The organism is Pedobacter sp. AC212, assembly GCF_979258625.1.
In genome coordinates, this window is the sequence record NZ_OZ409870.1 from 3,921,661 (window position 1) to 4,037,003 (window position 115,343).

A 115,343-nucleotide genomic window follows, 5' to 3' on the forward strand; every position below is an offset into this window, starting at 1 on the left:
TTCGCCGAAAATTTAAAATCAATATGTCTTTAGCACAAGAATTACAAACCCGCTCGGGAAACAAATGCGAACTTTGCACATCAGAAAGCAGTTTAAGTGTTTATGAGGTTCCTCCAACGAGCAATGCCAATAGCGATAACAGCATTTTAGTTTGTAAAACCTGTCTAAATCAAATTGAAAAAACAGAACAGTTAGATGCCAACCATTGGAAAATACTCACGGAAACCATGTGGTCAGAATTTGCACCTGTGCAAGTGGTGGCGTGGAGAATGCTAAGCAGATTAAGAAATGAAGGCTGGGCATCAGATAGTTTGGATATCTTGTACCTGGAAGATGAGACGTTGGAGTGGGCGAAAAAAACAGGCGATCATGAAATGGATGGAACGGTCGAATTTCATCAGGATAGCAATGGAACTCGTTTACACGAAGGCGATACCGTTGTTCTGGTTAAAACTTTGGATGTTAAAGGCTCAACCTTGAGTGCAAAATTAGGCACAGTTGTGAAGAACATCCGTTTGGTTCATGATAATACCGAACAAATTGAAGGGAAAGTTGAAGGCCAAACCATTGTGATTTTGACTAAATACTTAAGAAAAGGCTAGTCAATCGGCATCAAATTACAATGATGAGTTCGCTATAAACTCAAGAATGTATTTGTACAAATCATTGCCGCCAAATATCATCTGACTAATCATTGGAACGTGGCTTTTGCCTTTAATTTCCTTCATTTCTACAGAAACATTGTTGGCTTTTAATTTTTGGCAAAGTCTCGGCGTTTGAATCTTTATGGCATTGTAAGTTTTTCCGCCGTATAAAAGTAAATGTGGGTTTTTAATATTATTCACGTAGTTTAAAGGAGACGCCGACTTCCAAACCGCGGGTTTGTCGGTAAATGTTCTCAAAAAATCGAAGTAATAATCATCCTTTTCAGCTTCGGTTAAATATTCAAAAATATCGAGTCCGAAGGGATCGTTCAAAATCACCCCCTTAATTGGATTTTTGATTCCAGCATGTTGAAAATATTGTGGATCTGAATTAATCAGTTCGCCTAAGTGGGCACCAGCAGAATGGCCCATTACAAAGATATTCTCTTCACTCGCGGAATATCGAGATATATTTTGCTTCACCCATTTCACAGCCAAAGCACAGTCATTAGCCATTTTTTGATATTGCGCTTCAGGTGCTAAAGGATAATTAATAATGACCGTAACCACTCCTTTTCTAGCGAAATTTCTACCAAGCCACCAATACGTTTCCTTTTTTCCACTGCTCCAAGATCCGCCATGTATGAAGATTAAAACAGGCTTATTTTTAACATTGTCATTTTTGTAAAAGACATTTAGCGTATTATTTTCTTCAGCATTGCCAGCATAATTAATGTTTTTTGCTGTCTTTATTTGTGCTGAAGCTATAACGGCTTGAAACAAGAGCATTAGTAAAATGAAGTATTTTGTCATGTCGAAAACGATCTAACGATTCAATGGTGAATAAACGAAATTGTTGTTCATACAGATTTATTCTCGATAGAAAAAGGGAATAAGGAAATGAGGAATAGATTAGGTTTTCAAGTCGAGTTGTGCATTATTTTGGAGCCATTAACTATTTCCTATTAGCCATTTGCTATTTCTTATTCACTATTTCCTATTCCCTTTGCTCCCATTCCCTACGCACCCATCCGCGATTAAGCCTTAATCAACGGATTTTTCTCTTTCGCAAACAAATCAAAAACCTTTTTATCTACAAAAGCCGGGAACAACTTGTTCATCCATACCGCTAACTTACCTTGACCAGTCATTACTAGTGTTCGTTTGCGTTTTTCAATTCCATCAGCAATCATGCTTGCTACTTCTTCAGAAGTCATCATTTTGCCTTCATCCATGCTCGTTTCACCATGGGCGGCTCCATCTTTTGATAAGGCCGTTACACGAATATTGGAAGCTGTAAATCCCGGGCAGGCCACTAAAACATTTACACCGGTTTTTAAAAGTTCGGTACGCAAAGATTCCATGAAACCATTCATAGCGAATTTTGATGCCGAATAACCTGTTCTTCCTGGTAAACCGCGATAGCCTGCTATTGATGAAATGCCAACAACGATTCCTTTCGTTTTCAAGATCTCTGGCAGCGCATATTTTGTACAATAAACCGTACCCCAAAAATTAACATCCATTAAATTTTTCAGTACCGATAAATCTAAATCATTAAATAAAGCACGCATAGATAAGCCTGCATTGTTTACCAAAATATCGATTCTTTGAAAAGAAACCAGCGTTTGTTTAATAATCAGTTCGCAATCGGCTTCTTTACTTACATCCGCCTGTACGGCAACCGCTCTAATGCCATATTTTTTTTCTAGCTCTGCTGTGATTTCGCAAAGCGTAACATATTGGCGGGCTGCTAAAACCAGGTTTGCGCCACGTTTAGCAAATTCTTCAGCACAAGCCTTTCCAATTCCGCTCGATGCGCCTGTAATGATGATTACTTTATCTTTTAGGTTCATATTAGTATCTAGTATAGGGACTCAAGTATTAAGACTTGACACCTTCTAATTCATTTTAAAATAATGGGTTGCCTCGGCCACTTTATCCGTGTTGATGATATCTGCGCCCAATTCACGAAGCATTTTCCAAGAAGTTTCATTATCAGGAGCGCCCCAAAAGCGAAAAGGTAATCCTAATTTATGAGCATTATCAATCGATAATTTCAATTTCGCTTTGTCTGCTTCTGAAATCTCTCCCACTCCTTTCCACTTCGAATATTTCGCAAAATTATCGCTGATCATTACTATTTTCTGTAAATCTGAGGCAGAGTAGTCAACATTTGGCAATCCATCAAAGTATAAATTGGCCCAGTCGAAATTACTTTCCGGACGATTACCGGTGATGACCACAGCAGAATTTCTTCCCTGCCTGCCGAAAACTTTTTGATATTTTTTTAGCGTCTTGAGTAAAGCTTTGGAAGTTAAATTCCAGTCATCTTTAATATCAATTACCAGATGGATCGTGTAATAATCTTTCGTTTTGGAAAACCTGGAAAGCGGCTTGAGATATAAATTTTCTAAAGTATTACCAGCTCTAATTTCTTTCTTGCTATGCGCCACCATTAATGAATCGCCTATCAGGAACACATCAGCCTCAATCGAAAACGCTTTATTTTCAATGGCCTCAAAAAAAGGACGTTTGTGCGTGTAATCATTATGAGAATGGATTTTAACTTGTGCCATAACAGCAAAATTGAATCCGATGGCTACCAATAAAATAATAAACTGTTTTGCCATTATTTCATCATTGCAGTTTCATAAGGCACACGGGTAATAATCGATCGGCCTAAAGTAATCTCATCTGTATATTCTAATTCCCCACCAAAAGCAATGCCTCTGGCAATTGTAGTTACAGGGACGTTAAAATCCTTTAATCTTTTGTAAAGATAAAAAAGTGTCGTGTCGCCTTCCATATTCGGACTCAGTGCCAATATTACCTCCTTAATATCACCAGTAGAAACTCTTTGCACTAACCCATCAATGTATAAATCTGTTGGTCCGATACCGTCCATAGGAGAAATTAAACCGCCCAAAACATGGTAAACACCGAAATATTGCCCGGTATTTTCAATTGCCATCACATCCCTGGTGTCTTCTACAACACAAATCGTTTCCTTATCACGCTTGTGCGAAGTACAAATTTCGCAAATCGTATGATCGGAAATGTTATAGCAAATGCTGCAGTTTTTAATTTCCTGCTTAAGCTTAATTAATGTGTTTCCAAACTGGTTAACCTCCTCCTGTTCCTTATTTAAAAGGTGCAAAACCAATCTCAACGCCGTCTTTTGCCCAACACCCGGTAATTTCGAGAATTCGTTTACCGCATCTTCAAGCAGTTTGGATGAAAAATTCATGCACAAAAATATACAAAATCGTTGATAAAAAATGTTGTCAAAAGCAAGACAAATTTATTTTTTTGGAAATCAATACCAGTAGTTCTTAGGCTCCATCAGTCCTGCCATTTGCTGCAATCTTTTTCTTGCAAAGTTACTAACTCTAAATATCTGGTTGCTTAGTAGAGTTAGTAACTTTAAAAGCAACCAAAAGGATTTCCGCTCCTGTCAGGTTTGAAATAGTAAGGTAAACTGAAGTAATTTAAACCCGGCCGAAGCGGGTACGAAACCTGATTTTTCTCGGGTGAGTAAAGCGAAGGACGGGACTAATTAGCCGATGAAAACTGAAACCTGATTTCCAAATCAAAATATTGATTATAAAAATCGTTTTCTTTACATTTAACACCTTAAAACAAAACTATGTCGCCAACCATCCTACTGTGCTTTTTAATTGGTTATTTTTTAGTACTGATTGTTATTTCTTTCGTCACCTCCAAAGATTCATCTGATAATAATTCCTTTTTTGTTGCCAACAGAAACTCGAAATGGTACTTGGTTGCCTTTGGAATGATTGGAACAGCACTTTCTGGAGTAACATTTATTTCAGTACCTGGCGAAGTTGGTGCACCTGCAGGAAATCAGTTCCAATATTTTCAGTTCGTTTTGGGTAACGCAGTCGGATTCATTATCATTTGTACGGTACTTTTGCCACTCTATTACCGAATGAACCTGACCTCAATTTACAGTTATATTGAGCAACGTTTAGGTCATTACAGCTACAAAACAGCAGCTTCTATATTTCTTTTAAGCCGTACACTGGGTTCGGCAACACGGTTGTATCTGGTGGTAATTGTTTTACAGCGCTTCATTTTCGATAATTACGGCGTTCCATTTTGGTTAACAGTGTTAATTTCATTGGCCCTAATATGGTCTTACACGTTTAAAGGCGGTTTAAAAACTATCATTATTACAGATACTTTGCAAACGTTTTTCTTAGTATTATCTGTTTTTTTAACCATTTATTTTATTTGCAGCAGCTTAAATTTAAGCATTCCGCAAGCATTTGAAACGATAAAAGACAGCAGTTATTCGAAAATATTTTTCTGGGATGATTTCCTAACCAATAAGTGGTATTTCAGCAAACAGTTTATCGGAGGTATTTTCGTAACCATCGCCATGACGGGTTTAGATCAGGATTTAATGCAGAAAAACTTAAGCATGGGCACCATAAAAGAAGCGCAAAAAAACATGTTCACTTTTACAGGTGTGTTTGTAATTTTAAATGTTTTCTTCTTAAGCGTGGGTGCTTTATTGTATATCTTCGCCGCTAAAAATGGCATTGAGATTCCTCTTGACCATATTACGGGGAAACCTCGTACCGATTTGTTATTCCCTGAAATTGCATTGAACAACCTGGGCGCAGTACCTGCCATTATATTTATGTTAGGCTTAACCGCAGCTACTTTTGCCACCACCGATTCGGCACTGACTGCTTTAACTACCTCGTTTTGTGTAGACTTTTTAGGGATGGCAAAAGCCGAAAATGTAAACGCTAAAGATGCTGTAAAAAAACGCCACACTGTTCACGTGGCTTTTTCAATTTTAATGTTTCTGGTTATTATCGTAATCAATGCACTAAATAGTTCATCAGTAGTCAGTTTAATTTTCACTATTGCCTCCTACACTTACGGGCCACTTTTGGGCCTTTACAGTTTTGGTTTGTTTGTAAAAAAACGTGGCTTGCACGATAAATTAGTACCAATAGTTTGCATTTTATCCCCTTTTTTATGTTACTTGCTTTCAAGCTATTCAAAAGAAATTTTAGGAGGCTATGTTTTTAGTGTTGAACTGATTTTAATTAACGGTTTAATCACATTTATCGGCTTGCTTTTAATCAGCAAAAAAACTGATGCGCAAACCAAATTTTAATATTAGAATACAGTATATATGACGAGTGAAGAAAAAATTAGAAGCGCTTTTGAAAATAAAGATTGGCAGGAAATAAAGGTAACCGACTCCTGGCAAATTTTTAAAATAATGGCCGAGTTTGTAGATGGTTTTGAGAAATTGGCTAAAATTGGTCCTTGTGTTACCATTTACGGATCTGCCCGTACTGCAGAAACGAACAGATATTATCAGCTTGCCGAACAATGTGGTAAATTACTTACCGATCGCGGTTATGGGGTAATTACCGGCGGTGGTCCAGGGATTATGGAAGCTGGTAACAAAGGTGCACATACAAACGGCGGAAAATCTGTAGGTTTAAATATTGAGTTGCCGTTTGAGCAATTCCACAATAAATATATCGACCACAATAAGTTATTGGAATTCGATTATTTCTTTGTCCGTAAAGTAATGTTTATGAAGTACAGTCAGGGTTTTGTGGTTTTACCTGGCGGTTTTGGCACCATGGATGAGCTTTTCGAAGCATTAACGCTGATTCAAACGGGTAAAATAGCCCGCTTCCCAATCGTATTGTTGGGTAAAGATTACTGGAGCGGATTAATCGACTGGATTAAAGGAACAATGCTGCAGAAGGAACACAACATACACGAGGAAGATTTAAATTTATTCCGCCTTGTTGATACTGCTGAAGAAGCTGCCGAACACATTTTTAGGTTCTATGATAAGTATGTGCTTAAACCGAATTTTTAATCAGAATCAAAGGATTATTGACCAGAATTGAAGGGATATAAGATTCCCAAGATTTTGGACGTTAAAAAATTAAACCAGAATTACAAGATTTTACTTTGGGGTTTTATTTAGTGAATTAATCATTCAAAATTCAGTAATTATAAAAAGTGCTTGTTCTGCAGGCACTTTTTTTATGTTTAACATTTTGGTGTAACAACTTAGAATAACTTTAATCTAAATCGAAACATATTTCAAATGGCCAAGTTTATTGATTGGAAAAGCAATTGGTTTAACTCAAATTTCGAATTGTTTATTGAAGGAGTACAAAAAGGTGCAATTACATTTAGCACCTGGAAAAGTGATGCAGAAGCTACATTAGAAAACGAAAGCTATTTTTTCAAAAGTGTGGGATTTTGGAAGCCAAAAACAAATATAATTGACCAGAAAACGAATAAGGTTTTTGGGGTGATTACTTACGGTAATTGGAAATTCGAAGCAACAATTAATATGGAATCTGGAGCCGAATATGCCTGGAAACCGACCAGTTTTTGGAAATCGCAATGGTTGTTATCCAATAATAACAATACAAACATCATGTACAGTGCTGGTAAAAGAATGGGTTCGATAACAGCTGACACTGACAATAAATTGTTAATCGTTGCAGGATTATTTATTAAACAAATTTACAATAGAAGAGCGGCAGCAGCTGTTTGATAAATCGTTAATAGTAAGTTAGGATATAGGAAATTATAGCACCCTGTGGAAATGGAAAGGATATTAAATTGGAGAAAAGGGTTATTTGATAGTAATTATCAAGTATTTGAGGGTACTTACCTAAAATTTTCGATCAATTTTAGTTCATTAAAAAATTCGGCAATTGCCACCACTCAAAAAGGGATTTATTTATTGAGAAGTGATGGCTATAGCAATCCCGAAACCAAAATTTTAAATAGTAATCACGAGCTTCTAGCAACCATTAGATACGATTGGCTTGCATTTAAGGCGAGAGTAACGTTTGCAAATGGCGACAATTTTGATTGGAGTTATCAAAACAGCTGGTTAAGCAGGTGGTCGCTAAATAACCATACAGATACACAAATTATTTATAATTCATCTACCAGCAATGGCTTAATTCACGGCAATACCGACGATGACATGCTTTTTTTTATCGGCTTATTTATTCGAGAATATTATTCCAGAATTCTTTATGCGATGGTTTTAATCGTGCTTTTCATGTCTTTTATCCGTAATGTTTTCTACTAAAATTTCTTTGATTCTCTCTGTCGGGCGGGCAATCACGGCCTTATCTCCCGAAACTATAATCGGTCTTTCTATGAGAACAGGATTTTTCACCATGGCATCAATCCATTCTAAATCGGTTAAGTTTTTACCCTTATAATTTTCGATGTAGATTTTCTCTGTCTTACGAATCAATTCAAATGGCTTAATACCAAGTTTTTTGACTAGTTCAATTAATTGCGCCTTGTTTGGTGGAGTTTCCAGATAATAGATTACTTCAAAATCTCTATTACTATTTTCCAGTTCCCGTAAAGCCTGGCGGCTTTTGGTGCATCTGTTATTATGATAAATCTGAATCATTCTTACTCGAATTATAAACCGCTAACACCACCGCTCACTACCAATTTCATGGCATCTCCTGCGCTCATTTTTAAATCCTTAACCTTATCTCTTTTCACAATACAAAGCTGACCAGCAAATGAATAAGACAACGGAAAATAAACGGCGACATCGTCAGGAAGATCGAGTTTATGCAAATCATTTTGGGTTAAAAACCCAATTTTTTTCATTCCACCTTCAACTTCAACCAATACCGGATGATTAAATTTTTTCTCATCACCAACAAAAGCTTCGGTTAAATCTTTAATAGATGAATAAATGAAATTAAGCAAAGGCAAGCGATGCATCATGCGCTGAAACCAGTTATACATCGGCTCGGTTACCAAATTGGTTACGAAGATACCAGCCAATAAAATAATGGTTACAACAGTTAGTAAACCCAGACCCGGAATGTTTCTGCTTTCGCCTGTACGGGGATTTACACCCAGAATATTGTTTACATTTAGCCAGCTATCAACAGTTGTAACTGCCCAAACTACAATAAAAATGCTCACAGCGATGGGCACAACAATTAATAAACCTTTAATTAAATAGTTTAAAATGGCTTTCCCTACTCTGTTCATGCTGCAAATTTATTCAAAATTGTTCAATAGTTCATTAGTTAGCATGATGGATAAAATTTAAATGTTCATTAGTCATTGGTCATTGGTTCATTAGTTAGCATGGTGGATAAAATTAAAGTTCATTAGTCATTCGTCACTGGTTCATTAGTTAGCATGATGGATAAATTTAAAGGTTCATTCGTCATTGGTTCATTAGTTAGCATGGTAGATAAATTTCAATGTGTATTGGCACACATGCAATTATGCATCCAGACTGATGAACTAGTGCACAAATGACTAATAAACTAATTACCAATGAACTAATTACTAATAAACTAACCTATTCATAAAAATAAACCCTCTTTACTCGCTGTGAAATATTTGTAAGGATTTCATAAGGAATCGTGTTGATATCGTCTGCAAGCTGCATAATAGTATGTTCCTGATTGAAAACAATGGCTTCGTCTCCAGCTTTTACATCGAGGCCAGTAACATCCAGCATCGTCATATCCATGCAAATGGAACCTATGGTCGGCACCAAATGTCCATTGATGAGCATTTTACCTACGCCATTACCAAAAATACGGGCATAGCCGTCAGCATAACCGATTTTTACCGTCGCTATTTTTCCCCCATTTGGCATCACTCCTCTCCTGCTATATCCAACCGTTTCGCCCGCCGTTAAGGTTTTAACCTGCGTTACGGTTGTTTTAAGTACCATTACCGTTTGTAAGCCGCGGTTATTAGCTAAAGCAGCGTCGAAACCATATAAGCCTATTCCTAAACGAACCATATCCATTTGTCCGTTTGGCCAGCGGCTAATTCCCGACGTATTGGCAATATGAAGTAAAGGTTTGTAGCCTAAAACTGCTATCAGTTGTGTAGCAATGGAATTGAATTTTTCAATTTGTTGTTCAGTAAAACCATCGTGAAGGGCTTCTCCGCTTGCTACCAAATGAGAAAATATACTTTTAACGCTTAGCCGTTGCGAATTTTGTAAGCATATTGCTAAATTCTCCATATCGGCAGATTCAAATCCCAATCTGTGCATACCACTATCAATCTTAATATGAATAGGGTAATCGAAATCATAATCAGAAAGTGCATTCAAGAAGCTATTCAAAATTTCGAGACTATAAATCTCAGGTTCTAACTGATGTTTAATGATGGCTTCAAAAGCAGATTCTTCAGGACTCATCACCATAATAGGAAGTGTTATTCCCGCTTTGCGAAGGGCAATTCCTTCATCGGCATAGGCCACAGCCAAATAATCAACTTTGTGAAACTGCAATAAATTGGCAATTTCAAAACTTCCACTTCCGTAAGAGAAAGCCTTAACCATGGCCATAATTTTAACACCGGGTTTTATTTTCGAACGATAGAACTGCAGGTTGCGAACCATGGCATTCAAATCAATCTCTAAAACCGTATCATGGATTTTTTGAGTAAGCAATTTACTAATCCTTCCAAATTCATATCGCCGAGCGCCTTTTACTAAAATGGTTTCATGACTGAATTGTAAACCTGGAAATGCTTCAATGAAAGCATTTGTCGTTTCAAAAAACTGGGCTTCGGTGTTAAAGAGGCTTTCATATTTTGAAATGTGTGGGCCGATCCCGATCAAACGATTCACTTTCTTCTGGATCAATAAATCAGCAATTTCGGTATATAAATCCAGATCGTCCTGACCCGTTTCAAATAAGTCAGAAAGAATTACGGTTTTCTTAGGATGTTGATTCTGTTGATTGAGAAAATCTAGTGCAATGGCTAACGATGAAATATCCGCACTGTAAGAATCATCGATGATGGAGCACTGGTTAATGCCATTCTTAAGTTCCAAGCGCATACTCACATGACTTAATTTTTCCAAACGAAGATCAGCCTGTTCTGCAGAATAGCCTAAAGCGAGCAAGGTTGCCCAACAAATCATGCCATTTTCTATCGATGCCTTATCCTTAAAAGGTAACATGCATTCAATTTCCTGATCTTGATAAATCGCTCTTAAATAGCAATTCCCTTCAATCGGTTCAACAGCAGTAATCCGCAAATCGGCCATTTGGTTAGTGCTCCAACTAAAATGTTTTTTACCCGGTAAATCTTTTTCGTTGATTTCTGTCGTGTATTCTGGCGAATAGATCAGCAGATCCGTATTTGTAAATAACTTTAACTTTTCGGTCAGCTTTTCTTTTCTCGAACTAAAACCCTCTGCATGAGCTTCTCTAACATTGGTTAAAATTCCGATTTCAGGTTGGATCATTGCGGATAATGTTTCCATCTCGTTCACTGCAGAAATACCTGCCTCAAAAATTCCTAAATTATTATCTGCGTCGATTTGCCAAACAGAAAGTGGAACACCGATTTGTGAGTTGTAACTCTTCGGACTACGAACAATACTGTAATCGCTAGCCAAAAGTTGATACAACCACTCTTTCACAATGGTTTTTCCGTTACTACCGGTAACGCCGATACAGGTTAAATCAAATTTATTTCGATGATAAATAGCGAGTTTTTGTAATGCACTTAATGCGTTATCAACTAACAGGAAATTACAATCAGGATATTGTTGTAAATAGCTCGTGTCGGTAATCACAAAATTTCTGATCTCCTTGCTGTAAGCATCCTTTATAAACTCGTGTCCATCTCGATGGGATAATAAAGCAAAAAACAAGGAATTTTCAGGAACCAAAACCGATCTACTATCGATTACCAAATGCGTAATTCGTGCTTCTGTATTGAATAAATTTGCATCAGCATTTAAAATTTCAGCTACGGTAGAAATGGTATATATCGGATTCAACATGATATTATATTCAGGAAATTATGGTAATCGTTTTTATTTTTACGAAGTTCACCAATTAATTATGAAAACGGGTAAACAAGAAGCAGCAATATTAGATAAAAAACAGGCATTGGCCAAAGCTGAAAACTTTTGCGCTTACCAGGAACGTTCGCAAAAAGAAGTAAGATATAAATTGGTGGAATGGGGAATGCGTGGCGATGAATTGGAAGAAATTTTATCAGAATTAATCACCAACAATTTTTTAAACGAAGAACGATTTGCAAAGCAATATGCCTCGGGAAAATTCAACATTAAAAAGTGGGGAAGAATTAAAATTAAGCAGGGTTTGAAACTAAAAGGCGTTCCGGATAGAATTTTACAAAAAGCGCTATATAGTTTAGATGACGATGATTATATGCAAACCATAGAAAGTTTAGCCCTAAAAAAAGCAAGAACTTTAAATGAAGTTAATCCTTTAAAACGAAAAATGAAGCTAATGACTTATCTTCAAGGCAGAGGATTTGAAACTGATTTAATTTTAGTGGCACTGAAAGCCAGCAATTTAAACTAAATATTAAATTTTTAATAAAAAATCCCTTGACAGAAATATAAATCTGTCTATATTTGCAACACCAAAACGAAACAGCATATCGGTTTTGTTTAATGCGAAAGTAGCTCAGTTGGTAGAGCACGACCTTGCCAAGGTCGGGGTCGCGAGTTCGAATCTCGTCTTTCGCTCTAAATGCCTTCCTACCAGAGGGCATTTATTTTAAAAGGTTAATCGCCTGCTCGGGTGGTGGAACTGGTAGACACGCAGGACTTAAAATCCTGTGCTTTCAAAGGCGTGCGGGTTCGATTCCCGCCCCGAGTACTTCAAAAAAAATCGAACTAAAGCCATCAACAATGATGGCTTTTTTTGTTGATTCAACTTCTGAAGATGGATAAAAGAAGAATTATCAATCAACAAAAAATAATTTTTAATAATTTTTGAATCTGAAATTTATATTTCTATATTTGCAACCCCAAAGGGAATACAGCGATTGTATTATTCATGCGAAAGTAGCTCAGTTGGTAGAGCACGACCTTGCCAAGGTCGGGGTCGCGAGTTCGAATCTCGTCTTTCGCTCTAAATGCCTTTCCTACCGGAAGGCATTTATTTTAAAACATTAATCAACTCGATTTATCGGGATTGACTAATGCTCGGGTGGTGGAACTGGTAGACACGCAGGACTTAAAATCCTGTGCTTTCAAAGGCGTGCGGGTTCGATTCCCGCCCCGAGTACAATAAACAAATCGAAACTAAAGCCATCAGCAATGATGGCTTTTTTTATGCCTACATTTTTTTGAACTCACCCTTCTCACTAAGATAAGTTAGTCCATAAAAAAAGGCCTTCTTGTTAGGAAAGCCTTGAACTTTTATACAATTTGATAATTTACGTTTACTCTTTTGGGGTAGTTACTTTCTGACTCATTTAAGGATATAAAAGCAGCTTGATTATGAACTTCATTCTTTAGTGCATGTTCATAGTGAAATTGAATAGTTTCTTGATTATTTTTTGGTAAGTTTCTTGTCGCTTCGATTAAAAGGTTCCGATCATTTAAATTCTCTGGCAATAAGGTGATATCGCAATTTCCTTCACTTATTTCTTTAACTAGATATTTCATTTGTTTTTAACATTCGGCTCTTGTGTTAGTCTATTTCAAGAACGGGGCAAAATTAACGCTAGTGAATGTTTTATATGTAATCTAAAAGTTAATTTTAAGCAAAGCATTGTTACATCGGTTCCAACCAAGTTCATCCTATAATAAAAAAACTCCAGATGGTAGATCTGAAGTTTTCAAATGTTTTTCGGTAAATGTTTTTTATTTAAGCAAATATTTTATACTTCTTTCTGAACCTTAGGCTCTTCTGTACCCTCTTGTCCGTTTTTGAATTCTTTAATGCCTTTTCCTAAGCCTCTCATTAATTCTGGAATTTTCTTGCCTCCGAATAATAAAAGGATAGCAACGCCAAGAATTATCATTTCTGGACCGCCAAGTATTGCTGCAATGGTTGAATGTGTCATGTTTTATGGTTTAAGGTTTTTCTGAATGAATCTGTTTGTATATACGTTGATTAAACCATTATGGTTTCCAACAAAAATTAGGATGGAAGATTTAATTGATAATCCACACGCTTCAACAAATCATAAATATCAAAAGGCTTGGAAATAAATCCCTGAGCATTACAAGTCTTATTAATTTCTCCAATTTTTGCATGAGCACTCATCATCAGAACCGGAATATTTTTAGTACTATCAGCCGTCTTTAAACCACTACAAATATCAATACCGCTTCCATCAGGAAGCATTACATCGAGCAAAAATAGATCTGGTTTAAGATTTTTAGCATTTAAATTGAAGTCTTCTATACTTGCGAAACCTGTTACATCGTAATTCTCTTCTTGTAATAAAAGAATAATTACATCCCTAATTCCCTCATCATCTTCTAGCACACACACACTTTTTCCCATCTCCTTAATTTTATTCTAACCTGATCAATTTTAAATATTTAGAAACCAATTAATTAACCAACAATGAAATGAATTGTTTTTAAAATTTTAGCGCCTATTAGAATAGAATGAGAAAACTGCAGATGAAGGCACTACTTTTTGTTCTTTAATTTCTCCTCTAACATTTTAATAAAGAATCCGCCAATTACACTTCGGGCCGTAAAATTTTGCCTTCTGGCATCTTTGGTTTCATGCCAATCACTCATTGGTACCCTATCTGGCGTTTCAATAGCATAAGTATACACTGGCTCAATTATAGCTTCAAAATCCTTTCTATCCGATGCTAAGGTAGCTGTCCAGGTGATCCAGTCAGATTTCGTATAAGTTTTACGACTATCCAATGGCAAGCCGTATTTTGTCTGTTTTGTTAAATAGAATTTAATTTCTTTATCATAAACCGATTGCGGGAATAAGCCAAGATTTAACACTTTATCCCAAACCAGATTATATTTCTGGCTCCATGTATTTTTGTCGTTAAAAGTTAAGGCATAATGATCACCCGCATCCGCTAACTCCATCCACTTTTTAGCCATCTCTTTGGCCATTTCAGTATATTTATTCCCTGTTGCCGTTTCACCAAGCATGGTTGCCAACATCCCATATCCGCCTAAGGCAACGATCGCTTTAACCGATAAGTTTGCATTTCTGGCCAGGTGACCGGCAAAATCATCAGTGGATAATTGGTTGGCCGGATCTAAACCTTCTTTGCTTAAATACTCTGCCCAAATGCTTAGGGTTTTCCAATGCTTTTTAGCATAACTGGCATTAACTTCGGTTTTAGCAATGGCAGCCATTAAGATTAACATATTTCCCGATTCCTCGATTGGCATATCTTCTCCATAAGTTTGGCCATTTGCTAATGGATAAGTCCCTAAATCATGTGCTGAATAAGGTTTGGTCCATTTGCCGCTTTCGCTGAAATAAAATATTCCGTTCATCATGCCTTTAACCAATTCAGGATTATAAATTAAAAACAAAGGTGCTGAAGGATAAGTAATGTCAACCGTTCCGATAGATCCATTGCTAAAATTTTCTTTAGATAGAAATAGTAACTCGCCACTTGGGCTTTGCACCAATTTGTGGGCAGAAACCGCTTGTCTGTAAGCCAAAATACATAACTGTGCATATTTCTCTCCTCCACTTTTTACAGCATCCTGATGTAATTTCTGATCAAAAGCCTTGCATTTTTGCGTCACTTCAGAATAATGGGCACTGGCCTTTTGCAGCTGGTTCTCGATCGTTTCCTTACCGGTGGTATTCCACCATGGTTTTAAATTGGTATGAAAGTATTGTAAAGAATAGAGGTCATCGTAGCCCAACATCACATAATTTTCCCTTTCTGTAGCCCCCACTTTTCCTAATGGAATAATAGTATTCAAAACCAATTGTTCGCCCTGTAATTCATTTTGTTTGAATTGTTTGCCCGTTAAAAATGTGGTTAATGCATTGCTGACACTTGAAATGTTTTGAATGCTTTTATAACTAGCTGGCGTAGCAACGTACATATAACCCCAATCTATCCTCACGTCATCGCCCGCTCTTTTTAGTATAGGTTGCTCAATGGTACCCGCCCTTAATATAGAAAGGGTTGCAGTGCCATATTTCTTTGCTTCAACCTTCTGGAAAGCACTATGCGTTGCGATATTGGTTGATGCCCCGTAATACAGTTTTACCTCATGTTGTTTTCCATCATTGGCTTTAACTTTAGTGGTGATGTAGGAAACTGGCCTCGAAAGAAGATCCAGATCGTTCATTAAAAGTGGAGATGTGAATGTTAAAGTCAAATCAATTTTACCACACCTAACTGTATAAATGGTTTGTGTAGCATTAAAGGTTAAGCTTTTTTGTATTGCTTCTTCGATCTTTGTGGCATTGGCATCGGTAGGCTCTTCTACTAAACCATAATCTAAAAATGATGGCCCTCCGGTATTTTTGGCATAAACGGCTAGCACATTTTTCCCGGTTTTCAAAAGTGCTTTATCTAAGGGGATATAAACAAATTTGCCCTCCACCTTGGGTACATTGTAAATTTCCTGACCATTTAAGTAAGCTATGGCATTGTCATCATGTTTAATTTTAAAAAAAAGCTTGTCGCTGTTTATATTTTTTAGCGTAAAAACACGTCTTGTCCAAACTTCATCCTTGCTCCATAATGTTCTTACCTGTGATTTTTCACTACCAACTGGCCCCATTCCCTTCTCCCATTTACTATCGTTAAAACCTACATTAAACCAATCTGCATCTGGCTTGCTTTCTGTAAATGACAATTCCATTGGTTTTTCATCGGCGGTAGGTAAAATAGAGCGATAAACTTTTTCTGATTGACCCAGGAAATTATAAATTTTTCCATCAACATTAATCATCCCAGTGAGCGATTGGTTGGCACCAGTCCAGTGTTTGGTTGTACTTTTGTGCAAAGAATCTGATGAGGACCAAATGCTAAAATAAGGATCGTGGGTAATTAAAGGATAAGCTGGTGCCGATCTTTGTTGTGCAAACACAGCTGTATAGCTTACTAGAAGTAGCACTAAAATTTTTCTCATAACATATTTGGTAAAACGTTTAACTAGCATCCAAAGTAAGTAATCAAAGTTTACTTTCGCATTTGTTTTCAATTTGTTACGAAAGAAAAAAATTATTTCAAGAAAATTACACCGGTAATTTGTCGCATCCGCCCTTGCCGGAATGTGATTACTTCAATTAGCTTTACATAAAAATTAAATCTCAAGAAATGGAAACTAAAACACCAATAACAATAGAAGCCATTATTAATGCGCCAGTAGAAAAAGTTTGGAAATACTGGTCGGAACCAGCGCACATTACAAAATGGACCTTCGCAGCGAGTGATTGGCATGCGCCTTATGCCGAAAACGATTTAAAAACAGACGGGAAATTCAAAACCCGAATGGAAGCAAAAGATGGCAGTATGGGTTTTGACTTCGAAGGAATTTACAGCAAAGTAGAAAAGCATAAACTTATTGAATATGGCTTGGGCGATGGAAGGCAAGTGAAAATCACTTTTGAAGAAACAGATGGTAAAACAAAAGTCATTGAAACATTCGATCCAGAAAATCAGAACCCGATAGAAATGCAGCGAGACGGCTGGCAGTCCATTTTAGATAATTTTAAAAAATATACGGAAGAGAACTAACATAAAGAGCGCTTTCAAACCTAGAAAGCGCTTTTTGTTAACCTGTTTTTAGCCAGCCAGTAATGCTCATCCTTTGTTTGTTGGTTACTAAAACCTCATGAGCCAAATCGGCACTTTTAAAAAAAACACCTTTGCCGCTAACTGGAGAAATATTCTGCTGTGCATCATTTTGGTAAATGCGAAGCTCTCCCCCATCCTCAATTTTCCAATCTGCATTTAAATACAGAATTAGTGAATATTGTCGGCTGCCATTGTTTTGAAACTGATCTATATGTTTCTTGTAAAATGCTCCTGGTTGATAAAGCGTGTAGTGAAATTCGTAGCCAGTAATGCCCGTGTAACAAGTATTATTTAAGTGAAGCACAAATTTATCCATCAAATCGAAAAACTCATTTTCGTATGGGTTATTATGTCTCCTATCCAGCCAATAAATTACATCACTCCTAACGAGTTTGTTCTGAACAACAATTTTATTGTTACCAATGCCAGCGCTGAGAAGTTCTTTATTTTGAAAAAGATGAATTAAATTGGTCTTTAAATGAGCAGCGAGAGCGATACTAAGAAAATTTTCTACAACACCAACCTTATCTTCGATATAACTATCTATAAGGCAATCGAATATCTCTGTCAATAAGTCAACGTTAATTAGAACAACACGTTCAAAACATTACAAGGTAGTCTAATTAAAGTATTGCCACGATTTTAATCTTATATATTTGATTGATTTTTAATTCCGCAGCAATGAACTCTATTTTCCCGGCTCAATATTCTACCTTATCGGCAACGGCCTTAAATAAATATCTCATTGACGGTTATCAACTAGAACAGGATACAACTTGTAGCTTACTAATTAGAAATGTGAGCGATACTTAGCTGGTAGAGAACACAAAAGAGCGATACATATTTAAAATTTATCGTGATTCTCACCGCAAAATAAATGAGATAGAAGCCGAAGTGGAGTTATTAAATGTTTTAAAGTCAAACGGAAATTCGGTTTCTCATCCATTAAAAGATAGAAGTGGGAAACAAATACAACAATTTAATGCCATTGAAGGGACACGAAATGGCATACTATTTTCTTGGGCTGAAGGAAACGTAATCATTGACTTGAATGAAGATCATTTAATCACACTTGGTAGAGACATTGCCAAATTACATCAAACCACTGTAAATCTAAAACTTAAGCATCAGCGACAACAATTCAACTTCGAAACACGCTATTAGCGCCATTGAGAACTTTAAAGCCTCATTTTAGAGAAATGGCTGATGAATATGAATATCTTAATGCACTATCTAAAAAGGTAATAGATAAATTTTCATCATTTAATACCTCAAATTTTTCTTATGGTTATTGCCACTACGACTTTTTTCCAAAAAACTTTCACTTTGACAAGGGTGGTAAAATCACTTTCTTCGATTTTGATTTTGCAGGAGAAGGTTATTTAGTTAACGATTTGATGTCGTTTTTGAATCATTTTTTCTTCCATCAATTAAATAACCGGATTACCAAAGAGCAAGCAGAAGTAGATTTCAATATTTTTTTAAAAGCTTATCAAGAAATAAGGACGTTAACCGATGATGAAATATTGGCAATTCCCTATTTAGGAATTAGTTTCCATATCTTTTTTTTAAAATTCTTTTACGATAATTACGATGATTGGTCTAACACATTCTTAACGCCAAGGTATGTAAAGCATCGGGTAGAATTGATAAAAAAATGGGTAGCGCTTTATTGTAACTTTTAGCAAAAAATGTATTAAATATCGCAAGGCTTGGTTATCTTGTGTATAAAAAATCAACCTAAAATGGATCAGAAAATCATTACCCTTTACGACGAATATACCCACAGCCAGGTAAGCAGAAAAGATTTCATGAAAAAGCTTGCGCTTCTTGCTGGTAGCACGGCATTAGCGTTGACTATTTTACCTATGTTAGAAAATAATTATGCTGCTGCAGCTGATTTTAATAGTGATGACATTGAAGTAGAAAATGTTACTTACGCAGGTGTTGATGGTGATATGAAAGCAGTTTTAGCAAAACCAAAAGGCAAAAAGAAGTTGGGTTGTGTTTTGGTTATTCACGAAAACAGGGGCTTAAACCCACATATCATTGATGTAACTAAACGCATTGCAGCCGAAGGTTTCTTAGCGCTTGGCGTAGATGCACTTTCTCCGCTTGGAGGAACACCTACAGATGAAGATAAAGGGCGGGAACTAATAGGCAAGCTTGATCCACAAAAGAACCTTCAAAATTATTTGAAAGGACTGGAATATCTGCGCAACAGGAAAGATGGAAATGGTAAAGTAGGTTGTGTAGGGTTTTGCTGGGGCGGTGGAATGGCCAATAAACTGGCTGTTAACGATCCGAAATTGCAAGCTGCTGTAGCTTATTATGGCGCACAAGCTAATGCAGCCGATGTACCCAAAATTAAAGCCAGTTTGATGCTACATTATGGTGGCTTGGATGAGCGCATAAACGCTGGGATTCCCGCCTATGAGCAAGCATTGAAAGAAAACAAAATAGACTACAAAATTTATATTTACGATGGCGTGAACCACGCTTTTAACAATAACACTTCGCCAACTAGGTACAATGAAGCCGCAGCTAAATTGGCTTGGCAACGAACTGTCGATTTGTTTAAAAGTAAACTTTCTATTTTAACACGATAGCGGTTTAAAAAAGATCTGTACGTAGCATTTCTTTCAAAATATTCGATTGTACATCGAAATTATTGAGATGATTTAGAAAGTTGATATCAGAAATTTTCTGGTAGCTGCTTTCTAATAAATCTTGCACATCTTTAGACATGGCCGTTTTCATCACGGCAGCATTACTTTTCAACTTATCATTTTTGTATTCTAATTCCTGAACAATTCTTTCTCGTTCTGAAAGATTGTTTGACGTATCGAGATCTTTAAAAACTGATAAATCACATATCAGGAACAGATTTCTGCTGGGATAAAACAGAAAATAAGTCTTGTTATCCAAAAACTTATATACCTCGATAATTAATTCGCCAGATTTTAAACCCAGATGAAACTCTGTTCTAAAATCGAACTTACAAAGTCTTCCCATTAATTTCTTTTCAATCACAGCATACGCATTCGAATAAACATTTTTACCTTGATAATCGACCAATTGTGATAACTGGTCGGCTGTTAAATCGAAATAATAATCGTTTGCGTACTTGGCACTGAATACGTTAATATTTTTTGAGAATGGAAAATCGGTACTTAAATCAGAGAGATTGTTGTAGAGTCGCCTAAGCGATTGGTTTACTTTTAGTGTTTGCTTCTGTTTATCTTGCGTGAATTTATTTTTATCATCAAGCGAGCCTGATATTTTATCGATTAGGGCTTCATTCAGATCAATTTCATCATAAATTAAGGCCACATTTTTCTCATTGCTTTTCTTAATTTTTCGGAGTAAGGCAATAACACTATCTGTAAATTGTAAATGAAAAAGATCGAGTTTTTCTATTTCCAAATCTTCATTATTGGAAAATAGTTGATGAATAACCTGCGTTCTTAAGAAGATTTTATAAATAATTTCATCATCAAAAAACGCAGAGAGCAACTGTAAACGGTTGATCTCTGCGTTTGATTTATTTAAAATATTTAAACGGTATTCATCCATAGTTTAGTTTAGCTCACCCTCGTCACGTTCTTTTTCAACTCTGCTTCTAAAGTTTTCAATTCACCATCAAGCACTTTTCTGCTCTGTGCTCCAGCTTCATGAATCTGTTTCACTTCGTTTAATGTTTCAATTAACGAAGAGGTTGTCATTTTTAATGTCTCCAAAGAAACAACAGTTTTTTCGTTTTCTTTAGCAACATCGATACTATTTTGTTTTAACATCTCTGCATTCTTCTGCAAAATGGTATTTGTTGTATCCGAAACCTTCTTTTGCATTTCTACATTGGCTTTTTGCCTTTGTAGTGCAACCGCAATGGTTAACTGGTTTTTCCAAACCGGAATGGTTGTAGAAACAATAGATTGTGCTTTTTCTGCAATTGATGTATTGTTATTTTGCACTACCCTAATCTGAGCCAGAGACTGCAACATAATGAAACGAACAATTTTCATATCCGCCAAACGTTTATCCAGGCGGCTGGTGAAATCTCTCAAATCAGCTATCTCATAATCTTGGTAATCTGCAGGTCTGCCTTCCATTTCGGCAAGTTTAAGCTGCAGTTCGTTGTATCTCAACTGACCAGAAATAATTAAATCTTCCATTTGTTTGATGTAGCTTACATTGCTATCAAACATGGTTTGTAAAGCGGTATTATCTTTAATTGAGTTTAACCGACCAGCTTTGATTTTGTTGGTGATCTTATCAATATTATTAACCACCACATCATATTTCTGAAACAGTTTTTTCACATCAACAACCAGATTTTTTAAAAATGGGATGCGAGAGATAAAACTTTTGAAGCCACTTTGTTCCAGTTCAGAAACATCAATATAGTTCAGTTCGGTAAGCAGTTCGTTAATAAGACCGCCCACTTCACCACTGTTGTAAGTTCTTACCGATGCTAAGAAATCGTTACTGTATTTCTCCATCGAATTTTGTGCTTCACTTCCATAATTTAAAATGGAATTCACATCAGATGGTTCTAAAGATTTTGCAAGTTCTCTATATTTTGCAGTTTCTTCAGTGGTAATTACTTCGAGATTTACATTGCCATCTTTATCCAGTTTAACTGGCGTTAAATTCGGGATCGCTTCGTTTGGGTTGGTTTCCATAGTTATATTTAAGCTGTAAACTATAAATAGTTTTGAGTTACAGTTTTAACCGTTTCTTCTAATTTTTTATCGCGGGTTGGTTCTCCGATGGCATTGAATTTCCATTCGCCATTTTTTTTGTAGAAAACGCCCATAACCATAGATACTGAGCCTTTAAAGGCAGCATCATTTGCAATATCGTAAGTAGCGAAAACCTCATTCACACGTTTGCTGGTGCCTTCGTAAATACGGATAGAAGCAAATGGAATGGTACCAAAGTCATGTCCTCTAAAGCTATTTAAAACAAAAGCTACGTAATTAACATTGGCATCCAATTGAGCTAAATCCAAAGTAATTACTTCGTTATCCAGGCCATCGTCGCCACCCATGTCGCCAGTTAAATCATCGCCACTGTGCTTTACCGATCCGTTTTTAGATTTTAAGTTACCGAAATAAACCACCTCTAAAAGTTGCTTACTGTCGTTATATAAAACACAGCTGGCATCTAAATCTACGGCTTCTTTTGATGAACCGAAACCAAACATTCCTTTCTTTTCGATAGCGCCCCAGTTAATACCAACACAAACATTTTGCAGCTTGCTTCCGTTTGATTTTTCTAAATTGATTCGCTGACCTTTTTGAAGATTGATTGCCATAATTTTATTGATATTTGTTTAAATAATCCTGTAAACCACCTTTCATTCCCATTCCAACCGCTTCAAATTTCCATTTGCCTTCGCGTTTGTAAATTCTGCCAAACTCAACTGCTGTTTCGATTGAAAAATCTTCTTCCAATTCATACTTCAAAATCACCTCATTGGTTGTGGCATCGAATATTCTTACAAAAGAGTTTCTTACCTGACCAAAGTTTTGTTTTCTGGTTTCAGCATCGTGGATGGTAACCACCACACAAATTTCGCTTACTCTTGGATCTATTTTAGTCAAATCTACTTTCACTTGTTCATCATCACCATCACCATCCCCAGTTAAGTTATCGCCTGTATGTTCCACTGCTCCATCAGGAGAAGTTAAGTTGTTGTAGAAAACAAAATTTTCGTCAGAAACTAATTTTTTCTGATCGTTTAAAATAAAAATCGAGGCATCTAAATCGAATGCAGCACCAGTTGAAGAGCTGTTGGTATCCCAGCCTAAACCGATTGTAAATTTAGGTGCATCAATGTTTTCTCTTTGTCCTTTTTGCAAGTTAATAGCCATATCTTAAATTAATTTATAGTTGTTATTTTTGATGTAATTTTTAATTTGATGTAAATTTTTGGCGTAAGCTTCAATGGTATGATAGCCATTTCCTAGCGCCAAATCGTACAATTCGTTTATAAAATCGCCATTTCTACGTTCGAGGAAGATGCTAAAACTTTCTGAAGCGGTATTGAGAATATACTTAACAATTCTGGTGTTGAAACAAAAATCCCCTCCATCTATAATTTCCTCCAAATCGAAAATTGATTTGATTTGGTGGTAATTTAAGAAATTCTCTACGTTTGGATGAATGTTTTTATTCACCAACTCGGCAAAGTAGAGCATATGCATTTCATTTGATAAGCCATACGCTTTAGCCATTTTCAAAATCATTCGCTCATGGCTACCCGTTATCCTGATATCATCGAGAAATAATAAGGTTTTTCCAACTAGAAAATCTTTATCAATGTGAAAAGAATCATTTCCTATCAGGCTTAAACGTTCTTCGGCACTTAGCTCGCCATAATCTTCCTTGTAAGTAACCGTTCTGTGCACTTTGGTTTCTTGCACCTGTAAGCCTCCGTTTTCTACCAACCAGCGATTTAGCTGAGAAACGAAATAGTTTTTCATTGCAAAGGTAGCTGTGGGAATAAAGCTATACGGACTTGAAATGACCACAATTTGATCAGTAATCAAATTATCAGCCAGGTAATATTTAATGAATCCGTCTGCCAAATCCTTACCAAATGATTTTGCAATGAAGTTATCACCAAATTTAAAGCGACTGTAATGATCGGGATTGAAGCCAAAATCGGCTGTGTTATCAATTTTGTGAAGTGAGTACGTGTAAGGAATCATGAAAGTAACGTTAAAATAGATTGATTATTGGAGTTGATCAACATACTTTGTATACCCATTGCATTAGCGCCCCGAATATCAGCATGCGGATTATCCCCAACATGAATAATGTGTTGTAAATCAAGCTCGGGATGTTTGCTTCTATCAATGTTGTTTAACATCAATTCGAAAAATTTAGGGTTTGGTTTTGATAGCCTTACCTCATCAGAATACAATTGAAAATCGATAAATTGATCTATTTGTAAATGATGGAGCACCTTTTTTAAGGTGTTCCCTTTGATGAATCCGGTATTACTTAAAATATTAGTAGAACTTAAATTGCTTTCTTTTATTTGAGAAAGAACGGGTAAACAATTTTCACAATATACAAGCGGCATGTGTTCAAAAAGCAGCTCTTCCATATCATGGTAAATCTTCTCTAAATCTACCTCGTTAAAAGCAAAACTGAAATCGTTAATCATGCTAATCACCATGAGGTACATTTCATCAGCATCAACATTTTTACCGGTTTTTTCGTTAATGGCATTCACCATCAAATCTACCTGGCGAAAAATAGCACCGACCTCATCCATACTCTTTTGCTTTGCATTAAACTTCGCATGAAAGTATTTGGTTCTTTCGAGTTTAAACGTTGGGTTTGATTTAATCAACGTTAACCAAAGATCGAATGAATAATGTTTGTAAAAAGCCATTGCGCCTATTTCCTAATCTGTGTTATAAAATTCTAATATTACAAAATTGATTGTAGAACTAGAAATATTTGATTGTAAGTTTTATCACAGATAAGCTTTGTTTTTGATATTTAGATAGAGCAAAGAAACAAAAATATTGAACTTAAATGCACTCAACCAAAAATTTATTATACCGTTTAGAACGAAGATTGGTCCTTCTGTTACAGATTAACAATAAATTAATTTAGGCTTAACTGATAAACAGATCCTTTTTCTCCAGCCAAAATAATAGCCTTGCCTTTTTTACTTCTTTGAATAGCATTAAAACTTTGATCAGAAATATGTTTCCAATTTATACCGCCATCAACGGATAAATCGGTACCTGATGTGCCTGTAGCTACCAGCGTTTTTGCATTAATGTAAGTTACGCCAGATCGATAACCCAAAACTGGTGTAATAGGCTTTTCCCAAGTTTGGCCACCATCACTGGTAAGCAGGACATTGTTAGTATTTATTTTATCCTGAACATAATCGCCGCCTACAACAATACCTACTTTTGAATTATAGAAATCCATAGAAAATGGACCTGTAGTTTCTTTACCTTGCCAGATTGGGCATTTAAATACGCTCCAATTTTGACCGTAATCATCAGAATAATAAATATTGGAAACCATACCTCCGGTTGAAATCCAAACTTTGCCACCCGATAAGCTTTTAATGGTGCTTCCACTCGCAGCAAAGCCAGCCTCACCTTTTGCTAAGGATACTTTTAAATTAGAAGAGATATCCTGCCAGGTTTTACCCGCATCTACAGTTTTGAGTAGTTGCATTTTGTCCTTAATCGGATCGCCAAAAATAATGCCTTTGTTTTTTTCCCAAAATCCTAATCCATCCAAAAAAATGGCCGAATCTACGTTTTTGTAATGTTCAGTCCAATTTGTACCGCCATCAATTGTTTTTAAAATGTAAGCCGGTGAACCTGCATTTACAATAATAGCTTGTTTATCATCAAAGGCTTCGATATCTCTAAAATCGAGTTTTTCGTAACCCTTGGGTTTAACCCATTGCCAGTTTTTACCACCATCAACAGTTTTTCCAACTGATCCATTGCTTCCACTTACCCAAATTACCTTATCACTTACCACACTTAAGCCACGTAAACTGGTTCTGGTGTTTTCGTTCAGTGGTTTTAACGAAACCGATTGTGCAGCGCAAAAAAAGGTGCCATTAAAAGGCACCATAATATTTTCTTCATCTTAACTATTTTACTCTTCTAAAGGTTTCCGAACGTCCAAGGAGTGAAATCCCTACATAACCGCGAACATTTAACACATCATTTCCTTTCAAAGTCATGTTACAGCTATAAGTTTTACCACTTTTTGGATCATAAATAGTACCATCAGTCCACTTGCCATCCTCATAAACAAAGTTCTTCAAAATTTCTAAATTAAGCAGTGGTCTTTTTTGCAAGCCAGCATCTGGATTTCTGGCATCTAACTTTGGTTTTCCATTTAGATTTGGTTCTTTCATCCAGGCCAACTTTCCATAATATTTATCTCCTTTTTTGAAGATCTCTATTTGTCCTTCACCAGATGAATTAAGCCATTTACCAACTATAGCATCTTTGCTTTGCGCCAATGCCGAAAAAGAAACAGCCACAAAAAGCAGCAGCAAAAAGGGAAATTTTCTCATATTTTATTATCAGTTAGTTTTTAAAGATAATTAATCATCTTTTATATTGAAACAATAAATAAAGCAAAAAAGTATGAGAAAGTTTTAATAAGGGAAAATATTATTTAGAAATGATAGGCAAATATTTTTGACGGTAAGCGTAAAATAAAAACAAATTAAATAATAACATTACACCAACCATAGGTAATTCTTTAGGGCCTAAAAAAGCATGATATAAGAAAATATTTAAGGTTATTGGAAAGATAATTATTGCTGCTAATGGTGCCGTTCTTCCTATCAATAACATCAGGCCAGCTATCAACTCTGTAACTTTAATTAAAGGAAATAAGTACTTTGCTACCATAATTCCCGACATAAAGGTGGTCTGATCAGCCGTCATTTTGGGCATTTCGCCCATTGAAATATTAAAAAGAACTGGTACTGAGGCAAAAACATACATGCCTCCTAATAATACGCGAATAATAATTACTACAATTTTCATGTTTTAGGTTATTAAGTTTTATGTTGTCTGTTTTATAAACTTAACCAGTTATTTACAAACTGCTCCAATGCAGATTGCTTCATTTTGATGTCTTCCACACCATAAAATCGAGCTTCTCTTCTATCTTTCCAACTTCCTTGTAAAAACGATGGGTCTTCAATCATTTTGCCATCATAAAAGATAAATATAATTTGAACATATCCCTTTGCCCTAAGATTAAATGCAGCCATATCTTTCTTGCTATAAAAGCTTGGTGCATTCCATTTTACCCTTTCCTTTATATCACTGTTAGCATTGATCATGATGGAACGCAACAGCAATATTTCTTCCTTGTAAGGATGATTCAACTGGTTGATAAATTCATCAACTTCGGCTTTGCCACTTAAACCAAGTTTCTTTAACGGCATGATGTCTTTGTTAGTTGAATATCCATCCAATTTTGCCACTCTCCATTAACTCTTTGTTCCCAAGTACCTTCTATTTTATTAAGCTTAAATTTACCTTGAAAGCGTTCACTATCGGCAAAAATGAGAATGATGTCATCAATTATTTTTATTGTAGATATTGATATTGACCCATCACTCCCAAAGGCTTGTGTTCTAAAAACATCTTCCAACTCATCATAATGAATAATTTCTACCGAGCTAGTCTTCACATCCGCAAAACAGATATCCACATAATGTATCATAAAAAAAGCACCGTCTATCCATTTATACACATCGGTACCAATAATGCTTTTTTCATCAACTGTTCGCCCCTGGGTAGTCCAATTTCCTACAAAGGGTTGTAAAAGCTCCAGTTTTTTGTTCCTCATTAACGTTTATCTTTTGAATTCAATTGATGCAAACAAGTGCAATTTTAGTTAACGATTACATATAACTCATTCCTGCGTAGCCCAGCAGCCTTCTCCACAGCGCAATTTGTCCGATGCAGTTGGCTTCGCGATAGCTGGTAAAACTAATCATATCAAACAAAGTCATTTCCATGCCTGGCATTTCTATTTTTTGATTCAATTTTTCTTCTGATGCATTAATCAATCCCTCATGAAGTAAGGGCGAAATCGATTCCCAATCTTTTTTAAAATGAGCTAGTGAAGGATAAGTAGCGTCATCAATTATGCCATGGCTATCTTTAAAAAGTTCACCTGTTAAAAATTCAGCATCAATACCCAATAAGCTTGCAAGATAATAGCGACCAGAAACTACACTCCCGGTTATCCAAGCGATGTGGTTTGCTTTCGTATCCAATCGTTTTTGCGCATCTGTTTCCTTGATTCCATCTAGCGCTCTTACAAGAAAATCGGTCTGCATTTCATATAACACGATGAAACCATAGAGTTTGCTGCATTTTGGCTGTACACTCATAATTAAATTCTTTTATTAATGACAAAATAAAATTAGCGAATACTATAAACTAAAATGTTGCTATTTAGGTCATATTGAGGGGGTAAATCAGACAGGCGAACTCCTACTCATAAGACAATTTAAGAACAATTACGACGAAAATTTATGCAGGCTCCAGAAAGATACATCAACTAATTAAATAGTTTTCAACACTATTTTTTGAAATGTTTATAATTATTGAGATTATTCAGCGTTTCTACTATAATATTTATGATAACTTAATGTTATAATTACACTAACCAAATAATCAACATTATGAGCACTTTCCTAATTATCACCGCAGCATTTTACATATTATCTTTTGGTCTTATGTTATATTGTTATTTCTCAGCTGAACAAATTCCCAGCGACGACGAAAAATTTTAATACATTCCCATCTAAATTAACGCTCATCAAGTATTCAATTAAAAATGAATAGCAATGCCTGGATTACAGCTATCCGAAAATCAGATCGATTACTTCCCATCAATCCACTTTAAAATACTTGTGGTTGTTCCTGTATAGTACAGAATTAGAAATACTACAAGAAGTACAATTAAAATCCAAAGAATTGGCCAACCTTCAAATTTTCGTTTTGAGGTTGATTGATAATAATCATCAAAATTCTTATGCTCATTTTCTACCCTATTTACCCCATTTTCAGGTTTTGGATCAGACAGATTGCTCATAAAATATATTCGGTTAGTATACAAAACTAACTTTTAAACTCAACATTAAAAAATATGTTGCAATATTAATGAGATTTTGCTGCCTTAAAATTTAAATGGATAATCTCATCATACATTTAAACTTTGCATAGAGTGCCTCTATATTTTAATCGCACAAAAAATTAGATAAATTATTAATGGGCATTCATCAAACAATCTTTATAAATGCAAAAACCCATCTAACAGATTTATTAAATGGGTTTTTTCGATATGTGTTAGACGGAATTAAGCTCTGAATCCACCAGATACTTCGATTCTTTGTGCATTAATCCATTTAGAATCATCTGAGCAAAGAAATGCAACAACGCTTCCAATATCATCAGGCAAACCGACTCTTCCTAAGGCAGTTTGTGAAGAAATAAGCTGGTTATATTCTGCACTATCACGAACCGCACCGCCCCCGAAATCTGTTTCGATAGCTCCTGGAGCAATAGAATTCACTCTGATTTTTCTGCTTCCCAATTCTACAGCCTGGTATCTTGATAATGAATCTATAGCTGCTTTCATTGCGCCATAGGCTGAATAACCTGCAAAAGAAAATCTTGCCAAACCGGAAGAAGTGTTCACCACGCTGCTTCCATCATTTAATAAAGGCAATAACTTTTGCGTTAAGAAATAAGGCCCTTTAAAATGGATATTTGTCATTGCATCCAATGTTTCTTCAGTTGTAGTTTCGAAACTCTCGTTAATTCCGATTCCGGCATTATTTACTAACGCATCTAATTTTGCTGAAGAAAATTGGGTATCTAAAAGATTTTTTACCTCCGAAACAAACTGATTAAATCCAGCAGTTGAAGAGATATCCAAATGTAATGCAAATGCTTTTTGCCCTAATGCTTCGATTTCTTTTACTACTTCGTCAGCAGATTCTTTCTTTGTTTGGTAGGTTAGAATAATATCAAATCCTCTATTTGCTAATGCGATAACTGAATCTTTACCCAACCCGCGGCTGGCGCCTGTTACTAAAGCTATTTTACTTGTCATTTTTTTTTCGTTTTAATTACTATAACAAAGATGATCAACAAAGCCAAGGAGGTGTTTGTACAAATCAAACGAAAATTTGCGAAAATCAAACAATAGCTAATTCTCTGAAATGTTGTGGCGATTGGTTTCCATATTTCTTAAAAAAATTTGAGAAATGTGCTACCTCTTCAAATCCTAATGTGAAGGCAATTTCAGAAACATTCCAGGAAGTTTGTGTAAGCAAAATTTTAGCTTCTCTAAAAATGCGACTGCCAATAATTTCGCCGGTGGTTTTGCCTGTCGTATCTTTCAAAACTCTGTTAAGGTGGTTGATATGAACGCCTAAAATCCCGGCGAAATCTGCTGGAGTTTTTAATTTTAAGATTTGACTAATATTTTCAATTGGAAACTGTCTTTCCAAAAGTTCTATAAATAAAGTTGTGGTTCTCGAAGCGGCAGTTTTAATGTTTTCTACCGGCAGAATAGGCTTTAATTTTTGCCCAAAATGAATCAGCTCCATCAGATAGTTCCTTAATAAATCGTACTTATAAATATAATCAGATTGTATTTCCTCATGCATTTTTAAGAAAACCGTTTCAAATTTTTCATACTGTTCTGTTGATATTTGATAGACGAAATCGCTTTGCGGCGAAAAAACAGGTAGATTGTCGAGTTCTAATCCAATCTTAGACGCAGGAAGAAAATCTTTGGTAAAAACGCAAAAATGTCCAGACTGATCTGTACAAAGATGGGTGTAGTTATAAGGGATTTTAGGAGAAGCAAACAGCACAGCGCAATCGTCAATCACCACCGTTTTGTCTGCATATTCCACTCTATTTTGCCCACTAATCAAGCTTATCTTGTAATAAGTTCTCTTATTGTAAGGCATCCCTGTTTTCGAGGTGCAGGTCTTGGCAATTTCTGAAATATCAAAAACATTGAAATGGCCAACATCTTTATGAATGTTATCCGTTAGAAATTGATTTATATCGGGACAGCTTTCTCCCAATATATCCTGATAAAATTCTTTGATCGTGATGGAGTTCATTTTATTTGTAAAAATCAAAGATAAGTCTTTGAAATATAAAATTACGATTAATATGCAAGACCAGATGCAAGTCTCATACGCGGTTCATTTTAATCAACTGACAAGGGCTGGAACTTCATTTCAAAATCGAACCATAATGTCTTTCCTACAATTTCTGATCGGTTGTAAAACGTTCTGTTATATAACTTTCTATTGCCTAGGTCAAGGTGGTTACACTATTTATTTCAAGCAGAAGAATATAACTGTACTTAAAACGTATTTACGCAAAAAAGCCCTGTAGATTGAATTTACAGGGCTTTAACATTCACAAAAGTACTCGAGAGGAGATTCGAACTCCCACACCCGTACGGGCGCCAGCCCCTCAAGCTGGTGCGTCTACCAATTTCGCCACCCGAGTAAGTGGAGTACAAATATAATTTTTTTTTAGGTTTTGGAAACAGAGATTTAAAATTCAATTTTCAATCCATCGTAAGCCAACCTGATGTTACTCGGCAAATGCTTTTCTACATATTCATGCAAACCCAAATTGTGACTGATGTGCGTTAAGTAAGTAATCTCTGCACCAACCTTTTGCGAAAATTCCATCGCTTCATTTAAGGTGAAGTGAGAAATATGTGGTTCATGCTGCAAGGCATTTAGCACCAGTATTTTTGTTCCCTTTATTTTTTCAAAACTAGCTTCGGGAATAGTTTTCGCATCAGTGATATAAGTAAAATCGCCAATCCGATAACCCGTGATTGGCAGTAAATGATGCATGACTTCAAATGGTATGATCGTATTCTCCCCTATTTTAAACTCTTCGCCGTTGTTAATGGTGTGAAGATTAATTTGTGGCAGACCGTGATATTTAGTTTCTGCAAAAATGTAATAAAACTCTCTTTTTAAAGCAGTTTGAACACGTTCTGTAGCGTAAACATCTATAACCTTATGGAGTAAATAATTAAAAGGACGAATATCATCTAAACCAGCGATATGATCTTTATGCTCGTGGGTAAATAAAACTGCATCCAAATCCTTCACCTTTTCACGCAAGAGCTGATAACGAAAATCAGGGCCACTATCGACAACAATAGTTTTATCGTTAGTTTCAATTAAAATTGATGTTCTTAACCTGTTATTTTTCTTATCAGTAGATGTACAAACTTCGCAGTTACATGCAATTACAGGAACCCCTTGTGATGTACCGGTGCCTAAAAAAGTAATTTTCATCGTAATGAACCTTCCTTTCTACATCTATAATCTGCTACCTGCGCTTGCATTAAAATAATTCGGTTTGTTGTAAAGAATGAAAAAATTGTCGTTGCTTTTCGTCTAATATATTTTCATCAGGATTGGTTTGCTTAACCAAAGCTACTAAAGCCGCTATTTTTCCTTCCAAATTGGAGAATTTATTAACCACGATAATCTTATTATGCTCCAGAAGACATGAACCCGTTTTAAAGTTACCTTTTTCATAGCGAACCTTAAAACCCATCGCAAAAAGCAATTGTTCTAGCTTCTCTAAAGTATGGTTTGTTAGTGGCAACGACATTGCAACAAACTTAGAGAAATCTATGCAGCATTCATAAAGACAGGCATGATTTTTTTAATCGCATTTGTAATGGCTGATTTGAAAGATTAGAGAGACGACAAGCGACATGCTGCTACAGAAGAGATTCCTCATTGGGTTAGAATGACAAACGGCGATGGTACATCTTGCAACAGAAAAAGGTTCAGCTGTTTCCAACTGAACCTTTTCAAAATCATTTCTCGCAAAGCGGAAAAATTATCTTAAATCTACCACTTCAACACCTGGATATTTTTTTGCATCGAATGCAAAAGTAGCTTCAGGGATATTTACGTTAGGAGAAAATGTTTTCACATTGTAAGTGTATTTGTTTCCATTTTTATCAAACAACACCACATTCGCAATTTGCTTAGCAGCCTTATCAATACTTAAACGAACTTTAAAAATTGATTTCTTCGCATCTACTGGAGTCAAATCTATCATTTGATAGGTTTTTGCTCCAACTTTCTCTTCGCCAGTGTAAATGTATTTAAAACCTTTTTCGTAAACGGTAAAGATTTTTGCAGGATTAATGGCATCACCGCTGTTATCTACATTGCTCACTTGCACTTCTTTGTCCTTTTTAAGGTAAGTCCATTGGCTTTTACCATCGCTAAATAACTCTTGGTTTGTCATGGCGACTTTGTACTTATTAGAGTTGGCTTTTACATACAAAGTACCTTGCTGTGTTTCTTTCACCTTAGCTTTTGGATTGTCCAAAGTGAAAGAGAAATCTGTTTTAACAATGTTATACGATTTGTATTTTTTACTTACTTCTGCTAAAATCGCCTTCGCCTTTGCATCAGTTTGAGCATAAGTTGATGTTGTAAAAGCAACTACAACCATTAATGCTGAAATTAATTTCTTCATCTTATATAAAATTTTTTCTTTGAAATGTTAGAGCGATTTTTTTAGTATTGGTTTAATCTAGCTCTTGTCGTCCATACTATTCAAGAACTGTTCCAAAGAATATTCATCTGGATATAAAACTTCCCGAGCTTTACTTCCTTCAAAGGGGCCAACAATTCCGGCAGCTTCCAGCTGGTCGATAATTCTACCAGCACGGTTGTAACCCAACTTCAGTTTACGTTGAATTAAAGATGTAGAGCCTTGCTGATGCATCACTATCAATCTGGCAGCATCCTCAAAAAACTTATCACGCTCGTTCGGATCGAAGTCAGCCTTACTGCCTTCGCCAGCCTCATCTATGTACTCTGGCAATTGGTAGGCATCCGAATAGCCACGTTGATTACCAATAAATTCAGAAATCCGATCTACCTCCGGTGTATCAACAAAAGCACACTGTAGCCTGATTAAGTCGCTTCCGGTAGATAAAAGCATATCTCCACGGCCAATTAACTGATCTGCACCACCACTATCTAAAATTGTTCTTGAATCAATTTTCGAAAGCACCCTAAATGCTAACCTTGCAGGGAAATTGGCTTTAATGGTACCGGTTATAATATTTACGGATGGGCGTTGCGTAGCTAAAACCAAGTGGATACCAATGGCACGGGCCAACTGCGCTAAACGGGCAATGGGTGCTTCTACTTCTTTACCAGCCGTCATCATTAGGTCGGCAAACTCATCTACAACTAAAACGATGAAAGGTAAAAAACGATGTCCGTTGTTCGGGTTCAGCTTCCGCTTGATAAATTTATCGTTATACTCTTTTAAATTTCTAACCTGCGCATCCTTCAGTAAATCGTAACGCTGATCCATTTCAATACAAAGTGAATTCAGTGTATTAACCACTTTCTTGGTATCGGTAATAATCGCATCGGCTTCTCCAGGAAGTTTAGCCAAAAAATGGCGCTCAATTCTGTTAAATAAAGTTAACTCCACCTTTTTAGGGTCGACCAATACAAACTTTAATTGTGCCGGGTGTTTTTTAAATAACAGCGAAACCAAAATGGCGTTAATTCCAACCGACTTACCCTGACCCGTAGCCCCGGCAACCAATAAGTGAGGCATTTTAGCCAAATCAGCTATAAAAACTTCATTGCTGATGGTTTTACCTAAAGCTATCGGCAAATCCATCGTATTTGATGTCCATTTTTCGGTATTCAAAATGCTACGCATCGGCACCATTTCTGGATGTTGGTTTGGAACCTCGATACCAATAGTTCCTTTTCCAGGCATTGGCGCAATAATACGAATACCCAGCGCCGCTAATGAAAGCGCAATATCGTCTTCCAGATTTTTGATTTTCGAAATCCTTACGCCTGGAGCTGGAATAATTTCATAAAGTGTAACCGTCGGACCAATTGTAGCCTTAATCTTATCAATTTCAATATTATAATGATTAAGCGTTTCTACAATTTTGTTTTTATTGGCTTCCAGCTCTTCGGCGTTGACAGAAATTTTATTGGTACCATAATTCTCTAGCAAATCGACTGTCGGGTATTTATAACCCGCTAAATCTAACTTTTCATCATAATTACCAAATTGTTCAACTAAATCTTCCGATTTTTTCTCTTCTTCCGTTTTTTCAATTGTAAAAGCAGGTTCCTTTTCTTCCTCCTGAACAGTCGGCTCCACTGTTAAAGGCATAGAAGTGGCTACTGTTGATAATGGTAAATTCGTAGCCAGCGGCGATAAAGTTACAGGGGCAATTACCTCTTCTTCTTCCTCTTTTCCTTCGTAACGGTTCGGCTGTATCACAACGTTTTGCTGTCTGCGTTCGGTGCTTATGGGAGCTTTATCACGCACAGGAAACTCGATCGGTGCCGATACTTCCTCCACTTCTTTATTTTGAGAAAATTTTTCCCTCACCTCATTTACATAATCAGGCGTTTCGTTATCCAGATAAACCTCTTTCTCCTTACGCTCCGGAAATTTAAAATCGATGTTATAAGCGATAATCAAAATTGTTAAACCTGCGAAAGCAATTAAGCCAGCTACACCAGCTGCCCCTATTTGCGCCGCCAATAATTTATTGCTCCAATAACCGAATTCCCCCTCAACATAATGTGGCGACTCCGACCAAAAGCCGTGAGCAAAACCTAAGGTTAGTGAGATGAACAATAAGAAGAAAAAACTATATCCTAAAGTTTTAGAAATGGAAAGAATTTTAACCTTGAATAGCAATCTATATCCAATAATGAAGAAAGCCAATACGAATAAAAACGAAGCAATACCGAACCATTCGTAGATAAATTGATGAGATAATAAGGCACCGAATTTACCTAACCAGTTTTGTACAACCGGAATATTAACGCCCGAATCTTTCAGCTCTTCAGCCGTTTTAAACAAATTTCCCCAGCCGCCGTTGGCATCAATAACATAACTCTGGTCATCTTGCCAGGTAAATAAATAAGATGTAAAAGCTATTAAAAAGTAAAGTGAAAGGATAACAAAAAACAGACCTACAATTTTTATTGCACGTCCATCCTGCAAGTCGAAACTTGGTAAATATTCTCTTTTTTCTTTCGGCTGGCGATTTGACGATGGCCTACCTGACGCATTTTCTGCACCTTTATCTCTGAATGTGTTGGTTTTAAACTGGTTTCCCCTTACCGCCATTTTCTGTACTAATGTTAATATTTAACAAATATAAAATATATAGTTGTATCTCTTGCGTTTTTAAATCAGCCTTAAAATAAATAAAATTATTAAGCCAGTATTAAACCTTAAACAGAAAAACTCGTCTATTATTTTAACAACACACAAGTTGTACGTTTTGTCAAATGAAACGGATTTTGTTTTAGGTTTTATCCCGTTTTGCCTGGAGAGGTTAAACGGGATTTTTATTGCTTTAGAAAATGTAAGTTTTGAGTTTTATAGGTACTGAAGTCCCGTTATCGCTGTGATCTTAATCAAGGTTTTGTTATTCGGAGGGGTAATTTATTTTATAAAAATCATTATAATAAAACTAATGAGATTGTGCCAAAGGGATTCCTCTGGAGCTTCTCCCGACAAAATCGGGATCGCAAAGATGGAAAGTTAAATCTGTCATTCTGAGCGCAGCGAAGAATCCCTAACCTACAAAACAGTAACTTAAGTAGCCGCACCACCTGAAATAAAATCTGCAAACTATTAATGTTTGGATCTTTGATTTAACAGATTCTTCGCTGCGCTCAGAATGACAAAGCTTTTGTCGAGATTTGTAATATCGACTAACAGAATTAAGAACGGTCGTCATTGCATGCCTGCGGCAGGCAGGCGAGGCAAGAAGCAATATTCTTTAATAAAATATACAGCAAATGAGATTGTGCCAAAGGCATTCCTCTGAAGCTTCTATCGATGAGAAATCGATCGGAAAGATGGTGAATTAAAAACGTCAATGGTAGGCACGAGGAATCTGTTTCATAGCTTGAAGATTCTTCGTGCCTCAGAATGACAACGTATTCAAGATTGTAACAACGAAAAAGTATTTCCGCTTTTATCGGGTTTATTTAACGAATGTTCTAAACTCTATCAAAAACCTTCTCTTGGAAACCGCTTAAAGCTGAGGTTTCAAACTCCATTAATTTTTTGTTAATTTAAATCGATTATTTGAACTAAAATCAATAACATGAGTATATCGGAACTCGAAGAACAAATTGAAGCAGGAAATTTGGAGGCAGTAAAAACGATTTTGATTCAAAATCCACAACTGGCAAATACGAATACTTCTCATCATATTTCTCCATTGCTACTAGCCTGTTATTATAAAAAGCAAAGCATAGCAGATATAATTGCAGAATTTTCTAATCAGCTGACTTTGTTTGAAGCTTGCGCTGTAGGCAAATTCGATACCGCTACCCTCCTCATTTTCCAAAACCCTGATGATGTTAATAAATTCTCTGAAGATGGATTTACGCCATTGGGCCTAGCTTGTTATTTCGGTCATGAAGAGTTAGCAAGATTTCTGGTCCTCAAAGGTGCCGATGTGAACTTAGCATCTAAAAATGGATTTAACGTTTTTCCGATTCATTCCGCAGTTGCGGCTAATAACATCAACATCACGAAGATGCTTTTAGATGCCGGCGCTTACCCTAACGTTTGTCAGAAAGCTGGCTTGGCGCCGTTACATACCGCAGCACAATTAGGGAATATTGAATTAATTATTTTGCTTTTGGAGCATGGAGCAGAAGTAGGCTTACGCATGGAAGGCGGAAAATTGCCAGCAGATTTAGCCGCAGAAAAGGGCTTTAATGAAATTGCAGAGATTTTGAGGGAGGAGTAACCCCTAGCCCCTAAAGTGGGAAAGAAAAGCAAGAAGTATAAGGTTGAAGATACCTGTTCTAAAATGAAGAGGTATAACTGAGGCGCATAAATCAAACACTAGAAAGGGAAAGACCCTTCAGAGGTTTGGGGTTCTACTCCCAAATCCTTAACCTAATCTTTTTCATGTAGGTTCTAATATCCAAAACAACCGCTGCCAGGAAATAAAACAGAATCGGAAAACCTACAGCCAGGAAAGAAGAATAAATAAAAAACAAACGTACTTTCGCCGTACTCATATTTAGTTTATTGGCAAGGTAGGTAGATACGCCAAAACTTTGTTGCTCGAAATAGGTGATGATTCTTTGAAACATGGTTAGCTCATTTTATTTATTGTTTATCAATATCAAAAAGGGAAAGCGAAGTATCAGCACTAATTTAACAATTATTTTGGTTAAACTCGGAGTTGCCCTATTCTAAAATGAGCTTTTCGAAGTCTTGCCTGTTTTCATGTTTAATGAATAAAATTTGTTGTTCTTCTAAACCTGAATACTTTTTCTTTAAATCATTTTTAAATTTTTCTATATCAACATCGGCATTCAATATCACTGTCAAAGCATCGGCGTTGCCTCTCACTTCGATAATTTTATCGGGATAAAGCTCTTTAAGTTCGTGTGGAAATTCCATAATGGATAAACCAATTTATAAGGTAGAAAGTTTGGTTAAATTTAAGTAGTTATGCCTGCTTTAAAATTTTTATACCAATACCACAAGATAGACATTTTTTCTGATCGCAATATTGTTTTTTCAATTGCAAAATCCCTTGCGATGCAAAAGCGTTATCTATTACTACACCTGCAGCGGTAAATTTTTCAGTAATTGCATTTTGCTCTGAGGGTAAACTTTCTAATAACTTAATCGCCCTGCTCACATAGAATTGTGTCCCGGTATGTTTGCCATAAGCAAATAGAAACAAAGCGACAGTGTTAAGCAAAATATTATCAATTGATGTTTTACCTATTTGAATACTTACTTCCTGCGTTTCTTTTTTAAAATGGTAGTGTGTTTTCCAATAGTCATTTACAGGGAGGTTTTCGAACAATCCACGAAGCTCAGCAACACCACTGATCTCCATCACTTTCGAAAATAGATGATTTGCTTTTACAATCAGTGCTGCAAATTGCGCCAAACGAATGGTTGGGAAATTTTGTGGCCGCATCCGCATAAATTTCCAAACGGAAACCTCGATGGGTTCTATTTTATATTTCTTTTGGAGAAACTGGAATTCTTTTTTAAGCCTTCCAGGATATTCTTCTTTAAAATTATCATTTAAAAATCCGGCTGAACCGAACACTAAAGCCTCAATTAACAGTGTATTATCTTTGTGCTTGCTATAGATTTGCTGTGGTATCGCCTTCGCGAAGAGTTCGAAAGGTAAAGCATTTACCTTGAAACCAAAGTTTCGGGCCATAAACCGATAGAAAGTTTCATCCCAATTACCATTTAATTCGTTGAGTGTTTCTATTACTACATGTGTTTTCTGTTCAAATCTCTCGATCAATGTTCTCGATAAAAATGAATCGACAATTAATTTATCTACAGTTTTAATTTGAGCGATGCAGGGAAAATCAGTTAATGTTAGAAACAAATTTTCGTACTTCTCAATTAACTCATCCGCAATGCGATTTTTTAATTCTAAGACAGGTAGAACAGAGCCATCCATTCGTTTAATTTCTACATCATTCTCATAAACCACATGCAGTATAACGTTATCATAACTTGCATCGGTTTGATGATTGTGTTTTAACCAATCTGAAGCCTTGATATGAATTTCAATATTCCCTGCCCAAATCGTTTCACCAAGCTGTATTTTACTGTTACTAAAATCAGGACCAGCATTTTTATTCAGAAAACCTTGATGAATAATCTTCAGATTTTCTCCATCAGCCGTTTTCAAATCATTATTGTCAAACGATCTAAATTGCCAAACATAATGAAGAAAATCTTCAGGAAAATTCATTATTGAAGATACTGAAATATTCCTTAAAGTTTTGGTTTAATTTGTCCGGTGCCGTGAATATAGTTCAGTTTTCTTTCAAAGATTTTTCTACTAAGGTTCGAAATAACTACAAGAATATTAAACCACTTCCGCTTTCTTCTTATAATTCGTAATAAAAACACCAGCAATAATCAAAACAGTTGCAACAATTAAATCTATACCTACATGTTCATTTAAAATTAACCATCCCAAAAATATTGCGATAACTGTATTAAAATAAGTGAGGATAGATACTTCGGACGCAGAAACCTTTTTCAACGCGTAGTGATAGCAGAAATAACCAAGCACCGAGCCAAATACCGCAAGGTAAACTGCAGCAAAGATACTTTCGGTTTTCCAGGAGCTTACCTCAGCCTCACCAGAAAAAATCAAGGCTAAGCCCAGTTGAACAATTGCAGAGAATACAAATTGATAAAAAAGATTTAAAAATATGTACTGCGGTTTCCCGCTATGTTTTTTCGAATAAATGGTACCGATTGTCCACCCTGAAACGGCGATCACTAATGACAAAATTCCATTTCTGTAGCCCGGTTCTAGCAAGTCGCTAATACCATCCCGAAAAATGAAGACGATTCCAAGGAAACCGACAAATACACCAATAAAACCTTTTAAGCTCGGTTTTTGAATCCCCAGGAAAACGCATCCTAGAAAAACCAGAAGAGGCGAAGTGGCGTTTATCAAAGAGGTTAATCCACTAGGGATCGTTTTTTCGGCGACGGTGGTCATGCCATTCGCAATTACAACCATCAAAATAGAAAGCAATATTTGCCTTTTAAAACTTGCCCATCCTATCCACTTTAATTCTTTTTGTTTGATAAGGATGATTAGAATAATTAAAGATGCAATTGTTTGGCGAATGGCTGTTACGTACCACGCCGGAATACTCTCTACGGCAACACGAATACCCAGATAGGTTGTTCCCCAAATTAAGGCAACGCCAGTTAAGGCAAGGATAAGTTTTAAATCTATTTTGGATTTCATGGTTGGTTAGAAGTTTGCCACGGAAACACAGAAAACACGGAAATAAAATTAAGTTTCCGTTTTTCGTGGCCAATAAAAATTTTGATAGGAAAAATCTGTGAATCTGTGGCTAAACAATATTTGCGTTCACCAATATCTGCTCCATTTCCCGCTGCAGTTTCAAAGCCTCTTCTCTTGCCTTTTCTGCAAAATCTTCGCCGTTACTTGCATAAATAATTCCCCGTGAAGAATTAATTAATAATCCGCATTGCGAATTTAAACCGTATTTACAAACTTCCTGCAGATCTCCTCCTTGTGCACCGACACCCGGAACCAAGAGAAAATGGTTTGGAGCCAGTTTGCGTACATCTGCAAAAGCAGAACCACGGGTTGCGCCAACCACGTACATCATTTGTTCATCGCTTGCCCATTGTTGTGAGGTTTTTAATACCTTTTCAAAAAGTCTATCCTCGCCAATTTGCTGTAATTGGAAATCGGCATGACCAGAATTTGAGGTTAAGGCTAAAAGAATAACCCATTTATCTTTAAAAGTTAGAAATGGTGTAACCGAATCGCTACCCATATACGGTGCAACGGTAACCGAATCGAAACTCATTTCGGATGATTGCTCATTAAAAAAAGTTTCTGCGTACATGGCAGAAGTATTGCCAATATCGCCACGTTTTGCATCAGCAATAGAAAAAATATCTTGTGGAATATATTTCCAGGTTTCAATTAGAGTTTCCCAACCTTTCTTACCATAACACTCATAAAAAGCGGTGTTTGGTTTATAAGCAACACACAAATCTTTTGTCGCATCAATAATCTGTTTATTAAATTCCAAAATCGGATTTTCGTATCTCAGCAAGTGTTTTGGAATTTTATCCAATGAAGAATCCAATCCGACACATAAAAATGAACGCTTTTTTTGTATCTGCTCGAAAAGTTGTTGCTTAGTCATATAAGTGCTTATTTGGTGCAAATATGAGGTTTTTTAAGTTTTTAGAACTACAAAAATATCTTCACATACATTATTTTTATAAACATTTTAAACTTTTTCTTGCGGATTACGTTTCAAATACATACAATTGCAACATAATTCTCAACCGTTTATCTGAATATCCCAGAAAAATTTTATCAAGACTTGTTTTTTGTTACCATTTTTTAAAAGCGAAAATCGTTTTTATTCAGCTCGTAAACATTTATGAAACATTTTGAGTATATCTATTAACCAACTCATCACAGTTTTATAGCCTTAAGAATTTATACACAAAAAAACCGCTGGGCTTACGCAATCACAAGAGAAGCCTTTGCACATTTTATGACAGGAAGCATCCGTTGTAAACAAATGAAAAATTTCTTGAAACATATATATTTAGAATGTTTAGTAAAACAGAATTAAATGATAAGCTCACACCAGAATTACGTGAGCTTGCAAAATCTTATGGCATTGAAGGTGCCGAATCCCTTAGAAAAATTGACCTTGTTGAAGTACTGTTACACCAGCAAGAAATTATAGATGCAGCTAAAGCAGGCACGGGCGCAGACCCATATAGCGAAAGCGAACCGGTTGCTGTTGCTCCTGCTCCAAAAACTAAAGCCGCTAAAGCTGAAAAAACTCCAAAAGTTGCTGCATCAGCCACTGCTGCTCCTTCTACTCCAGAAAAACCGGTTAAAAAAAGAGCAAGATTAAGTAAAGATGAACCTGCAGCTCCAATTGAAAGAAGAAGAGATTCGGTTACTTTGTTTGATGAACCGCAACACCAACAACAACCAGAAAGACAACCAGACAGAATTGTTGAATCGGAAGACGGTGGAAGCAAACCAATTTCTGCTTTAATTGAAGAATCAGCGGAAGTGATTCCTGCGGCTCCGAGACAAAAACAAGAGCCAAGAGAAAAGCAAGAAAAACCACAACGCGAAGATAACCGCCAGCAAAAACAACCTGGAGGCGGTAACCACCACAAAAACGAAAACAGTTATTCTAACTTAGATTTCGATAACGTAATTACAAACGAGGGCGTTTTAGAAATTATGCCTGATGGTTACGGTTTCTTACGCTCTGCAGATTACAACTACTTAACCTCTCCTGATGATATTTACGTATCTCAATCTCAAATTAAACTTTTTGGTCTAAAAACCGGCGATACCGTAAAAGGAAGTATCCGTCCACCGAAAGAGGGCGAAAAATATTTCCCATTAGTTCGTGTAGAAACCATTAATGGAAGAATCCCTGCAGAAGTTCGTGACCGCGTACCATTTGATTATTTAACACCACTTTTTCCAACTGAAAAACTAAATCTTTTTACGGATAACAGCAACTACTCTACCCGTATTATGGATTTGTTTACACCAATTGGTAAAGGACAACGTGGATTAATTGTAGCACAACCAAAAACCGGTAAAACGAATTTATTAAAAGAGGTTGCAAATGCAATTGCTAAAAATCATCCAGAAGTTTATTTAATTATTCTTTTAATTGATGAGCGCCCGGAAGAGGTTACAGATATGGCTCGTAGCGTAAGGGCTGAGGTTATTGCCTCTACTTTCGATGAGCCAGCTGAACGACACGTAAAAATTGCCAACATCGTTTTAGAAAAATCCAAGCGTTTGGTAGAAAGCGGACACGATGTGGTTATCCTTCTAGATTCGATTACACGTTTAGCACGTGCTTACAATACCACTGCTCCTGCTTCGGGTAAAATTTTATCTGGTGGTGTTGATGCTAATGCATTACATAAACCAAAACGTTTCTTTGGTGCTGCCCGGAACATCGAAAACGGCGGTTCTTTAACAATTTTAGCTACTGCATTAACCGATACAGGTTCTAAAATGGACGAAGTGATCTTCGAAGAATTTAAAGGAACTGGTAACATGGAGTTACAATTAGACCGTAAATTATCGAATAAACGTATCTTCCCTGCTATTGATATAACGGCTTCGAGTACTCGTAGAGATGATTTATTGCTAGACAGAGATATTCTACAACGTGTTTGGATTTTACGTAACCACCTGGCAGATATGAATAGCCAGGAGGCGATGGAATTTGTACAAGCTCAGATAAAAGGTACAAAAAGCAACGAAGAATTTTTAATTTCGATGAATAGCTAGTAGAGTGTTAAAAGTTAAAGGTTTAAAGTTGAAAGTTTTCTAAATGCGAATCCAGTCACTTTGAACCTTTAACTTTGTACTTTCAACTCAAAATAAATGAAAAGGCATATCCCTAATGCGATTACCTGTGCAAATCTGTTTTCTGGTTGTATCGGAATCGTTTTTGCTTTTAAAGGCGATCTACAAACTGCTGCCTATTTCGTCATTCTTTCGGGCATTTTCGATTTTTTTGATGGAATGGTTGCCCGATTATTGAATGTAAAGTCGGCGATTGGAAAAGATTTGGACTCGTTGGCAGACATGGTAAGTTTTGGTTTTTTACCAGGCGTGATTATGTTTCAGCTGCTAAAAACCAGTGATTATACTTCTGAATATTTACCCTATTTAGGTTTCTTTATTACTGTTTTTTCAGCCTTGCGATTAGCAAAATTTAATAATGATGAGCGTCAAACCGAAGATTTTATTGGCTTAAATACGCCAATGAATACGCTGTTTATCTGTTCGTTACCGTTTATTGCGACCGATTATCCTCAGGTAATTGGTTCCACGATGCTATTAGTTGCTATCACCGCGATTACCAGCTTTCTTTTGATTAGTGAGATCAAAATCTTCTCTTTGAAGTTTAGCGATTTTAGCTGGGCAAAAAATAAAATCAAGTTTATCTTTCTAATAATATCAGCTGTGCTAATTGCAGTTTTACAATTTGCCGCCATTCCTTTTGTTTTGGTACTCTATATCAGTTTATCAATCCTGCATTTTAGACGTGCTGGCCGCAGCAATATAATAAGTTCGAAATAGTTGCAAGGTATTTACTTCATGCTCATGCTGAATTTGTTTCAGCACCTCTTTCATTAAATACATTGAAATAAATTCACGGGAACGCCTGCTGTAACTTAATCCTGATTAATAATTTGAATTAAAGCCAAACTTGGGCTTTTAAAAAATCAGTTATCACTTAGATTGAATATCCTTCTTAGCGACTTCCAATTGAGCATAAATCTCGACTAACAAGGCTTTCAAGCGTTCAACATCTGGGGGGATTTGCTCCACCGCGATCTGATTTCGGGCATTATCTTCGATAGACTGAACAAAATCTTTAACATCGCTCCGCCCCACATAGCTAAATGTGGGCTTAATTTTATGCGCACAATTGCCAACCTTATCCCAATTTTCACTTGATAAAGCATCTTCCAACTCCGCCAGATAAAAAGGCGTTTGTTCAATAAACGTGTCAAAAACTTCGATCATAAATTCTGGATTATGACCAACCATTTCTTTAAGATATGATAAATCTAAGGGATGATTATCATGATTCTCTTGCATATAACAAAGCTAGATATTTACAATTTCTTAACGTCTAATTTATCTGTAATATTTTCAAAAATATCTAAAATAGTTTTCCCCAAAATGGGATGTATCACACCTGGGGCAATTTCAGCCAGGGGAGCCATAACAAATCTTCTTTCTTGCATATGCGGATGAGGAACCTGAAGCTTATTTTCGATATCAATAACCTCATTTCCATATAGAATTAAATCAATATCAATTAAACGCTCTCCCCATTTATCTTTCCTAACTCTACCTAAATTTTTTTCTATCTCCAGTGCCTTGTTTAAAACTTCAATAGCAGTAAAGTTAGTCTCAACGGCTACGGCTTGATTTAAAAATGAGGGTTGATCAGTTTTGCCCCATGCTGCAGTTTCATACAAAGCAGAAATGGAAACTACTGAGCCTATATTTTCTGCTGTGAGTGCAATTGCTTTACGCAAATTATCTTCTCTATCACCCAAATTTCCTCCCAGTAACAAATAAGCGGTTTGGTACTCTAAAGCCGTATTAAGCATCATGTATTTTTATATCTTTACGGCACAAAATTAACATTTAAATGAAAGATTTTTTCAAGTATCTATTTGCCTCAATGCTAGGATTTTTCCTATCAGCAGTTATTGTTTTCATCATCATCTTTGTAATTATCGTTGGTGCTATTTCTTCCATCGACAGTGATAAAACCGTTACTGTATCGAACAACTCGGTACTATTTTTAAACTTAGACCAACCCATTACAGAACGTACTCCGAAAAATCCGTTTGGAAATCTGCCCATTGTTGGCGGTAGCGAAAAAGACGGAATTGGTTTAAATGATTTGTTAAAATCTATCCAAAGGGCTAAAACTGATGATAATATTAAATGTATTTATTTGAATGTGAGCAGTCCGAATGCTGGTTTTGCCACTATGCGTGAGGTGAGAAATGCTTTAATTGATTTCAAAAAATCACATAAAAAAATTATTGCTTACAGTGAGGTTTTTACCCAAGGCGCATATTATCTCGCGTCTGCTGCTGATAAAGTTTATTTAAATCCCGAAGGAGCTTTGGAATTTAAAGGTTTTAGTTCTGAACTCACATTTTTTAAAGGTACGCTGGAAAAAGTAGGCGTAGAAATGCAGGTGATTCGTGTTGGCAATTACAAAAGTGCTGTCGAACCTTTCATTCTAGATAAAATGAGTGATTATAACCGCAAACAAGTTACCGCTTATGTGGGTGGTTTGTACAATACATTTTTAACTGATATTGCTAAAAGCAGAGATATTCAAAAAGATAGTTTGTACAAAATTGCCGATGATTACAGAGTTAGAGAACCTCAGGATGCGGTTAATTTTAAAATGGTTGATGCATTAAAATATAAAGATCAAATTTTAGAAGAATTAAAAGGATTATCAGGCAGAACCAGAGGCGAAAATGTACGTACAGTTTCTATTAATGATTATGTTAAAAACAATACCGACACGGGTTCTGGAAAGGATAAAGTCGCTGTAATTTATGCCAATGGAGAAATTAGTGGCGGCGAGGGCAACGATAATCAAATTGGTTCAGAACGCATCTCGAGAGCAATTCGTAAAGCTCGTTTAGATGATGACATTAAAGCAGTTGTAATCCGCGTAAATTCTCCTGGCGGTAGTGCACTAGCATCGGATGTGATATGGAGGGAAATCGTTTTAACAAAAAAGGAAAAACCCGTTATCGCTTCATTTGGTGATGTTGCGGCATCTGGCGGTTATTACATCGGCTGTGCTGCCGATAGCATTTTTGTTCAGCCAAACACTATAACCGGCTCTATTGGTGTATTTGGCCTCATTCCAAATTTTCAAAACTTGATGACCAACAAATTGGGAATTACTTTCGACGGTGTCAAAACTGGGAAATATGCTGATATTATGGCAACCAACCGCCCGATGACAGCTGGAGAAAGATTCATTATTCAAAATGAATTAAACAGAATTTATAGTGGTTTTGTAAGTCGCGTGGCAGATGGCAGAAAGAAAAGCAAAGCTTATATTGATAGCATCGGTGGTGGCCACGTTTGGATTGGAACCGACGCCGTTCAAATTGGTTTGGCTGATAGAATTGGAAGTTTCAACGATGCGATTAAAGCTGCAGCAAAAAAAGCAAAAATAAAGGAATACAAAGTGGTAGAATACCCTGATGTTGTCGATCCTTTGAAATCGTTTATGGATGAAAGTACAGACAGGATCAAGACTTACTACACCAAGCAAGAGTTGGGCGATAATTATATGCTTTATCAGCAAATGAAAAAAGTTATTGCCAGTTCAGGAATTCAGGCAAGAATGCCCTTTGAAACAGTTATAAAGTAATATTTAATGTAAAAAGTAAGAGAGATGATGGAATCGACCAACTTCCTTCTTACTTTTTCTATTTTTCCTAATCCCATTTTCAATTCTCGATTCCCTATCCCCTATTACAACTTATTCAATCATTTTCCACTCCGGATGTAAAGTCAAATAAGTTCCATTAACCGATTGATTCATCGGATGAACCGTTATAGAAATACTTTTTCCTTTCAAAAACTCAAATCCAATACCGTCTTGCTTGGCATCGTAAACGGTTACAGTATCTTTTTGCTCATTTAAATAAGTAGAAATTCGTTCCATAGCAGGGAATTTCAATTTCGTGTCCGATTCATTTAATCCAACAGTAAAACCATCTTGGGTTTTGTACTTCCATGAAGTAATTCTAATCTGTTTCACATCTTTCACTCGCATGGTCGAATCTCGATAAGATGAATAAACAGCAATTTCATCTCTTTGTCCACCTACAGAATCTTTATTAAACCAAATACCCCATGCCTTGCCCATTGCCGCATCGCCAGCATCAGGTTTACCAAGCAACGCTCCTACTTTTTCCATATTTTCACCCAGAGAAACTTCACCCACTGAGCGACCAGGAACAATCAAATAGCGAGAATCGACTATGCGGCCTGGACCCGATTCAATACTTTCTATCGAATCGGTTTTATGCTGAGAGTTTTGCGAAGATTGACAAGCTGCCATACTAATGGTCAAGCCAAGAAGGATGATTTTTGAGGATTTCATGACTCTAGAACAACACATTAATTAATTCTGTTTGAAAAAATACCGCTCCCAAAAGTTTTAACGCTTTATTTCATAATTTTACAGCTTATGGAAAACAAAACCATCGCCCGTAGTTTACGCCTCTTATCGCAGTTAATGGAATTACATGAAGTAAATCCATTCAAAATAAAATCAATAGCCAATGCTTATTTTAAGGTTGATAAACTCCCTTTTGCACTTAAAGACAAACCTTTAGATGAGATCGATAAAATCGATGGCATTGGTAAAAGTTTGGCAGGAAAAATCATCGAATTATTGCAAACCGGCGAACTTAAAGAACTAAACGATATTATAGGAGAAACACCCGAAGGCGTTGTAGAAATGCTCGGTATCAAAGGGATTGGTCCGAAGAAAATTTTAATTATTTGGCGAACCTTAGGCATTGAAAGTATTGGAGAACTTTATTATGCCTGCAACGAAAACCGATTAATTGAGGCGAAAGGTTTTGGCCTAAAAACACAAGAAGAGATTAAAAATGCTATTGAGTTTAAGCTGGCAGCAAACGGCAGATTCCTTTACGCTCAAGTGGAAGGCTTTGCAAACACCATATACGCACAAATCTCCGAATGGTTAATTAAAGTTGATAACCATTCTTCCTTAGGCTTTGCAGGTCAATTTCGCCGTGCCTGCGAAATTATTGATGAGTTGGAATTTGTAATCGGTGCTGAACAGGTAGAGGAAGTACAAACCAGCCTGGAAACTTTTGAACCGCTTTCGTTAATCCTCGGCGAAGATTGTTTCATTACGACAACCGAAGCTGGTTTGAGAATTAAAGTTTTTGTTGTTGATAAATCTGATTTCTATTTAGAATGGTTTAAACTGACGGGAAATACCGAACACGTTGAACAGGTCTTAAAATTGGCTGGCGATGGTCATTTTAAAAGTGAAGAGGCTATTTACAGTAAAGCTGGATTAGCATTTATTGAGCCTGAACTGCGTGAGGGTTTAGATGAATTGGCATTAGCCAGAGAAAACAATCTACCCAAACTCATCACGGACGAAGACTTAAAAGGAAGTTTGCATAATCATTCTATGTGGAGCGATGGAGTTCATACGCTCGAGCAGATGGCGGTATATTGCAAAGACACACTGAACTTACAATATTTAGGCATCTGCGACCACTCGAAAACAGCAGTTTATGCGAAAGGGTTAAATGAGCAACGTGTTTTTGCACAACATCTGGAAATTGATGAGTTGAACAAAAAACTATCACCTTTTAAAATTTTTAAAGGGATTGAAAGTGATATATTGACTGATGGTTCTTTGGATTATTCTGATGAGGTGCTTAAAACTTTCGATTTTGTGGTGGCCTCGGTGCATAGCAATCTTCGAATGGATGAAACCAAAGCGACTGCCCGGTTATTAAAAGCAATTGAAAATCCCTACACTACTATTTTGGGACACCCAACAGGGCGTTTACTGTTAAGCAGAGCAGGTTACCCGATTGATTATAAAAAAATTATTGATGCTTGTGCTGCTAATAAGGTCGTTATCGAAATTAATGCAAATCCTTTACGATTGGATTTAGATTGGCGTTGGCATCGTTGCGCTTTGGAAAAAGGCGTGTTGCTTTCGGTAAACCCCGATGCTCACAGAACTGAGGGATTCCACGACATGCGTTACGGAATTTTAGTGGCTCGCAAAGGTGGATTAAGCGCCGATAAATGTCTAAATGCTTTTTCTTTAGAGGAAATAACGGAATATTTTAACGCTAAAAAAGGTTAGCCGCAGATTTGCAGATTAAATTTTGTTTTGTAAATAACCACAGATAGATAAGATAACCACAGATATTCTTTCAGGATTTAACTATTCCTCAATCTCTGTTCATCTGTGAAAATCTGTGGTAAAAATCCCTAACTTTGCCTCATGATCAGTGAAATTGCCAACCGCATCTTTAATGAAGTAATTACAGATTACCATAAGTTTGATGATATCGACCATCCGGTTGAAAATCCATATGATGCCGAGACCTTAGAACACCTTTTCTACATCAAAAACTGGATTGACACCGCTCAATGGCATATGGAAGATGTAGTTCGTAACCCACAGATCGACCCTGTTGACGGCCTGAAATGGAAGAGACGTATTGATGCCCAAAACCAGGTGCGTACCGACATGGTAGAGTTTATAGATGGATATTTCTTGAATCTTTATCGCGGGATTTCGGCTTTGCCAGATGCGAAAATCAACACGGAAAGTCCCGCTTGGGCAATAGACAGGCTTTCCATTTTGGCTTTGAAAATCTACCACATGCAGGAAGAAGCAGAACGAGAAAGTGCATCAGCAGAACACCGTGAGCAATGTCAAACAAAGCTCAATGTTTTATTATCGCAACGTGAGGATTTATCGACAAGCATAGATGAACTATTAGCTGATATTGAGGCTGGCAAAAAGTACATGAAAGTTTATAAACAAATGAAAATGTATAACGACCCTAGCCTAAATCCGGTGTTGTACAACAGTAAAGTATAACTGCGGGTATATGATTAAAAAATCATTTTTCTGGATATTTGCTTTAGTATTGCTGTTTACGAGTTGCCAAAGTGGCACCAGTTTGGAGATAGAAAAAGATGAGTATCCAGAAATACCTTGTTTTCCAAAAATAACGGGTAAGAAACTTTACTTAAAACCAGTTGAAGTTGATAGTTTAAATTTAGATTCTGCCGGCTCATCTGGTGCGTTTAAAAGCTATGATGATTCGTTCATAAATCATAATGACTCATCTTTTAACACGTATTATTCTATCGTTATAGCAAAAACGAAATCTGCAACTTTTAAGGAAGGTTTCCCACAAGGTGATGTTGATTCCCCTATTCGAATGCATTACTACACAATAGCTTTTGAAGGTTTAAATGCGAAAACGAAAATCGATTTTACTAAACAGCTTTGTCCTAAAATAATAAGAATAAAACATAACGTGTATTTTCTTTATCAACCGAAAGGCGGCAAAACGCTGCAGGCTTATCAGTTATCAATTATAAAAGACAATGGTTAAAACGAGCAGGATTATCGTTTTACGTTTTTCAGCTATGGGCGATGTAGCGATGGTAGCTTCTGTTTTGAAAGAATTTTCTCAGCAAAATCCTTCAGTGGAAATTATATTGGTCAGTCGTGAGGCTTTTAAACCATTTTTTGATGGCATTGAAAATTTAACTTTTCATGCCATTCAACCCAAAACCATCCACAAAGGCATTTCCGGACTGTATAAACTTTACAAAGAGCTACGAAGATATAAACCTACAGCTATTGCAGATTTGCATGATAATTTAAGAAGCAGAGCGATTTCAACTTTTTTTCGATTAACTGGTATTAAAATTAAGCGAATTGATAAAGGCAGAGCCGAGAAAAAAGCATTAACGCGTTCTGTAAATAAAATTTCTCAACCCTTACGAAAAACTGTAGAACGTTATGCTGATGTATTTCGTGAACTAGGTTTTGAGGTTAATCTGAGCCATAAGCTTAAAAAAAAGCCAAATAAATTACCGGTAAAAGCTGAGTATTTATTTAAAGATGAAACGAAAAAGAAACTGGGGATCTCCCCTTTTGCACAGCACATTTACAAGGTTTATCCATTAGAAAAAATGGAGGTAGTGATTGCTGGCTTATCTGCTTCGGGCTATGAAATTTTTATTTTCGGCGGTGGAAAAACCGAACAGACAACTGCTGAACAATGGGCCAAAATTTATCCAAATACCCATAATTTAATTGGCAATTTTAACCTTACAGAAGAGCTTGCGATTATTTCAAACTTGGATTTGATGCTCAGTATGGATTCGTCAGGTATGCATATGGCCTCATTGGTGGGTGTTCCTGTTGTTTCTGTTTGGGGACCGACACATCCTTATGCGGGGTTTTTAGGCTATGGTCAGTTGGAAAGCGATTGTATCCAAGTTGACCATCCTAATCGGCCAAATTCTATTTATGGAAACAAATCATGTATGTGTGGTGTTGAGAGCTGTATGGATTTAATAAATCCTGAAACGATTTTAAATAAAATTAAAGAAAAACTAAATGGCTAAGCAATTATTATTGGTTCGTCACGGAAAATCAGACTGGGCAAATTTAGATTTAAAAGATTTTGATCGTCCGTTGAATAAACGTGGTAAAGAGAATGCGCCAGAAATGGCAGAACGCTTGATCAATAAGGGGTTCAAATTCGATTTGATGGTAAGCAGTCCGGCAAAGCGAGCGAAATCTACAGCAAAATTCTTTGCTGAAGCTTATCAAATTGATGATATTCAATATGAGGAGGCCATTTACGAGGCAAATACCAATACGCTTTTGAATGCAGTAAACAGTTTGAATGATGAGGCAGATACTGTGGTTATGTTTGGTCATAACCCTGGGTTTACTGATTTGGCAAATGAACTAAGCGACGCTGATATTGCCAACATCCCAACAGCAGGCATGGTGTTAATATCTTTTCCTTTCGATTCATGGAAGATGGTGAGCAGAGAAACTGGGGATTTGGTGTTTTTTGACTATCCGAAGAATACGGATGAGCTGTAAGGTTATGCAACGGAACACGGAAGAATAAATCGTCATTTCGACCGAAGTGGAAATCTGATTGTCTGGTAGATTTATTGTAGCTGCCCAAAGCTTTTTTTTGCAATGTCTAAAAAAATCTCATTGTCATGCTGAGGAACGAAGCATCTGCAACCTATGGAACAGATTCTTCGTTCCTCAGACTGACAGGAGTTTAAAAACTTGAAGTGATAGCAGGGCTGAAAAACCAAAAGGATCACCAACCCTTCATTTCCAAATAAAATTTAAAATCGTAACCCTAAAATCGTAATTTTAATTATCTTTGAACTATAAATAACGAAAGTCCGGCAATAGACATTTCGGTGAATTCATAACCTCATCTCCTCTGGTTATTTCATAATTCGTATCGCCGGAAGATTTATCCATTAAATTATCTGTACATGAATTTTGATTATAATACTACGCGTAGCCATTTGATTTTATCAGAATATGGCCGCAACGTTCAGAATATGGTGAAGTATATTTGCGAATTACCAACTATTGAGGAACGTAATAAATATGCCCAGGCGGTGATCGACCTGATGGGATTTTTGCAACCGCACTTACGTGATGTTGCCGATTTTAAACATAAACTTTGGGATCACTTGCACATTATTTCTGGCTATCAGATTGATGTGGAAAGCCCTTACCCAAAACCTTTACCGGAAAATGCTTTTAAAAAACCAGAGCCACTTCCTTATCCTCAGCAACGGATTACCTACAAACATTACGGTAAAACGGTCGAGAATTTGATTGAAAAAGCGATGCGAGAGGAAAATCCGGAGCACAAAAAAGCAATGGTTCAGGGAATCGCAAACTTTATGAAAATGGCTTACGTTACCTGGAACAAGGATAATGTAAGCGATGACACGATAATCAAAGATTTGAAATATCTTTCTGGCGGATTATTATCGCTTGATGAGGGCGTGAACTTGGCTAAAGTAGAGTTTAGAGCTCAGAATCCTCGTCAGAATACTAATAATAATAACCGCGGAAGAACGAATAACAACAATAATAATAACGGCAAAAACCGTCAAAACAATAATAGCAATAATAATCGCGGACGAAACAATAATAATAAACCTAAATATTAAAGGTAAAGGGTAAAATGGTTGAAGGCGGAAGGTGAAAAAGAAGAAGTTGGCGGCAGAATTAAGTTTAGCCACCCAATCTTGATACTTGCGACCAGATACTTGATACTAATTACTAAATACTAAAAGATATATGAACGCATTTGAAATAACAGGCGGAATTAAATTAAAAGGCGAAATCACTCCTCAAGGTGCCAAAAACGAGGCCTTACAGATTCTATCTGCAGTTTTACTTACACAAGAAAAAGTAACCATCAGCAATATTCCTGATATTAAAGATGTAAATAAACTGATTGAACTTTTGGGCGATTTGGGTGTCGCTGTTGAGCGCATCGACAAAGACACTTATACCTTCGAAGCAAAAGACATTAATTTAAATTTCTTTGAATCGGACACTTTTAAAGCTAAGGGTGGTGGTTTAAGAGGTTCAATTATGATTGTTGGTCCGTTGTTGGCACGTTTTGGTAAAGCTGCAATTCCTAAACCTGGTGGCGATAAAATCGGTCGAAGAAGATTGGATACGCACTTTATCGGTTTCGAAAAATTAGGTGCAAAATTCATTTATGATAGTAAAAAAGCTTTCTTCAATGTTGATGCTACTGATTTAAAAGGTGCTTATATTTTGTTAGATGAGGCTTCGGTTACCGGAACAGCGAATATTGTGATGGCTGCTGTTTTAGCAAAAGGTACCACAACAATTTATAATGCTGCATGCGAACCTTATTTGCAGCAACTTTGTAAAATGCTGAATCGCATGGGTGCTAAAATATCTGGTATTGGTTCGAATTTGTTAACCATTGAGGGTGTTAAGGTTTTAGGTGGAACAGAACACAGAATGTTACCTGATATGATTGAGATTGGCTCTTTCATTGGAATGGCAGCAATGACTGAATCTGAAATCACTATTAAAAACGTTTGTTATGATGAACTTGGCGTAATACCAGAAGTATTTAAGAAACTAGGTATTAAATTAGAACGTAGAGGTGATGATATCTATGTGCCATCGCAAAAGCATTATGAAATCGATACTTTTATCGATGGATCGATTTTAACGATTGCTGATTCTCCATGGCCAGGATTCACTCCCGATTTATTGAGTATTGTTTTGGTTGTGGCTACACAAGCAAAAGGAAACGTTTTAATTCATCAAAAAATGTTTGAGAGTCGTTTATTCTTTGTGGATAAATTGATTGACATGGGCGCTCAAATTATTCTTTGTGATCCACACCGTGCTACTGTTAATGGTATTGATAAAAAATACAAACTTCGCGGTATCAGCATGACCTCTCCAGATATTAGAGCAGGAGTTTCGTTGTTAATCGCCGCCCTTTCTGCTGAAGGTAAATCAACTATTTACAACATTGAGCAAATTGAGCGTGGTTACCAGGATATTGATACGCGTTTAAGAGCTTTAGGTGCGCAGATTAAGCGTGTAAACGCTGATGCGCCAAGCCATTAAAGGTTTAGAGAGTTAAAAGTTGAAGGTTTAAAGTTGAAAGACTGATGCTGATAGACTAAAGAAAAATAGCATCATGCAAAAACGCCCGGGTAAAAATTACCCGGGCTTTTTTTTTAATTCTCGTCATTTTGAGGTACGAAGCAATCTCTTGTAGCAGCACTATTTGGAAACCAAAGCATTAAGATTGCTTCGTGCCTCGCAATGACGAGCGTGTGAGATACCCTTACCCCGATATCGCGTTTATAATATCATACTGCGTGATAATTTCAATTTTCCCTGATTCATCCTCTACCAAAACGGCTGAATTTTCTTTGTTAATCAAGGATGAAATTTTATCAATCGAGGTATTCAAATCAACGAAAGGGAAAGTAGCCGTCATGATTTCTGAAATTGGTGCAGATTTCAGTCCCGGGTTTTCAAGTAAAGCAGTTAAAATATCACTCTCGGCAATTTTGCCTACAATCATTCCCTGTTGTGTTACCGGAATTTGCGAAATATTCATCGATTTTATCGTATTGATCGCCTCTAAGACAGACTTCGTTGCATCAAGCGTTACAATTTCTGTAGCTTCCTTTTTTGCAAGAATTAATTTTGCTGTTAGTTTTTCATCTTGTAAAAAACCTCGTTCGCGTAACCAATCTTCATTGTACATTTTGCCCATATAACGGCTACCGTGGTCGTGAAAAATAACCACTACAACATCTTCTGGTTTTAATTTATCCTTCAATTGAATTAATCCACCAATTGCTGCGCCGGCAGAGTTTCCAACAAAAATACCTTCTTTACGAGCGATATCGCGGGTCATTAAAGCGGCGTCTTTATCGGTTACTTTTTCAAATAAATCAATTACATCGAAGTTTACATTGGCCGGTAAAAAATCTTCGCCAATTCCTTCAGTGATGTATGGATAGATTTCATCTTTATCAAAAATGCCAGTTTCCTTATATTTTTTGAAAACTGAACCATAAGTATCGATTCCCCAAATCTGAATGTTCGGATTTTTCTCTTTCAGATATTTACCTGTACCAGAAATTGTGCCCCCGGTACCTACACCTACAACCAAGTGAGTAATTTTTCCTTCAGTTTGTTCCCAAATTTCTGGACCAGTTTGTTCATAGTGAGCGGCAGTATTTGCCAAATTATCATATTGATTTGGCTTCCATGAATTAGGAACTTCACGCTCTAAACGAGAAGAAACAGAGTAATAAGAACGCGGATCTTCCGGCTCTACATTTGTTGGACAAACAATAACCTCGGCACCAAAAGCACGTAAAGCATCTACTTTTTCTTTCGATTGTTTGTCAGTTGTAGTGAAAATACACTTGTAACCTTTGATAATGGCAGCCATCGCCAAGCCCATACCTGTATTTCCTGATGTTCCCTCAATAATGGTTCCACCAGGTTTTAACTTACCACTTTTCTCTGCATCTTCAATCATTTTTACCGCCATGCGATCTTTGATTGAATTACCTGGATTGGTAGTTTCTATTTTTGCCAAAATTGTTCCAGGAACACCTTTTGTAATTGTATTTAATTTCACCAATGGCGTATTACCAATGGTTTCTAATATGTTATTGTACCACATGATACAAAATTAAGCAAAGCTATTAACTATTTTACAAACTATATTTTATTTAAAATATAATTTTTATAAACTCATTTTAATGAAATTTTATTCTATAATCTATCAATAAGATAGGTATTATAGATTGATTATTAGGCAAAATGCAATATTGGTTTTAGGTTAGCCGCAAATTCGCAGACTAAAAATCACTTATAACTTCGAAATAATTACAATTAATAAGATGCTGAAATGAATTCAGCATCACGACAGCATAAAAATTTGCGAATCTGCGGCAAACTTAAGCCAACTTATAAACCTTACCAGGCAATGAAACAATTATCCCTTGCATTTCTAAAGTGAGAATAACTATGGCCAATTTGCTTTGCTGAATAGCCAATGAAATACAAAGTTCATCAATAGAAAGTTGACCGCTTTGTAAAGTATCAACTACTTTCTGCTCATTTGCAGTAAGATTGAGCTGTAAAGTAGTTTGTGCTTGTTTCTTCTTTTCTTTCACTTCATCATCCCAGCCTAAATAATAAATCAAATCATTTGCATTGTTAATCAACCCTGCCCTATTGGTCTTAATTAAAAAGTTGCAACCTTCAGAAAAAGCATCATTTGTTCTACCTGGAAAAGCATAAACATCTTTATTGTAAGAGTTTGCAATTTCTGCTGTAATTAACGCCCCACCTTTAATGGATGCCTCAACAACAATTGTGGCATCGGCAATGCCAGCAATAATTCTATTTCTCTGTGGAAAATTTTGTCTATCGGGATTTGTCAATGTTGGAAACTCGGAAAGTAGGCCACCGTTTAAAACCATTTTCTGAGAAACTGGTTTATGAATTTGCGGATATAACCGATCTAATCCATGCCCTAACACACCAACGGTCGGAATATCATTGGCAATGCATTCTTTGTGAGCGGTAACATCGATACCATAAGCGAGACCACTAACAATTAAAACATTATAAGGCGCTAACACTTCGCAAAGCTGCTTACATAAAGTTTTGCCATAATCAGTTGCATTACGAGTACCTACAATGCTAATAATTCTTGAGTGATTCAAATCTGCTTTACCTTTAAAGTAAAGTAAAATCGGAGAATCAAAACAGTTTTTTAAGCGTTTTGGATAATTTTCATCTGTAAAAAAAAGAACTTCAATTCCATGCTTTTCAATAAATTTTAGCTCTTCAGCTGCTCGTTTTAAAGCATCAGTATTCAATATTGCGTCAACAGTTTTCTCACCAATACCTGGAATTTGAAGCAATTGATTTTTTGTAGCAGAAAAAACAGCTTCAGCGCTGCCACAATAGGCTAATAAATTTTTGGCATTTACCGGACCAATGGATTTAATGAAAGTTAAAGCAATTTTGTGAAGCGTACTCATTAATTTTTAGGCTAAGGTGAATAAATGCGGGATGATTTATTTCCTTAAAAAGACAACCTAAAAATCAATATCAATTAAACTCTTAATTGGGATATGAATATTATTTTTTAGCTGAATGTATTTTTCTGTTACTGCCCAAACCGTAGTGTCTACACGTTTAGGGCCAATTGTTGTGTTAAAAGTAATCACTGCTTTGGATTTGAACTCATTTCCAAGTCTTTGAGCCTCATCAAGTTTAGTTTTTAGTTCTTCTGTGTGATCTTCTTTTGCATTGATGATATTCAAATAGCTTAAATGTTCCTTTTCTACAATTTCTATTGGCATAGCTTCTCTTTAACGATTAATGTTAAACAAGCTTATTAATTTTTTCGAAGAAAAACAACCGCAAACACTCATTTTATATAATAATTAACAAAAAAAAACCTCGATTTTCATCGAGGTTAAATTTTTAATTTCCTGTTATTTGAACTTCAGTTTTCGAGTTTCGATCATTCCTTTAAATTCGTGGTCAAGTTTTTCGTTATTGCTATCAATTACCTGCCTAGACACGCCAGAGGTGCTACTTAATGTGCTTTCTTTTAAATATGAGGTAAATGCGCCTGTAGCAGAATAATTTAAAGCCTGGGCTAATAATTTTTCTGATGGGTCTCCAAAGTCTTTAGTCAAATCATCAACTACATCCTTATCTACTGCCATTCCATCGAAATAATCGCCGAAGCCTGACTGATTTTTAGTTTGAAACTGAGGGATGTACAAGTCTTTTTTATCGATTCTGAGAGAGAAAAACCCAACTGGTTTGCCGTATGTTTTTCTGCCAATTAACTTTACATCCATTACTGGTTTTAAGTTGTTAATCAACAACTCGCTTGCAGATGCTGTTCCGCCTGCAACTAAAAAATACACCCTTGTTAGTCCATTTAAACTTCCGCGTTTAGCAAAAACTTCTTGATTTCCGGCAGCTGGAGTAGGTTTATATGAATAATCGAAGAAAGAATATAATCTTGTTACCCCATCATTACCTTTGCCATAAAATTTTTGATTTTCTAAAATCGTTGCCTGACCATCTTGCATGGTTTTGGTCCAATAAGTGGTATACATTATTTTTCCATTTTGCGATGCAGGAGCTATTAAATTGGTAAAAGCTTCTGATGTTGCAACCGAACCTCCGCCATTGTAACGCAAATCAACTACTAGTTCTGTGATTCCATCCGTTGTAAACTTAGTAAAAGCAGCATCCAATAAAGGAACAGAATTGGTGGTGAAGCTGTTAAAAACAATATAACCAACTTTTTTCGCCCCTACAGTATATGTATTTGAGTATAGAATAGGATTAATATTATAACTGCCTCTGTTAATTACCAAATCTTGTGAAGTACCATCAGGCTTTACAACAGTCATTGAAATACTAGGGTTACTACCAAAAATACCATCGTTTAAATTATCGATATCGCTTTGACTGGTTCTTAAGGTTGTTCTGCCATTCACCCGGGTAATTTGATAGCCCCTTTTTAAACCAGCAAGAGCCGCAGGAGAAGTAGCGTAAACAGATTTAACCCGCAATAAATTATTAGCATCGTAATTTGCTGAAAAACCATAATCACCACTTACACCGCCCAATTGCCCGGCAACGGCACCATTATCAATAAACGAATATTTATCTTTTCCACCTGTGCTTGGCAATGCCGCAAGCGCTGCTAATACTTGATCATCGTTCGCATACTTGCGTGGATTAAAGGTATCATAATCAGGCATGCCCACATTCCAGAAGTAAGTTTGTTTCGCATATAAAAAGATAGAATCGCGGGTTAAATAATCACGGTTTGAAGTTGGAGTTTGCAGTGTATTTTTTTCTGCTACAGGAGTAGATGAATCTGAATCAGGTTCTGTATTGTTCTTTTTACAAGAAGCTAAAAAACCAGCCGATCCAACTAAAAAGAACAAAATGCTCTTCTTCACATTAACTTTTCTTAACATATCTATTTGTAAATTTCCAGTGACACAATATACGGCAAATTCATTAACTTGGATTGTTGTTCATCAAAATTATTTGCCCCCACAACTAACGTATCATCTGGCGATAAATTGTTGTCGTTTAGGATCTTCTGAAATATTTCTGCCTTCTCTACTCCCATTTCATCTGCAAAGTATACCGTTAGGTAATTTTCCAGTCCGTTCCATTCTGTTTGTTTAATTTTATTAAGCTGCTGATCTGGATTTCCAGCCGTCACGATGAATATTTTTTTTCTTTCAATTACCAACTCTTGCATAAACTCTAACAGGTTTTTGAACAATAAAAGTTTTAAAGGCAGTCGGGCGTTTTGATGAAGCAAATCAAAATTGTATTGGTATTTGGCGTCAATTTCAAAAGCCTTCGCTGTTTTTAAGAATAAATCTCCTACTCCTGATTGCTCAAATTCACCTTTCATAAAATCTAAGATAGCTTGTGCATTTTTTTGCTCGCTATATTCGATAAACTGGGCAAATAAATAATAAACCTGAAGCAGATAATCCTTTTCAGGGTAAAGCACATTATCAAGTTCAAAAATGACGATCTGCTTATTTTTTACTAGCTCGTATGCATCCATCTTAAATCATAAGGAGTTTTAAATCATCGTTAGGATTGTTGTAACCGAAAACTCCGTTTAGTTCTTGGTTCTGTTTTTTAAAAATTTCAGCACCGCTAGCGAAAATACATTCACCTTGAATGAATACCGCATAGTTTACATAGTTGGTCTTTTCAAGCGAAATATAATTCAGTAACGAATCTGCTGGTGGAGTTAACACCTGAATGCCATATTCACCAAACAAAACGGCTGATTTTGCGAGAGGTTCTATCTCATAATTGTGTAACGGGATGATGCAATCAATAGCTTCAGTGATGCAAAAATTCAATAATAAATGTGCAATACTATCTTGATTGAGCTTGCCCAATGAAGTAAAAGCGTAATTTTTCGTTACAATACCCGGAACGTCGCCATAGTCGGCTAGCAGAACAAAATGACTAGGAAATGCCTTCATTAACTTTAAGGCTTTGGCATTATTTCCGCCGGTAATTAATATTTTCAATGTTTAAATGTTATTTGATACTCAGTGTTGAATGGGAAATGGGAAATTGATAATTGGTAGTAGATAACAGGCAGTTGATAACTGGTAATTGATAAATGGCAACTTTCTAAACGATCAAACCATCTTTCATCGTTACGACACGATCGCTTGTTTTAGCCAGGTGTTCGTTATGCGTTACAATTACAAACGTTTGCTGAAAATTATCTCGAAGTGTTACAAAAAGCTGGTGTAAGGCTGATGCATTTTCTGAATCAAGATTTCCGGAAGGTTCGTCAGCCAGAATAATTGATGGATTGTTAATTAGTGCTCTTGCAATGGCTACCCGTTGTTGTTCTCCACCCGATAATTGGTTGGGTTTATGATGAGCTCTGTTTTTCAAACCAAATAAATCAAGCAATTCCAAACCTCGGGTTTCTGCCTGCTTTTTATTCGTTTTAGCAATGAAAGCCGGAATACATACATTTTCCAACGCACTAAATTCAGGCAATAAATGATGGAATTGGAATACAAAACCAATATTTTGGTTGCGAAAAGCGCTTAACAATTCTCCACTTAATTTATTTATGATGGTTCCTTTAAGCTCCACTGTCCCGTCATCAGGTTTATCTAGCGTACCTAAAATATGGAGTAAAGTACTTTTTCCCGCACCAGACGGACCAATAATACTCACGATCTCCCCTTTCTGAACTTCAAAATTAACACCTTTTAATATTTGCAGGTTTCCGTATGATTTTCTTATTCCAGTGGCTTTTAGCATGGCGTAAAAATAGTTAAATTTTTGCTTTGTGAATGATAAGTTACAGGTTGTAAGTATAAGGCTTGATATATAACACCCCATCTACATTTTTATTATTCGTCAATCTGTGTAAGTCCTTAATCTTCGTAATCAATCCGATAATCATCTCTAAAATCAATTTATTAAAAAAAAGTTTGCAGTTATGAGAATCTTATTTAACTTTGAAAAACAAAGCACTTTCAAAATGAGTAATTCTGAGGAACAACTAAACGCATTAAAAGACATCAGACAAATGATGGATAGATCTTCAAGATTTATCTCGTTAAGTGGTTTATCTGGCGTATTTGCTGGAGTTATAGCTTTAATGGGTGCCTACTTTGCAAACGATGAAATTGAAAAATTCATCAACAAAAGAGGTTATAGTTATGGAATAGAAGGCGAAATAGACCTGGAATTTAACTTAATCAAACTGGGTGTTTTTGTGTTGGTAATTGCTTTAGCGGGTGGAATTTTGTTTACTTATCGAAAAAGTCAACGGAATAATTTACCAATCTGGGACAAAACCTCCAAATCACTGTTAATCAATTTGGCTATTCCATTGGTAACTGGAGGATTATTTATCATCGCGTTGCTGATTAATCATGCTCATACTTATGCTATTATTGCGCCTTCTTGCCTCATTTTTTACGGGCTGTCGCTCATTAACGCAAGTAAATATACCTATAGCGATATTCGCTATCTGGGCTTCCTGGAAATCATTTTAGGATTAATTTGTATGTTTTATGTGGGTTACGGGTTAATATTTTGGGCAATTGGCTTCGGCGTACTTCATATTGTTTATGGATTGGTGATGTATTTTAAATACGAGAAAGGCCAATAAAATGAAAAATCCAATAGCAGATCTTAATAAAATATTCGACAGCCGAATTCGGCTCGGCGTAATGTCGATGCTGATCGTTAACCATGAAATTAGCTTTAATGATTTGAAACAGATGCTCGAACTCACAGATGGAAATTTAGCTTCGCATTTAAATACACTGGAGCAAGCCGAATTTATTGCGGTACATAAAGGTTTTATCGGGCGTAAAACCAGCACCACCTATTCTATTACCAATTTAGGAAAACAAGCTTTTAAAGCGCATTTAGATGCACTTGAAAAAATGATTAATAAACTTTAAACTATTTTTTTTGAAAATACACTTTGAATTTCAAAGCACTTTTAGACCTAAAATCCATGAATAATCAAGCAGAGCCACAGATTATCAATCAATGCAGGCAACTAGCCATAATTTCCGCATCAATCGGAACTTCAATTTTTCTTTTCTTTCTTCTTTTCAGGGGAGAAACCCCGATTTTGGGATTAGGGTATTTATTAATCGCCGCATTAATTAATGGCATTTTCTTCACAGTCCTTGCGATTTCATGCTATACCCACAAGCATTATTGGCGTAAAATAGTTGCCACGATGATTTTCATGCTGGCAAACATCCCATTAAGTATTTTCTACTGTTTCATCGCACTTAAATCATTATAAAAATGAAAACGAAATCTAATTACCTCCTACTCGCTACCCTTATTGGAGGGATACTATTTAACTTGATGTTTTGGTCAGAAAGATTGGCACTTAACCTACTCATTTACAGCGTATTTATCTTAGGCATTACCTTCTTCAACAGCGAGGTTGCTAAAACGAAGAAATTTAAACTCTACGCAATGGCCCATTTACTTGCAGCAGTTATGGTGGTGGTTAACAATTCCGATTTATCGCTTGCTACATACTATATCAGTTTTTTACTATTTGTCGGTTTTTCCCACTACCAAAGCATCAGATCGGTTTGGGTAGCACTTATGGCCACAGCACTACAAATTATTGCCATCCCTGCAACCGCATTTAGGCGACTATCCAATCTTCAAATCGGGAATTTCAAATTTAGACCATTCCTAAGGCCATTAAAATACATTATCCTGCCAATCATTATGGTATTTATTTTCATCGGCATCTACAGTGGAGCTAACGCAATTTTTGAAAAATATGCTTCCGAACTTGGAGATAGCATTGCAAAGATATTAACAGATTTATTTGGCTTTATTTTCAATGATTTAAGCTTCGAGCGCTTCATTCATTTTGGTCTCGGCTTAGCCTTAACCGGGGGATTACTCATCACCTTTTACGATCGTGTTTTTGAAAAGATTGAATTGAATCTGAATGAAGATCTGCATCGAAATAAAACTAAGAGCAGAATTAAAAGCCTTTGGAATGAGGTTGCCGGAATGTTTATGGGTAGAGTGATTTCAAAAAAAATGGCGCTGAAAACCGAATACATTGTCGCGGTGATTTCTTTTGTTGCTTTAAACTTTTTATTACTGATGCTAAATGGAATCGATATTTGGTGGTTATGGCTTGGTAAAGGGAAGCAATTGGCCGAAACGAACTATGCCGCCGAATTACACGATGGCACAACCGCCCTCATCTTCAGTATCATTTTAGCAATGGCCATTATTGTTTACTTTTTTAGAGGAAATTTAAACTTCTATTCAAAAAGCAGAACGTTAAAAATTTTGGCATTTGCGTGGATGATCCAGAATTTTCTATTAATTATTTCTGTTTTCATTAGAGATGCGCATTATATTGAAGTTTATGGTCTCACTTATAAACGTATAGGCGTAATTGTATTTGCCACACTCTGCCTAGTGGGCTTAAGCACTGTTTATTTGAAAATAGCCAAGCAAAAAACATTCTTCTATCTGCTAAAGATCAATGGAAATATTTGGTATCTCCTATTATTGGTTTTCACAATGGTGAATTGGGATGTTGTTATTGTAAAATACAATTTAGCGCACAGAGAAACCATCGCATTCGATTCGGATTATTTACTTTCCTTATCAGATAAAACGCTTCCAACAATTGATCAGCACAGAAGGGAACTTGATTTAGCCGACGGAAATTTCGGAAGCCTTGCGCCTAAAGGTACAATTCTCATTGGTGCTACAAATGATCAACTTCAATTAAAGCTTGATCAACGAATAGGTTTTTTTAAAGAGCGATACAAAGGGGTTAGCTGGCTTTCATGGAATTTGCAGGATTGGAATACGGCAAAATATTTTGGAATAGAAAGATGAAAAGGCATTACAAAATTATAATTATGCTTCTAGCTCTGGCATCATTAGCATGGTTTGCTTTAGCCAACTTTATAGAAAGTACAATTGAAATGCATATTAATGAACCAAATACAAAATAAATACCATGCAAATTCATTCATCACAATATTGGACTGATTATTTCACTAAAAACGCAGCTTTTTGCCGGGTTGATTGGCAGTTAAAACCAATACTGACAGACCTGGAAAGGAGCAACATTTTGAAATCATTACAGGCTTGGCAACTAGGAGAAACTTCGGAAGGTGAACATTTACAACACGCAGCACAGAAATATGCCTCCGAAATTAATGACCTCCACTATCCTATTGCTGTTAAATTATTTATTAAAGAAGAACAAAAACACGGGAACAACCTAGGAAAATATCTTGACCTAATTGAAGCGCCCAGAATTAAAAAAGATTGGGGCGATAGCTTATTTAGAAAAATAAGATATTATAATACAAATATGGAGCTGTGGACGATTGCTGTCATAACTGTTGAAAGCGCTGCGCAGATTTTCTATCAGGCATTGAAAGATGCGACAAACTGTACACTATTAAAACAAATTTGTACCGATATTTTAATTGATGAAGCAGCACACATCACTTTTCAAAAGGAAAGACTTTATATCATTTTTAGCAACAAAAACCCAATTTCGAAATTTATCGCCTATCATGCCTATTCCTGCTTCTTTATATGCACAAGTCTGGTAGTATGGTTTGCGCATCAGAAATTGTTCAAAGCCGGCAAAATGAACTTCAATAAATATTTCTCCAAAATGAAACTCAAGCTGAAGAAGGTTGCTGGAAGAAGCACCCTGTATGGCTCGAGCTATGAAAATATCAGTCATCAACCAACTCCAAAAATTATTCAAACGGTACAATAGTTCTCATTAAGCAGACAAATGATTTCACTTGCAACAAATATTAAAAATGTATAAATTAATTAACACAAATAACATCATGAAAAATCAAGAAACAGTAAGCCCATTTAAGTTAAGAATCACAATTATTTTGAGCGTGATCGCATTCATTTTATGTATTCCCTTGGTTGCAATGCAATTTACCAACGAAGTAAATTGGACACTATCAGACTTTGTTGCCGCTGGCGTATTGCTATTAAGTACAGGTTTAGCCATCGAACTGGTGATTAGAAATATGAAAACTGGCACCAGCAGAACCATTGCTTTGGTGGTAATTTTAATTGCACTGTTTTTAATTTGGGCAGAAATGGCTGTCGGTATTTTTGGGTCGCCAATAGCTGGAAGTTAATTCCACATTGCATAAACCAGAAACTTTTCCATTTTTCTCGAATCATTAGAATCCAGCTACATTATGAAAACCATAACGCTCATTGCAGTCATCACCATTAATTTATTAATGTTATCCTGCTCAAATCAAGAAAGAACAATTTCTACAGAAGTAGATAATCCATCAGGAACCAGCGAAGAACCAAAAGCGCCAAAGGTAAAATATAGCTCTTCGATCATAATCGAAAATAAGGATCTGATTATTTATCCATTACAGTTAAATGATGGCCAATCTGATAGCTACAAACGCGACGGAGGAATAAACTATTGGAATTTAGCATTTTATAACGTGATATCGGGCAAAAGTGAATTATTAACCCGTGAGAAACTGATAATCAACAGTTTTAATGTTGGTAACCCAGATAAAAACCCAAACCAATCCGCTTTACTAGCGAATAATTTTATCTATTACGAGGTTACCAATGCTGATTTTGACGGTGACAAAAAGTTAACATCTGCAGACCCTAGAAACTTGTTTTTATCCAGCTTGGAAGGCAAAACCTTTGTTCAAATTTCTCCTGAAAATTATTCTATACAGAATTGGAAAATTGATGAAAAGCATGATTTAATCTTAATGGATCTGATAAAGGATACAAATGGTGATAAGATTTTTGATGACAAAGATGAGATGGAGTATTTCGTATACAGCCTTAAAACCGGAGCTCCAGCCAAACCTGTGTTCGATACCGCTTTTAGAAATGAGGTAAAAGAACTCGCTAAAAAGGTCTTATAAAATTTGCAAGCGACCCAATCCAAAAACGCTAGCCGCAGTTGGATAAATCCTTTGAAAAGCGGGAATACTTTTGATTCTTTTTAAGAGTTGACAACTTTAATATCAAATTGGAAAGAAAGCTGTATACTCTACAAGTTTAAAAAATTGCAGCATGGGCAAGACTACTTTTCCGGATTAACATAAAACGTTCATTTTCTACAAAAAAACGGAAATATCTATTTGTTTAAAGGGTTTGAAATTGTAGCTTTGGGCAAATTTTGTAGCAAATGAATATTCACGAATACCAGGGTAAACAAATATTAAAAAGTTTCGGTGTTAACGTTCAAGAAGGAATTGTTGCCGACACTCCAGAGCAAGCTGTTGAGGCTGCTAAGCAACTGAAAACTGATTATAACTCTGATTGGGTTGTAATTAAAGCGCAAATTCACGCAGGTGGTCGCGGTAAAGGAGGAGGCGTTAAATTAGCCAAAAACCTTGACGAAGTGAAACAACGTGCAACCGATATCCTTGGTATGCAATTGGTTACCCCTCAAACCGGACCAGAAGGTAAATTGGTGAGTAAAATTTTAGTCGCTCAGGATGTTTATTATCCAGGTGCTTCTGAAACTAAAGAATATTATATTTCAGTATTGTTAGATCGTGCAAAAGGTCGCAATATTATTATGTACAGTACTGAAGGCGGTATGGATATCGAAGAAGTTGCTGAGCATACTCCACACTTAATTTTTAAAGAAGAAATCGACCCTAAAGTTGGTTTACAAGGCTTCCAGGCTCGCAAAGTAGCTTTTAACTTAGGTTTAAGCGGCGCTGCACACAAAGAGATGGTTAAATTTGTAACTGCTTTATATAAAGCGTACGATACTACCGATTCATCGATGTTTGAAATTAACCCAGTGTTAAAAACTTCTGATGATAAAGTGATCGCTGTTGATGCTAAGGTTGATATTGACGAAAATGCATTATACCGTCACCCAGATTATGCAGCAATGCGTGATACGGCTGAAGAAGATCCGATGGAAGTTGAAGCAAGTGCTTCTAACCTAAACTTCGTTAACCTTGATGGTAACGTAGGCTGTATGGTTAATGGTGCTGGTTTGGCAATGGCGACAATGGATATTATTAAATTGGCTGGTGGTGAACCTGCTAACTTCTTAGACGTTGGTGGGACTGCAAATGCACAAACCGTTAAAGCGGCTTTTAACATCATTTTAAAAGACCCTAACGTTAAAGCTATCTTAATTAACATTTTCGGTGGTATTGTTCGTTGCGACCGAGTTGCGCAAGGTGTTATCGATGCTTACCAAGAGATCGGAAATATTCCTGTGCCAATCATTTGCCGTTTACAAGGTACAAACGCAGAAGAAGCTAAGAAATTAATCGATGAATCAGGACTTAAAGTTTACTCTGCAATCGCTTTAAAAGAAGCTGCAGATTTAGTAACTAAAGTTTTGGCTGAACAAGCATAAAAAAGTTGAAAGTTGAAAGTTGAGAGTTAAAAGTTGAAAGACTAAAACTCAAAGCTTGTTGAATAATAAAAAACCTTTCAGTGCAAACTGGAAGGTTTTTTTGTTTCCAAAATTGCCATCATTGCGAAGCCAATTTTTCATCGAGTGTGGCAATCTCATTTGCTTTTTTCTGTAAATCAGGTTTCTATGTGCTTCGGTTCCGAAAGTCCTGCTATCCTTCCTGCCGATAAAAAAATCGGCATCCATTCTATCCCTTAGGTTTATTTAATATAATTCATTTCAAGAAACGAAATTTTGAAACTCATTGCATTTTCCGTCTTTCGTGTTTCCGTGGCAAATAAAATTGAACCGCCAAAAACCGACGAAGTCCTTCCTTCGAATTCAATCCTTTTAAACCTCGTAAGCTAATTAGCTCTGAATTCTAAAATATCTCCTGGCTGGCAATCCAGAACCTTGCAGATAGCTTCCAGGGTTTCCAACCGAACTGCCTTTGCTTTACCAGTTTTTAAGATGGATAAATTGGACATCGTAATCCCAACGCGTTCACTTAATTCGGTAAGCGACATTTTGCGACGAGCAAGCATTACATCTAAATTTATAATAATTGGCATTGAATATAATTTAGATGGTTAAATCGTTTTCTTGTTTAAGTTTAAGACCAAATGCAAATATCCCAGCGAAAATTAAATATTCCAATCCATGCATTAAAAATTGCCCAAGTTCCTTCCCATCCATCGAAACTTTTAAATCGTGATTAAAAATTGTGGAGTGCTCGAATATATAAGATGTTAAATAATAATACAGAATGCTTATCGGAATATAAAGCAATTCAACGATGCCAAATTTCTTCAAACGATTAATATTTTCAGTCGTGAAAATTTCCCCTTTGATAACATCATTAATCAAGTCTTTAATTTGTTTAAGTTGATAAAAGGAAAATATTAGGCCGATAATAACGAAGGTAAAATAGCTCAATGCAAATGGATTAATTAACTGCTGTGTTTTGAAGTCAGACAAAGTTGCTGTGACTTTTGCAGGTTTATTTATTTCGAAACTAAAGGTGTCGCTTAGGGTTGTTAAAGTTGGATGAGGGGCGTTTAAAGTCAATTCAAATTCCACCAAGTCTACCCCCGGTATTTTATCATCTGAAATAACAGATTTAAAGCACATGATAGCCCAAACGCAACAAATAGCGATGCCAAGATACCAAGAGGAATCGATAAGAAATTTGTAAAAAGATAGAGATCGTGAATTTATCATAATTATATAGTTAAATCGCTTTCTTGTTTCAATTCAATTCCTTTTCTGAACACTAAAGCTATAGTTATTAACGTTAGGCCAAATACAAATAACCAAAAATTAAAGTCTGCCTCTCTGATAGTATCGATTTTAAACACACCATCTTTAGCATATAATCCGATTAAATTATAGAAATAAACCAAAAACGAAGTTATCATTGAGTTAATGCCCATCGACAAAAGTCTTTTATAATTTATAACGTTAAAAACATTATCACTCTTTGCCGAATTGATAAATGCATAAAGCATCGCAATAATTCTTGATCCTAAATAAGCACTAGTTAACACGAATACTCCTGACAAAAGTTGAAGAAACACACTAAGTTCGCCAGCTATAATGCTACCAGATTTATTCGAAGGAACACCTTGCCAACCCTCTAAAAATCCCTTAGAGGCATCACTAACACTCAAAAGAATCACAACAGCTAACAATATAACATACGCTGTTTTTATAATGGTTATTTGTTTATCTATTTTCATAATCATATCGTTAAATCGTTTTCTTGTTTTAAATCCCTATTTCTTCTTAATATAGCTGTAGTGTAAAAGATCATATTGGTTATAATGATAAAACTTAGGTTCGGAACGAAAAGATTAGGCCATACTGTATTGAATAAGTATAAAACTTTTTCCACTATAACTTCTGGCCATACCACAGTGTTTATTTGAGCACTAATATAAATCAAAGTGACACTAATAGAAATTGAGATCCACTGAACAATGATGAGCCATTTGATTCTTTGGCTATTTGAATCATCACTAGTAGAAATTTTAATGTACCAGCTCAAAAGGACAAAGAAAAGGATGTAAAATGCGGTTGACAATAAACCATAATAAATTTGTAATCATTCGAAATTCTTGAATCAAAAAAATTAAAAAGGTAGAGAATCGTAGACATTTCCAGTATACCAATAAATGCTCTTATACCAAAAACCGTGAACCTACCAGTACTTTTCGGTTTCATCCCCTGAGATAAGGATTTTATAATCGTCATATATTTTCAATAATTTACTTATCAAACATAAAAAATAAATTATTACAAAACAAAATATATTTATTGATTTACAATAAATAATATATGCAAATCAATGATACTAAGATAGTGTTAGTAATTACTGACAAAAACTTTATTGGAATGATTTTTGTTATAAGTAAAACTATAAAAAACGTGTGCAAACAGCAACATTTTCAGTATTTTATCCTTTCGGATTGCTATACAATTTCGTAACTTTGCACACTTCAACAATTAAAGAGCACACAAAACGTATAAATGAGACAACTCAAGATAACGCAATCCATTACCAACCGTGAAAGTCAGTCGTTAGATAAGTACCTACACGAAATTGGTAAAGTAGATTTAATAACAGCAGAGGAAGAGGTAATTTTAGCAAGAAAGATTCGTGAAGGCGATCAAGCTGCATTAGAGCGATTAACTAAGACCAATTTACGTTTCGTAGTATCTGTTGCAAAACAATATCAAAATCAAGGTTTAACTTTAGGCGATTTAATTAATGAAGGTAACTTAGGTTTAATTAAAGCGGCAAAACGTTTTGATGAAACTAAAGGTTTCAAGTTCATTTCCTATGCCGTTTGGTGGATCCGTCAATCAATTTTGCAAGCTATTGCAGAGCAAAGCCGTATTGTACGTTTACCTTTAAACCAAGTTGGTTCATTAAGTAAAATCAGCAAGGCTTTCTCTAAACTAGAGCAAGAATATGAGCGTGAGCCATCGCCAGAAGAATTGGCAGATATTTTAGAGACTACTGTTGATAAAATTTCGGATACTTTAAGTAACTCCGGCCGTCACGTTTCAATGGATGCTCCATTCGTTCAAGGTGAAGAAAATACATTGTTAGATGTGTTGGAAAACCATGAGCCGAACACGGATAGTTCATTAATTAACGAATCATTATCAGAAGAAATTAAACGTTCTTTATCTACTTTAACTGAAAGAGAAAGAGAAATCATCGTGTTATTCTTTGGTTTAGGTTCAAACCATCCGCTTTCATTAGAAGAGATTGGTGAAAAATTTAACTTAACCCGTGAGCGTGTTCGTCAGATTAAGGATAAGGCACTACAACGCTTACGTCATACTTCAAGAAGTAAAATCTTAAAATCTTATTTGGGCTAAAATTATAACTTTTGTTATAACAGTAATATCTAGGGACCGACAAATTCGTCGGTCTTTTTTTATGCGCTAAATTTTCAAAGAAAATTATGCTTATATCAACTTAGCTATAAGCCACTATCGCGTTTCCCAGCAAGGCAGCAGGAAGTTGTATTTTACAACAAAAAGGCAATCTTGCGCTTTCCGAACCCTCTCTCGTCATTGCGAGAAACGATTCTTCATCGTTTCGTGGCAATCTCACTTCTGCGATATAATACTCGAATGAGATTGCTTCGTCGTACCTTCTCGCAAAGACGAGCGATGATATCAAAAACTTCGAACATTTAAGCCCGTCAGTCCCAGGCAAGTGGGAATCCTAAAGCGATCGCTGATATTTCAAGTAGTCCTGGCGATGTGGTCAGCTAGCACATAAAAAAAGATCGGTAAACCGATCTTAAATTGATATGTTTTTTCTTCCTAGATTTCTTCGTTCCTCGCAATCACGACAAATTGTTAAAACAACAAATGTTTAACTGTAAGTCCATTATTTATGAGTTGCTTTAAAGAATCAATTCCAATTCTTAAATGGGTTTCGACATACTTCTCCGTTACAGCACTATCACTTTCTGCAGTTTTAACACCCTCTGGAATCATTGGCTGGTCTGAAACCAATAACAATGCTCCTGCTGGAATTTTGTTTGCAAAGGCAGTAGTAAATACCGTTGCTGTTTCCATATCAACTGCCATCGCCCTTAAAGTTTTGAGATACTTTTTAAATTCTTTGTCGTGCTCCCAAACCCTTCTGTTTGTAGTGTAACAAGTTCCGGTCCAGTAATCTCTACCATGATCACGGATAGTTGTAGAGATTGCTTTCTGCAACGCGAACGCTGGCAATGCCGGCACTTCTGCAGGAAGGTAATCGTTTGAGGTTCCTTCTCCCCTAATTGCTGCGATTGGCAAAATTAAATCGCCTAATTGGTTCTTCTTCTTTAAGCCACCACACTTACCTAAAAACAAAACTGCTTTTGGCTTTATCGCTGTCAACAAATCCATCATAGTTGCTGCAAGCGGACTACCCATGCCGAAGTTGATAATGGTAATTCCATTTGCAGTAACACTTTGCATAGGCTTATCCAAACCCATAATTGGGGCATTGTCGTTCCACTCCGAAAACATGCTCACATACTTACTAAAGTTAGTTAACAAAATGTAATCACCAAATTGATCCAGCGGTCGGCCGGTGTATCTTGGCAACCAATTTTTAACAATTTCATCTTTCGATTTTAAACCAGATTTAACAGGACTTTCAACCTCTTTAACCTTTTTGGCTTTCTCCACTATGGCTTCGTCTTTTTTTACGTCTTTTTCTTCATTCATATTTTAAGGCTTTGAGCAAAGCGCTTGGCGCTTAGCGTTAATAAATATTATATTAAAAAAAATCCCTCCCGATGCTCGGGAAGGATTTGAATTTTTATGCGGCTTGTAACTTCTTAAAGTCGGCCTTTTCAAATTTTTCTATCGCATAATCGAGCGTGATGTGCAACTCCTTGACATCCGTTTGCGTCGGCGTGTCGAACATGGCATCCAACATAATCGCTTCACAAATCGATCTCAAACCACGAGCGCCCAGTTTGTACTCCATTGCCTTGTCGACAACAAAATCCAAAACATCATCTTCAAAAACTAAGTTAACATCTTCATAAGCAAAAAGCTTAACATATTGCTTAATTAATGAGTTTTTAGGTGCTGTTAAAATATTGCGCAGCGATTCTTTATCCAACGGATTCAAATGCGAAAGAACTGGAATACGACCAATTAACTCTGGAATTAATCCAAAAGATTTTAAATCCTGAGGTGTGATATACTTGTAAAGGTTTTTAAGATCTAAAACGGTCTCATCTTTCTTCACTTTATAACCAACAGCCTGCGTACGCAAACGATTTGCAATTTTACGTTCAATACCATCAAAAGCACCTCCGCAGATAAACAGAATGTTATTAGTATTTACAGGAATCATTTTCTGATCGGGGTGTTTTCGTCCGCCTTGAGGTGGAACATTTACGACCGTACCTTCCAAAATTTTCAGTAATGCCTGCTGAACACCTTCGCCTGATACATCACGAGTGATTGAAGGGTTATCGCTTTTACGGGCAACCTTATCCACTTCATCAATATATACAATGCCACGTTCTGCGGCAGCAACATCGTAATCAGCAGCTTGAAGTAAACGTGTCAAAATACTTTCAACATCCTCTCCTACATAACCTGCTTCCGTTAAAACCGTTGCATCGCAAATACAAAATGGTACGTGCAGAATTTTCGCAATGGTTTTAGCCAAAAGGGTTTTACCAGTACCTGTTTCACCTACCAGCATGATATTCGATTTCTCAATCTCAATCTCGTCTTTATCAACTTTTTGATTTAAACGCTTGTAATGGTTGTAAACTGCAACTGAAAGCACTTTCTTAGCATCATCCTGACCAATTACATATTGATCCAGATGCTGCTTTATTTCTAACGGTTTAAGTAAAGAAATGGCAGCCTGGATATTTTTAGTGTTTTTGGTTCCTAATTCCTGTGCAAGCAGTTGATTGGCCTGAGTAACGCACTTATCGCAGATAAATGCATCCATGCCTTCAATTAACATCAAAGTTTCATGCTTGCCAGAATGGCAGAATGAGCAACGGGATTCTTTATTTTGTTTCGCCATCTTTTTTTGAGTTTCTCGATAAAACTTCATCAACCATACCAAATCCTTTTGCCTCATCGGCAGTCATCCAGTAATCGCGATCTGAAGCTTTCTCTACCCAATCATAACTTTGGCCAGAGTGCTGTGAAATAATATCGTATAATTCTTTTTTCAATTTTAACATTTCTCTCAAGTTGATCTCCATATCAGATGCAACACCTTGTGCACCACCTGATGGCTGGTGAATCATTACTCTTGAGTGAGGTAACGCAGCACGTTTACCTTTAGCTCCTGCAACCAATAATACAGCGCCCATTGATGCCGCCATACCTGTACAAATTGTAGCCACATCTGGCTGAATGTATTGCATGGTATCATAAATACCTAAACCTGCATATACCGAACCACCTGGTGAATTGATGTAAATCTGAATGTCTCTATCAGCATCTGTTGATTGCAAAAACAATAACTGAGCTTGAATAATATTAGCATTCTGATCGTAGATTGCATCACCTAAAAAGATAATACGATCCATCATCAACCTTGAAAAAACGTCCATTTGAGCTACGTTCAACTGACGTTCTTCAATAATGTAAGGCGTCATGTTCTGTGGATTCATGTTCGCCTGTGCAATAAATTTATCTACGTGTAAACCGCCAATCCCCTGATGTTTAACGGCAAATTTTCTGAATTCTTGTGAATCTATGTTCATAATATTGTATTGCGTTTAGAGTTTGGCGTTGAGCGTTGATTAACGAAAGCCAAACCGGATTATAATTTTAACAAATATTTTCTGAAGTTGGTTAATTTCCGTGCCAATTTATCTAATTCTTCGAGATAATAAAGCAGTTCAATGTCAGAAATATATTTTCTCCTTTCCAATACCACCAAAATATTAGCATTTTCAAACGCAGATCTATGCGCAATATTCAGATAATGAGCAAATTCCTTGTTTGAAATGGAACCAGAACCTTCGGCAATATTATTGGATATGCTAAGAGCAGCCCCATTGAGCTGCTCTGCAAATCTATATTTTTTATCGACTGACAATCGGTCAGCTATATCAAGTAATTTATCAGTTAGTTCGATAGATAACTGCCAAACTTCGAGCGATTGAAATTTAAGTTGAGCCATCGCTAAATATAAGCAATCGATCAATCATTTTGAACGCCTATCGCTAATCGCCTAACGCTAGTCCTTCTTATCCAACTCTACAAACTTATCGTAATCAATTTCTTTTTGATCCAAGGTTACGATAGTTTTAATTTGTTCGAAAGTTTTAGCTGCTTTAACTTCTTCGAAAGTGCGGTTCGCATTTTCTTTATCTTGTAAAAATTGAACAGCGTATTGCGCCAATTGATCTTCTGGAAGTGGGCTTGGGCTATACATTCTAAATTGAGCATCTAACTTCGCTTTAGCCGCTGCAACAACATCTTCATATTTAATTTCGATACTGTTATCTTTGATGATTTTGTTTTCGATTAATGTCCATTTAAGGTTTTTAGCGAAATCATCATAACCTTCTGCTAATTCTTCGTCGGTTAATTTTTCGTTTGTTGCTTTTAACCAACGACGTAAGAAATCATCCGGTAAATCGAAAGCATGTTTTTGTAAAAGTGCTTCGTAAATATCGTTTGATAATTTACGTTCGGCATCTTGTGTAAACATACTTTCTACTTCTTCCTGAATTTTTGCTCTGAAGCCAGCTTCATCTGTTACTGTGCCTTCGCCAAATACTTTATCGAAAAATTCCTGATTTAAATCTGATTCTTCTAAACGGTTAACATTTTTTACTGTCAACTGGAAGTTCGATTTTAAATCTGCTGCATCCTCTTCAGAAATATTTAGTGCTTTAGCAATCGCCGCTTTATCTTCAAATGTTTTTTGAACATCGATTGTTACTACATCATCCTTTTTTAAACCCACTAACGATTTAAGAACTTTTTTATCCGAGATTAAATCTAAACGGATAGTTGCAGTATTTGTGATGCCACCTTCGAAAATAGAACCATCTGCACCTAACTGAACTAATTCAGCATATAAAACATCACCTTCTTCAGCAACTTCCGGGTTTGTCATTTTACCATAGCTGCGACGGATGTTTTTGATACGGCTCTCTAAAGTCTCCTGATCAGCTTTAACTACATACTGTGTAAATTTATCTTTAGAAGAAACATTAACATCAAACGCTGGCGCTAAACCCAATTCGTAATCGAACTCGAATTCATCGGTATTATCCCATTTAAAATCGCGTTCGTTATCCATTTGAGGCAATGGCTGACCTAAAATTTCTAATTTTTGCTCAGCAATGTAGTTTGATAACGTATCATTTAATAAGTTATTGATCTCTTCCACTAAAATGCTTTTGCCATACATTTTCTTAATATGAGCAGCAGGAACCATTCCCTTACGGAAACCAGGTAGTTGTGCTTTTTTAGCCTGATCTTTAATAGCTTTTTCTACTTTCGGACTATAATCAGCAGGTGCGATTTTGATTTTTACAACAGCATTTAAGTTGCCGGTTTTTTCCTGTGTAATATTCATTTTTAGAGATATGAGTATTTAGAAGTGAGATGTGAGACAAGCTTAGTGTTCGCAAATCACCCCCGTTGTTATTAATCAATGTTTTTAAAAACAAAACCGTTCCGATGTTTAAATCGAAACGGCCTTTATCTTGTTGTGCGGAAGAAGGGACTCGAACCCCCACGCCGTGAAGCGCCAGATCCTAAGTCTGGTGCGGCTACCAATTACGCCACTTCCGCAGTTAGGATGTATTAAGGACTGCAAAGATAGAAACTAGATTGAATAATCAAAAGGTATGCACCAGTTTTTATCTATTATTTTTTATTAAAAAAGCTAAGTCGCTAATTCTGAACGACAAAAATTTCAAAATAATATTAATTATTATCTTCAGCTTTGCTACTTCATCACCACTTCAGAAACTTCTATCAAATCTGGCCCACCCTCTATTGGGTAACCCGCGACTTTGGTACCTCTTAAAACTACTTGTTTATCGGCATAGGTATCGAGATTTAAACTACTGCTTCTAAGCGCATAAGCTTTGCCGCCATAACTAATGGTATGGGTTCCGTACTGATAAGTCGTCATTCCTAATTTGGTTAGCCTGCCTTCTATTGAAATCGATTCCCCGGAAGACGCAGTTCGCATGATCCCACATCCAGAAACCGCAGCAACAAATAATGTGAGGTAAATAAATTTTTTCATAGGTGAAGATATTAAGTTTTATAAACAAAGGAACAGTGAAAGACTAATAAAGTTCTTTTTGAAACTCGAAAAAATATTGAACTGCCTTAACTAAACGGCTTCCATACCAACTGAACATTTCTCCATCAACCAACATAACCTTCGCATTTGGAATGGCATTCTGTATTTCTTCAATATGTTTTTCTTTAAAAGGATAGGGTTCTGATGAAAGTAGAATTAGTTCACAATTAAGAGTTTTCAGTTTCTCCAATGTAATTTGTGGGTATCGATCTTGTTGAACAACATTAGTCAGTCCGTTGGTGAGCAGCACATCATCAATAAAAGTGTTTTTGCCTGCAGCCATAAAAGGTTTTCGCCAAATGAGATAGGCAACTTTTTTATCAATTTGGTGTTGAACTGCTAACGTTTTCAAATCGTTAAAACCAGCTGAAATAAGGTGGTTAAGGTATGCAGCTTCAGGGTCACGATCTACCAGTGCACCAATCTGCGAGATGGTTTTCATGGCATCATCTAAGGTAAAAATGTCGCTCATCCAAACTGGAAAATGCTCCGCCAACTCTTCAATATCGCTTTGTGTGTTTTCTTCCTTATTCCCAATGATGAGATCGGGGTTCAAATCTTTAATCAGGTCGATATTAAGTTTCTTCGTACCGCCAACCTTCGTACGTCCGGCAAACTTTTCTATCGGATGGATGCAAAACTTGGTTAAGCCGATAATTTCCTGATCTAAACCCAAATCAAAAAGCAATTCTGTTTGTGAGGGAACAATAGAAACAATGCGTTTGGGCGGAAAATTGAAGGTAACCTTCCGCCCCATCTGATCGGTGAACGTTTTTTGCATCAAGCAAAGTTATAGTTTTAGGTTATAAGTTCTAAGTCGGGCGTAAAACTTAAAGCGTATAACCTAAAACTTAACACGTAGCACTTACCACTAAACTTGTACATCACCCTTAACAACGCCGTCGGCAATGTGCAAGATCCTATTCCCATATTCAGCATTTTTTTCAGAATGCGTTACCTGGATAATGGTGATCCCATCTTCTTTATTTAACTTTTGAAAAAGCTGCATAATTTCTTCTGCCTGTGCCGATTGCAAATTTCCGGTAGGTTCATCAGCCAAAATGATGCTCGGTTGAGCGGCTAAAGCCCTTGCAATACCAACCAGTTGTTGCTGGCCACCCGAAAGTTGGTTAGGAAATAAATCTTTTTTAGCTACGATATTAAACCTATCCAGCAAGTTAGCAATCCTGCTGGCACGTTCAGCGCTTCCCACTTTTTTATAAAGCAGTGGCGCCTCAATGTTTTCGTAAACCGTCATCTCATCAATTAAATGATAAGCCTGAAACACAAAACCAATGTGATTGCGGTAAAGTTCAATCCGTTTACGTTCATTTAAACTGGTTACATTTTCGCCCATAAACTCGTAGGTGCCGTAAGTCGGCTCCTCCAGCATACCTAAAATGTTAAGCAGAGTTGATTTACCGGCACCGGATGGTCCCATTATAGACACAAATTCGCCTTGTTTAATTGTAGTGGTTACATGGCGAAGAATGTAACTTTTAACCCCTTTATTGGCGTAATATTTTTCTATATTTTTAAGTTCTATCATTTTTTTAGTATCGAGTATTTAGTGTCAAGTATCAAGATATTGGCTTCACTTTAGTCTTTCCGTTTTATTCTTTCCGCTTTTTGCTTTATTCATATTTAAGCGCAGTTACAGGATCCATAGTCGCTGCTTTCCTTGCCTGAATGCTTACCGTTAATATCGCTATGGTGATGGAAACCACTGTTGCTACTATGAAAGGCAAAACAGGCATATCAATTCGATAGGCAAATGCATCCAACCATTTTTTAATGAGAATATAAGCGATTGGCCAGCTGATGACATTAGCGATGATCACCAATATCAAAAACGACCTATTTAACAGGTTGATAATTTCGTAGTTAGCAGCGCCTAAAACTTTCCTAACGGCAACTTCTTTTGTTCTTCTTTTGGCAACAAAGGTTGATAACGCAAACAAGCCTAACAAAGACAATGAAACCGAAATCGTGCTAAATAGCACAATCATGTTCATAAACCTGTTGTTCTCCTCCAACACCTTATTCAACGAATCTTTCATGGTAACATACGACATTGGATAATTAGGGTACGCAACTTTCCATTCGGCCTCGATTTTACGGATAATCTGGGCGCTATTTTCACTATCGAACCGAACTAACACATTATTCGTCATGGACGTGCCACCCAGGTGGGTTACCTTATAAATAGTTGGCAGAACAGCCTTATCAAAGCCTTCGTTATGATAATCTTTTATGACGCCAACAATCTGGAAAGTGTACTTTTCCTTATCACTTTTCACATCATACAGCTTACCCACAGGGTTTTTATCAATTAGTTTAGCAGCGCTTTCATTGATCACCACAGCGTTTACGGTATCTTGTTTGTATTCTTTTGCAAAAATCCGCCCCTGCATTATTTTAACTCCTAGTGCCTGCAAGGCATCCATGCTTACCGTAACTGTATTTAAGGCAATGTTATTATCCTTATAAGTGATTTCTTCGGGAATGTTGAAAGCATTACCCATTACCTGCGTGGTGGTAGCGATGTATTTTACACCTGGAATTTTTCGTAAGCGTTCGGCAAATTTTTCTTCATAATTGGTTCTGATATTAATTAAGTTTCCCTTATCGAAACCTAAATCTTTATTGCTTACATATTTTGTTTGCTGATACATTACACCAATGGCAATGATAAAAGTGACCGAGATTACGAATTGAAAAACGACCAAAACGTTCCGGATTGCTGTTCCTTTTAAACCGTTGGCATAGTTGCCTTTTAAAACCGAAACCGGATTGTAGTTTGATAAAACCCAAGATGGATAGAAACCAGCAAGCAGCGTTACGATGACAAACAGCATAACGAGTTGGAAAATCATCAACAATAATCTTGGATTATGCCAAAAACTTAAGGTTACATTGAAGTGTTGATTAAAGGCAGGCAGCACCACCTCAACCAGAACGACGCAGAGAAACAACGCTACTACACTTTGCAAGGCAGACTCTAAAAGAAATTGTGTAAGTAGCTGATGTTTATTAGAACCTAAAACTTTTTTAACGCCAACCTCTTTAGCCCGGTTAACAGATTGAGCTGTTGCTAAATTTACAAAATTGATTACCGAGACTAAAAGCAAGAAAATAGAGATGCCAACTACAGGTTTTAATTTATCTTTCCAGCTGATTTGTATGGCGGGATTTGCGTGTACCTCCGCCAGCTGCAACGCTCTTAATCCAGGCTTTTTACCATCCTTGTAATAGTCGTTGTAATTTATTTTTTGCTTAGCAAACGATGCTTTTTTAGCTTTTACATAAACTTGTTGTAGCGTCTTGTTTAAACTTACGCTATCTAAATTACCATACAATTTAGCGTAAACCTGACAATAGTGCTTGGCAGTAATGTTATCTGGGTCCTTATCTTTTTCACCAGTCCTCATGATGGCATTGAAGCCAACAGTTTGCGGTGTTTGTGGCTCTTTTACCACTCCTGTAACTGTTAATTGCTGACCAGGATCATTTCTCCAGATCACTAGCTTTACGGTTTTCCCCAAAACTTTAGTGGTACCGAACAACTTTAGTGCAATAGCTTCTTTTAAAACAATTGATTTTGGCGATTTGAGCGCTGTTTCAGGGTCGCCCTGTGTAAACTGATGGTCGAACACGCTGAAAAAGCTGCTGTCAGCATCCTTAACTTTCTGTATCATTACCGGGTCTGCATGCTCAACTTTAACAGAATAACCGGCGTTCCAATCCCACTCCTGATCTACTCTTGTAACGGCTATCGCCTGAGGGATATTTTCTTTAACCAAAGCTGCCATCCGACTATCTACAGCATCTTGCCAATGCTCCTTATTATCAGGCGTAAAGAAATCATGTTTCTCACGGATTTGATAAACATTTTTTAAATCCGGCGACCAGGAATCGAAACTTTCTTCATGATTGATGTACAGCAACATCAACACAAAAGCCGTTAATCCAAGTGCCAATCCGCCTATATTTATGGCTGCATAAACCTTGTTTTTCCAAAGGTTCCGCCACGCGATTTTTAAGTTAAGTTTGAACATATTTCTAGTTTCAAGTAGTAATTAACCTCACCCCCCGCCCTCTCCTTGAAGAGAGGGAGCCGGAAGTGCTATTTTTTTATGCTGTGGCAAAGATTTAAGGCTTGGGGATTCGCTTTAGTCTTTAGTCTTTCAGCTTTATTCATATTTAAGTGCATCAATGGTGTTGGCTACCGCGGCTTTATAAGAGCGGATGGAAACTGTTATTAAAGTTATAGCCATTGAAATAATCATGGCAATTACAAACGGCCAGATACTCAAATCTATCCGGTAGGTAAAACCAGAAAGCCATTTTGAAACTAGTAAATAAGCCAATGGCCAGGCCACCAGGTTTGCGATAAAAACCATCAATAAAAATGATCCATTTAACATTCTTACTAATTCAACCGTCGAGGCTCCAAGTACCTTTCTAATGGCTACCTCTTTGGTTCGCTGAGTGGCTACGAAAGAAATTAGGCCGAATAATCCAATGAAGGAAATGAAGATAATAATGCATGCAAAAACCTTAAATAAGACCCCCATCACTCTTTCCGTTTCATAATACTGACTAATATCATCATCTACAAAAGAGGCTCTGTAAAAATTTTCTGGGAAGGTATTATTCCATATTTTTTCTATCTGAGGCATAATGGATAGTATATGTTTGCTATCCATTTTTACGGCTATATTTTGGTAGTTATCTTTAACTGTAGTAATGATAATTGGCGATATTGGGTCGTGCAGGCTCAAATTATTAAAATCTTTAACCACACCCACTAAGGTTGCTTCTTTACCAAAAATTTTAATTTTTTTACCTAATGCATCATTAAAATTAACCACATTTAATTTTCTCAAAGTTGTTTCATTAACCACAACTTCTTTTATGGTATCGCTTTTAGAAAATGCTTTACCTGCAACAAATGTTAATCCGAAAGTTTTAAAGTAATTTTCATCAGCAATTTTTGCATTAGCCTGAAAATTGGCTTTTTCTGTACTATTATAGTTAAAATTAGTTTCGTTATTATTGCTGGATGACGGTGGATTTCTACAAAAACTCGTCATTAATACACCGGGTATTTTGGAAATCCTTTCTTGTAAAATTTGATATTTCATCAAGCTTAAACTATCATTTCGAACATTTACGAGAGCAATTGCCGAAGGGTTAAAACCCAATGGCTTCTCTCTCATATAATTCATTTGTTTTAAAACTACGAGTGTACCAATAATTAATATTACAGTAATAGAAAACTGAACCACAACTAAAACCTTACGTAAGCTTAAGCCTCCGGCATTTGCAGTAATCTTATTTTTAATTGCCAAAGCTGGACTAAAACCAGACATCACCATTGCTGGATAAAATCCTGCAAGAAAACTTACGATAATGACTAACCCAATCATAAACAAGAAAATGATGGGATGCTGAATCACACTGAAAGAAATATTTTCGTGAAATAAATTTCTCATTCCTGGCATAGAAACTTCTGCTAAGACACATGCCACGACCAAAGCGAATATGCTAATGGTTAATGTTTCGGTAAGAAATTGAAATACCAATTGCTTTCTTAAGCTTCCCATTACTTTACGAACGCCTACTTCTTTGCTTCTGCTTACCGCTTGTGCAGTAGCAAGATTAATAAAGTTTATACAAGCCGTAAGCATCAAAAATGCGCCAATGATTCCTAAACCATAAAGCTCTTTTGTTGACATTGTTTTGCTTGAAAAATTCCCTAAGTTTTCATTGTAATGTATATCGCCCAAGGATTGTGCACCAATTTCTTGTTTAGATATGTTATCTCTTTGAAAATATTTGTCAGAAAACTTTGATAAAGCACCTCGAACTTCATCAATTGATACACCATCCTTTAAAAGAAAATAACATTCATCATTGGAAGAAACATTGCCCCAGTTATCGAATCTCTCATTATTATGATTTCTAAAGGTTTGGTAAGAAACAACAATATTTAGCGGAAAAGAACTGTTTTGGGGCATCTCCTGTAAAATGCCCGTAACCGTAAAATCATCGCGATTTTGGTAATTAATGGTTTTACCTACGGCCTTATTCCAGTCGCCAAAAAGTTTGGTAGCCATGTCTTTCGATAAAACCACGGTATTAGGCTGACTTAATGATTCTACCGGATTTCCTTGTAACCATTCAAAACTCATGATTTGAAAAAATTGAGGCTCTGCATAAAAAACGTCTTCCAAAGTTTTAATTTTCTCCTTACCGGCATCATCTTTTACTTTGATAATTCCACCATCCTGACAAATGGCTCCAACTTTTTCAATTTGATTTTTGAAATCATTACGAAATGCAGCCGGCGCTGGTTTAGGTACGCCTTGTGATTCTTCAAATCCATCGGCGGAAGTCCAATTAGTAGTTAAACGGTAAATTCGATCCTCGTTTTTAAAGCCTTCATCAAAACTCATTTGATAACGGATGAAAATAAAAATGAGGATACAACTGGCCATTCCAATGGATAAACCAAGAACATTGATAAAAGTATAACCTTTGTTTTTCCAAAGGTTTCGCCAGGCGATTTTTAAGTTGAGTTTGAACATGTTTTTAATTTGCTGGAGAATTTCAGTTTCGAAATAAAGCTTTCTAACCTGATGCTGCTTGTGCCAATTTTATACCACTATAAATAACTGGCTTCAATATTTTGATTATCAACAATTTACAATAAAGCAGCAATATAAACTGTTCGATTCCGAACAAATGTTTGTTCAAAATCGAACGGACAGGCTATTCATATTTAAGTGCATCGACAGCATTTGCTTTTGCAACCTTTATCGATTGAATACTGACCGTCAAAACGGCAATCAGGAAAGAAACCGCAAAGGCCATTACAAAAGGCAATACCGATATATTGATCCGATACTCGAATGCCGACAACCATTTGTTTATGATGACATACGCTAACGGGAATGCGATCAGATTGGCAATTGCCACTAACTTGACAAAATCTTTATTGAGTAAGGTAAGTATATGGCTTGTGCTAGCGCCCAATACCTTCCTGATGCTAATTTCCTTTTTGCGCTGTTCTGCCATAAACAATGCTAATCCAAGTAAGCCTAAGCAAGAAATAAAAATTGCAAAACCTCCAAACCAATTAGAGAGCGTTCCTAAAAGCTTTTCAGAATTATATTTCTCTTCAAATGAATCACTTACAAATACCCGATCTACCGGATAATCGGGATTTATTGCTTTTACCATTGCATCGATTTTTGATAAAGAGGCACTTATATTTTCAGCTTCATTTAAGCGAATGAGAATTACACCTCCATCATTATGATAGGCTCTATTGAAAATCATTGGCGCAACTTTTTGATAGGGTGATTCTGCGACAAAATCCTTCATCACACCAATAATGGTACATTTATATTCTCCATAATCAATCGCAGTTCCTACCGGGTTTTTAAGCGACATGATTTTGGCTGCAGCTTCATTGATTAAAACTTTATTCGAATCGCCGGGAAATTCGATTTTAAACTCTCTTCCTGCAACCAGCTCGGTACCGGTAGTTGCAATAAAATCGTAACCAATTCCACGTTGATTAAATAAAACTTTGTCGTTAGGATTTTTTCCAGGCCAATTGATATCTGAGGTGTTATTGCCCCCTTCATCAATATTCATACTCAACAAAGGCACGTTGGTCGCAGCGCCAGATTTCAAAATCTGGGTTTTTAAAAGTTCAAGTTTACTCGTTTCCCTTAAGTTACCTAAAGCAGCCATTTGAACTAAATTCCCCTGACTATAACCTAATGGTTTATTTTTAATATAAGTTAACTGCTGATAAATGACCACTGTGCAAATAATTAAACATGCTGCAAATACGAATTGAGAAACGACAAGCACTTTTCTAACAGAAATGGCTGAACCCGTTTTTACGCCGGAACCTTTCAGCACCTTAACCGGATCGAAAGATGAAAGATAAAATGCTGGATAACTGCCTGCTAGCAACCCTGTAAATACCACCAAACCTAACAAGGTAAGCCAGTATCGCCAATCGTTGTATTGAATTATTAAGTTGATATTTAGGATGGAATTAAAATATGGAAGACTAATTTCTACTAAAATAAATGCGATTATTGTTCCGATGAGGGCCAGTAAGGTGCTTTCTAAAATAAACTGTGCAACAAGTGCTTTCCTGCTAGACCCAATTGCTTTACGAACACCAACTTCTTTTGCTCTTTTCTCTGACCGGGCTGTAGATAAATTCATAAAATTTACACAAGCTATCAGCAGGATACAGATGGCAAGCATGAAAAAAATTCGTAACTGGTCTATTTTTCCTCCGGCAGATTTACCGTTTTCAAATTCGTTATAAAGATGTAATTTGGAAAGTGGATGCAAAAAAAGTTCATTTAATAAGCCTTTTTGATTTCTTTGATAGATTCCTTTTACAGAAGCGTTTACCTGATCCAATAAGCTACTATTTTGAAGTTGCACAATGGTTAAACAGAAGTTACTTCCCCAGCCTTGCTCTTTAATCCATTTTTGTCTCTGTTCGTTCAATTTCCAGGGCATCAGGTAATCGAATTTAATGCTGGTATTTTCTGGTAAGTCAGCAATAACAGCTTCAACTTTTAGTCCACCCTCATTATCAAGTTTTACAATTTTACCTAGTGGATTTTGGTTTCCAAATAATTTATGCGCTAGTGATTGAGTAAGAATAACGCTATTTATATTATCCAGTGGAGAAACAGCATTCCCACTTAAAAATTTGTAATCCAGTATTTTGATAAACTCTGGATCGGCAAATAAACCTTTATTCTTTATTTTTTTATCATCGTAGCTGATTAGTTGCTCAAATGGGTAGGAAGATCTTGCTGCATTTACAACTGCAGGATATTTGGCTTTTAATTCTGGCGCTAACAATCCAGGCGTCCAGGCCCAGGTGTGCACTTTTCCATTGGCCGTCATATTGGTATGCGCAACGTAAGTCGTTTTGTAGTTTTCATACTGTTTATCGAAACTAAACTCGTAAGAAACGTACAGCAATAACAGCATACAGCTCGCCAATCCGATAGCTAATCCGCCGATATTAATCAAGCTGAACCCCTTGTTTTTCCAAAGGTTTCGCAACGCGATTTTTAAGTTAAGTTTGAACATAATTGGTTATGGGTTATGTGTTACCTGTTGCGAGCCCAGACTTATAACTGGTAACCCGCAACTGTTAACTCGATTCTATTCGTATTTCAAAGCATCAACCGGATTGGCTTTTGCTGTTTTATAAGCTTGAAAGCTCACCGTAATTAAAGCCATTAATAGCGTTCCTATTGCTGCAACGGGGATAATCCACCAGGAAATATCGGTATGGAATTCGAAATTCTTGAGCCATTTATTCATCGCCAGGTAACTTATTGGAACCGCAACAATAATGGCGACCACAATCATTTTAATGAATGAAAGAGAAAGCAATTGCATCAAATTAGCAACCGATGCGCCAAGTACTTTGCGTACGCCAAATTCTTTAGTACGCTGCTCGGCACTGTAGGCAACCAAACCGAATAAACCCAGGCAGGATACGAAAATCGCTAGTCCGCCGAACAGATTGGAAAGAATACCTAAGGTTTTTTCTGACTTATATTTCTCCTGGTATAATGAATTTATAAAAGTAATTTCTGTTGGATAAGCAGGATTGAAAGCCTTCGTAATTCTACTGATGGTTTCAATGTTACTTTGCAAATTATTGGCGCTATTTAAGCGCATCGTGATGGTGCCTGTTTGTGCAGGGTTTAAAAAAACCACCTGTGGATTGTTGGATTTGTATGGCGAATCCCAAACGTAATCGTCAAATACTCCGATGATAAAAGCATTAGTGCCATAAAGATTTACCCTTTTGCCAATAGGATTTTTATAGCCAAACACTTTTACCGCCGAGGCACTTACCAATAACCCACTGGTATCTGAGGCAAAGTTTTTAGAAAAATCTCTTCCCTCTAATAATTTAATTCCGTTGGTTTTGGTAAAATCGTAAGAGGTGGCTACCTGGTTAAACATCACCGTATTTTCGGGCTTAGTCATCCCATCCCATTTAATATCCATAAAATTCCGACCACGGTGAGAAAGGCTAACAGATGATTGATACATCGATGTTACTGCACCAGACTTCAGCATTTCAGTTTTGAACAGTTCAAATTTACCTTTCAACTCACCATCTTGAGGAATTTCTACCAAGGCATTTACATCAAAACCGACCGGCTTATTTTTAATGAATTGGATTTGACGATAAATAACCAAAGTGGCAATAATCAATATAATGGCAAAACAAAACTGACCCACCACCAACACTTGCCTTAAACTTATCGTTAAAAATCCTTTGACCTTGATTTTCCTTTTTAGTGTTTGGATTGGGTTGAAAGAAGATAGGTAGAATGCAGGATAGCTACCGGCAATTAAACCAGTTGCAATTACAATTGTCATTATACCTATCCAACTTGCTGTATTGAAATACGAAATTCCAAGATTTATATTGAGTAACTGATTAAATGCAGGCAGACAAAGTTCTATCAAAGCAATTGCGACTACTACAGCAACCAATGTAAGCACCATTGATTCGGTTAAAAACTGGAGAATTAAAGAGGTACGATTTGCCCCGATGGTTTTCTTAATTCCGACTTCTTTAGCTCTTTTCTCTGATTTGGCAGTTGCCATGTTCATAAAATTGATGCAGGCAATAAGCAATATCCCAAATGCCAACCCCATGAAAAGCCAGATTTGCTCAATATCTCCTCCAACTGGTTTTCCGTTTTCAAATTTACCAAACAAGTGAAGTTTACTGGCCTGGTATAAAAAGTTTGGTTGCGATTGCTCGGTTTGTTCGGCACTCTTTTTCACCAATTCGTCTACTTTGCGGTTTACCAAATCAATATTGGCATCAGCGTTTAGGCTAACCATCGTTACGAAACTGTAATTTGTCCAGTTTAAATCTTTGGCGCTCTCATCAACGATTTCATAAAGCGACCAGGGCATTAAAAAATCAAACCTGTTAGAACTATTTTCTGGTAAATCTTTAATCACTCCGGTAATTGTTAAGTTTTCTTTGTCTTGAAAACGAACAGATTTATTCAGAACATCATTGGTTCCGAAGAGCGTTTTTGCCGTACTTTCTGTTAAAATTACTGAAAGTGGATTGTTTAGCGCCGTTTTAGTATCCCCATAAATAAACTCATAATCGTACATTTTGAGAATATCGGGCTCAGCAAATTTCGAATCTTTTTTATAGCTGTTTTGTCCGTTTGCTATGAGGCTTTTTCTGCCATAATCCATCCGTGCTACATATTTCGCTTCAGGCAATTTATCCTTCAGCAGCGGACCTAACGCAGTGGTTGAACCATAAAAAGTACCACCAATTTTTCCACCTTCACCCGGAACGTTGGTCATCGCTATATAAACATTTTGCCAGTTTTTGGCTTGCTTATCAAAGTTCCATTCGTATGATACATAGAGCAGCAACATTAAACAAGCCGCAAGGCCAATAGCCAAACCGATTACATTAATGAAAGATGAAATTTTATTCTTCCAAAGGTTTCGCAAAGCGATTTTTAAGTTTAATCTGAACATAATTGGGTTATGGGTTATGTGTTACCTGTTGCGAGCCCAGACTTATAACCGGTAACCCGCAACTGTTAACTCGATTCTATTCGTATTTCAAAGCATCAACAGGATTAGCGCTTACCGCTTTTTTAGCCTGAATGCTCACGGTAACTACCGTTAATAAAATGGTAATGGCAGCACTTAGCAAAAACGGCAGAATCGGAAAATCAATTCGGTAGGCAAAGGTTTGCAGCCATTTTTTAGTCAGGATATAAGCCACCGGCCAGGAAATTAAATTGGCTAAGAGCACCATGATAAAAAAAGAACTGTTAATCAACTTGAAAATCTGAACATCGCTTGCCCCTAAAATTTTTCGCACAGCGATCTCTTTAATTCTGCCGTTAGTGATGTATTTGGCAAAGGCAAATAAACCTAAAACGGCAATAAAGATGGTGAGCAAAGCCGCTGCAAAAAACACAGATTGCAGTTGCTCTTGCTTTTTAAATAGTTTGCCATACAGTTCATCTAAAAATTCGTACCTGAAATCTTCACCATCTAGCGGATTAATCAGTGGCCATTGCGCCTTCAAAGCAGCCAGCGCATCGGTCATTTTATTTTCCTCTATCTTCAGCAGGATTTGCGTTTTGTAACTTCCACAGGGGTCCTTAATTGTATATATTGTAGGCTGCACCTTACTTTCGAAACCCTGGGTTTTAAAATCTTTAATTACGCCTACAATTTTATAATCGATATTACAGCCGCTGATGATCTGGCCAACAGGGTTTTTTATACCATATTTTGCCACTGCGCTTTCGTTAATGATAGCGGAATTGACAGTATCGGTTACAAAGGTATTTGAGAAAAAGCGGCCTTCTTTTAATTTGATATTCAGCGTTTCAAAGTAGTCAAAATCTACGTTTACGAAATCGATATTCGCCTTGGTCGCTTTATAAGCATAACTATTTATTCCAATCTGGCCGCCAGGGATGAAACTTGCAACCGTAGCAGATTTTACGCCTGGAATCCGCATTAACCTATCTCTTACGGAATTAAAACTGACTGAACCAAACTTGACTGGATTGTTAAAGAGCGTTAGATTTTTGATATAAACAACCTGATTGGCATTAAATCCAACATCCTGCGTTCGCATGTATTTCAATTGTGAATTGATAATTAGCAAGCCGATAATAAAAATTACTGCAATACTAAACTGGAAAACCAGTAATCCGTTTCGCAGCCATGAGCTTTGTTTACTCGCAGCAAAATTTCCCTTTAATACTAAAGCTGGTTTGAAGCCAGATAAAACCATAGAAGGATACGTGCCTGCGATTAGTGTGATGATGACTAAAGTTAGTGGAAGCTCCCAAATCAATCTATTATCGATTTGCCAAACGGAAAGGTTAACCTGAAATAGATTATTAAATTGAGGTAACACTAATTCTGCTAAAATTAAAGCCAGTACGGTAGCGATAAAGCACTGGATAAATATTTCGGTAAGAAATTGTAGGGTAAGCTGAGAACGGTAGGCACCCATTACTTTTTTAACGCCAACTTCTTTGGCTCGTTTACTGGCCTGGGCAATACTCAGGTTGGTGAAATTGATACACGCAATCACTAGAATTAAAAATCCGAGTATGGAAAGCGCCATCAAGGTTTTGTAAGGCAGATCGTTTCCCGCTTTAGGGCGCAGGTGTAAATTTGCCAGTGGATCTAAAAATATAGAAATGGTTTTTAATTCAACTAACTCCTTTTTGGCATTAACTTTCAATAATTCGTATCGATATAACTCACTTATTTTTCTTTCAAGGTTTGCAACATCTACATCAGGTTTTAACTTCAGATAGATTGAATAGTCATTCATATCATAATTATCATGCTCACCCAGTTCGGCGGCTAAAGAAACTCCGTCGAAGTTAAAGTTAGAATGTCTTCTGCCTTCAATAGTGCCCGCTATAGTCCCCGTGATCCCCGAATTGCTTGCTCCATAACCCACCATCTCAGGTTTATTATCTGTTTTATCAGGAAAAAGCGTTTTCATGCTTTCTTTACTCAGATAATTGAGTCTTTCTAAATCTCCTGATGGTTTCGTTAGACCATTTTCTGGAATAATTTTTAGCATAATGGCCGCATTATAGTCTACAGCCAGTATTTTTTTGGTGAAAAGTGTATTCTTTCCATTTTTAATAGTCAGTTCGAAGGAGCCTTCTTTTATTAAACCAACTGATTCCACTTCCGGATAAGTTTGTTTGATGGCTTTTGCAAATGGAGCCGCAATGTAATTCGTTTTAAACTCGGGATACGTTACCCCTACCACATAAATATTCTTATAGTCAGGATTTGATTTGTCGAAACTGGTTTCATAAGTGAAATACATGGCCACCAAAATAAACGCAGCCAAAACAATAGCTAAACCACCAACATTAATTGCTGTGATGGACTTGTTTCTCCATAAGTTTCGCAATGCGATTTTTAGGTTGAGTTTGAACATATTTCAGTATCAAGTAGTTAGTATTAAGTACCAAGACAGGTTTATGCTTTAACCTTTCAGCTTTAGTCTTTTGGCTTTATTCATATTTAAGTGCATCGACAGGATTAGCTTTTGCTACTTTTACCGATTGGATGCTTACTGTTAAAATGGCTATCAAAACAGACAATCCAATAGCAATCACAAACGGTATCGCTGAAATTGCAATTCGATATTCAAAAGCAGACAGCCACTTGTTAATAATAATATAGGCCAATGGAAACGCTATTAAGTTTGCTATCGCCACCAGTTTTATAAAATCTTTATTTAAAAGCGTAAGAATATTTGCAGTACTGGCGCCCAGTACTTTACGAATACTGATTTCTTTTTTACGCTGTTCGGCCATAAAAAGCGCTAAACCCAATAAACCCAAGCAAGAAATAAAGATGGCAAAACCTCCGAACCAATTTGAAAGTGTACCCAGTAATTTCTCATTTTGAAATTTAACCTCGAAAGATTCATCTACAAATCTTCGTTTTACAGGATAATCGGGTTCAATTTGCTTAATTAAGCCATCAATGGTTTCTAACGAAGAACTGATATTTTGGTTAGGATTTAAACGAGCAAGGATCACCTGAACGTCATCCATATAACTTGGATAAAAAATCATGGGGGCAACTTTTTGATAAGCGCTTTCCACCACAAAATCTTTCACCACACCAACATTTGTTTTTTCTACACCCCAAAATCTAATTTTAGCGCCCACAGGACTTTTTAGGTTCATCATTTTAACAGCAGCCTCATTAAGCATGATGTTGTTGCTATCTCTTTTCGATTCTGTTTCTACTGCTCTTCCGGCGACCAATTCCGTTCCTATTGTTGCAATAAAGTCACTTCCAATTCCTCGGTTATTAAACAAAATAGATTCTCCAGCTGTTTTGCCTTGCCAATGAACATCTGTTGTATTATTACCACTTTCCGTAATGTCTTTACTAAAAAAGGTTACTCCCGTTGCTGCACCAGACTTTAACATTTGGGTTTTAAGCAGTTCCAACTTGCTTCGGTTGCCCATTTTACCTTGAACCGCAATTTGGACAAGGTTTGATTTATCGTAACCTATCGGCTTATTTTTAACGTAGCTTAATTGCTGATAGATAACGGAAGTACACACGATTAAACAAGCAGCAAATACAAACTGAACAACTACTAAAACTTTTCGGATAGAAACCGAGGAATCAGACTTAATTTTTAATCCTTTCAACACTTTTATCGGTTCAAAAGATGATAAGTACAAAGCTGGATAACTCCCAGCCATGAATCCTGTGAAAATCATCAAACCAAATAATGTACCCCAAAAAGTGAAGCTATTGTAATCAATTTCCAGGCTTATATTCAACAAATTATTGAAATATGGCAAACTGACCTCTACTAAAATGAAAGCCAAAACACCCGCTAAGACCGTTACAAAGACCGATTCTAGCAAAAATTGACCGATCAAAGATTTTCTCGTAGAACCGATAGCTTTACGAATTCCAACTTCTTTCGCTCTCCGCTCAGAACGGGCGGTGGATAAATTCATGAAGTTGACACAAGCAATTAAAAGAATACAAAAAGCCAACAATAAAAAAATTTTAAGTTGCTCAATCTTGCCTCCAACCGATTTTCCATTTTGAAAATCATCGTACAAATGCCATTTGATTAATGGAAATAAGAGTGCCTCGGCCGTGTTACCTTGCTGATTGCGTTTGTAAATGCCTTTCATATCAGCATTTGCGCCAGCCAGAAACTTATTGTTGTTAAGCTGAACAACGGTCAGACACATGTTATTTCCCCAATTAGGTTGACGTGCCCAGGGTTCTCGCTTTAAAAAAAGTGCCCAGGGAGCCAAGCACTCATAGGTGATGCTGCTATTTGCAGGTACGTCTTCTATTACAGCTTCAACCTTCAGCACATCCTGATTTTCAAGCTTAACGGTTTTATTAATTGGATCTTCGTTTCCGAAAAGTTTTTTCGCCATAGATTCGGTCAATATGATCGTATTAACATCTTTGAGCGCCCGTTCCGCATTTCCTTTAATAAATTTTAAATCGAAGATTTTTGAAAAATTTGGATCTGCAAAGTTCAGCTTCGCACTGATTCTCTTATCGCCCACCGAAAGTAATTTCGGACTTGGGTAACTGGAATGTGAGGTATATTTCACGCCAGGGATTTTTGCTGCAACCTCATCAGCCATAACATTTGGAGTCCATGCAAAACTAAAAATCTTTCCGTTTGCAGGTGCGTTCTGATAGATTACGTAAGTCTTATCTGCATTGGCGTAGTGCTTGTCATAGCTCCACTCATACGCCACATATAAAAGCAAAATCATACAACTGGCTAATCCAATGGCCAATCCACCAACATTTATAATGGTAAATCCTTTATTTTTCCAAAGGTTTCGCAATGCGATTTTTAAGTTTATTTTGAACATCTTTTGAGTATCAAGTTGTTAGTAGCAAGTATTTAGTATCAAGTATCAAGACCAGGCAAATCGCTTTGATCTTTATGCTTTAGTCTTTGGTCTTTCAACTTTAGTCTCTTTTAGCGCCTTACCCGAATCTTCCCATCCAGGAAGATTCGGCTGGCCTATCATTAAACTAAAACTATTTTTAATTATGAAGAGATCTAGGCATGAGCTCAGCCTGGTTACTGGCAACCCATAACTTTTAACTCATCTATATCAATTCCTCATTCCGGCTTTTATTTATCTTTTCAGAAATCACATGGCCATCTTTCAAGTTGATGATTCTGTTCGAGAAACTAGCGTCGTGACTCGAGTGCGTTACCATTACGATCGTAGTGCCCGTTTCGTTCAATTCACAAAGCAACTCCATCACTTCGTTACCATGCGAACTATCCAAATTACCAGTAGGCTCATCAGCTAAAACCAACTTTGGTTTGGTTACCAAAGCTCTAGCTACCGCAACACGTTGCTGCTGACCACCAGAAAGCTGTTGTGGAAAGTGTCCGCTACGGTTTACAATATTCATTCTTTCAATGATTTCGTTAACTAACTTTTTACGTTCACCAGCGGGAACTTTATTGTAAATGAGTGGTAATTCGATGTTTTCAAAAACTGTTAATTCATCTATTAAATTGAAATTCTGAAATACGAATCCCATATTTCTTTTACGAAAATTAGAGCGTTCCCTATCATTTAAAGTCAAAAGTTCGGTATCTGTGAATTTATAACTTCCGCTTTCTGGCTTATCCAATAAACCCATTACATTCAACAGCGTCGATTTTCCGCAGCCAGATGGTCCCATAATCGAAACGAATTCGCCAGTTTTTACGTGGAGATTAATTCCGTTTAAAGCTGTAGTCTCTACTTCTTCAGTTTTATAAACTTTTTCTAAGTTTTCTATTTTTATCATAGCTTGTTAGTATCAAGTATTTAGTATCAAGATGTGAGGCTATCGTAGATTGGTTATCGCGTATCCTATCAACATCTTACTTTTTTATATCTTACTTATTGATCTCCACTTGGTCGTATTGGTTAAACTGATCGTAAGATGAGGTGATTACCTCATCGCCTTTTTGTAAACCATCCAAAATTTCGTAATACAGATAATTTTTTCTGCCGATTTTTACATTTTTCTTGGTTGCTTTACCATTGTTTACCACAAACACCCACGAACCACCTGTACTTTGAAAAAACTGACCTTGAGCCAATAGTAAAGATTTGCTGTTATCAGACAATGTTAACTTCGTTTGAAGCGATAAACCGCGACGCAAACCTTCCGGTGCAGCACCTTTGAAAACCATTTCTACCTGAAACTGCCCTGCTGTAACCTCTGGAATTACTTTGCTCACAGTTAAATTATATGTTTTCCCATTAAATTCGCAGGTAGAAGTCTGCCCCTCTTTTACTCGGTTGATATAATATTCATCTACACCGGCTTGCAATTTATAGCCTTGCAAAACATCAATTTTCCCGATCATTTCATTCGAGTTGTATGATTTTCCGATAACAGGATCGTAAGATGATAATTTGCCAGAAACTGGCGCCTTGATCGTCATATTTTCTATATTTTTCCGAATCATTTCCAAACTTTCATTCATCTGCCCCATCGATTGGTCAATTTGCGAAAGCTGCATTCTTCTGCTTTGATTTTCTTGCTTTACCGCCTGGCGCACAATCTTAAGTTTTCCCTGGTAGTATTCGTAATCTTGACTAGACTTGTTGAACTCCTGAAGTGTAATTACTTTTTTTGCAAACAACGAACTATCCAAGCGATATTGACGAGCAGCAGTTCTTAAACTATTTTCAACATCCAAAACATCTTGATTTAAAACCCTTTGGTTTTGCTCTAAATCTAATCTCGATTTTCTCAATTGGTTAATTTGTTCGGTGGCAGCGGTTTGGCTCGAAGTGTAACTCAACATGGCATTGGAATTGGAAATTCTTAGTAAAGGTGTTCCTTTAACCACAGAAGCACCATTTTCGGTAAAGATTTCGGCAACTGTTCCACCCTCCGATGAACTTACGATTACCGAAGTCAACGGTACAACACTTGCATTTAATAACACTACATCTTCAAAATCACCGTACTCTACTTTGCTTATAGTTAGTTTTTCCGCATCTGCACTATAGGTTTTCTTTAAAGATAAAGTATAGCCATAAATTACAACTGCTACAAAAGCAAGTGCTCCACCTATAATAACCAGGGTTTTAGTGCTAAATCTTTTCTTTTCAATTTTTTTGTCCATTGTTCGGTTGTACTGTTTGATGTCCGTTATGCCAAGCTTGTGCCAAACGAAATAAAGCAATATAAAACACTGAAAACTAATAGCTTAAGAATTTTTGGTATTTTAGTTTGTTCATTATCGGACAGTTTATGTGCGGGAGCGGACAGTTTAGTTATTTTTGAGGATAGAACCTCACCCCTTCATCCCCTCTCCTTGAAGAGAGGGGGCGGGGAGCAGAAAAAACGTAAAGCATATTTGGCTGAGGGTTTAACCAACTTTACTCTAATCCCTCTCTTCAAGGAGAGGGACAGTAGAAAAACACCAAATACTTCTTCCTTTAACAGGGTGAAGTTTTTTAAGTTGCAAGTTATGGAAAACTACGGCGACGACCTTTTCAAAGGAGCAAATCATAAACTCTTTGAGTTTTCTAAGGTATTGAGGAAAGTTCAAACGGACGCGGAAGAAATAATTTGGCAAAGTTTAAGGAATAGAAAACTTTTAGATTATAAATTTAGAAGACAGCATCCTTTACATAAATATATAGCAGACTTCTATTGTCATGAGGCTAAACTAATTATTGAAATTGATGGAGGGATTCATAACCAAGTTGATAATAAGGAATATGATAAGAATAGAAGCTACGAATTAAACGAAATTGGAATAACGGTATTAAGATTTACAAATGAAGAAGTGAACGGAAATTTAGAGATGGTTTTAAACTCGATCAGGGGTTATTTGCAGAAGTAAGAACCTCACCCCTTCATCCCCTCTCCTTGAAGAGAGGGGCCGGAGAGCAGAAAAAACATAAAGCATATTTGGCTGAGGGTTTAACCAACTTTACTCTAATCCCTCTCTTCAAGGAGAGGGACAGTAGAAAAACACCAAATACTTCTTCCTTTAACAGGGTGAAGTTTTTTAAATTGCAAGTTATGGAAAACTACGGCGATGACCTTTTCAAAGGAGCAAATCATAAACTCTTTGAGTTTTCTAAGGTATTGAGGAAAGTTCAAACGGACGCGGAAGAAATAATTTGGCAAAGTTTAAGAAATAGAAAAATTCTAGGTTATAAATTTAGAAGACAACATCCTTTACATAAATATATAGCCGACTTCTATTGTCATGAAGCTAGAATAATTATTGAAATTGATGGAGGGATTCATAACCAAGTTGATAACAAGGAATATGATAAGAATAGAAGCTACGAATTAAGTGAAATTGGAATAACGGTATTAAGATTTACAAATGAAGAAGTGAACGGGAATTTAGAGATGGCCTTGAATGCGATTAGGGGTTATTTGCAGAAGTAAGAACCTCACCCCGTCATCCCCTCTCCTTTAAGAGAGGGGGCGGAGAGCAGAAAAAATGTAAAGCATAGTTGGGTGAGGGTTCAACCAACTTTACTCTAATCCCTCTCTTCAAGGAGAGGGACAGTAGGAAAACACCAAATACTTCTTCCTTTAACAGGGTGAGGTTTTTTAAATTGCAAGTTATGGAAAACTACGGCGATGACCTTTTCAGGGGAGCAAATCATAAACTCTTTGAGTTTTCTAAGGTATTGAGGAAAGTTCAAACGGACACGGAAGAGATAATTTGGCAAAGTTTAAGGAATAGAAAAATTTTAGGTTATAAATTTAGAAGACAACATCCTTTACATAAATATATAGCCGACTTCTATTGTCATGAGGCTAAACTTATTATTGAAATTGATGGTGGAATTCATAACCAAGTTGATAATAAGGAATATGATAAGAATAGAAGCTACGAATTAAACGAAATTGGAATAAGTGTATTAAGATTTACAAATGAAGAAGTAAATAAAAGTTTAGAGATGGTTTTGAACTTGATTAGGGAGCATTTACAGAAGTAAGAACCTCACCCCTTCATCCCCTCTCCTTGAAGAGAGGGGCGGGGAGCAGAAAAAACGTAAAGCATATTTGGGTGATGGTTCAACCAACTTTACTTTAATCCCACTCTTCAAGGAGAGGGACAGCAGAAAAACACCAAATACTACTTCCTTTGACAGGGTGAGGTAGCTTGTAAATAATTATTGTTCAATATCTTACCGTTTCTCATATTATTAAAAAAAGTACAATACAAAAAACAAATGCCATTACCTCTGAAAAGGGGTGGTTTTTTATAAATTTAAATCTATGTTAAACGCCACAGTTTTAATCATCGATGATGATGATGACATTCTTTTAAGTGCCCGCTTATTTCTTAAACAGCAAGTGAAGCAAGTAATTACCTGTAAATCACCAAAGGAAATTAATGTGCTGTTAAGCAAAAACGAGGTTGACATTATCTTGCTCGATATGAACTATCAAAAGGGCGCTAGCGATGGTCGCGAAGGTTTATACTGGCTGGAACACATCCTATCGATTGATAAAGATTATGTGGTGATATTAATGACTGCTTTCGGGAACGTTGAGCTTGCAGTTAAAGCGATTAAGAAAGGCGCTACAGATTTTATTCTTAAACCCTGGGAAAACGAAAAGCTTTTTGCCACCATTTCCGCAGCATCGAAACTTCGCGAATCAACCAGAAAGGTTAAGAAATTAGAGAAAATCCACACTTCATTGCATAAAGATATGACACGTGGTTTCGAGCATATCGTTGGCGAGGCCGATGGAATTAAACAACTTCAAAACACACTGCTGAAGGTTGCGCCAACAGATGCTAACGTTTTGATTTTAGGCGAAAACGGCACGGGTAAACAGGTTTTCGCATACGAAATCCACGGCAATTCCCAGCGTAAGAACCAGGTTTTTATGCATGTAGATTTAGGTTCATTAAATGAAAACCTTTTCGAAAGCGAACTATTTGGATACGCTAAAGGGGCTTTTACCGATGCAAAAGAAGATAAACCTGGTCGCTTTGAATTAGCAGATGGTGGAACGATATTTTTAGATGAAATTGGAAACCTCACCTTGCCCCTTCAAGCAAAATTATTAAGCGTTTTACAAAATCGAACCGTAATCCGCCTTGGCGAAAGCAAAGAACGTAAAGTAAATGTTCGTTTAATTACAGCAACCAATATGCCCTTGAATGAAATGGTTTCCAAAAATACTTTCAGACAAGATTTATTGTTCAGAATAAATACAGTAGAACTACTTTTACCACCACTACGAAAACGAGGAAGGGATATTTTGCTCTTATCCAATCATTTTATGCAGGTTTTTAGTACAAAATACCATAAAGAAACCCGAAGTTTAAGCCATAAAGCGGAAGATGTGTTATTAAATTACAAATGGCCAGGAAATGTTCGGGAGCTGCAGCATGTTTTGGAACGTGCCGTTATTATGAGCGATGGAAATGAAATTTCAGAAGAAGATTTACAATTAAGTCCGCAGCGGTTTGCACAAAACACATCAATGCCAGATGAAATGGCGCTAGGCGAAATGGAGAAAATGATGGTGCAAAAAGCTATTGACAAACACAAAGGAAATATATCAAAAGCAGCGGCAGAGCTGGGTTTAACCAGAGCAGCTTTATATAGGAGGATTGAAAAATTCGGCATTTAATTTAAGGGAGATCGTAATAGGTAAAAGGTTTATTCGAAAACAAAACCTCAACCTCAAAAACCTCAACCTTTAACCTTAAAAGTATGTTCTACAAACGATTTACTTTTCGTCTAATATCCAGGTTACTCCTCATTAATTTGCTGGGCTATCTCCTATTCTATTTAATCCAAAACACCCAGTTATGGTTTACAATTATTGGAGTAGGCTTAATTTTATTGGGTTCGATAATTTCGCTGTACTATTACATAAACGAAATCCGTTCGGATATTAAACGTTTCATTTTAGCTGTTAAAACCCGCGACCATACTTTAAATTTCAAGAATAAAGCCACAAAAGGCAGTTTCCCTGAGTTATACGAATCCTTCAGCGAAATTCTGCAGGTGCACAAACAAATCAGAATGGAACAAGAAGCCATGTTCCAGCTGATTAAAACGATTCTGGAACAAGTTCCGGTTGGGGTAATTGTAGTAAATAATACAAAAACCGAACAGGATAATGAAGAGATAGCCTTTTTCAATCAGGCTGCATCGAATCTATTGGGCGTTCCTGCTTATAAATACTGGCATCGCCTCAAACAACATTTGCCAGCTTTCGCCAATGAAATCGATCAGATTTCTTCGGGAGGAAAACGTTTTCTGGAGCTGAAGATTCAGGAAAAATTAATTCAGCTATCTACAGAAGTTATTCCATTAAATCTATACGGAAAAAATTACACCATCATCAGCTTCCAGAACATTAAGGATGAAATCGAACAAAAAGAAACTGAAGCCTGGAATCGACTAATCGGTGTGATTTCTCACGAAATATTAAATTCCATTACCCCGATCAGCTCGTTATCCGATACGATTAACAGTATGGTAACCGACAAAGAAAACTTGGATTTGGATGAAATGGAAGATTTGAAAACTGCGTTACAAACCATCAAACGCCGCTCTACCGGCTTATTAGACTTTGTAAAAGATTACCGCTTGATTGCCGAATTACCAACACCAAATTTAGAATCGCATACAATTGGGGAAATTTTAAAACACATTAAAGTGTTGATGCAACCCTTCGCGAAAGTTAAAAATGTGGTGCTTGAGGTAGAGCAAACTTCCTCAAAAATCACTGTTCAACTTGATCTAAAACTGATTGAACAAGTTCTAATTAACCTCATTACCAATGGCATTTATGCTGTTGAAGAAAATGAAAACCCACACATTTCGGTAAGTTATCGACTTGAAAATACGAAACTTTACATCGATGTAACCGACAACGGAAAAGGAATTGCACCGGAGGACTTGGAGAAAATTTTCGTTCCCTTTTATACCACCCGTAAAAATGGCTCGGGCATTGGTTTAACTATTAGTCGCAACATTATGAAAATGCACCGCGGCAGTATCGAAGTGGTTTCTTCGCCAAATGAGCAAACAACTTTTTCATTAGTGTTTAATTACGTTTAGTTTTTTTAACCAAAGGATTTCAAAAATTGATGCAGATTAAAAATCAATTTTCCTTAGCTGTATTCTTGTTTTTCGTCTGTGATTGATATTTTCCTAAAATCATTTCAATGTTTGTTTTCAAACAAAATTCAAACAAAAGATGTTTAAATGGCTTTTATTTATGTGGATACATCAAATACAAGCATGAAGACAGTTATAATATCGAATAGACTACCCGTTAAAATCATCGAAGAAAATAACGAGTACACCTTTATTCCGAGCGAGGGCGGCCTTGCTACCGGATTGGGAGACGTGTACAAATCAGGCAATTCCATTTGGGTTGGCTGGCCAGGAATCGAGGTTCCTGAAGAAAGACAAGAAGAAGTAATTCAAAAATTAGGAGAACTCAATCTTTATCCTGTTTTCCTTACTCAGGAAGAAATCAATTTATATTACGAAGGCTTCTCTAATGAAGTTTTATGGCCGGTTTTTCATTACCTGGTTACTTATGCGCATTACGAGCAAAGTTATTGGGATTGCTACAAATCGGTGAACGACAAATTTGCAAAGAGCGCCATGAAGGTGCTCAACAGAAGAGATAAAATATGGATTCAAGATTACCAATTACTTTTATTACCAGGTATTTTGAGAGAAAAATTACCCAATTCTACTATCGGATTTTTCCAGCATATTCCCTTTCCTTCTTACGAAATATTTAGATTAATCCCCTGGCGTGAAGAATTACTGAACGGATTAATCGGTGCAGATTTAATAGGCTTCCATACTTATGATGATGTTCGCCATTTCATCAGCACTGCCACCCGCTTACTACCAGTAAATTCATCATCAAATGTGCTTAACAGTAACGAAAGGCAAATTGTTATAGAAGCCTTTCCGATGGGAATAGATTTTGAAAAATTTTCATCATTAACCACGACAGAAGCCGTAAAACAAGAAATAAGAGATTTTAGAAATGGAAAAGAAGATATGAAAATAATTCTTTCCATTGATAGATTGGATTACAGTAAAGGAATACTTGAGCGCCTAAAAGCCCTTGAACTGCTCCTGCTCGTACATCCCGAATACATCGGAAAAATCGAGTTATTTATGATTGTGGTCCCATCAAGAGATACGGTTCCTCAATACCATGAACTGCGGGAACAGATAGACCAATTTGTCGGAAATCTTAATGCCCGTTACCGATCAATGGACTGGATCCCGGTAAACTATTTCTATCGATCTTTCCCTATTGAGGTGTTATCCGCCTTATATGCATCAGCAGATATTTGCCTGGTTACGCCCATGCGTGATGGAATGAATTTAGTAAGCAAAGAATATGTGGCCAGTAGAAACGAGGAAGATGGTGTACTGATTTTAAGTGAAATGGCTGGAGCATCAAAGGAGTTAACCGATGCACTAGTGGTTAATCCAAACAACTTGGGCGACATTATGGAGGCTATTGTTAAGGCCTTAAAAATGCCTCAAGAAGAACAGCAAACCCGTATGAAAGCCATGCGGGCAATTGTAGAAAAATTCAATGTTAAACATTGGGTAAACAATTTTATTTTAAGATTAAACGAAGTGAAAGATTCTCAAAAATCATTACAAACAAAACACGCAGTAAATTCAGTTAACGAAATTATAGCTGCGAAATATGCTGAAACTAAAAACCGGGTACTGTTTCTTGATTATGATGGTACGCTGGTAGATTTTACTGGAAATATCGACGACGCATCTCCTGATGATGAGCTTTATGATTTAATTGAAAACCTGACTTTAGATTCTGCCAACACAGTTGTCATTATTAGCGGAAGACGGAATGAAACACTCGAAAAGTGGTTCGGACATTTAAAGGTAGATATGATTGCAGAGCATGGTGCTTGGCAGAAAGCGCAGGGCGATAAATGGAATTGTTTGCCACTGCTTACCGACCAATGGAAAGGAGAAATTCGTTCGTTATTGGAGACTTATACCGATAGAACTCCTGGATCTTTTATCGAAGAAAAAAGTTATTCATTAGTTTGGCATTATCGCAAAGCTGAAGAAGGATTGGGCGAATTAAGGGCAAATGAAATTGTTAGCCACATGAAGATCTTGGCTGCCGATAAAGGTTTGCAATTGATGCCAGGCAATAAAGTGATTGAATTCAAGAACATTGAAGTAAATAAAGGTAAAGCTGCGTTGAATTGGCTTTACAATAAACAACCAGATTTTATTATAGCTCTTGGCGATGATCATACCGATGAAGATATCTTCAGGGCCTTGCCAGATGATGCGATTACGGTTAAAGTTGGCAATAACTTGTCTGAAGCAAAATACTATCTAAACGATTTCAAAGAAGTACGAAAGTTGCTTTGGAGCTTGGTTAAGGAAGAGTTTGTAGTGAGAGATTAATTTAACTAACTGCTCATTCCTTCATTGGTGGGAAAAATTATCTATCCTAAACACCTTCTTGAAACTGTCATTCTGAGCCTGTCGAAGAACATTTCGACAAGCTCAATGTGACAACTTGCAAAAAGAACTCCCGCAGATCAAAATGATTGCCGCAGAAAATCAGCGAAAATCTCCTTAATCTGCGGGAAAAATTATCTTCATAAACACATTTGTAAAACTATCATTCTGAGCCTGTCGAAAAACATTTCGACAAGCTCAATGTGACAACTTGCAAATAAAAATCCCCTCAGCTCACTGATTCGAAAAATCTCGTCATTGCGAGGCACGAAGCAATCTACTTTAATAAAATAATACAACAAATGAGATTGCTTCTCCCGATGAAGAATCGGGATCGCCTGCCTGCCGCAGGCAGGGCAATGACGGAAAGTTATAAACGTCAATGGTAGTCTGTCGAAGAACATTTCGACAAGCTCAATGTGGCAACTTGCTAACAAAAATCCCGTAGATCAAAAAGATCAACGCGGAAAAAATCAGCGAAAATCTTCTTAATCTGCGGGAAATTATAACCGCTACAAAAATATCGGCCTATCTAACTTAATTGCAATGCGATAAGCCGCATTCATTAAACCAACATGGCTATAAGCCTGAGGAAAATTCCCCCACTGACTGCCGGTTTTTGCGTCCACATCTTCACTAAATAACAACAAATGATTACAATATTTAATAATGTTTTCAAATTCCTTAATCGCTTCGTCTGTTCTACCCACACAAGCCAAAGCCTCTACATACCAGAACGCACATATTAAAAATGTTGTCTTTGGTTTGCCAAAATCATCTGCATGTAGATAGCGGTAAAATAAACCATCTTCGGTTTTTAGCTCATTTTCTAAGGCGATTAAATGATCTTTTGCACGATCAGCAGCGGGATCTAGATAACCCATCATAATCAGTTGCAATGTACTCGCGTCCAAATGCGGACTGCCAACTGCATTGGTATAAACTTTTCTAATTGGATCATAACAGGCCTCAATATGTGCTGCTGCCTTATCAATTAAAACCTGTGCCCGATTTTCGAAATCAGCATTTCCAATGGTCTTCGCCATTTTTAAAGCCGCTTGTGCTCCCGCCCACTGAAACAAATTACTATAACAATGTACATTTGCAATATTCCTGAATTCCCAAATACCGGCATCCTTTTCATCGATTGTTCTTTCAATCTTTGACAGTACACTTTCGATCCATTTTACCGAATCGCTGCGTTCTGAAAATACAAAACGATGATCGGTATAAAGTGGCAACATTGATATTAAAACCTGACCATAAATGTCATTTTGAATATGTTCGTAAGCCTGGTTTCCAATCCGGATGGGCTGCTCGCCTTTATAACCTTCCAAATGATCTAAGGTATGCTCAGTGATCTGCCTTTCGCCGGCGATACCGTACAAGGGCTGGTAACGTTCATCTTCAGCGTGAGAAATATCAGATAAGTAATTAAAATACTTCTCCATTTCTTCAAAATGACCAATGTGGTTCAGCGATGTAAGGACATAATGCGAATCCCGCAACCAGCAATAGCGGTAATCCCAATTTCGGGTACTACCTGGCGATTCTGGTAAACTTGTGGTACTTGCCGCTATAATTGCCCCTGTATCTTCATATTGATGGATTTTTAAAACCAAAGCCGATCGAATGACAAAGGGTTGGTAAAAGCCTGCAATAGATGAATGTTTAATCCAAAGCCTCCAGTAAGAAACGGTTTCACGAAGGAAATTCTCAGCAGTACTTACAATAGGCGCCTCAAGGTTTTCGCCATAAGTCATGATAAGATATTTCGGCTCGTTTAATACGAATGCTTTTTGATCTATAATATACGTTAAGGAAACATTGGTGCTTAAGCGGATATTTTCATCGCAACCGTGATAATCAATATGGTTGCTGCCCCTGCTCGCCCGCATTTTGTTCTTGCCATAATCGCAAACGGGTTCACATTTAATGGTCACCCTCGGATTTCCTTGTAGAGGTTCGATTTTTCGGATAAACATTAATGGTTTGAAATATCTTTCATACAGATGAAATCGCGGGGCAAAATCGGTGATTCGATATTTGCCATCCTCAGCGGTAATTTCGGTTCTTAAAACATTGGTATTTTCAATATAATATTGCGATGAAGTGAATTCGCCTTGCGGTAAAATCGAAAATTCGCCTCCTTTATTTTTATCTAATAAACTTCCAAATACAAACGGACTATCAAATCGAGGCCAGCATAGCCACGATATGTCTGTATTTTTATTTACATGCGCCAAAAAAGCACAGTTTCCTATAATTCCAGTTTGATAAAGATGTTGTTCAGCCATACGCTCATTTTGTGTTTATTGATTAACAAGCTTTTGCCAAAAATGTTGGAGGAAATGATGATTTTAAGGAGAATTAACGTGAAGCAGGAAACAAACCGTTGTTAAATAAGCCTGATTGAAGTGTAAATATTTTTTGTTGCAGCAACCTTTAATATGCTGTCATTCTGAGGAACGAAGAATCTGCAACCGATGAAACAGACGCCTCGTGCCTCGGAATGACGGAAGTTAAAAAATATTGAAACGTAAAGCAGGGCTGTAATCGGCAATGAAAGGGTGAACGTTCACTTTCAAAAAACCTCATCCTATCAAAGAAAATGGTTCGGCTAGTTACTCCAATCCCTCTCCTTGAAAAGAGGGAGACAAAGGTTGGTAGTTTGAACCAGTCTGTTCTAAGACATTTGAACTAGTTAATTTTATAAATACTTAAAACTCAGTTTCAAGAGATAGTGGCCACAACATTCGCCAATGTCTAATGGTCATTGGGTGAGGCAACAAAAAAAGCCAGTTTGAACGAATTCAAACTGGCTCGGTTAATTATATTGATTATTTTAGATTACTGTTCCGCTAGGTAAAACAGCACCTTTTTTAACGACTACAATTCCATCTTTTACCGCGTACAATTCAAAATCGCCGTCTTCCAAGTGTGGACCACCATTAATTTTGACATCGTTGCCAATTCTGCAATTCTTATCAATGATCGCGTTATTGATGTAACATCTGTCGCCAATACCGATTAAAGAGTTTCCTTTTTCAGTTTCAGACTGTATCTCTTCAAGGGTCTGATACCTATCGCTACCCATTACATAAGTATTTGTAACCACGGTGTGCCTGCCGATACGAGCTCTGATACCCAAAACAGCATGTTCAATTCTGCTGGCCTGAACGATACAACCCTCAGCAATAATCGCTTTTTCTAGTGTTGTACCCGAAATTTTTGAAGGAGGCAACATCCTTGCTCTTGTGAAGATAGTATGATTACTATCAAACATGTTGAACTTAGGAATTTCGTCAGTTAAGCCTAAATTAGCCTCAAAGAACGAAGAAATATTACCAATATCCGTCCAGTAACCTTCGTACTGATAACTCAATACACGACTTTCGTTTATCGCTCTTGGCAAAATTTCTTTACCAAAATCTTTTTCATCTTCGTTCTCGTTTAAAATATTGATTAAATAATCACGATTGAAAACATAGATACCCATTGAAGCCAAAAAGTTACGCCCTTCGCCCTGCATTTCCGGACCAGTATCAGATACCCAAGCTTCCAAACCTGTTTTTGGTTTTTCAGTAAAGGAAGTAATCATGTTCTCTTCATCCGCCTTCAAAATACCAAAATCTGTTGCATCTTTTGCTGTTACCGGAATGGTGGCAATGGTAATTTCAGCTTGTGCTTCAATATGCTTCTCGATCATATCTTTAAAATCCATCTGGTACAACTGGTCGCCAGATAAAATTAAGATATAATCGAACTCATGGGAAACGATGTGGTGCATACATTGACGTACCGCATCAGCCGTTCCTTGAAACCAACCAGCATTTTGTACCGTTTGCTCAGCTGCAAGAATATCAACAAAAGCCGTACTGAAATGGCTAAAGTGATAGGTGTTTTTAATATGTTTATTTAGGGATGCCGAATTAAACTGGGTCAGCACAAACATACGGTGGATGCCAGAATTAAGGCAATTAGAAATTGGGATGTCTACCAACCGATATTTTCCTGCAATTGGAACTGCAGGTTTTGAGCGTGTTTGTGTGAGTGGCGATAATCTAGAGCCCTGGCCACCGCCAAGGATAACGCCTAAAACTTTGTCAGTCATGTTTAAGCTTATTTAAGTATTTGGTATAATTCTATATAGTTCAGCGCTGCCCTATCCCAAGAATGATCAATTTTCATCATGGTTTTACGTACCGCCTTAAAAGTTTTTTTATCATTATAAAAGCCCACAGCCCTATCAATTGCGTGGGTAACATCCCAAACGCTGGTTTGATCATGGCAAAGGCCAAAACCACCATCGCCAATATCTATCACCGTATCCTTCAACCCCCCTACTCTCCTCACTATTGGAACCGTTCCATATCTCAAAGCATACAATTGGTTTAAACCACAAGGCTCAACCCTCGATGGCATCAGAAGAAAATCTGCTCCGGCATACATTTCATGCGATACCTGCTCATTGTATCCAATGTAAGCATTGTATTTGCCGCCAAATACATCTTTCAATTGGTTTAACCGCCCTTCAACCCAATTATCGCCTGAACCTAAAACCAACACATTAATATTTTCGCCATGTTGCTGCAAGGCAGTGTAAAAAATATCCGGTAATAAATCTGCACCTTTTTCATCAACCAATCTTCCGATAAAGGTAAACAAGGGCTTAAATGCATCTAATTGAAAAACATCGCAGAGCGCCTTTTTGTTTGCTGCTTTTCCCGCTTCAACCGTTTTTAAACTGTAACTTTTTGATAGCATGGGGTCAGTTTCTGGATTCCAAACCTCGGTATCAATGCCATTCAAAATACCTACCGATTTCCATCGTTCCTGGCGCAACAAACTTTCCAAGCCTCTGGCATTGTCCATCATTTCATCCAAATAACTTGGCGAAACGGTAGTAACTCTCCAGGCACATTTAATGGCCGATGCTAAGGGGTTTATCGCATCTTCCCAGCCCAGCAATCCACCTTTCCATAAATCGAAAGCTGGTAAATAGTACAATTTTTCCCAGCCAAATTGACCTTGGTATTGTGCATTATGTATCGTTAAAACTGTAGGTACTTGATTTAGTGAACTATATTTTAAGCAATTCGAAACCATAAAAGGAATCAGTCCGGTATGGTGATCGTGGCAGTGAATGATATCCGGGCGATGTTCCCATTGCGCCATCCAATCTAATGTTGCAATTTGAAAGGCGATAAACCGCTCGGTATCATCATTATAACCATAAACGTTTGGCCTATCGGTTAATCCCTGAATATGAATGATATATAGATCAAAACCGAGTTTATTGGTTTTTTCTTTTAAAACGCGATAAGAAAAATGATGATTGCCATAGTTAGACCAGGCATCGTAAGCCACTTCAAATTCGCTTTCCCTTACAAACTTTGTTTCGTATGCAGGAACAACCACCTTGGCAATGTGGCCAATTTTATTTTGGTATTTCGGTAAGGCCCCAACAACATCTGCTAAACCTCCAACTTTAGCAACAGGGTAACACTCGGCACTGATATGTATAATTTCCATTAAATATTTGGTGTAGATAACTTCGTTAAGTTAGCAATTGTTTTCTGATTTGAAAATAATTCAATATTAATTTTTGGCGAGAGACTTTACCTCAGATTTAGAAGATTATAGCAGATTAAAATTAGATAATTCCTTAATTGAATGATCATTTTTTGAAAGTGAAAGTTCATCACTTTTGGCCTGGTGCAGCCCTGCTTTTCATTACAATCTTTTTGTTGCTGTCATCCTGAACCTTTCGAAGGCGCAACAAAAAGGATTTTCATTTCAATCAGGCTTATTGAACAAAAGATTGTTTCTGACAAATTGCATCACCGCATAAATTTAACTGCTGCAAAAATCAGCGGGAGCTCCTTAAAACAAAAAACCGCTAAGCTTTCGCCAGCGGTTTTAACAACAAAACAAATATATAATTCTATTACCCTTAATATTCTTCAGCAATGATTTCGTAAAAGTCTCTAATTGGTTGAAACTGGGGGTGTAAGGAAACCACATCACCGAAAACCAATAAAGCTGGCGCAGTAATCTTTTTATCCTGAACAACTTCCGCAATGGTATCCACTATGCCCACAGCAATTTTTTCATGAGTCGTAGAGCCATTCTGAATTACAGCCACAGGAAGCAAACCTTTGTTTTCACTTTGAAAAATGGAAGCAATCTCCTCTACTTTTTCAATTCCGTTCAAAACTACAATCGTAGCTTTTGTTTTCGCTGCAATGTATAAATCTTCAGAAATTTCTCCCTTCGAATTTGTTCCTGTTACTGCCCAAAAGCTTTCACTTAAGTCTTTGTAAATCATCGGAATTTTCTGCAAACTTGGCGCACCAGTGGCACTCGAAATACCTGGAATGATTTCAGTAGGAATGCTATATGATTCTGCAGCATCGATTTCCTCGTAACCTTTAGCAAAGAAAAACGGATCGCCGCTTTTCAACCGAACTACATGACCGTAGTTGAGTGCATAATCGATGATCAGTTTGTTCACTGCATCCTGCGAAAAATCTTCATCATCGGTTCTTTTGCCCACGTATACTTTAGGAATTCCCTCTGGCGCATAACACAGTAAAGCTTCGTTCACATTTGCATCATATAAAACAACATCAGCTGTTTTCAATGCTTTAACACCTTTTAAACTAAATAAATCCGGGTCGCCAGGACCAGCACCTATCAGTGTAATTTTTGGTTCAATGTTCGCTTTTTCTACTTTACTTAAAATCATGTCAGGAATTTTAGCTCGTGATTATTTTTATTAATTAATCAAATATACAAAGTCTATAGAAATTGTAGTAATTTATTTTAAAATAATTTTACTGTCTTTTACTATCATGCATGAAAGAAGCAATCTTAATGCGATCGCTAATATTCAACCCATAGTTGTAAGATTGCTTCGTGCCTCGCAATGACGACTTTTCTTCACTTGTCATTCTGAGTGCAACGAAGAATCTGCAACCGATTAGCATTGTCTCAATTATGTTAACAATCTGAAGAAAAAAACAATTTTCTATAAGTTAGGGCATCATTCCAAGTCAAAGATTTCTCGGTTGCGCTCGAAATGACGGCGGAGATTGAAATTCGAGATAAAAAAAGTCTTAAAGCTAACACTAGAATAATTTTCCCGCAGATTAAGAAGATTTTCGCTGATTTCTCTGCGTTTATCTTCTTAATCTGCGGGAGTTATTTTTTATCACACCGAAAATATCGAAATGCTTCTCCAAATTCTAAGCTGCGCTACTATTGACGTTTTTAATTTACCGTTTTGCCTGCCTGCGGCAGGCAGGCGATCCCGATTCTTCATCGGGAGAAGCGATCTCTTTTGTGGTATTATTTTATCTAAAGAGATTGCTTCGTGCCTCGCCTGCCTGCCGCAGGCAGGCAATGACGACAATGGTTGAAAGGGAAGATAAAAAAGTCTTAGTGGGACGCTAAGACTAGAATAAGGCACGATAGTTTAAGATTGCTTGGCCCCTCGCAGTGAAAACTGTTTTAAGGTTTGTCATTCTGAGTGCAACGAAGAATCTGCAACCGATTAGCATTGCCTCAATTAGATTAACAATCTGAAGAAAAAAACAATTTTTTCTAAGTTAGGGCATTATTCGAATTCAAAGATTTCTCGGCTGCGCTCGAAATGCCGACGGGACTTGAATTAGAGATAAAAAAAGCCTTAGCAGGACGCTAAAACTTAGAGTATTTTCCCGCAGATTAAAGAGATTTTCGCTGATTTTTTCTGCGTTCATCTTTCTTAATCTGCGGGAGTTATTTTTTATCACACCGAAACTATCGAAATGCTTCTCCAAATTCTAAGCTGCGCTACCATTGACGTTTTTTATTTACCGTCTTTGCCTGCCTGCGGCAGGCAGCGATCCCGATTCTTCATCGGGAGAGGCAATTTCATTTATAGTATTATTTTATCAAATAAGATTGCTTCGTGCCTCGCAAGGACGAGCAAGTGATTTTACTTCTATTATAATTTATTTACAAGGCACTTCAGCAAACGTAAACTTACCCGCCTCGTAATTAATAGGTTTGCCCTTAACAAAATAAGACCGGCCTAAAGTGGTTTCAATTTGAGCAACCCCCATGATTAATTTCCCATCCTTCTTTAAAAAAGCCAAGGGATTTGTAAATGCTTTTGTAGTATCTGCGCCAGTGTTAAAACGATAATCAACCAACAAGGTATCACCGCTGAATTTGCCGTCTATCTTACCATTGTTCTGAGGTTTATCACCATATTTAATTAACAATGAACCTGTAACTTTACCCGATGCCATTGTTTTTACAATCATAGCAGCGCTGTCTTTTTCAAACGCCGAAGCATAACATGTTTCATTAATTAGCGAATCTTTCTTTGCGGTTTCAGCTTTTTTATCTGATGAGTTACAAGCATATGCAAATGGAAATAGAGCAACGACAAGGTAAAAAATTTTGTTCTTCATCTTCTGAATTTTAAGGGTTAAACTGATTTATTAAATATAGGAATACGATGAAATGTTTTTGCTATTTCCACAAAACCTTACATCAAAATATTATGTTCAGGCGTAATAGCAAGCGGCAGGTCGGTTTCGTCAAGCATATCCCGCATATCAATTTCGATTGTTCTGGAGATGTTCGTGATCGGAACATCATTGGCATTACCTTCAAACGGATTGGAGGAGCTTTCTCCCACAACGTCTAAAGAATTAAAAACCCAGGTTAACAAAATAGCAAAAGGAATATTCAACCAAATTGAATAACCTTCAATCAAGGTGCCATTACCCAGTTTATTAAAGTCGTTAAGCAAACCATAAGGAACCAAAAACACGAAAAGATTAAGCATAATGGTCGCTATGGACGAGAAATGCCTCGGATACGGAAAGTTTTTGATTCTTTCAGCTTTGCCTTGATTATCGTAAAAAACACTTATTGCGTTTTGCAAAGATTGCAATTGAAGATCGGATATACTTCCACTTGAAAATAACTTATTGATGTGGCTTGATTGTAGCGCCATCACTTGCGTAGCCTTATTTTTCTTTGTTAAAACGTAACTTAATTCGTCAGCTGAAAGATATTTAGCTAAAACTTCTTCAAGCTTGTCTATTTTTTCTGCTATATGGTAATTTCTGGAGTATTCAACATTTCGGGGATCATCCATATTTTCCCATGCCCGTGGTTCTCTAAGTTGAAAACGCAATGCTGTTAGCCAGGCAAAATGACGGTAAAAAATCACTTTCACATCAGTACTTTTATCTTTTGATGCTAAAAAATCGCGGATCATTACACCAAATGCCCTGCTGATATTAATAATGCCGCCATAAATTTGTCGTGCTTCCCATAATCTTGAATAACTGGCGTTATTTTTAAAACCAATGATAAATGATACAGCTGTACCCAAAAGCGCAACCGGAACCCAAGAAATAGAAAGAAAGGTAAAGCCACAAAAGTGATAAAGAATTGTTGGAATTACAGCAAGAATCGTTAAGCGATACAGATCTCTACGAGTCCATAAAATAAATTCGAAAAAGGTATACTTCTTTCCGGCATGCATAATTTAGTCTTTAGTTTCTTGTGAATGTTTGTTTGAGGGATAAACGAAGATAAAAAAAATTAAAAATTTTGATGATGCTTTGAAGATAAACTTCCAGATCGGGATTCGACCAAACGGAAATAAACCCGGTTGAAGTGAAAATCTTTTTTGTAGCAGCAACCTTAAATAAAGCTGTCATGCTGAGGCACGAAGCATCTGCAACCGATGAAACAGAGGCCTCGTACATCAGCACGACAAAAGTTTACAAAAAAATTGGAACGAAAAACGGGGCTGTCGTAACCGATGCCCCGCTGAAATTGCTTTCCTCTAATTAAGAGTTTCAATTATGATATTTGGTTATGGTTCTAAAGAATTTCGCCAAAAACATCGCCCATTTCCATTGCACTTACTCAACAGCCGCTCTAAACATTAAAGCGCCTACAGTTAAATTCGTTCTGCTATCTACCAAAATAGCGGAACCATTTGCCCGGTTATCATCATATAAATCGAAAGCTAAAGCATCAGCTGTTTTAACGATTACCCGACCGATATCATTTAATTTAAATTCTCCTGCGGAATGTTTTTCTAGCGTATTGATATCGACCTTATGCAAAATTTCGCTGATTTTACATTTTGTTAATTTGCTATTATGCTGAATTAAGTATGTGATAGATGTATCTAGCGCCCGTCCATCCATCCAGCATAAGTCTGCCTCAATTAATTTCGATTCTTGTGGCAAAGCTGATGCATTCACAATGGTATCTCCACGACTTATATCTACATCATCTTTTAAATGAATAATAACCGACTGGCCTGCATGCGCAGCATCTGGGGTTTGATCGAAAAATTCAATCTTTTCGACAATAGAACTGGCTCCTGACGGTAAAACTGTAACCTTATCATTTAAGTTAAAAGTTCCGCTCAGCACCCGCCCAGCATAACCGCGGTAGTCGTGAAGCGCTTCCGTTTGAGGACGAATAACCCATTGTACCGGCATACGAGCTAAAGTTGATTTCTCCAGGCTATCGGTATCAACTTTTTCCAGAAAATGCAGCAAACTTTCGCCTTCGTACCAATCCATCCGCTCAGAATTCTGAACGATGTTATCTCCTTTTAGCGCACTAACTGGAATATAATTCACATCAACTAACTTCAGTTGTTGGGCTAATACTTTGTATTTATCGATGATAGAATTGTAAACATCCTGACTATAATCAACCATATCCATTTTATTAATACAAACAACAATGTGTTTGATACCCAATAGAGAAACCAGGTAAGAATGGCGGATGGTTTGTTCAACAACACCATTTCTGGCGTCGATTAAAATAATGGCAAGGTTAGCTGTTGAAGCTCCGGTAACCATGTTTCTGGTATATTGAATATGGCCAGGCGTATCAGCGATGATAAATTTGCGTTTATCGGTTTGAAAATATTTGTAAGCTACATCAATGGTAATTCCCTGTTCACGTTCTGCCCTTAAACCATCGGTTAAAATGGCCAAATCTATTGTTCCATCGTCGTTTTTACGGTTGGAGCTTTGTAAGGCTTCCAACTGATCAGCTAAAATAGAATCTGTATCGTATAACAAACGGCCGATTAGGGTACTTTTACCATCATCTACGCTGC

110 protein-coding genes and 6 tRNA genes (1 of these 116 running past the window's edge) are annotated in these 115,343 nt (G+C 36.7%); 42 read left to right on the forward strand and 74 right to left on the reverse strand.

Going from position 1 to position 115,343, the window contains the following annotated elements; translation table 11 throughout:
• Window positions 1–23 precede the first annotated feature (23 nt).
• The gene (locus ACZZZC_RS16610) at window positions 24–602 is read left to right on the forward strand and encodes a PhnA domain-containing protein (RefSeq protein WP_463487716.1); all 579 of its coding nucleotides are present in this window, start codon (window positions 24–26) and stop codon (window positions 600–602) included.
• 15 nt (window positions 603–617) lie between these two features.
• Here ACZZZC_RS16610 and ACZZZC_RS16615 read toward each other — a convergent pair whose 3' ends face one another.
• From ACZZZC_RS16615 to recR, 4 genes are all read right to left on the reverse strand, one after another.
• On the reverse strand, window positions 618–1,457 hold the full coding sequence (locus ACZZZC_RS16615) for an alpha/beta hydrolase (RefSeq protein WP_463487717.1): 840 nt from the start codon (window positions 1,455–1,457) through the stop codon (window positions 618–620).
• A 224-nt stretch (window positions 1,458–1,681) separates the two neighbouring features.
• Window positions 1,682–2,500: an SDR family oxidoreductase gene (locus ACZZZC_RS16620; RefSeq protein ID WP_463487718.1), complete on the reverse strand. Its 819-nt coding sequence runs from the start codon at window positions 2,498–2,500 to the stop codon at window positions 1,682–1,684.
• A 45-nt stretch (window positions 2,501–2,545) separates the two neighbouring features.
• Complete coding sequence (locus ACZZZC_RS16625) at window positions 2,546–3,277, reverse strand: phosphatidylinositol-specific phospholipase C/glycerophosphodiester phosphodiesterase family protein (RefSeq protein ID WP_463487719.1); 732 nt, start codon at window positions 3,275–3,277, stop codon at window positions 2,546–2,548.
• A complete protein-coding gene (gene recR / locus ACZZZC_RS16630) occupies window positions 3,277–3,894 on the reverse strand; it encodes a recombination mediator RecR (protein WP_463487720.1) in 618 nt (205 codons plus the stop codon). The genes ACZZZC_RS16625 and recR overlap by 1 nt, the downstream gene beginning before the upstream one ends.
• Window positions 3,895–4,293: 399 nt before the next feature.
• Here recR and ACZZZC_RS16635 point away from each other — a divergent pair, with 399 nt between their 5' ends.
• The 4 genes from ACZZZC_RS16635 (at window position 4,294) to ACZZZC_RS16650 (ending at window position 7,770) form a co-directional block, all read left to right on the forward strand.
• Window positions 4,294–5,802, forward strand: a complete 1,509-nt coding sequence (locus ACZZZC_RS16635; protein ID WP_463483177.1) for a sodium:solute symporter — start codon at window positions 4,294–4,296, stop codon at window positions 5,800–5,802.
• Window positions 5,803–5,820: 18 nt separating this feature from the next.
• Window positions 5,821–6,528, forward strand: a complete 708-nt coding sequence (locus tag ACZZZC_RS16640; RefSeq protein ID WP_029289075.1) for an LOG family protein — start codon at window positions 5,821–5,823, stop codon at window positions 6,526–6,528.
• Window positions 6,529–6,762: 234 nt separating this feature from the next.
• The gene (locus tag ACZZZC_RS16645) at window positions 6,763–7,221 is read left to right on the forward strand and encodes a hypothetical protein (RefSeq protein WP_463483178.1); all 459 of its coding nucleotides are present in this window, start codon (window positions 6,763–6,765) and stop codon (window positions 7,219–7,221) included.
• Window positions 7,222–7,272: 51 nt separating this feature from the next.
• Entirely contained in the window at window positions 7,273–7,770 is a 498-nt protein-coding gene (locus ACZZZC_RS16650; protein WP_463483179.1) for a hypothetical protein, read from the forward strand.
• Here ACZZZC_RS16650 and arsC read toward each other — a convergent pair.
• From arsC to ACZZZC_RS16665, 3 genes are all read right to left on the reverse strand, one after another.
• Window positions 7,726–8,106: an arsenate reductase (glutaredoxin) gene (arsC, locus tag ACZZZC_RS16655; RefSeq protein WP_463483180.1), complete on the reverse strand. Its 381-nt coding sequence runs from the start codon at window positions 8,104–8,106 to the stop codon at window positions 7,726–7,728. The two genes, ACZZZC_RS16650 and arsC, sit on opposite strands and share 45 nt — an antisense overlap.
• An 11-nt stretch (window positions 8,107–8,117) precedes the next feature.
• Entirely contained in the window at window positions 8,118–8,708 is a 591-nt protein-coding gene (locus ACZZZC_RS16660) for a DUF502 domain-containing protein (protein WP_265802049.1), read from the reverse strand.
• Window positions 8,709–9,027: 319 nt separating this feature from the next.
• Window positions 9,028–11,487 carry a bifunctional UDP-N-acetylmuramoyl-tripeptide:D-alanyl-D-alanine ligase/alanine racemase gene (locus tag ACZZZC_RS16665; protein ID WP_463487721.1) on the reverse strand — a complete coding sequence of 820 codons (2,460 nt, stop codon included), beginning with the start codon at window positions 11,485–11,487 and terminating at the stop codon, window positions 9,028–9,030.
• Here ACZZZC_RS16665 and ACZZZC_RS16670 point away from each other — a divergent pair.
• From ACZZZC_RS16670 to ACZZZC_RS16690, 5 genes are all read left to right on the forward strand, one after another.
• Complete coding sequence (locus ACZZZC_RS16670) at window positions 11,486–12,037, forward strand: regulatory protein RecX (RefSeq protein WP_463483182.1); 552 nt, start codon at window positions 11,486–11,488, stop codon at window positions 12,035–12,037. The two genes, ACZZZC_RS16665 and ACZZZC_RS16670, sit on opposite strands and share 2 nt — an antisense overlap.
• 94 nt (window positions 12,038–12,131) lie before the next feature.
• Window positions 12,132–12,204: transfer RNA gene (locus tag ACZZZC_RS16675), tRNA-Gly, on the forward strand.
• Window positions 12,205–12,253: 49 nt separating this feature from the next.
• A tRNA-Leu gene (locus ACZZZC_RS16680) sits at window positions 12,254–12,337 on the forward strand.
• A gap of 182 nt (window positions 12,338–12,519) precedes the next feature.
• Window positions 12,520–12,592: transfer RNA gene (locus ACZZZC_RS16685), tRNA-Gly, on the forward strand.
• A gap of 72 nt (window positions 12,593–12,664) precedes the next feature.
• A tRNA-Leu gene (locus ACZZZC_RS16690) sits at window positions 12,665–12,748 on the forward strand.
• Between the two features lie 134 nt (window positions 12,749–12,882).
• Here ACZZZC_RS16690 and ACZZZC_RS16695 read toward each other — a convergent pair.
• From ACZZZC_RS16695 to ACZZZC_RS16710, 4 genes are all read right to left on the reverse strand, one after another.
• A complete protein-coding gene (locus ACZZZC_RS16695) occupies window positions 12,883–13,131 on the reverse strand; it encodes a hypothetical protein (RefSeq protein WP_265797569.1) in 249 nt (82 codons plus the stop codon).
• Between the two features lie 215 nt (window positions 13,132–13,346).
• Window positions 13,347–13,532 (reverse strand): Sec-independent protein translocase subunit TatA/TatB, encoded by a 186-nt coding sequence (locus tag ACZZZC_RS16700; protein ID WP_056849829.1) that lies wholly within the window; start codon window positions 13,530–13,532, stop codon window positions 13,347–13,349.
• A gap of 77 nt (window positions 13,533–13,609) precedes the next feature.
• Complete coding sequence (locus ACZZZC_RS16705) at window positions 13,610–13,978, reverse strand: response regulator (RefSeq protein WP_265797572.1); 369 nt, start codon at window positions 13,976–13,978, stop codon at window positions 13,610–13,612.
• A 131-nt stretch (window positions 13,979–14,109) separates the two neighbouring features.
• A complete protein-coding gene (locus tag ACZZZC_RS16710; RefSeq protein WP_463483184.1) occupies window positions 14,110–16,560 on the reverse strand; it encodes a glutaminase family protein in 2,451 nt (816 codons plus the stop codon).
• Window positions 16,561–16,748: 188 nt separating this feature from the next.
• Here ACZZZC_RS16710 and ACZZZC_RS16715 point away from each other — a divergent pair, with 188 nt between their 5' ends.
• Window positions 16,749–17,168: an SRPBCC family protein gene (locus ACZZZC_RS16715; protein WP_463483185.1), complete on the forward strand. Its 420-nt coding sequence runs from the start codon at window positions 16,749–16,751 to the stop codon at window positions 17,166–17,168.
• A gap of 37 nt (window positions 17,169–17,205) precedes the next feature.
• Here the strand turns inward: ACZZZC_RS16715 and ACZZZC_RS16720 are convergent, their stop codons facing one another.
• A complete protein-coding gene (locus ACZZZC_RS16720) occupies window positions 17,206–17,799 on the reverse strand; it encodes a 2OG-Fe(II) oxygenase (protein WP_463487722.1) in 594 nt (197 codons plus the stop codon).
• 110 nt (window positions 17,800–17,909) lie between these two features.
• Here ACZZZC_RS16720 and ACZZZC_RS16725 point away from each other — a divergent pair, with 110 nt between their 5' ends.
• The 4 genes from ACZZZC_RS16725 to ACZZZC_RS16740 are packed head-to-tail and all read left to right on the forward strand — an operon-like array spanning window position 17,910 to window position 19,837.
• The gene (locus tag ACZZZC_RS16725; RefSeq protein WP_463483187.1) at window positions 17,910–18,041 is read left to right on the forward strand and encodes a hypothetical protein; all 132 of its coding nucleotides are present in this window, start codon (window positions 17,910–17,912) and stop codon (window positions 18,039–18,041) included.
• Window positions 18,042–18,392 (forward strand): phosphotransferase, encoded by a 351-nt coding sequence (locus ACZZZC_RS16730; RefSeq protein WP_463486279.1) that lies wholly within the window; start codon window positions 18,042–18,044, stop codon window positions 18,390–18,392.
• Between the two features lie 5 nt (window positions 18,393–18,397).
• The gene (locus tag ACZZZC_RS16735; RefSeq protein ID WP_463487723.1) at window positions 18,398–18,913 is read left to right on the forward strand and encodes a phosphotransferase enzyme family protein; all 516 of its coding nucleotides are present in this window, start codon (window positions 18,398–18,400) and stop codon (window positions 18,911–18,913) included.
• 60 nt (window positions 18,914–18,973) lie between these two features.
• Window positions 18,974–19,837, forward strand: a complete 864-nt coding sequence (locus ACZZZC_RS16740) for a dienelactone hydrolase family protein (protein ID WP_463487724.1) — start codon at window positions 18,974–18,976, stop codon at window positions 19,835–19,837.
• Window positions 19,838–19,841: 4 nt separating this feature from the next.
• Here the strand turns inward: ACZZZC_RS16740 and ACZZZC_RS16745 are convergent, their stop codons facing one another.
• From ACZZZC_RS16745 to ACZZZC_RS16840, 20 genes are all read right to left on the reverse strand, one after another.
• Window positions 19,842–20,804, reverse strand: coding sequence for a hypothetical protein (locus tag ACZZZC_RS16745; protein ID WP_463483190.1), 963 nt, complete (start codon window positions 20,802–20,804; stop codon window positions 19,842–19,844).
• An 8-nt stretch (window positions 20,805–20,812) separates the two neighbouring features.
• Window positions 20,813–21,913 carry a toxic anion resistance protein gene (locus tag ACZZZC_RS16750; RefSeq protein WP_463487725.1) on the reverse strand — a complete coding sequence of 367 codons (1,101 nt, stop codon included), beginning with the start codon at window positions 21,911–21,913 and terminating at the stop codon, window positions 20,813–20,815.
• A gap of 20 nt (window positions 21,914–21,933) precedes the next feature.
• Complete coding sequence (locus ACZZZC_RS16755; protein WP_463483191.1) at window positions 21,934–22,548, reverse strand: TerD family protein; 615 nt, start codon at window positions 22,546–22,548, stop codon at window positions 21,934–21,936.
• Window positions 22,549–22,552: 4 nt separating this feature from the next.
• Window positions 22,553–23,107, reverse strand: coding sequence for a TerD family protein (locus tag ACZZZC_RS16760; protein ID WP_265797581.1), 555 nt, complete (start codon window positions 23,105–23,107; stop codon window positions 22,553–22,555).
• Between the two features lie 3 nt (window positions 23,108–23,110).
• A complete protein-coding gene (locus ACZZZC_RS16765; RefSeq protein ID WP_463483193.1) occupies window positions 23,111–23,947 on the reverse strand; it encodes a phosphoribosyltransferase family protein in 837 nt (278 codons plus the stop codon).
• Complete coding sequence (locus ACZZZC_RS16770; RefSeq protein ID WP_463487726.1) at window positions 23,944–24,639, reverse strand: HAD family hydrolase; 696 nt, start codon at window positions 24,637–24,639, stop codon at window positions 23,944–23,946. The genes ACZZZC_RS16765 and ACZZZC_RS16770 overlap by 4 nt, the downstream gene beginning before the upstream one ends.
• Before the next feature lie 218 nt (window positions 24,640–24,857).
• On the reverse strand, window positions 24,858–25,859 hold the full coding sequence (locus tag ACZZZC_RS16775) for a WD40/YVTN/BNR-like repeat-containing protein (RefSeq protein WP_463487727.1): 1,002 nt from the start codon (window positions 25,857–25,859) through the stop codon (window positions 24,858–24,860).
• A 19-nt stretch (window positions 25,860–25,878) separates the two neighbouring features.
• Window positions 25,879–26,310, reverse strand: a complete 432-nt coding sequence (locus ACZZZC_RS16780; RefSeq protein WP_463483196.1) for a DUF2147 domain-containing protein — start codon at window positions 26,308–26,310, stop codon at window positions 25,879–25,881.
• Between the two features lie 100 nt (window positions 26,311–26,410).
• A complete protein-coding gene (locus ACZZZC_RS16785; RefSeq protein WP_463487728.1) occupies window positions 26,411–26,791 on the reverse strand; it encodes a DoxX family membrane protein in 381 nt (126 codons plus the stop codon).
• Between the two features lie 32 nt (window positions 26,792–26,823).
• Window positions 26,824–27,198 (reverse strand): DUF1801 domain-containing protein, encoded by a 375-nt coding sequence (locus ACZZZC_RS16790; protein WP_463487729.1) that lies wholly within the window; start codon window positions 27,196–27,198, stop codon window positions 26,824–26,826.
• Window positions 27,189–27,605 carry a hypothetical protein gene (locus ACZZZC_RS16795; protein WP_463487730.1) on the reverse strand — a complete coding sequence of 139 codons (417 nt, stop codon included), beginning with the start codon at window positions 27,603–27,605 and terminating at the stop codon, window positions 27,189–27,191. The genes ACZZZC_RS16790 and ACZZZC_RS16795 overlap by 10 nt, the downstream gene beginning before the upstream one ends.
• Window positions 27,606–27,660: 55 nt before the next feature.
• Window positions 27,661–28,155: a DinB family protein gene (locus tag ACZZZC_RS16800; protein WP_463487731.1), complete on the reverse strand. Its 495-nt coding sequence runs from the start codon at window positions 28,153–28,155 to the stop codon at window positions 27,661–27,663.
• Window positions 28,156–28,649: 494 nt separating this feature from the next.
• Window positions 28,650–28,862 (reverse strand): hypothetical protein, encoded by a 213-nt coding sequence (locus ACZZZC_RS16805; protein ID WP_463483201.1) that lies wholly within the window; start codon window positions 28,860–28,862, stop codon window positions 28,650–28,652.
• 264 nt (window positions 28,863–29,126) lie between these two features.
• On the reverse strand, window positions 29,127–29,885 hold the full coding sequence (locus ACZZZC_RS16810; RefSeq protein ID WP_463487732.1) for an SDR family NAD(P)-dependent oxidoreductase: 759 nt from the start codon (window positions 29,883–29,885) through the stop codon (window positions 29,127–29,129).
• An 85-nt stretch (window positions 29,886–29,970) separates the two neighbouring features.
• A complete protein-coding gene (locus ACZZZC_RS16815; RefSeq protein WP_463487733.1) occupies window positions 29,971–30,912 on the reverse strand; it encodes a helix-turn-helix domain-containing protein in 942 nt (313 codons plus the stop codon).
• Between the two features lie 313 nt (window positions 30,913–31,225).
• Window positions 31,226–31,309 (reverse strand) — tRNA-Leu (locus ACZZZC_RS16820).
• Between the two features lie 47 nt (window positions 31,310–31,356).
• Entirely contained in the window at window positions 31,357–32,121 is a 765-nt protein-coding gene (locus tag ACZZZC_RS16825; RefSeq protein ID WP_463487734.1) for an MBL fold metallo-hydrolase, read from the reverse strand.
• A gap of 49 nt (window positions 32,122–32,170) precedes the next feature.
• Window positions 32,171–32,443 (reverse strand): hypothetical protein, encoded by a 273-nt coding sequence (locus ACZZZC_RS16830; protein WP_056849748.1) that lies wholly within the window; start codon window positions 32,441–32,443, stop codon window positions 32,171–32,173.
• Between the two features lie 234 nt (window positions 32,444–32,677).
• Entirely contained in the window at window positions 32,678–33,328 is a 651-nt protein-coding gene (lolA1, locus tag ACZZZC_RS16835; protein WP_463483206.1) for an outer membrane lipoprotein periplasmic chaperone LolA1, read from the reverse strand.
• A gap of 57 nt (window positions 33,329–33,385) precedes the next feature.
• Window positions 33,386–35,983: an FtsK/SpoIIIE family DNA translocase gene (locus tag ACZZZC_RS16840; RefSeq protein ID WP_463487735.1), complete on the reverse strand. Its 2,598-nt coding sequence runs from the start codon at window positions 35,981–35,983 to the stop codon at window positions 33,386–33,388.
• Between the two features lie 991 nt (window positions 35,984–36,974).
• Here ACZZZC_RS16840 and ACZZZC_RS16845 point away from each other — a divergent pair.
• Window positions 36,975–37,628 (forward strand): ankyrin repeat domain-containing protein, encoded by a 654-nt coding sequence (locus tag ACZZZC_RS16845; RefSeq protein WP_463483208.1) that lies wholly within the window; start codon window positions 36,975–36,977, stop codon window positions 37,626–37,628.
• A gap of 133 nt (window positions 37,629–37,761) precedes the next feature.
• Here the strand turns inward: ACZZZC_RS16845 and ACZZZC_RS16850 are convergent, their stop codons facing one another.
• The 5 genes from ACZZZC_RS16850 to pyrF all read right to left on the reverse strand — a co-directional run bounded on the left by ACZZZC_RS16850 (window position 37,762) and on the right by pyrF (window position 41,586).
• Window positions 37,762–37,980, reverse strand: coding sequence for a PspC domain-containing protein (locus tag ACZZZC_RS16850; protein ID WP_056849744.1), 219 nt, complete (start codon window positions 37,978–37,980; stop codon window positions 37,762–37,764).
• Between the two features lie 97 nt (window positions 37,981–38,077).
• Window positions 38,078–38,293, reverse strand: a complete 216-nt coding sequence (locus tag ACZZZC_RS16855) for a hypothetical protein (RefSeq protein ID WP_265797606.1) — start codon at window positions 38,291–38,293, stop codon at window positions 38,078–38,080.
• 49 nt (window positions 38,294–38,342) lie between these two features.
• Window positions 38,343–39,626, reverse strand: coding sequence for a DUF2851 family protein (locus tag ACZZZC_RS16860; protein ID WP_463483209.1), 1,284 nt, complete (start codon window positions 39,624–39,626; stop codon window positions 38,343–38,345).
• A 117-nt stretch (window positions 39,627–39,743) separates the two neighbouring features.
• Window positions 39,744–40,646 (reverse strand): DMT family transporter, encoded by a 903-nt coding sequence (locus ACZZZC_RS16865; RefSeq protein WP_463483210.1) that lies wholly within the window; start codon window positions 40,644–40,646, stop codon window positions 39,744–39,746.
• 109 nt (window positions 40,647–40,755) lie between these two features.
• Window positions 40,756–41,586, reverse strand: coding sequence for an orotidine-5'-phosphate decarboxylase (gene pyrF, locus ACZZZC_RS16870; RefSeq protein WP_463483211.1), 831 nt, complete (start codon window positions 41,584–41,586; stop codon window positions 40,756–40,758).
• Window positions 41,587–42,005: 419 nt separating this feature from the next.
• Here pyrF and rho point away from each other — a divergent pair, with 419 nt between their 5' ends.
• Window positions 42,006–43,736, forward strand: a complete 1,731-nt coding sequence (gene rho, locus ACZZZC_RS16875; RefSeq protein WP_463483212.1) for a transcription termination factor Rho — start codon at window positions 42,006–42,008, stop codon at window positions 43,734–43,736.
• Between the two features lie 96 nt (window positions 43,737–43,832).
• Complete coding sequence (gene pssA / locus ACZZZC_RS16880; RefSeq protein WP_463483213.1) at window positions 43,833–44,534, forward strand: CDP-diacylglycerol--serine O-phosphatidyltransferase; 702 nt, start codon at window positions 43,833–43,835, stop codon at window positions 44,532–44,534.
• A 153-nt stretch (window positions 44,535–44,687) separates the two neighbouring features.
• On the opposite strand, the gene ACZZZC_RS16885 is transcribed toward pssA, so the two are convergent.
• Both ACZZZC_RS16885 and folK read right to left on the reverse strand, forming a co-directional pair.
• On the reverse strand, window positions 44,688–45,059 hold the full coding sequence (locus ACZZZC_RS16885) for an Hpt domain-containing protein (RefSeq protein WP_463483214.1): 372 nt from the start codon (window positions 45,057–45,059) through the stop codon (window positions 44,688–44,690).
• A gap of 17 nt (window positions 45,060–45,076) precedes the next feature.
• On the reverse strand, window positions 45,077–45,583 hold the full coding sequence (folK, locus tag ACZZZC_RS16890; protein ID WP_463483215.1) for a 2-amino-4-hydroxy-6-hydroxymethyldihydropteridine diphosphokinase: 507 nt from the start codon (window positions 45,581–45,583) through the stop codon (window positions 45,077–45,079).
• A gap of 38 nt (window positions 45,584–45,621) precedes the next feature.
• Here folK and sppA point away from each other — a divergent pair, with 38 nt between their 5' ends.
• Window positions 45,622–47,388 (forward strand): signal peptide peptidase SppA, encoded by a 1,767-nt coding sequence (gene sppA / locus ACZZZC_RS16895; protein ID WP_463483216.1) that lies wholly within the window; start codon window positions 45,622–45,624, stop codon window positions 47,386–47,388.
• Window positions 47,389–47,499: 111 nt separating this feature from the next.
• Here the strand turns inward: sppA and ACZZZC_RS16900 are convergent, their stop codons facing one another.
• Complete coding sequence (locus ACZZZC_RS16900) at window positions 47,500–48,126, reverse strand: hypothetical protein (protein ID WP_463487736.1); 627 nt, start codon at window positions 48,124–48,126, stop codon at window positions 47,500–47,502.
• 87 nt (window positions 48,127–48,213) lie between these two features.
• Between ACZZZC_RS16900 and ACZZZC_RS16905 the strand changes: the two genes are divergently transcribed.
• The 7 genes from ACZZZC_RS16905 to murA all read left to right on the forward strand — a co-directional run bounded on the left by ACZZZC_RS16905 (window position 48,214) and on the right by murA (window position 55,239).
• Window positions 48,214–49,890, forward strand: coding sequence for a helix-hairpin-helix domain-containing protein (locus tag ACZZZC_RS16905; protein WP_463483219.1), 1,677 nt, complete (start codon window positions 48,214–48,216; stop codon window positions 49,888–49,890).
• A gap of 141 nt (window positions 49,891–50,031) precedes the next feature.
• Complete coding sequence (locus ACZZZC_RS16910) at window positions 50,032–50,637, forward strand: DUF4254 domain-containing protein (RefSeq protein ID WP_463483220.1); 606 nt, start codon at window positions 50,032–50,034, stop codon at window positions 50,635–50,637.
• Between the two features lie 10 nt (window positions 50,638–50,647).
• Entirely contained in the window at window positions 50,648–51,160 is a 513-nt protein-coding gene (locus ACZZZC_RS16915; protein WP_463483221.1) for a hypothetical protein, read from the forward strand.
• Window positions 51,153–52,184, forward strand: coding sequence for a glycosyltransferase family 9 protein (locus ACZZZC_RS16920; protein ID WP_463483222.1), 1,032 nt, complete (start codon window positions 51,153–51,155; stop codon window positions 52,182–52,184). The genes ACZZZC_RS16915 and ACZZZC_RS16920 overlap by 8 nt, the downstream gene beginning before the upstream one ends.
• On the forward strand, window positions 52,177–52,674 hold the full coding sequence (locus ACZZZC_RS16925) for a SixA phosphatase family protein (RefSeq protein ID WP_463483223.1): 498 nt from the start codon (window positions 52,177–52,179) through the stop codon (window positions 52,672–52,674). Before ACZZZC_RS16920 ends, ACZZZC_RS16925 begins: the two co-directional genes overlap by 8 nt.
• A 416-nt stretch (window positions 52,675–53,090) precedes the next feature.
• The gene (locus ACZZZC_RS16930) at window positions 53,091–53,783 is read left to right on the forward strand and encodes a DUF4290 domain-containing protein (protein WP_463483224.1); all 693 of its coding nucleotides are present in this window, start codon (window positions 53,091–53,093) and stop codon (window positions 53,781–53,783) included.
• Between the two features lie 130 nt (window positions 53,784–53,913).
• Entirely contained in the window at window positions 53,914–55,239 is a 1,326-nt protein-coding gene (murA, locus tag ACZZZC_RS16935; protein ID WP_265798001.1) for a UDP-N-acetylglucosamine 1-carboxyvinyltransferase, read from the forward strand.
• A gap of 223 nt (window positions 55,240–55,462) precedes the next feature.
• Here murA and ACZZZC_RS16940 read toward each other — a convergent pair whose 3' ends face one another.
• The 7 genes from ACZZZC_RS16940 to ACZZZC_RS16970 all read right to left on the reverse strand — a co-directional run bounded on the left by ACZZZC_RS16940 (window position 55,463) and on the right by ACZZZC_RS16970 (window position 62,019).
• Window positions 55,463–56,824, reverse strand: coding sequence for a pyridoxal-phosphate dependent enzyme (locus tag ACZZZC_RS16940; protein ID WP_463483225.1), 1,362 nt, complete (start codon window positions 56,822–56,824; stop codon window positions 55,463–55,465).
• A 277-nt stretch (window positions 56,825–57,101) separates the two neighbouring features.
• On the reverse strand, window positions 57,102–58,196 hold the full coding sequence (dprA, locus tag ACZZZC_RS16945; RefSeq protein WP_463483226.1) for a DNA-processing protein DprA: 1,095 nt from the start codon (window positions 58,194–58,196) through the stop codon (window positions 57,102–57,104).
• Between the two features lie 57 nt (window positions 58,197–58,253).
• Window positions 58,254–58,520, reverse strand: coding sequence for a hypothetical protein (locus tag ACZZZC_RS16950; protein WP_056849724.1), 267 nt, complete (start codon window positions 58,518–58,520; stop codon window positions 58,254–58,256).
• A gap of 135 nt (window positions 58,521–58,655) precedes the next feature.
• A complete protein-coding gene (locus ACZZZC_RS16955) occupies window positions 58,656–60,170 on the reverse strand; it encodes a S41 family peptidase (RefSeq protein WP_463483227.1) in 1,515 nt (504 codons plus the stop codon).
• A 2-nt stretch (window positions 60,171–60,172) separates the two neighbouring features.
• Window positions 60,173–60,781 (reverse strand): HAD family hydrolase, encoded by a 609-nt coding sequence (locus ACZZZC_RS16960; protein ID WP_463483228.1) that lies wholly within the window; start codon window positions 60,779–60,781, stop codon window positions 60,173–60,175.
• A 1-nt stretch (window position 60,782) separates the two neighbouring features.
• Complete coding sequence (locus tag ACZZZC_RS16965) at window positions 60,783–61,262, reverse strand: hypothetical protein (protein WP_463483229.1); 480 nt, start codon at window positions 61,260–61,262, stop codon at window positions 60,783–60,785.
• 106 nt (window positions 61,263–61,368) lie between these two features.
• Window positions 61,369–62,019, reverse strand: coding sequence for an ABC transporter ATP-binding protein (locus ACZZZC_RS16970; protein ID WP_463483230.1), 651 nt, complete (start codon window positions 62,017–62,019; stop codon window positions 61,369–61,371).
• A 181-nt stretch (window positions 62,020–62,200) separates the two neighbouring features.
• On the opposite strand from ACZZZC_RS16970, the gene ACZZZC_RS16975 reads away from it, so the two are divergent.
• The 8 genes from ACZZZC_RS16975 to sucC all read left to right on the forward strand — a co-directional run bounded on the left by ACZZZC_RS16975 (window position 62,201) and on the right by sucC (window position 68,644).
• Entirely contained in the window at window positions 62,201–62,878 is a 678-nt protein-coding gene (locus tag ACZZZC_RS16975; RefSeq protein WP_463483231.1) for a hypothetical protein, read from the forward strand.
• A 1-nt stretch (window position 62,879) separates the two neighbouring features.
• Window positions 62,880–63,176: a winged helix-turn-helix domain-containing protein gene (locus ACZZZC_RS16980; RefSeq protein WP_463483232.1), complete on the forward strand. Its 297-nt coding sequence runs from the start codon at window positions 62,880–62,882 to the stop codon at window positions 63,174–63,176.
• 56 nt (window positions 63,177–63,232) lie between these two features.
• The gene (locus ACZZZC_RS16985; protein ID WP_463483233.1) at window positions 63,233–63,532 is read left to right on the forward strand and encodes a hypothetical protein; all 300 of its coding nucleotides are present in this window, start codon (window positions 63,233–63,235) and stop codon (window positions 63,530–63,532) included.
• 2 nt (window positions 63,533–63,534) lie between these two features.
• Window positions 63,535–65,118, forward strand: a complete 1,584-nt coding sequence (locus tag ACZZZC_RS16990; RefSeq protein WP_463483234.1) for a DUF4153 domain-containing protein — start codon at window positions 63,535–63,537, stop codon at window positions 65,116–65,118.
• Between the two features lie 124 nt (window positions 65,119–65,242).
• On the forward strand, window positions 65,243–66,022 hold the full coding sequence (locus ACZZZC_RS16995; protein ID WP_463483235.1) for a ferritin-like domain-containing protein: 780 nt from the start codon (window positions 65,243–65,245) through the stop codon (window positions 66,020–66,022).
• A gap of 76 nt (window positions 66,023–66,098) precedes the next feature.
• Window positions 66,099–66,407, forward strand: coding sequence for a hypothetical protein (locus tag ACZZZC_RS17000; protein WP_463483236.1), 309 nt, complete (start codon window positions 66,099–66,101; stop codon window positions 66,405–66,407).
• Between the two features lie 63 nt (window positions 66,408–66,470).
• Window positions 66,471–67,178, forward strand: coding sequence for a hypothetical protein (locus ACZZZC_RS17005; RefSeq protein ID WP_463483237.1), 708 nt, complete (start codon window positions 66,471–66,473; stop codon window positions 67,176–67,178).
• A 266-nt stretch (window positions 67,179–67,444) separates the two neighbouring features.
• A complete protein-coding gene (gene sucC / locus ACZZZC_RS17010) occupies window positions 67,445–68,644 on the forward strand; it encodes an ADP-forming succinate--CoA ligase subunit beta (RefSeq protein ID WP_463483238.1) in 1,200 nt (399 codons plus the stop codon).
• A 404-nt stretch (window positions 68,645–69,048) separates the two neighbouring features.
• Here sucC and ACZZZC_RS17015 read toward each other — a convergent pair whose 3' ends face one another.
• From ACZZZC_RS17015 to ACZZZC_RS17025, 3 genes are read right to left on the reverse strand one after another with little or no spacing between them, the layout of a single operon-like run.
• Window positions 69,049–69,255, reverse strand: coding sequence for a helix-turn-helix domain-containing protein (locus tag ACZZZC_RS17015; RefSeq protein WP_056849713.1), 207 nt, complete (start codon window positions 69,253–69,255; stop codon window positions 69,049–69,051).
• A gap of 10 nt (window positions 69,256–69,265) precedes the next feature.
• On the reverse strand, window positions 69,266–69,904 hold the full coding sequence (locus ACZZZC_RS17020) for a DUF2975 domain-containing protein (RefSeq protein WP_463483239.1): 639 nt from the start codon (window positions 69,902–69,904) through the stop codon (window positions 69,266–69,268).
• Window positions 69,905–69,906: 2 nt separating this feature from the next.
• On the reverse strand, window positions 69,907–70,422 hold the full coding sequence (locus ACZZZC_RS17025) for a DUF2975 domain-containing protein (RefSeq protein WP_463483240.1): 516 nt from the start codon (window positions 70,420–70,422) through the stop codon (window positions 69,907–69,909).
• 790 nt (window positions 70,423–71,212) lie between these two features.
• Between ACZZZC_RS17025 and ACZZZC_RS17030 the strand changes: the two genes are divergently transcribed.
• On the forward strand, window positions 71,213–72,073 hold the full coding sequence (locus ACZZZC_RS17030) for a sigma-70 family RNA polymerase sigma factor (RefSeq protein WP_010601359.1): 861 nt from the start codon (window positions 71,213–71,215) through the stop codon (window positions 72,071–72,073).
• A gap of 489 nt (window positions 72,074–72,562) precedes the next feature.
• Here the strand turns inward: ACZZZC_RS17030 and ACZZZC_RS17035 are convergent, their stop codons facing one another.
• The 17 genes from ACZZZC_RS17035 to ACZZZC_RS17115 all read right to left on the reverse strand — a co-directional run bounded on the left by ACZZZC_RS17035 (window position 72,563) and on the right by ACZZZC_RS17115 (window position 96,810).
• Window positions 72,563–73,426: an AMP nucleosidase gene (locus ACZZZC_RS17035; RefSeq protein ID WP_265797650.1), complete on the reverse strand. Its 864-nt coding sequence runs from the start codon at window positions 73,424–73,426 to the stop codon at window positions 72,563–72,565.
• A 94-nt stretch (window positions 73,427–73,520) separates the two neighbouring features.
• A complete protein-coding gene (gene clpX, locus ACZZZC_RS17040) occupies window positions 73,521–74,759 on the reverse strand; it encodes an ATP-dependent Clp protease ATP-binding subunit ClpX (protein ID WP_056849710.1) in 1,239 nt (412 codons plus the stop codon).
• Entirely contained in the window at window positions 74,743–75,450 is a 708-nt protein-coding gene (gene clpP / locus ACZZZC_RS17045; protein WP_056849709.1) for an ATP-dependent Clp endopeptidase proteolytic subunit ClpP, read from the reverse strand. The genes clpX and clpP overlap by 17 nt, the downstream gene beginning before the upstream one ends.
• A 59-nt stretch (window positions 75,451–75,509) precedes the next feature.
• Window positions 75,510–75,872: a four helix bundle protein gene (locus ACZZZC_RS17050; RefSeq protein WP_463483241.1), complete on the reverse strand. Its 363-nt coding sequence runs from the start codon at window positions 75,870–75,872 to the stop codon at window positions 75,510–75,512.
• A 57-nt stretch (window positions 75,873–75,929) separates the two neighbouring features.
• On the reverse strand, window positions 75,930–77,282 hold the full coding sequence (gene tig / locus ACZZZC_RS17055; protein WP_463483242.1) for a trigger factor: 1,353 nt from the start codon (window positions 77,280–77,282) through the stop codon (window positions 75,930–75,932).
• A gap of 136 nt (window positions 77,283–77,418) precedes the next feature.
• Window positions 77,419–77,500 (reverse strand) — tRNA-Leu (locus tag ACZZZC_RS17060).
• Window positions 77,501–77,657: 157 nt separating this feature from the next.
• Window positions 77,658–77,963, reverse strand: coding sequence for a lipoprotein (locus ACZZZC_RS17065; protein WP_463483243.1), 306 nt, complete (start codon window positions 77,961–77,963; stop codon window positions 77,658–77,660).
• 43 nt (window positions 77,964–78,006) lie between these two features.
• Entirely contained in the window at window positions 78,007–78,804 is a 798-nt protein-coding gene (locus ACZZZC_RS17070; RefSeq protein WP_463483244.1) for an ABC transporter substrate-binding protein, read from the reverse strand.
• Window positions 78,805–78,894: 90 nt separating this feature from the next.
• Window positions 78,895–79,572 carry an ABC transporter ATP-binding protein gene (locus ACZZZC_RS17075; protein WP_056849704.1) on the reverse strand — a complete coding sequence of 226 codons (678 nt, stop codon included), beginning with the start codon at window positions 79,570–79,572 and terminating at the stop codon, window positions 78,895–78,897.
• 85 nt (window positions 79,573–79,657) lie between these two features.
• The gene (locus ACZZZC_RS17080) at window positions 79,658–82,081 is read right to left on the reverse strand and encodes an ABC transporter permease (protein WP_463483245.1); all 2,424 of its coding nucleotides are present in this window, start codon (window positions 82,079–82,081) and stop codon (window positions 79,658–79,660) included.
• A 135-nt stretch (window positions 82,082–82,216) separates the two neighbouring features.
• On the reverse strand, window positions 82,217–84,616 hold the full coding sequence (locus ACZZZC_RS17085; protein WP_463483246.1) for an ABC transporter permease: 2,400 nt from the start codon (window positions 84,614–84,616) through the stop codon (window positions 82,217–82,219).
• Between the two features lie 184 nt (window positions 84,617–84,800).
• Window positions 84,801–87,170, reverse strand: coding sequence for an ABC transporter permease (locus tag ACZZZC_RS17090; protein WP_463487737.1), 2,370 nt, complete (start codon window positions 87,168–87,170; stop codon window positions 84,801–84,803).
• A gap of 75 nt (window positions 87,171–87,245) precedes the next feature.
• Window positions 87,246–89,624 carry an ABC transporter permease gene (locus tag ACZZZC_RS17095; RefSeq protein WP_463487738.1) on the reverse strand — a complete coding sequence of 793 codons (2,379 nt, stop codon included), beginning with the start codon at window positions 89,622–89,624 and terminating at the stop codon, window positions 87,246–87,248.
• Between the two features lie 76 nt (window positions 89,625–89,700).
• Entirely contained in the window at window positions 89,701–92,085 is a 2,385-nt protein-coding gene (locus ACZZZC_RS17100; protein WP_463487739.1) for an ABC transporter permease, read from the reverse strand.
• Window positions 92,086–92,161: 76 nt separating this feature from the next.
• Complete coding sequence (locus tag ACZZZC_RS17105) at window positions 92,162–94,531, reverse strand: FtsX-like permease family protein (protein WP_463487740.1); 2,370 nt, start codon at window positions 94,529–94,531, stop codon at window positions 92,162–92,164.
• Window positions 94,532–94,775: 244 nt separating this feature from the next.
• Window positions 94,776–95,474: an ABC transporter ATP-binding protein gene (locus ACZZZC_RS17110; protein ID WP_463487741.1), complete on the reverse strand. Its 699-nt coding sequence runs from the start codon at window positions 95,472–95,474 to the stop codon at window positions 94,776–94,778.
• A gap of 91 nt (window positions 95,475–95,565) precedes the next feature.
• Window positions 95,566–96,810 (reverse strand): efflux RND transporter periplasmic adaptor subunit, encoded by a 1,245-nt coding sequence (locus tag ACZZZC_RS17115; RefSeq protein WP_463483252.1) that lies wholly within the window; start codon window positions 96,808–96,810, stop codon window positions 95,566–95,568.
• A gap of 39 nt (window positions 96,811–96,849) precedes the next feature.
• Between ACZZZC_RS17115 and ACZZZC_RS17120 the strand changes: the two genes are divergently transcribed.
• The 6 genes from ACZZZC_RS17120 to ACZZZC_RS17145 all read left to right on the forward strand — a co-directional run bounded on the left by ACZZZC_RS17120 (window position 96,850) and on the right by ACZZZC_RS17145 (window position 104,125).
• Window positions 96,850–97,536 (forward strand): endonuclease domain-containing protein, encoded by a 687-nt coding sequence (locus ACZZZC_RS17120; RefSeq protein ID WP_463487742.1) that lies wholly within the window; start codon window positions 96,850–96,852, stop codon window positions 97,534–97,536.
• A gap of 26 nt (window positions 97,537–97,562) precedes the next feature.
• On the forward strand, window positions 97,563–98,096 hold the full coding sequence (locus ACZZZC_RS17125; RefSeq protein ID WP_463487743.1) for an endonuclease domain-containing protein: 534 nt from the start codon (window positions 97,563–97,565) through the stop codon (window positions 98,094–98,096).
• A gap of 182 nt (window positions 98,097–98,278) precedes the next feature.
• Window positions 98,279–98,656, forward strand: a complete 378-nt coding sequence (locus ACZZZC_RS17130; RefSeq protein WP_463487744.1) for an endonuclease domain-containing protein — start codon at window positions 98,279–98,281, stop codon at window positions 98,654–98,656.
• A 283-nt stretch (window positions 98,657–98,939) separates the two neighbouring features.
• Window positions 98,940–100,310, forward strand: a complete 1,371-nt coding sequence (locus tag ACZZZC_RS17135; protein WP_463483254.1) for a sigma-54-dependent transcriptional regulator — start codon at window positions 98,940–98,942, stop codon at window positions 100,308–100,310.
• Window positions 100,311–100,393: 83 nt separating this feature from the next.
• Window positions 100,394–101,752 carry a sensor histidine kinase gene (locus ACZZZC_RS17140; RefSeq protein ID WP_463487745.1) on the forward strand — a complete coding sequence of 453 codons (1,359 nt, stop codon included), beginning with the start codon at window positions 100,394–100,396 and terminating at the stop codon, window positions 101,750–101,752.
• Window positions 101,753–101,935: 183 nt separating this feature from the next.
• Window positions 101,936–104,125, forward strand: coding sequence for a bifunctional alpha,alpha-trehalose-phosphate synthase (UDP-forming)/trehalose-phosphatase (locus ACZZZC_RS17145; protein ID WP_463487746.1), 2,190 nt, complete (start codon window positions 101,936–101,938; stop codon window positions 104,123–104,125).
• A 569-nt stretch (window positions 104,126–104,694) separates the two neighbouring features.
• Here ACZZZC_RS17145 and ACZZZC_RS17150 read toward each other — a convergent pair.
• The 6 genes from ACZZZC_RS17150 to ACZZZC_RS17175 all read right to left on the reverse strand — a co-directional run bounded on the left by ACZZZC_RS17150 (window position 104,695) and on the right by ACZZZC_RS17175 (window position 113,735).
• Window positions 104,695–106,479: a glycoside hydrolase family 15 protein gene (locus tag ACZZZC_RS17150; RefSeq protein ID WP_463487747.1), complete on the reverse strand. Its 1,785-nt coding sequence runs from the start codon at window positions 106,477–106,479 to the stop codon at window positions 104,695–104,697.
• A 548-nt stretch (window positions 106,480–107,027) separates the two neighbouring features.
• Window positions 107,028–108,296 carry a glucose-1-phosphate adenylyltransferase gene (locus tag ACZZZC_RS17155; protein WP_463483258.1) on the reverse strand — a complete coding sequence of 423 codons (1,269 nt, stop codon included), beginning with the start codon at window positions 108,294–108,296 and terminating at the stop codon, window positions 107,028–107,030.
• 8 nt (window positions 108,297–108,304) lie between these two features.
• Entirely contained in the window at window positions 108,305–109,717 is a 1,413-nt protein-coding gene (locus ACZZZC_RS17160) for a glycogen synthase (protein ID WP_463487748.1), read from the reverse strand.
• Window positions 109,718–110,138: 421 nt separating this feature from the next.
• Window positions 110,139–110,933, reverse strand: coding sequence for a uroporphyrinogen-III C-methyltransferase (gene cobA, locus ACZZZC_RS17165; RefSeq protein ID WP_463487749.1), 795 nt, complete (start codon window positions 110,931–110,933; stop codon window positions 110,139–110,141).
• A 1,249-nt stretch (window positions 110,934–112,182) separates the two neighbouring features.
• The gene (locus ACZZZC_RS17170) at window positions 112,183–112,647 is read right to left on the reverse strand and encodes a hypothetical protein (protein ID WP_463487750.1); all 465 of its coding nucleotides are present in this window, start codon (window positions 112,645–112,647) and stop codon (window positions 112,183–112,185) included.
• A gap of 77 nt (window positions 112,648–112,724) precedes the next feature.
• Window positions 112,725–113,735 (reverse strand): bestrophin family protein, encoded by a 1,011-nt coding sequence (locus ACZZZC_RS17175; RefSeq protein ID WP_463487751.1) that lies wholly within the window; start codon window positions 113,733–113,735, stop codon window positions 112,725–112,727.
• A gap of 176 nt (window positions 113,736–113,911) precedes the next feature.
• Here ACZZZC_RS17175 and ACZZZC_RS17180 point away from each other — a divergent pair, with 176 nt between their 5' ends.
• Complete coding sequence (locus ACZZZC_RS17180; protein WP_463487752.1) at window positions 113,912–114,049, forward strand: hypothetical protein; 138 nt, start codon at window positions 113,912–113,914, stop codon at window positions 114,047–114,049.
• A gap of 71 nt (window positions 114,050–114,120) precedes the next feature.
• Here ACZZZC_RS17180 and ACZZZC_RS17185 read toward each other — a convergent pair whose 3' ends face one another.
• Window positions 114,121–115,343 carry the 3' portion of a sulfate adenylyltransferase subunit 1 gene (locus ACZZZC_RS17185; RefSeq protein ID WP_463487753.1) on the reverse strand. 28 nt of this gene lie beyond the right edge of the window, so only the last 1,223 of its 1,251 coding nucleotides appear in the window; its start codon lies off the right edge, out of view; it ends in the stop codon at window positions 114,121–114,123.

Excerpts from the sequence above, each read along its gene's own strand:
- pyrF (WP_463483211.1), bottom strand. The coding sequence starts at position 41,586 with ATGACTAAGCAACAACTTTTCGAGCAGATACAAAAAAAGCGTTCATTT.
- ACZZZC_RS17145 (WP_463487746.1), top strand. The coding sequence starts at position 101,936 with ATGAAGACAGTTATAATATCGAATAGACTACCCGTTAAAATCATCGAA.
- ACZZZC_RS16920 (WP_463483222.1), top strand. The coding sequence starts at position 51,153 with ATGGTTAAAACGAGCAGGATTATCGTTTTACGTTTTTCAGCTATGGGC.
- ACZZZC_RS17080 (WP_463483245.1), bottom strand. The coding sequence starts at position 82,081 with ATGTTCAAACTTAACTTAAAAATCGCGTGGCGGAACCTTTGGAAAAAC.
- ACZZZC_RS16805 (WP_463483201.1), bottom strand. The coding sequence starts at position 28,862 with ATGAGCAATCTGTCTGATCCAAAACCTGAAAATGGGGTAAATAGGGTA.
- sppA (WP_463483216.1), top strand. The coding sequence starts at position 45,622 with ATGAAAGATTTTTTCAAGTATCTATTTGCCTCAATGCTAGGATTTTTC.
- ACZZZC_RS16755 (WP_463483191.1), bottom strand. The coding sequence starts at position 22,548 with ATGGCAATCAATCTTCAAAAAGGTCAGCGAATCAATTTAGAAAAATCA.
- ACZZZC_RS17175 (WP_463487751.1), bottom strand. The coding sequence starts at position 113,735 with ATGCATGCCGGAAAGAAGTATACCTTTTTCGAATTTATTTTATGGACT.
- sucC (WP_463483238.1), top strand. The coding sequence starts at position 67,445 with ATGAATATTCACGAATACCAGGGTAAACAAATATTAAAAAGTTTCGGT.
- ACZZZC_RS17135 (WP_463483254.1), top strand. The coding sequence starts at position 98,940 with ATGTTAAACGCCACAGTTTTAATCATCGATGATGATGATGACATTCTT.
- ACZZZC_RS17070 (WP_463483244.1), bottom strand. The coding sequence starts at position 78,804 with ATGCAAAAAACGTTCACCGATCAGATGGGGCGGAAGGTTACCTTCAAT.
- ACZZZC_RS17110 (WP_463487741.1), bottom strand. The coding sequence starts at position 95,474 with ATGATAAAAATAGAAAACTTAGAAAAAGTTTATAAAACTGAAGAAGTA.
- ACZZZC_RS17105 (WP_463487740.1), bottom strand. The coding sequence starts at position 94,531 with ATGTTCAAAATAAACTTAAAAATCGCATTGCGAAACCTTTGGAAAAAT.
- ACZZZC_RS16985 (WP_463483233.1), top strand. The coding sequence starts at position 63,233 with ATGAATAATCAAGCAGAGCCACAGATTATCAATCAATGCAGGCAACTA.
- ACZZZC_RS16905 (WP_463483219.1), top strand. The coding sequence starts at position 48,214 with ATGGAAAACAAAACCATCGCCCGTAGTTTACGCCTCTTATCGCAGTTA.
- ACZZZC_RS16960 (WP_463483228.1), bottom strand. The coding sequence starts at position 60,781 with ATGGATGCATACGAGCTAGTAAAAAATAAGCAGATCGTCATTTTTGAA.
- ACZZZC_RS17085 (WP_463483246.1), bottom strand. The coding sequence starts at position 84,616 with ATGTTCAAACTCAACTTAAAAATCGCCTGGCGAAACCTTTGGAAAAAC.
- ACZZZC_RS16950 (WP_056849724.1), bottom strand. The coding sequence starts at position 58,520 with ATGCCAATAGAAATTGTAGAAAAGGAACATTTAAGCTATTTGAATATC.
- ACZZZC_RS16695 (WP_265797569.1), bottom strand. The coding sequence starts at position 13,131 with ATGAAATATCTAGTTAAAGAAATAAGTGAAGGAAATTGCGATATCACC.
- ACZZZC_RS16910 (WP_463483220.1), top strand. The coding sequence starts at position 50,032 with ATGATCAGTGAAATTGCCAACCGCATCTTTAATGAAGTAATTACAGAT.
- ACZZZC_RS16980 (WP_463483232.1), top strand. The coding sequence starts at position 62,880 with ATGAAAAATCCAATAGCAGATCTTAATAAAATATTCGACAGCCGAATT.
- clpP (WP_056849709.1), bottom strand. The coding sequence starts at position 75,450 with ATGAACATAGATTCACAAGAATTCAGAAAATTTGCCGTTAAACATCAG.
- folK (WP_463483215.1), bottom strand. The coding sequence starts at position 45,583 with ATGATGCTTAATACGGCTTTAGAGTACCAAACCGCTTATTTGTTACTG.
- ACZZZC_RS16825 (WP_463487734.1), bottom strand. The coding sequence starts at position 32,121 with ATGAAAATTACTTTTTTAGGCACCGGTACATCACAAGGGGTTCCTGTA.
- ACZZZC_RS16750 (WP_463487725.1), bottom strand. The coding sequence starts at position 21,913 with ATGGAAACCAACCCAAACGAAGCGATCCCGAATTTAACGCCAGTTAAA.
- ACZZZC_RS16855 (WP_265797606.1), bottom strand. The coding sequence starts at position 38,293 with ATGGAATTTCCACACGAACTTAAAGAGCTTTATCCCGATAAAATTATC.
- ACZZZC_RS16670 (WP_463483182.1), top strand. The coding sequence starts at position 11,486 with ATGATATTATATTCAGGAAATTATGGTAATCGTTTTTATTTTTACGAA.
- arsC (WP_463483180.1), bottom strand. The coding sequence starts at position 8,106 with ATGATTCAGATTTATCATAATAACAGATGCACCAAAAGCCGCCAGGCT.
- ACZZZC_RS16840 (WP_463487735.1), bottom strand. The coding sequence starts at position 35,983 with ATGGCGGTAAGGGGAAACCAGTTTAAAACCAACACATTCAGAGATAAA.
- ACZZZC_RS16650 (WP_463483179.1), top strand. The coding sequence starts at position 7,273 with ATGGAAAGGATATTAAATTGGAGAAAAGGGTTATTTGATAGTAATTAT.
- ACZZZC_RS16930 (WP_463483224.1), top strand. The coding sequence starts at position 53,091 with ATGAATTTTGATTATAATACTACGCGTAGCCATTTGATTTTATCAGAA.
- ACZZZC_RS17115 (WP_463483252.1), bottom strand. The coding sequence starts at position 96,810 with ATGGACAAAAAAATTGAAAAGAAAAGATTTAGCACTAAAACCCTGGTT.
- ACZZZC_RS16815 (WP_463487733.1), bottom strand. The coding sequence starts at position 30,912 with ATGAACTCCATCACGATCAAAGAATTTTATCAGGATATATTGGGAGAA.
- ACZZZC_RS16635 (WP_463483177.1), top strand. The coding sequence starts at position 4,294 with ATGTCGCCAACCATCCTACTGTGCTTTTTAATTGGTTATTTTTTAGTA.
- ACZZZC_RS16770 (WP_463487726.1), bottom strand. The coding sequence starts at position 24,639 with ATGGCTTTTTACAAACATTATTCATTCGATCTTTGGTTAACGTTGATT.
- murA (WP_265798001.1), top strand. The coding sequence starts at position 53,914 with ATGAACGCATTTGAAATAACAGGCGGAATTAAATTAAAAGGCGAAATC.
- ACZZZC_RS17025 (WP_463483240.1), bottom strand. The coding sequence starts at position 70,422 with ATGAAAATAGATAAACAAATAACCATTATAAAAACAGCGTATGTTATA.
- ACZZZC_RS16810 (WP_463487732.1), bottom strand. The coding sequence starts at position 29,885 with ATGACAAGTAAAATAGCTTTAGTAACAGGCGCCAGCCGCGGGTTGGGT.
- ACZZZC_RS16725 (WP_463483187.1), top strand. The coding sequence starts at position 17,910 with ATGAACTCTATTTTCCCGGCTCAATATTCTACCTTATCGGCAACGGCC.
- ACZZZC_RS16745 (WP_463483190.1), bottom strand. The coding sequence starts at position 20,804 with ATGGATGAATACCGTTTAAATATTTTAAATAAATCAAACGCAGAGATC.
- ACZZZC_RS16700 (WP_056849829.1), bottom strand. The coding sequence starts at position 13,532 with ATGACACATTCAACCATTGCAGCAATACTTGGCGGTCCAGAAATGATA.
- rho (WP_463483212.1), top strand. The coding sequence starts at position 42,006 with ATGTTTAGTAAAACAGAATTAAATGATAAGCTCACACCAGAATTACGT.
- ACZZZC_RS17170 (WP_463487750.1), bottom strand. The coding sequence starts at position 112,647 with ATGAAGAACAAAATTTTTTACCTTGTCGTTGCTCTATTTCCATTTGCA.
- ACZZZC_RS16860 (WP_463483209.1), bottom strand. The coding sequence starts at position 39,626 with ATGAATTTTCCTGAAGATTTTCTTCATTATGTTTGGCAATTTAGATCG.
- ACZZZC_RS17130 (WP_463487744.1), top strand. The coding sequence starts at position 98,279 with ATGGAAAACTACGGCGATGACCTTTTCAGGGGAGCAAATCATAAACTC.
- ACZZZC_RS16850 (WP_056849744.1), bottom strand. The coding sequence starts at position 37,980 with ATGTTTCAAAGAATCATCACCTATTTCGAGCAACAAAGTTTTGGCGTA.
- ACZZZC_RS16775 (WP_463487727.1), bottom strand. The coding sequence starts at position 25,859 with ATGGTGCCTTTTAATGGCACCTTTTTTTGCGCTGCACAATCGGTTTCG.
- ACZZZC_RS17035 (WP_265797650.1), bottom strand. The coding sequence starts at position 73,426 with ATGAATGAAGAAAAAGACGTAAAAAAAGACGAAGCCATAGTGGAGAAA.
- ACZZZC_RS17015 (WP_056849713.1), bottom strand. The coding sequence starts at position 69,255 with ATGCCAATTATTATAAATTTAGATGTAATGCTTGCTCGTCGCAAAATG.
- clpX (WP_056849710.1), bottom strand. The coding sequence starts at position 74,759 with ATGGCGAAACAAAATAAAGAATCCCGTTGCTCATTCTGCCATTCTGGC.
- ACZZZC_RS16790 (WP_463487729.1), bottom strand. The coding sequence starts at position 27,198 with ATGCCGTTAAAGAAACTTGGTTTAAGTGGCAAAGCCGAAGTTGATGAA.
- ACZZZC_RS17095 (WP_463487738.1), bottom strand. The coding sequence starts at position 89,624 with ATGTTCAGATTAAACTTAAAAATCGCTTTGCGAAACCTTTGGAAGAAT.
- ACZZZC_RS16865 (WP_463483210.1), bottom strand. The coding sequence starts at position 40,646 with ATGAAATCCAAAATAGATTTAAAACTTATCCTTGCCTTAACTGGCGTT.
- pssA (WP_463483213.1), top strand. The coding sequence starts at position 43,833 with ATGAAAAGGCATATCCCTAATGCGATTACCTGTGCAAATCTGTTTTCT.
- ACZZZC_RS17020 (WP_463483239.1), bottom strand. The coding sequence starts at position 69,904 with ATGATAAATTCACGATCTCTATCTTTTTACAAATTTCTTATCGATTCC.
- tig (WP_463483242.1), bottom strand. The coding sequence starts at position 77,282 with ATGAATATTACACAGGAAAAAACCGGCAACTTAAATGCTGTTGTAAAA.
- ACZZZC_RS16955 (WP_463483227.1), bottom strand. The coding sequence starts at position 60,170 with ATGTTAAGAAAAGTTAATGTGAAGAAGAGCATTTTGTTCTTTTTAGTT.
- ACZZZC_RS17155 (WP_463483258.1), bottom strand. The coding sequence starts at position 108,296 with ATGACTGACAAAGTTTTAGGCGTTATCCTTGGCGGTGGCCAGGGCTCT.
- ACZZZC_RS16640 (WP_029289075.1), top strand. The coding sequence starts at position 5,821 with ATGACGAGTGAAGAAAAAATTAGAAGCGCTTTTGAAAATAAAGATTGG.
- recR (WP_463487720.1), bottom strand. The coding sequence starts at position 3,894 with ATGAATTTTTCATCCAAACTGCTTGAAGATGCGGTAAACGAATTCTCG.
- cobA (WP_463487749.1), bottom strand. The coding sequence starts at position 110,933 with ATGATTTTAAGTAAAGTAGAAAAAGCGAACATTGAACCAAAAATTACA.
- ACZZZC_RS17100 (WP_463487739.1), bottom strand. The coding sequence starts at position 92,085 with ATGTTCAAACTCAACCTAAAAATCGCATTGCGAAACTTATGGAGAAAC.
- ACZZZC_RS17030 (WP_010601359.1), top strand. The coding sequence starts at position 71,213 with ATGAGACAACTCAAGATAACGCAATCCATTACCAACCGTGAAAGTCAG.
- ACZZZC_RS17075 (WP_056849704.1), bottom strand. The coding sequence starts at position 79,572 with ATGATAGAACTTAAAAATATAGAAAAATATTACGCCAATAAAGGGGTT.
- ACZZZC_RS16915 (WP_463483221.1), top strand. The coding sequence starts at position 50,648 with ATGATTAAAAAATCATTTTTCTGGATATTTGCTTTAGTATTGCTGTTT.
- ACZZZC_RS16765 (WP_463483193.1), bottom strand. The coding sequence starts at position 23,947 with ATGATTCCTTACACGTACTCACTTCACAAAATTGATAACACAGCCGAT.
- ACZZZC_RS16800 (WP_463487731.1), bottom strand. The coding sequence starts at position 28,155 with ATGAGTGTACAGCCAAAATGCAGCAAACTCTATGGTTTCATCGTGTTA.
- ACZZZC_RS17000 (WP_463483236.1), top strand. The coding sequence starts at position 66,099 with ATGAAAAATCAAGAAACAGTAAGCCCATTTAAGTTAAGAATCACAATT.
- ACZZZC_RS16715 (WP_463483185.1), top strand. The coding sequence starts at position 16,749 with ATGGAAACTAAAACACCAATAACAATAGAAGCCATTATTAATGCGCCA.
- ACZZZC_RS17050 (WP_463483241.1), bottom strand. The coding sequence starts at position 75,872 with ATGGCTCAACTTAAATTTCAATCGCTCGAAGTTTGGCAGTTATCTATC.
- ACZZZC_RS16925 (WP_463483223.1), top strand. The coding sequence starts at position 52,177 with ATGGCTAAGCAATTATTATTGGTTCGTCACGGAAAATCAGACTGGGCA.
- ACZZZC_RS17160 (WP_463487748.1), bottom strand. The coding sequence starts at position 109,717 with ATGGAAATTATACATATCAGTGCCGAGTGTTACCCTGTTGCTAAAGTT.
- ACZZZC_RS16760 (WP_265797581.1), bottom strand. The coding sequence starts at position 23,107 with ATGGCTATTAACTTGCAAAAAGGACAAAGAGAAAACATTGATGCACCT.
- ACZZZC_RS16625 (WP_463487719.1), bottom strand. The coding sequence starts at position 3,277 with ATGGCAAAACAGTTTATTATTTTATTGGTAGCCATCGGATTCAATTTT.
- ACZZZC_RS17150 (WP_463487747.1), bottom strand. The coding sequence starts at position 106,479 with ATGGCTGAACAACATCTTTATCAAACTGGAATTATAGGAAACTGTGCT.
- ACZZZC_RS16780 (WP_463483196.1), bottom strand. The coding sequence starts at position 26,310 with ATGAGAAAATTTCCCTTTTTGCTGCTGCTTTTTGTGGCTGTTTCTTTT.
- lolA1 (WP_463483206.1), bottom strand. The coding sequence starts at position 33,328 with ATGAAGAAATTAATTTCAGCATTAATGGTTGTAGTTGCTTTTACAACA.
- ACZZZC_RS16610 (WP_463487716.1), top strand. The coding sequence starts at position 24 with ATGTCTTTAGCACAAGAATTACAAACCCGCTCGGGAAACAAATGCGAA.
- ACZZZC_RS17090 (WP_463487737.1), bottom strand. The coding sequence starts at position 87,170 with ATGTTCAAACTTAACTTAAAAATCGCGTTGCGAAACCTTTGGAAAAAC.
- ACZZZC_RS16975 (WP_463483231.1), top strand. The coding sequence starts at position 62,201 with ATGAGAATCTTATTTAACTTTGAAAAACAAAGCACTTTCAAAATGAGT.
- ACZZZC_RS16665 (WP_463487721.1), bottom strand. The coding sequence starts at position 11,487 with ATGTTGAATCCGATATATACCATTTCTACCGTAGCTGAAATTTTAAAT.
- ACZZZC_RS16645 (WP_463483178.1), top strand. The coding sequence starts at position 6,763 with ATGGCCAAGTTTATTGATTGGAAAAGCAATTGGTTTAACTCAAATTTC.
- ACZZZC_RS16845 (WP_463483208.1), top strand. The coding sequence starts at position 36,975 with ATGAGTATATCGGAACTCGAAGAACAAATTGAAGCAGGAAATTTGGAG.
- ACZZZC_RS16710 (WP_463483184.1), bottom strand. The coding sequence starts at position 16,560 with ATGAGAAAAATTTTAGTGCTACTTCTAGTAAGCTATACAGCTGTGTTT.
- ACZZZC_RS16615 (WP_463487717.1), bottom strand. The coding sequence starts at position 1,457 with ATGACAAAATACTTCATTTTACTAATGCTCTTGTTTCAAGCCGTTATA.
- ACZZZC_RS16995 (WP_463483235.1), top strand. The coding sequence starts at position 65,243 with ATGCAAATTCATTCATCACAATATTGGACTGATTATTTCACTAAAAAC.
- ACZZZC_RS16970 (WP_463483230.1), bottom strand. The coding sequence starts at position 62,019 with ATGCTAAAAGCCACTGGAATAAGAAAATCATACGGAAACCTGCAAATA.
- ACZZZC_RS16900 (WP_463487736.1), bottom strand. The coding sequence starts at position 48,126 with ATGAAATCCTCAAAAATCATCCTTCTTGGCTTGACCATTAGTATGGCA.
- ACZZZC_RS16705 (WP_265797572.1), bottom strand. The coding sequence starts at position 13,978 with ATGGGAAAAAGTGTGTGTGTGCTAGAAGATGATGAGGGAATTAGGGAT.
- ACZZZC_RS16660 (WP_265802049.1), bottom strand. The coding sequence starts at position 8,708 with ATGAACAGAGTAGGGAAAGCCATTTTAAACTATTTAATTAAAGGTTTA.
- ACZZZC_RS16795 (WP_463487730.1), bottom strand. The coding sequence starts at position 27,605 with ATGAGGAACAAAAAACTGGAGCTTTTACAACCCTTTGTAGGAAATTGG.
- ACZZZC_RS17005 (WP_463483237.1), top strand. The coding sequence starts at position 66,471 with ATGAAAACCATAACGCTCATTGCAGTCATCACCATTAATTTATTAATG.
- ACZZZC_RS16785 (WP_463487728.1), bottom strand. The coding sequence starts at position 26,791 with ATGAAAATTGTAGTAATTATTATTCGCGTATTATTAGGAGGCATGTAT.
- ACZZZC_RS16740 (WP_463487724.1), top strand. The coding sequence starts at position 18,974 with ATGGATCAGAAAATCATTACCCTTTACGACGAATATACCCACAGCCAG.
- ACZZZC_RS17065 (WP_463483243.1), bottom strand. The coding sequence starts at position 77,963 with ATGAAAAAATTTATTTACCTCACATTATTTGTTGCTGCGGTTTCTGGA.
- ACZZZC_RS16990 (WP_463483234.1), top strand. The coding sequence starts at position 63,535 with ATGAAAACGAAATCTAATTACCTCCTACTCGCTACCCTTATTGGAGGG.
- ACZZZC_RS16885 (WP_463483214.1), bottom strand. The coding sequence starts at position 45,059 with ATGCAAGAGAATCATGATAATCATCCCTTAGATTTATCATATCTTAAA.
- ACZZZC_RS16830 (WP_056849748.1), bottom strand. The coding sequence starts at position 32,443 with ATGTCGTTGCCACTAACAAACCATACTTTAGAGAAGCTAGAACAATTG.
- dprA (WP_463483226.1), bottom strand. The coding sequence starts at position 58,196 with ATGAGTACGCTTCACAAAATTGCTTTAACTTTCATTAAATCCATTGGT.
- ACZZZC_RS17140 (WP_463487745.1), top strand. The coding sequence starts at position 100,394 with ATGTTCTACAAACGATTTACTTTTCGTCTAATATCCAGGTTACTCCTC.
- ACZZZC_RS17180 (WP_463487752.1), top strand. The coding sequence starts at position 113,912 with ATGCTGAGGCACGAAGCATCTGCAACCGATGAAACAGAGGCCTCGTAC.
- ACZZZC_RS16620 (WP_463487718.1), bottom strand. The coding sequence starts at position 2,500 with ATGAACCTAAAAGATAAAGTAATCATCATTACAGGCGCATCGAGCGGA.
- ACZZZC_RS16940 (WP_463483225.1), bottom strand. The coding sequence starts at position 56,824 with ATGTGGTACAATAACATATTAGAAACCATTGGTAATACGCCATTGGTG.